The 115343-nt window shown below is 71.2% G+C and carries 94 protein-coding genes, 2 pseudogenes and 1 riboswitch (1 of these 97 running past the window's edge); of the genes and pseudogenes, 58 read left to right on the top strand and 38 right to left on the bottom strand.

Features of this window, described 5'->3' with window-relative positions; translation table 11 throughout:
* The 6 genes in view from GCE65_RS15220 to mnhG are tightly spaced (each overlapping or abutting the next) and all read left to right on the top strand, a layout consistent with a single transcriptional unit that may run on beyond the window.
* On the top strand, positions 1 to 908 hold the final stretch of the coding sequence (locus GCE65_RS15220) for a Na+/H+ antiporter subunit A (protein ID WP_153878963.1). It extends 2104 nt beyond the left edge of the window; the window shows 908 of its 3012 coding nt (coding positions 2105-3012); its start codon lies off the left edge, out of view; it ends in the stop codon at positions 906 to 908.
* Positions 905 to 1378 (top strand): Na(+)/H(+) antiporter subunit C, encoded by a 474-nt coding sequence (locus GCE65_RS15215; RefSeq protein ID WP_152909767.1) that lies wholly within the window; start codon positions 905 to 907, stop codon positions 1376 to 1378. The genes GCE65_RS15220 and GCE65_RS15215 overlap by 4 nt, the downstream gene beginning before the upstream one ends.
* Complete coding sequence (locus GCE65_RS15210; protein ID WP_152909766.1) at positions 1375 to 2895, top strand: Na+/H+ antiporter subunit D; 1521 nt, start codon at positions 1375 to 1377, stop codon at positions 2893 to 2895. The genes GCE65_RS15215 and GCE65_RS15210 overlap by 4 nt, the downstream gene beginning before the upstream one ends.
* On the top strand, positions 2892 to 3500 hold the full coding sequence (locus GCE65_RS15205) for a Na+/H+ antiporter subunit E (RefSeq protein ID WP_152909765.1): 609 nt from the start codon (positions 2892 to 2894) through the stop codon (positions 3498 to 3500). The genes GCE65_RS15210 and GCE65_RS15205 overlap by 4 nt, the downstream gene beginning before the upstream one ends.
* A complete protein-coding gene (locus GCE65_RS15200) occupies positions 3497 to 3889 on the top strand; it encodes a monovalent cation/H+ antiporter complex subunit F (protein WP_153878962.1) in 393 nt (130 codons plus the stop codon). Before GCE65_RS15205 ends, GCE65_RS15200 begins: the two co-directional genes overlap by 4 nt.
* Positions 3886 to 4251 (top strand): monovalent cation/H(+) antiporter subunit G, encoded by a 366-nt coding sequence (mnhG, locus tag GCE65_RS15195; RefSeq protein WP_152909763.1) that lies wholly within the window; start codon positions 3886 to 3888, stop codon positions 4249 to 4251. Before GCE65_RS15200 ends, mnhG begins: the two co-directional genes overlap by 4 nt.
* Before the next feature lie 21 nt (positions 4252 to 4272).
* Here the strand turns inward: mnhG and GCE65_RS15190 are convergent, their stop codons facing one another.
* A complete protein-coding gene (locus GCE65_RS15190; RefSeq protein WP_153878961.1) occupies positions 4273 to 4476 on the bottom strand; it encodes a hypothetical protein in 204 nt (67 codons plus the stop codon).
* A gap of 575 nt (positions 4477 to 5051) precedes the next feature.
* Here GCE65_RS15190 and GCE65_RS15185 point away from each other — a divergent pair.
* Positions 5052 to 5333 (top strand): hypothetical protein, encoded by a 282-nt coding sequence (locus tag GCE65_RS15185; RefSeq protein WP_153878960.1) that lies wholly within the window; start codon positions 5052 to 5054, stop codon positions 5331 to 5333.
* Positions 5334 to 5424: 91 nt separating this feature from the next.
* Here the strand turns inward: GCE65_RS15185 and GCE65_RS15180 are convergent, their stop codons facing one another.
* Entirely contained in the window at positions 5425 to 5673 is a 249-nt protein-coding gene (locus GCE65_RS15180; protein ID WP_152909760.1) for a DUF4235 domain-containing protein, read from the bottom strand.
* A gap of 74 nt (positions 5674 to 5747) precedes the next feature.
* Positions 5748 to 5854, top strand: a riboswitch (TPP riboswitch).
* Between the two features lie 292 nt (positions 5855 to 6146).
* Between GCE65_RS15180 and GCE65_RS15175 the strand changes: the two genes are divergently transcribed.
* The 5 genes from GCE65_RS15175 to GCE65_RS15155 all read left to right on the top strand — a co-directional run bounded on the left by GCE65_RS15175 (position 6147) and on the right by GCE65_RS15155 (position 12347).
* Complete coding sequence (locus GCE65_RS15175) at positions 6147 to 7202, top strand: thiamine ABC transporter substrate binding subunit (RefSeq protein ID WP_228760001.1); 1056 nt, start codon at positions 6147 to 6149, stop codon at positions 7200 to 7202.
* Complete coding sequence (locus GCE65_RS15170; RefSeq protein ID WP_153878958.1) at positions 7202 to 8956, top strand: iron ABC transporter permease; 1755 nt, start codon at positions 7202 to 7204, stop codon at positions 8954 to 8956. Before GCE65_RS15175 ends, GCE65_RS15170 begins: the two co-directional genes overlap by 1 nt.
* The gene (locus GCE65_RS15165; protein ID WP_228760000.1) at positions 8946 to 10115 is read left to right on the top strand and encodes an ABC transporter ATP-binding protein; all 1170 of its coding nucleotides are present in this window, start codon (positions 8946 to 8948) and stop codon (positions 10113 to 10115) included. Before GCE65_RS15170 ends, GCE65_RS15165 begins: the two co-directional genes overlap by 11 nt.
* 149 nt (positions 10116 to 10264) lie before the next feature.
* Entirely contained in the window at positions 10265 to 11158 is an 894-nt protein-coding gene (locus tag GCE65_RS15160) for a VOC family protein (RefSeq protein WP_153878957.1), read from the top strand.
* A gap of 52 nt (positions 11159 to 11210) precedes the next feature.
* Positions 11211 to 12347 (top strand): pirin family protein, encoded by a 1137-nt coding sequence (locus tag GCE65_RS15155; RefSeq protein ID WP_370460147.1) that lies wholly within the window; start codon positions 11211 to 11213, stop codon positions 12345 to 12347.
* Positions 12348 to 12648: 301 nt separating this feature from the next.
* Here the strand turns inward: GCE65_RS15155 and GCE65_RS17160 are convergent.
* Both GCE65_RS17160 and GCE65_RS15145 read right to left on the bottom strand, forming a co-directional pair.
* A pseudogene (locus GCE65_RS17160) lies at positions 12649 to 12828 on the bottom strand (IS481 family transposase); the annotation flags it as partial.
* A gap of 136 nt (positions 12829 to 12964) precedes the next feature.
* Positions 12965 to 13936 (bottom strand): glutathione S-transferase C-terminal domain-containing protein, encoded by a 972-nt coding sequence (locus tag GCE65_RS15145; protein ID WP_153878955.1) that lies wholly within the window; start codon positions 13934 to 13936, stop codon positions 12965 to 12967.
* Between the two features lie 157 nt (positions 13937 to 14093).
* Between GCE65_RS15145 and GCE65_RS15140 the strand changes: the two genes are divergently transcribed.
* Positions 14094 to 15971 (top strand): ABC transporter ATP-binding protein, encoded by a 1878-nt coding sequence (locus tag GCE65_RS15140; RefSeq protein ID WP_153878954.1) that lies wholly within the window; start codon positions 14094 to 14096, stop codon positions 15969 to 15971.
* A 236-nt stretch (positions 15972 to 16207) separates the two neighbouring features.
* On the opposite strand, the gene GCE65_RS15135 is transcribed toward GCE65_RS15140, so the two are convergent.
* Both GCE65_RS15135 and GCE65_RS15130 read right to left on the bottom strand, forming a co-directional pair.
* Positions 16208 to 17131: a DUF559 domain-containing protein gene (locus GCE65_RS15135; RefSeq protein ID WP_153878953.1), complete on the bottom strand. Its 924-nt coding sequence runs from the start codon at positions 17129 to 17131 to the stop codon at positions 16208 to 16210.
* A gap of 264 nt (positions 17132 to 17395) precedes the next feature.
* Positions 17396 to 17803 (bottom strand): DUF2809 domain-containing protein, encoded by a 408-nt coding sequence (locus GCE65_RS15130; RefSeq protein ID WP_194928738.1) that lies wholly within the window; start codon positions 17801 to 17803, stop codon positions 17396 to 17398.
* A gap of 356 nt (positions 17804 to 18159) precedes the next feature.
* Here GCE65_RS15130 and dnaK point away from each other — a divergent pair, with 356 nt between their 5' ends.
* The 6 genes and pseudogenes from dnaK (at position 18160) to GCE65_RS15100 (ending at position 26131) form a co-directional block, all read left to right on the top strand.
* Complete coding sequence (gene dnaK / locus GCE65_RS15125) at positions 18160 to 20037, top strand: molecular chaperone DnaK (protein ID WP_152909750.1); 1878 nt, start codon at positions 18160 to 18162, stop codon at positions 20035 to 20037.
* Positions 20034 to 20639, top strand: a complete 606-nt coding sequence (locus tag GCE65_RS15120) for a nucleotide exchange factor GrpE (RefSeq protein WP_153878951.1) — start codon at positions 20034 to 20036, stop codon at positions 20637 to 20639. Before dnaK ends, GCE65_RS15120 begins: the two co-directional genes overlap by 4 nt.
* Positions 20640 to 20664: 25 nt before the next feature.
* Positions 20665 to 21640, top strand: a pseudogene (locus tag GCE65_RS15115) (DnaJ C-terminal domain-containing protein).
* 10 nt (positions 21641 to 21650) lie between these two features.
* The gene (locus tag GCE65_RS15110) at positions 21651 to 22061 is read left to right on the top strand and encodes a heat shock protein transcriptional repressor HspR (RefSeq protein ID WP_194928737.1); all 411 of its coding nucleotides are present in this window, start codon (positions 21651 to 21653) and stop codon (positions 22059 to 22061) included.
* A 63-nt stretch (positions 22062 to 22124) separates the two neighbouring features.
* Complete coding sequence (locus GCE65_RS15105; protein ID WP_152909747.1) at positions 22125 to 22697, top strand: DinB family protein; 573 nt, start codon at positions 22125 to 22127, stop codon at positions 22695 to 22697.
* A gap of 314 nt (positions 22698 to 23011) precedes the next feature.
* Positions 23012 to 26131, top strand: coding sequence for a family 20 glycosylhydrolase (locus tag GCE65_RS15100; protein WP_153878949.1), 3120 nt, complete (start codon positions 23012 to 23014; stop codon positions 26129 to 26131).
* Positions 26132 to 26237: 106 nt separating this feature from the next.
* Here GCE65_RS15100 and GCE65_RS15095 read toward each other — a convergent pair whose 3' ends face one another.
* Positions 26238 to 28271 (bottom strand): prolyl oligopeptidase family protein, encoded by a 2034-nt coding sequence (locus GCE65_RS15095; RefSeq protein WP_370460146.1) that lies wholly within the window; start codon positions 28269 to 28271, stop codon positions 26238 to 26240.
* Between the two features lie 31 nt (positions 28272 to 28302).
* Between GCE65_RS15095 and GCE65_RS16345 the strand changes: the two genes are divergently transcribed.
* Positions 28303 to 28479 (top strand): hypothetical protein, encoded by a 177-nt coding sequence (locus GCE65_RS16345; RefSeq protein WP_194928736.1) that lies wholly within the window; start codon positions 28303 to 28305, stop codon positions 28477 to 28479.
* Positions 28480 to 28675: 196 nt separating this feature from the next.
* Here the strand turns inward: GCE65_RS16345 and GCE65_RS15090 are convergent, their stop codons facing one another.
* Complete coding sequence (locus tag GCE65_RS15090; RefSeq protein ID WP_153878947.1) at positions 28676 to 29938, bottom strand: cellulase family glycosylhydrolase; 1263 nt, start codon at positions 29936 to 29938, stop codon at positions 28676 to 28678.
* Between the two features lie 145 nt (positions 29939 to 30083).
* Between GCE65_RS15090 and GCE65_RS15085 the strand changes: the two genes are divergently transcribed.
* Both GCE65_RS15085 and GCE65_RS15080 read left to right on the top strand, forming a co-directional pair.
* Positions 30084 to 31430: a glycoside hydrolase family 125 protein gene (locus GCE65_RS15085; protein ID WP_228759998.1), complete on the top strand. Its 1347-nt coding sequence runs from the start codon at positions 30084 to 30086 to the stop codon at positions 31428 to 31430.
* A gap of 57 nt (positions 31431 to 31487) precedes the next feature.
* Complete coding sequence (locus GCE65_RS15080) at positions 31488 to 31697, top strand: dodecin family protein (protein WP_152909744.1); 210 nt, start codon at positions 31488 to 31490, stop codon at positions 31695 to 31697.
* Positions 31698 to 31733: 36 nt separating this feature from the next.
* Here GCE65_RS15080 and GCE65_RS15075 read toward each other — a convergent pair whose 3' ends face one another.
* A complete protein-coding gene (locus GCE65_RS15075) occupies positions 31734 to 33005 on the bottom strand; it encodes an IS110 family transposase (protein WP_153878254.1) in 1272 nt (423 codons plus the stop codon).
* A 281-nt stretch (positions 33006 to 33286) separates the two neighbouring features.
* On the opposite strand from GCE65_RS15075, the gene GCE65_RS15070 reads away from it, so the two are divergent.
* From GCE65_RS15070 to GCE65_RS15060, 3 genes are all read left to right on the top strand, one after another.
* Positions 33287 to 34786, top strand: a complete 1500-nt coding sequence (locus GCE65_RS15070; protein WP_305071543.1) for an amidase — start codon at positions 33287 to 33289, stop codon at positions 34784 to 34786.
* Between the two features lie 220 nt (positions 34787 to 35006).
* Positions 35007 to 41855 carry an LPXTG cell wall anchor domain-containing protein gene (locus GCE65_RS15065; protein ID WP_194928735.1) on the top strand — a complete coding sequence of 2283 codons (6849 nt, stop codon included), beginning with the start codon at positions 35007 to 35009 and terminating at the stop codon, positions 41853 to 41855.
* Complete coding sequence (locus GCE65_RS15060) at positions 41852 to 42349, top strand: hypothetical protein (RefSeq protein ID WP_152910577.1); 498 nt, start codon at positions 41852 to 41854, stop codon at positions 42347 to 42349. The genes GCE65_RS15065 and GCE65_RS15060 overlap by 4 nt, the downstream gene beginning before the upstream one ends.
* A 4-nt stretch (positions 42350 to 42353) precedes the next feature.
* On the opposite strand, the gene GCE65_RS15055 is transcribed toward GCE65_RS15060, so the two are convergent.
* Positions 42354 to 43937, bottom strand: coding sequence for an amidohydrolase (locus GCE65_RS15055; protein ID WP_153878945.1), 1584 nt, complete (start codon positions 43935 to 43937; stop codon positions 42354 to 42356).
* Positions 43938 to 43960: 23 nt separating this feature from the next.
* The gene (locus GCE65_RS15050) at positions 43961 to 44737 is read right to left on the bottom strand and encodes a PIG-L deacetylase family protein (RefSeq protein WP_153878944.1); all 777 of its coding nucleotides are present in this window, start codon (positions 44735 to 44737) and stop codon (positions 43961 to 43963) included.
* A gap of 287 nt (positions 44738 to 45024) precedes the next feature.
* Between GCE65_RS15050 and clpB the strand changes: the two genes are divergently transcribed.
* Positions 45025 to 47634 carry an ATP-dependent chaperone ClpB gene (gene clpB, locus GCE65_RS15045; RefSeq protein WP_153878943.1) on the top strand — a complete coding sequence of 870 codons (2610 nt, stop codon included), beginning with the start codon at positions 45025 to 45027 and terminating at the stop codon, positions 47632 to 47634.
* A 110-nt stretch (positions 47635 to 47744) separates the two neighbouring features.
* Here clpB and GCE65_RS15040 read toward each other — a convergent pair whose 3' ends face one another.
* Positions 47745 to 48851 (bottom strand): septum formation family protein, encoded by a 1107-nt coding sequence (locus GCE65_RS15040; RefSeq protein WP_153878942.1) that lies wholly within the window; start codon positions 48849 to 48851, stop codon positions 47745 to 47747.
* 37 nt (positions 48852 to 48888) lie between these two features.
* Complete coding sequence (locus GCE65_RS15035; RefSeq protein WP_153878941.1) at positions 48889 to 49695, bottom strand: hypothetical protein; 807 nt, start codon at positions 49693 to 49695, stop codon at positions 48889 to 48891.
* A gap of 722 nt (positions 49696 to 50417) precedes the next feature.
* Here GCE65_RS15035 and GCE65_RS15030 point away from each other — a divergent pair.
* On the top strand, positions 50418 to 51950 hold the full coding sequence (locus GCE65_RS15030) for an NCS1 family nucleobase:cation symporter-1 (RefSeq protein ID WP_153878940.1): 1533 nt from the start codon (positions 50418 to 50420) through the stop codon (positions 51948 to 51950).
* A gap of 29 nt (positions 51951 to 51979) precedes the next feature.
* Here the strand turns inward: GCE65_RS15030 and GCE65_RS15025 are convergent, their stop codons facing one another.
* From GCE65_RS15025 to GCE65_RS15015, 3 genes are all read right to left on the bottom strand, one after another.
* On the bottom strand, positions 51980 to 52123 hold the full coding sequence (locus GCE65_RS15025) for a methionine/alanine import family NSS transporter small subunit (protein WP_153878939.1): 144 nt from the start codon (positions 52121 to 52123) through the stop codon (positions 51980 to 51982).
* On the bottom strand, positions 52120 to 53649 hold the full coding sequence (locus GCE65_RS15020) for a sodium-dependent transporter (protein WP_153878938.1): 1530 nt from the start codon (positions 53647 to 53649) through the stop codon (positions 52120 to 52122). Before GCE65_RS15020 ends, GCE65_RS15025 begins: the two co-directional genes overlap by 4 nt.
* Positions 53650 to 53767: 118 nt before the next feature.
* The gene (locus GCE65_RS15015) at positions 53768 to 54541 is read right to left on the bottom strand and encodes an exodeoxyribonuclease III (RefSeq protein WP_152910568.1); all 774 of its coding nucleotides are present in this window, start codon (positions 54539 to 54541) and stop codon (positions 53768 to 53770) included.
* 402 nt (positions 54542 to 54943) lie between these two features.
* On the opposite strand from GCE65_RS15015, the gene pyrE reads away from it, so the two are divergent.
* The gene (gene pyrE, locus GCE65_RS15010; RefSeq protein WP_228759997.1) at positions 54944 to 55513 is read left to right on the top strand and encodes an orotate phosphoribosyltransferase; all 570 of its coding nucleotides are present in this window, start codon (positions 54944 to 54946) and stop codon (positions 55511 to 55513) included.
* A 171-nt stretch (positions 55514 to 55684) separates the two neighbouring features.
* On the opposite strand, the gene GCE65_RS15005 is transcribed toward pyrE, so the two are convergent.
* Both GCE65_RS15005 and GCE65_RS15000 read right to left on the bottom strand, forming a co-directional pair.
* Positions 55685 to 56893 carry an MFS transporter gene (locus GCE65_RS15005; protein ID WP_194928734.1) on the bottom strand — a complete coding sequence of 403 codons (1209 nt, stop codon included), beginning with the start codon at positions 56891 to 56893 and terminating at the stop codon, positions 55685 to 55687.
* A gap of 226 nt (positions 56894 to 57119) precedes the next feature.
* Positions 57120 to 57887: an HAD-IIA family hydrolase gene (locus tag GCE65_RS15000; protein ID WP_152910565.1), complete on the bottom strand. Its 768-nt coding sequence runs from the start codon at positions 57885 to 57887 to the stop codon at positions 57120 to 57122.
* A gap of 147 nt (positions 57888 to 58034) precedes the next feature.
* Between GCE65_RS15000 and GCE65_RS14995 the strand changes: the two genes are divergently transcribed.
* The 7 genes from GCE65_RS14995 to GCE65_RS14965 all read left to right on the top strand — a co-directional run bounded on the left by GCE65_RS14995 (position 58035) and on the right by GCE65_RS14965 (position 63479).
* Positions 58035 to 58667, top strand: coding sequence for a TrmH family RNA methyltransferase (locus tag GCE65_RS14995; protein ID WP_228760210.1), 633 nt, complete (start codon positions 58035 to 58037; stop codon positions 58665 to 58667).
* Between the two features lie 116 nt (positions 58668 to 58783).
* The gene (fbaA, locus tag GCE65_RS14990; protein WP_153878935.1) at positions 58784 to 59803 is read left to right on the top strand and encodes a class II fructose-bisphosphate aldolase; all 1020 of its coding nucleotides are present in this window, start codon (positions 58784 to 58786) and stop codon (positions 59801 to 59803) included.
* A gap of 304 nt (positions 59804 to 60107) precedes the next feature.
* The gene (locus GCE65_RS14985) at positions 60108 to 60437 is read left to right on the top strand and encodes a PadR family transcriptional regulator (protein ID WP_153878934.1); all 330 of its coding nucleotides are present in this window, start codon (positions 60108 to 60110) and stop codon (positions 60435 to 60437) included.
* 2 nt (positions 60438 to 60439) lie between these two features.
* Positions 60440 to 60808 carry a DUF1048 domain-containing protein gene (locus GCE65_RS14980; protein ID WP_152910581.1) on the top strand — a complete coding sequence of 123 codons (369 nt, stop codon included), beginning with the start codon at positions 60440 to 60442 and terminating at the stop codon, positions 60806 to 60808.
* Positions 60805 to 61620 carry an ABC transporter ATP-binding protein gene (locus GCE65_RS14975; protein ID WP_153878933.1) on the top strand — a complete coding sequence of 272 codons (816 nt, stop codon included), beginning with the start codon at positions 60805 to 60807 and terminating at the stop codon, positions 61618 to 61620. Before GCE65_RS14980 ends, GCE65_RS14975 begins: the two co-directional genes overlap by 4 nt.
* Complete coding sequence (locus GCE65_RS14970; protein ID WP_153878932.1) at positions 61617 to 62378, top strand: ABC transporter permease; 762 nt, start codon at positions 61617 to 61619, stop codon at positions 62376 to 62378. The genes GCE65_RS14975 and GCE65_RS14970 overlap by 4 nt, the downstream gene beginning before the upstream one ends.
* A 426-nt stretch (positions 62379 to 62804) precedes the next feature.
* The gene (locus GCE65_RS14965) at positions 62805 to 63479 is read left to right on the top strand and encodes a hypothetical protein (protein WP_228759996.1); all 675 of its coding nucleotides are present in this window, start codon (positions 62805 to 62807) and stop codon (positions 63477 to 63479) included.
* A 116-nt stretch (positions 63480 to 63595) separates the two neighbouring features.
* Here the strand turns inward: GCE65_RS14965 and GCE65_RS14960 are convergent, their stop codons facing one another.
* The 8 genes from GCE65_RS14960 to GCE65_RS14925 form a co-directional block, all read right to left on the bottom strand.
* Entirely contained in the window at positions 63596 to 63826 is a 231-nt protein-coding gene (locus GCE65_RS14960; RefSeq protein ID WP_228759995.1) for a lipoyl domain-containing protein, read from the bottom strand.
* A complete protein-coding gene (locus GCE65_RS14955; protein WP_153878930.1) occupies positions 63826 to 64857 on the bottom strand; it encodes an alpha-ketoacid dehydrogenase subunit beta in 1032 nt (343 codons plus the stop codon). Before GCE65_RS14955 ends, GCE65_RS14960 begins: the two co-directional genes overlap by 1 nt.
* Positions 64854 to 65888 (bottom strand): thiamine pyrophosphate-dependent dehydrogenase E1 component subunit alpha, encoded by a 1035-nt coding sequence (locus GCE65_RS14950; protein ID WP_153878929.1) that lies wholly within the window; start codon positions 65886 to 65888, stop codon positions 64854 to 64856. The genes GCE65_RS14955 and GCE65_RS14950 overlap by 4 nt, the downstream gene beginning before the upstream one ends.
* A gap of 219 nt (positions 65889 to 66107) precedes the next feature.
* Positions 66108 to 66833 (bottom strand): IclR family transcriptional regulator, encoded by a 726-nt coding sequence (locus GCE65_RS14945; protein WP_153878928.1) that lies wholly within the window; start codon positions 66831 to 66833, stop codon positions 66108 to 66110.
* Positions 66834 to 67043: 210 nt separating this feature from the next.
* A complete protein-coding gene (locus GCE65_RS14940; protein ID WP_153876953.1) occupies positions 67044 to 68369 on the bottom strand; it encodes an ISL3 family transposase in 1326 nt (441 codons plus the stop codon).
* A gap of 132 nt (positions 68370 to 68501) precedes the next feature.
* Complete coding sequence (locus GCE65_RS14935; RefSeq protein WP_255475278.1) at positions 68502 to 69386, bottom strand: IS3 family transposase; 885 nt, start codon at positions 69384 to 69386, stop codon at positions 68502 to 68504.
* The gene (locus tag GCE65_RS16340; RefSeq protein ID WP_194928733.1) at positions 69383 to 69703 is read right to left on the bottom strand and encodes a transposase; all 321 of its coding nucleotides are present in this window, start codon (positions 69701 to 69703) and stop codon (positions 69383 to 69385) included. The genes GCE65_RS14935 and GCE65_RS16340 overlap by 4 nt, the downstream gene beginning before the upstream one ends.
* A gap of 107 nt (positions 69704 to 69810) precedes the next feature.
* Entirely contained in the window at positions 69811 to 71505 is a 1695-nt protein-coding gene (locus GCE65_RS14925; RefSeq protein WP_194928732.1) for an HNH endonuclease signature motif containing protein, read from the bottom strand.
* A gap of 500 nt (positions 71506 to 72005) precedes the next feature.
* Between GCE65_RS14925 and GCE65_RS14920 the strand changes: the two genes are divergently transcribed.
* Entirely contained in the window at positions 72006 to 72956 is a 951-nt protein-coding gene (locus GCE65_RS14920; RefSeq protein WP_153878925.1) for a universal stress protein, read from the top strand.
* Between the two features lie 148 nt (positions 72957 to 73104).
* On the opposite strand, the gene GCE65_RS14915 is transcribed toward GCE65_RS14920, so the two are convergent.
* Entirely contained in the window at positions 73105 to 73401 is a 297-nt protein-coding gene (locus GCE65_RS14915) for a DUF503 domain-containing protein (protein ID WP_153878924.1), read from the bottom strand.
* Between the two features lie 417 nt (positions 73402 to 73818).
* Here GCE65_RS14915 and GCE65_RS14910 point away from each other — a divergent pair, with 417 nt between their 5' ends.
* The 3 genes from GCE65_RS14910 (at position 73819) to GCE65_RS14900 (ending at position 79629) form a co-directional block, all read left to right on the top strand.
* Positions 73819 to 74229, top strand: a complete 411-nt coding sequence (locus GCE65_RS14910; RefSeq protein ID WP_153878923.1) for a DUF3151 domain-containing protein — start codon at positions 73819 to 73821, stop codon at positions 74227 to 74229.
* Positions 74230 to 74853: 624 nt separating this feature from the next.
* Positions 74854 to 78225, top strand: coding sequence for a GH92 family glycosyl hydrolase (locus tag GCE65_RS14905; protein WP_153878922.1), 3372 nt, complete (start codon positions 74854 to 74856; stop codon positions 78223 to 78225).
* 117 nt (positions 78226 to 78342) lie between these two features.
* Entirely contained in the window at positions 78343 to 79629 is a 1287-nt protein-coding gene (locus GCE65_RS14900) for an adenylosuccinate synthase (protein WP_152910469.1), read from the top strand.
* A gap of 52 nt (positions 79630 to 79681) precedes the next feature.
* Here GCE65_RS14900 and GCE65_RS14895 read toward each other — a convergent pair whose 3' ends face one another.
* Positions 79682 to 80206: an OsmC family protein gene (locus GCE65_RS14895; RefSeq protein ID WP_153878921.1), complete on the bottom strand. Its 525-nt coding sequence runs from the start codon at positions 80204 to 80206 to the stop codon at positions 79682 to 79684.
* A 110-nt stretch (positions 80207 to 80316) separates the two neighbouring features.
* On the opposite strand from GCE65_RS14895, the gene purD reads away from it, so the two are divergent.
* A complete protein-coding gene (purD, locus tag GCE65_RS14890; RefSeq protein ID WP_153878920.1) occupies positions 80317 to 81645 on the top strand; it encodes a phosphoribosylamine--glycine ligase in 1329 nt (442 codons plus the stop codon).
* Between the two features lie 226 nt (positions 81646 to 81871).
* Here the strand turns inward: purD and GCE65_RS14885 are convergent, their stop codons facing one another.
* Both GCE65_RS14885 and GCE65_RS14880 read right to left on the bottom strand, forming a co-directional pair.
* Positions 81872 to 82804 carry a GNAT family N-acetyltransferase gene (locus GCE65_RS14885; RefSeq protein ID WP_153878919.1) on the bottom strand — a complete coding sequence of 311 codons (933 nt, stop codon included), beginning with the start codon at positions 82802 to 82804 and terminating at the stop codon, positions 81872 to 81874.
* 192 nt (positions 82805 to 82996) lie between these two features.
* Positions 82997 to 84088: a TNT domain-containing protein gene (locus GCE65_RS14880; protein ID WP_153878918.1), complete on the bottom strand. Its 1092-nt coding sequence runs from the start codon at positions 84086 to 84088 to the stop codon at positions 82997 to 82999.
* A gap of 41 nt (positions 84089 to 84129) precedes the next feature.
* Between GCE65_RS14880 and GCE65_RS14875 the strand changes: the two genes are divergently transcribed.
* Entirely contained in the window at positions 84130 to 85008 is an 879-nt protein-coding gene (locus GCE65_RS14875; RefSeq protein ID WP_228759994.1) for a phosphoribosylaminoimidazolesuccinocarboxamide synthase, read from the top strand.
* A 108-nt stretch (positions 85009 to 85116) separates the two neighbouring features.
* Positions 85117 to 85434, top strand: a complete 318-nt coding sequence (locus GCE65_RS14870; protein ID WP_228759993.1) for a hypothetical protein — start codon at positions 85117 to 85119, stop codon at positions 85432 to 85434.
* Between the two features lie 24 nt (positions 85435 to 85458).
* Here GCE65_RS14870 and GCE65_RS14865 read toward each other — a convergent pair whose 3' ends face one another.
* On the bottom strand, positions 85459 to 86124 hold the full coding sequence (locus GCE65_RS14865) for an MBL fold metallo-hydrolase (protein ID WP_153878916.1): 666 nt from the start codon (positions 86122 to 86124) through the stop codon (positions 85459 to 85461).
* 119 nt (positions 86125 to 86243) lie between these two features.
* Between GCE65_RS14865 and purS the strand changes: the two genes are divergently transcribed.
* From purS to GCE65_RS14840, 5 genes are all read left to right on the top strand, one after another.
* A complete protein-coding gene (purS, locus tag GCE65_RS14860) occupies positions 86244 to 86498 on the top strand; it encodes a phosphoribosylformylglycinamidine synthase subunit PurS (protein WP_152910477.1) in 255 nt (84 codons plus the stop codon).
* Positions 86495 to 87172: a phosphoribosylformylglycinamidine synthase subunit PurQ gene (gene purQ / locus GCE65_RS14855; protein ID WP_153878915.1), complete on the top strand. Its 678-nt coding sequence runs from the start codon at positions 86495 to 86497 to the stop codon at positions 87170 to 87172. Before purS ends, purQ begins: the two co-directional genes overlap by 4 nt.
* Positions 87173 to 87246: 74 nt before the next feature.
* The gene (rnhA, locus tag GCE65_RS14850) at positions 87247 to 87672 is read left to right on the top strand and encodes a ribonuclease HI (RefSeq protein WP_153879306.1); all 426 of its coding nucleotides are present in this window, start codon (positions 87247 to 87249) and stop codon (positions 87670 to 87672) included.
* Positions 87673 to 87788: 116 nt separating this feature from the next.
* Positions 87789 to 88187 carry a hypothetical protein gene (locus GCE65_RS14845; RefSeq protein WP_153878914.1) on the top strand — a complete coding sequence of 133 codons (399 nt, stop codon included), beginning with the start codon at positions 87789 to 87791 and terminating at the stop codon, positions 88185 to 88187.
* Positions 88188 to 88447: 260 nt separating this feature from the next.
* Positions 88448 to 88759, top strand: coding sequence for a hypothetical protein (locus GCE65_RS14840; protein WP_153878913.1), 312 nt, complete (start codon positions 88448 to 88450; stop codon positions 88757 to 88759).
* Between the two features lie 76 nt (positions 88760 to 88835).
* On the opposite strand, the gene GCE65_RS14835 is transcribed toward GCE65_RS14840, so the two are convergent.
* Together GCE65_RS14835 and GCE65_RS14830 are read right to left on the bottom strand one after the other, a co-directional pair.
* On the bottom strand, positions 88836 to 89765 hold the full coding sequence (locus GCE65_RS14835) for a MaoC/PaaZ C-terminal domain-containing protein (protein WP_228759992.1): 930 nt from the start codon (positions 89763 to 89765) through the stop codon (positions 88836 to 88838).
* Positions 89766 to 89771: 6 nt separating this feature from the next.
* The gene (locus GCE65_RS14830) at positions 89772 to 91142 is read right to left on the bottom strand and encodes a 3-oxoacyl-ACP reductase (protein WP_153878912.1); all 1371 of its coding nucleotides are present in this window, start codon (positions 91140 to 91142) and stop codon (positions 89772 to 89774) included.
* A 281-nt stretch (positions 91143 to 91423) separates the two neighbouring features.
* Between GCE65_RS14830 and GCE65_RS14825 the strand changes: the two genes are divergently transcribed.
* Positions 91424 to 92692 (top strand): IS110 family transposase, encoded by a 1269-nt coding sequence (locus tag GCE65_RS14825; protein ID WP_153878911.1) that lies wholly within the window; start codon positions 91424 to 91426, stop codon positions 92690 to 92692.
* A gap of 11 nt (positions 92693 to 92703) precedes the next feature.
* On the opposite strand, the gene GCE65_RS14820 is transcribed toward GCE65_RS14825, so the two are convergent.
* The gene (locus GCE65_RS14820; RefSeq protein ID WP_153878910.1) at positions 92704 to 94020 is read right to left on the bottom strand and encodes an acetyl-CoA C-acetyltransferase; all 1317 of its coding nucleotides are present in this window, start codon (positions 94018 to 94020) and stop codon (positions 92704 to 92706) included.
* 78 nt (positions 94021 to 94098) lie between these two features.
* Positions 94099 to 96051: a hypothetical protein gene (locus tag GCE65_RS14815; RefSeq protein WP_153878909.1), complete on the bottom strand. Its 1953-nt coding sequence runs from the start codon at positions 96049 to 96051 to the stop codon at positions 94099 to 94101.
* 261 nt (positions 96052 to 96312) lie between these two features.
* Between GCE65_RS14815 and GCE65_RS14810 the strand changes: the two genes are divergently transcribed.
* Together GCE65_RS14810 and GCE65_RS14805 are read left to right on the top strand one after the other, a co-directional pair.
* Complete coding sequence (locus GCE65_RS14810) at positions 96313 to 97014, top strand: TetR/AcrR family transcriptional regulator (RefSeq protein WP_153878908.1); 702 nt, start codon at positions 96313 to 96315, stop codon at positions 97012 to 97014.
* A complete protein-coding gene (locus tag GCE65_RS14805; RefSeq protein WP_153878907.1) occupies positions 96995 to 99058 on the top strand; it encodes an acyl-CoA dehydrogenase in 2064 nt (687 codons plus the stop codon). The genes GCE65_RS14810 and GCE65_RS14805 overlap by 20 nt, the downstream gene beginning before the upstream one ends.
* 97 nt (positions 99059 to 99155) lie before the next feature.
* Here GCE65_RS14805 and GCE65_RS14800 read toward each other — a convergent pair whose 3' ends face one another.
* Entirely contained in the window at positions 99156 to 99905 is a 750-nt protein-coding gene (locus tag GCE65_RS14800) for an SDR family oxidoreductase (RefSeq protein WP_153878906.1), read from the bottom strand.
* Between the two features lie 125 nt (positions 99906 to 100030).
* A complete protein-coding gene (locus GCE65_RS14795; protein ID WP_228759990.1) occupies positions 100031 to 100774 on the bottom strand; it encodes an MBL fold metallo-hydrolase in 744 nt (247 codons plus the stop codon).
* A gap of 46 nt (positions 100775 to 100820) precedes the next feature.
* On the opposite strand from GCE65_RS14795, the gene GCE65_RS14790 reads away from it, so the two are divergent.
* The 8 genes from GCE65_RS14790 to purM all read left to right on the top strand — a co-directional run bounded on the left by GCE65_RS14790 (position 100821) and on the right by purM (position 114859).
* Entirely contained in the window at positions 100821 to 102035 is a 1215-nt protein-coding gene (locus GCE65_RS14790; protein ID WP_228759989.1) for a pyridoxal phosphate-dependent aminotransferase, read from the top strand.
* Between the two features lie 137 nt (positions 102036 to 102172).
* Positions 102173 to 104536 carry a phosphoribosylformylglycinamidine synthase subunit PurL gene (gene purL / locus GCE65_RS14785; protein ID WP_228759988.1) on the top strand — a complete coding sequence of 788 codons (2364 nt, stop codon included), beginning with the start codon at positions 102173 to 102175 and terminating at the stop codon, positions 104534 to 104536.
* A 227-nt stretch (positions 104537 to 104763) separates the two neighbouring features.
* On the top strand, positions 104764 to 106101 hold the full coding sequence (gdhA, locus tag GCE65_RS14780) for an NADP-specific glutamate dehydrogenase (RefSeq protein ID WP_152910487.1): 1338 nt from the start codon (positions 104764 to 104766) through the stop codon (positions 106099 to 106101).
* A 349-nt stretch (positions 106102 to 106450) separates the two neighbouring features.
* Entirely contained in the window at positions 106451 to 110935 is a 4485-nt protein-coding gene (locus GCE65_RS14775; RefSeq protein ID WP_194928730.1) for an ExeM/NucH family extracellular endonuclease, read from the top strand.
* A gap of 138 nt (positions 110936 to 111073) precedes the next feature.
* Positions 111074 to 111439, top strand: a complete 366-nt coding sequence (locus tag GCE65_RS14770; protein ID WP_153878902.1) for a sterol carrier family protein — start codon at positions 111074 to 111076, stop codon at positions 111437 to 111439.
* A gap of 122 nt (positions 111440 to 111561) precedes the next feature.
* The gene (locus GCE65_RS14765) at positions 111562 to 112089 is read left to right on the top strand and encodes a hypothetical protein (RefSeq protein WP_153878901.1); all 528 of its coding nucleotides are present in this window, start codon (positions 111562 to 111564) and stop codon (positions 112087 to 112089) included.
* Positions 112090 to 112196: 107 nt separating this feature from the next.
* Positions 112197 to 113729 carry an amidophosphoribosyltransferase gene (gene purF, locus GCE65_RS14760; protein WP_153878900.1) on the top strand — a complete coding sequence of 511 codons (1533 nt, stop codon included), beginning with the start codon at positions 112197 to 112199 and terminating at the stop codon, positions 113727 to 113729.
* Positions 113726 to 114859 carry a phosphoribosylformylglycinamidine cyclo-ligase gene (gene purM, locus GCE65_RS14755; RefSeq protein WP_153878899.1) on the top strand — a complete coding sequence of 378 codons (1134 nt, stop codon included), beginning with the start codon at positions 113726 to 113728 and terminating at the stop codon, positions 114857 to 114859. The genes purF and purM overlap by 4 nt, the downstream gene beginning before the upstream one ends.
* A gap of 179 nt (positions 114860 to 115038) precedes the next feature.
* Here purM and GCE65_RS14750 read toward each other — a convergent pair whose 3' ends face one another.
* Entirely contained in the window at positions 115039 to 115227 is a 189-nt protein-coding gene (locus tag GCE65_RS14750; RefSeq protein WP_152910491.1) for a DUF3073 domain-containing protein, read from the bottom strand.
* Positions 115228 to 115343: the final 116 nt, after the last annotated feature.

The following is a 115343-nucleotide window of genomic DNA, read 5'->3' as shown; positions in this document are numbered from 1 at the left end:
CCGAGCCCATCTCGACCGCGTTCCCCGACGTCACCCTCGACTTCGGCTACGGCCGGAACATCGTCAACGTCACGCTCGTGGACACCCGCGCCTGGGACACGATGGGAGAGATCTCCGTGCTGCTCGTGGCCGCGACCGGGGTCGCCTCCCTCGTGTTCATCCGGTCCCGTTCCGGGCACGTGGACCGGGCCCGCGACCTGGCCGAGGCCCGGCCCGACGCCGCCGCCGCGCGGGACCCGCGCGGCGTGTACTGGCGGACGCCTCCGGGCGAGCTGCGTGCCGGCCGCGGGCGGCGCTGGCTCGCCGGCCCGCAGGGCATGACCCCGTACCGCCGGTCCGTCATCCTCGAGGTGACGACCCGGTTCGTGTTCCACACGATGCTCGTGTTCAGCCTGTTCCTGCTGTTCTCGGGGCACAACGCGCCCGGTGGGGGCTTCGCCGGCGGCATCGTCGCCGGGATCGCGCTCACGCTGCGGTACCTGGCCGGCGGGCGCTACGAGCTGGGGGAGGCGGCCCCGGTGCTTCCCGGTGCGCTGCTCGGCGGCGGCCTGTTCCTCTCGGTCGGTGCCGGGATCGTGCCGATGTTCTTCGGGGGCCAGATGCTCCAGTCGTTCAAGCTCGACCTCACCGCGCCGATCTTCGGTGACATCCACCTCGTCTCGACCCTCGTGTTCGACGTCGGGGTCTACCTCGTGGTCGTCGGACTCGTGCTCGACATCCTCCGCTCCCTCGGGGCGGAGGTCGACCGCCACGGCGAGGCCGCCGGCCAGTCCGCCCCGGAGATCCCGCACGACTCGCCCCGCGTGACCGCCGACGACGCCCGCCCACCCGCGGTCGCCGCGTCGTCCGCGCCGCCGGCAGCCCCGCCGTCCGCCCCGCCGTCAGCCCCTGGAGGAGATGCGACATGACTCCCAGCCTCGCGCTCGTGGTGGCCGTCGGCGTGCTCGTCGGCACCGGCGTCTACCTCCTGCTGGAACGGAGCCTCTCCCGGGTCATCATCGGCATCGCGCTCATCGGCAACGGCGTCAACCTGCTCTTCCTCATCGCCGGCGGCCGGGCCGGCGGCCCCCCGCTCAACGGCTCCGGGCCGGCGGAGGACATGGCCGATCCCCTCCCGCAGGCGATGGTGCTCACCGCCATCGTCATCACCCTCGGCCTCACCGCCTTCGTGCTCGCGATGGCCTATCGCTCCTGGCAGCTGCACGGCCACGACGAGGTGCAGGACGACCTCGAGGATCGCCGGCTCGCGGCCCGACTGCTCGAGGGCGCCGAGGTGGACACCCGCACCGACGACTCCGACCTGGAGACAGAAGCGGCCGAGGCGAGGGACGAGACCGAGGAGAGCGACGTCGTCGGAACGCAGGAGGGGAAGCGATGACCTGGCTCATCCCGCTGCCCGTCGTCGTCCCGCTCGTGAGTGCGGGCCTCGCGCTCGCGCTCGGCCGGCGGTCCAAGGCGCAGGGCGTCATCTCGGTCGCGGCGATCACGATCATGCTCGTGACCTCCGCCGCGCTCGTCGTGCTGGCCGAGACCGAGGGGCCGCAGGTGATGAGCGTCGGCGGCTGGGACGCGCCGATCGGGATCGCGCTCGTGGCCGACCGGCTCTCGGCGCTCATGCTCCTCGTCTCGGCGATCGTCATCCTGTGCGTGCTGCTGTACTCCCTGGCCGAGGGGCTGCAGGAGGGCCACGAGGGCGCGCCGGTCGCGATCTATCACCCGACCTATCTCGTGCTCGCGGCGGGCGTGGCGAACGCGTTCCTGTCCGGGGACCTGTTCAACATCTACGTCGGCTTCGAGATCCTGCTCGCGGCGAGTTTCGTGCTGCTGACCCTCGGGGGCACCGGGGAGCGGATCCGGGCCGGGTCGATCTACGTCGTGGTCTCGCTGCTCAGCTCGGTGCTGTTCCTCATCGCCATCGCGCTCATCTACGCCGCCACCGGCACCCTGAACCTGGCCCACCTGTCCGTGCGGCTCGGCGAGATCGATCCCGACATCGCCTTCGTGCTCCAGGCGATGCTGCTCATCGCGTTCCTCATCAAGGCCGCGGTGTTCCCGATGTCGGCGTGGCTGCCCGACTCCTATCCCACGGCGCCCGCCCCGGTCACCGCGGTCTTCGCGGGACTGCTCACGAAGGTCGGCGTGTACGCGATCATCCGCACCCAGACCCTCCTCTTCGACGACCCCCGGATGGACCGGCTGCTCATGATCGCGGCGCTCGTGACGATGGTCATCGGGATCATCGGGGCCGTCGCGCAGGACGACCTCAAGCGACTGCTCTCGTTCACCCTCGTGAGCCATATCGGCTACATGGTCTTCGGGATGTCGCTCGCCAACCAGGCGGGCCTGTCGGCGGCGATCTTCTACGTGATCCACCACATCACCGTGCAGACGGCGCTCTTCCTCGTGGCCGGGCTCATCGAGCACCGCAGCGGCACCACCTCGCTCGAACGGCTCGGCGGGCTCGCGAAGTTCGCCCCGGCGCTGGCGATCGTGTTCTTCGTGCCGGCGATGAACCTCGCCGGGATCCCGCCGATGTCGGGGTTCCTGGGCAAGATGGGGCTGATCGAGGCGGGGGCGGCCGTGGGCAGCGGCCTCGCCTATGCGACGGTCGCGGCGGCATTATTGACGTCGTTGCTCACCCTCTACGCGATCGTCAAGGCATGGAACAAGGCGTTCTGGCAGTCGGCCCCGGCGGACCTGCCGCGCAATCACGTGCCGCGGTCGATGTTCGGCCCCACGGCCGTGCTCGCCTCGCTCGGCCTGATCATCGCGGTCGCGGCCGGGCCGCTCTACAACTACACCGATCACGCCGCCGCCGACCTGACGGCCCGCAGCCCCTACATCACGGCCGTGCTCGGCGGCGCGGGTGACCTGACCGCGGAGGAGGGCGGATGAGCCCCGCCACCCATCCGCGCCCGCAGGAGGTGAGCCGCCGCTGGTGGACCCGGTGGCCGATGGCGCTGTGGCTCACGGTGGTCTGGGTGCTGCTGTGGGGGTCGTTCACGCCCGGGAACATCGCCGCCGGCCTCGTGCTGGCCGTGCTGACGATGTGGCTGCTGCCCATGCCGAAGGTCGGCTTCGACGGCCGGGTCTGGCTGCCGGGCGTGTTCGTGCTGCTGTCGAGGTTCGCGTGGGAGGTGGTCGTGGCCTCCTACCAGATCGCCTCCTACGCCCTCCGGCGCGATCCCACCCCGCACGGGGCGGTCGTGCGGGTGCGGCTGCGGACCCACTCGGATGTGCTGCTCACGATCACCGCCCAGTTCACCTCGCTCGTGCCGGGGTCCGTGGTCGTCGAGGCGCACCGGCTCAGCGGCGTCGTGTACGTGCACGTGTTCGACGCCGAGATCTCCGGCGGGATCGAGGCGGCGAAGGCCACCGTGCTCGAGCAGGAACGGCGGATCATGTACGCGCTGGCCTCCGACGCCGAGATCGAGGCCGCCGGCTATCCGCCGCGCGGGGTGTTCCGGGTGGCCAGGCCGCGGGAGGGAGCGAGGGAATGAACGAGATCGTCATGATCGTCTGCGGGGTGCTGCTCACGGCCGCCGCGCTCACCGTGCTGTTCCGGCTCGAACGCGGCCCCTCGATGCTCGATCGCATCGTGGCCCTCGACGTGCTCGTCGCCGTGGTCATCGCCACGCTCACCATCTGGTCGGCGTGGACGGGCCGGCGGGACCTCACGGTGATCCTCGTGGTGCTCGCCTCGGTCGGCTTCATCGGCTCGGTCACCCTCGCCCGGTTCGCCGCCGTCGATCCACCCTCCGTCGAGGACGCCGAGGCGGCGCGGATCGAGGCCGTCCGGGAGCGGCTCGCCCGCGTGCGCGCGCGGATGGAGTCCGAGCAGCGTGACGCCCGGCGCCGGATGGGTCCCGAGGGGAGGCCGCGCGAATGATCGACCAGATCATCGAGGTGCTCGCCGCGATCTGCTTCATCACCGGCAGCCTGCTCACCCTCGTCGCGGCGATCGGCCTCGTGCGCTTCCCCGACCTGCTGTCGCGCATGCACGCCGCCACGAAGCCCCAGGTACTCGGCATCACGCTGCTCATGAGCGGGCTCGCGCTCTCGTTCCAGGAGGTGCAGGTCGCCTGGAAGGTCGTGCTCGTCGTGGCCCTGCAGATGATCAGTTCACCGGTCTCGGCGCACCTCGTGGGCCGCTCGGGCTACCGCACGAAGAAGATCCCCTCCGACCTGCTCATCGTGGACGAACTGCGCGACGACCTCGACGCGGCCCGGGAGCCGGACTCCTCCAGCTGACGGCCGCGGGCCGCCGCCCCTTCACCCCGGCGCGTCGACCAGGGCGAAGCCTCCGGTCTGCGTGCCGACCAGGGCGAAGCCGCTGCTGTCTTCGTCGACCAGGGCCAAACCTCCGGTCTGCGTGTCGACCAGGGCGAAACCTCCGGTGTCCGCGTCGACCAGGGGCAAATCGTTGGATCGTGGTCCGATTCCGCCGACTTCACCCTGCTCGGCGGTGGAGCCCATGATGGCGGCGGTGCCGATGGCGACGGGCGAGGGCAGGTGGCGGTGCGGCGGGTGATCCGCTGGACGTCGACCAGGGCGAAACCTCCGGTTTCCATGTCGACCAGGGCCAAGCCTCCGGTGTCCGCGTCGACCAGGGCCAAACCTCCGGTGTCCGCGTCGACCAGGGCGAAACCGCTGGATCGTGGTGCGATTCCACGGGATTCACCCTGCTCGGTGACGGCGACAGAGCAGATGGCGGTAGTTGCGAGGGAGCCGGTGGCCGGTGGCGGTGCGGCGGGTGATCGGCTGGACCTCGACCAGGGCGAAACCTCCGGTTTCCATGTCGACCAGGGCGAAACTGCTGGATCGTGGTGCGATTCCACGGGATTCACCCTGCTCGGTGACGGCGACAGGGCAGATGGCGGTAGTTGCGAGGGAGCCGGTGGCCGGTGGCGGTGCGGCGGGTGATCGGCTGGACGTCGACCAGGGCGAAATTGCCGGTATCGACGTCGGCCAGGGCGAAACCTCCGGTGTCCGCGTCGACCAGGGCGAAACCGCTGGATCGTGGTGCGATTCCACGGGATTCACCCTGCTCGGTGACGGCGACAGAGCAGATGGCGGTAGTTGCGAGGGAGCCGGTGGCCGGTGGCGGTGCGGCGGGTGATCGGCTGGACCTCGACCAGGGCGAAATTGCCGGTATCGACGTCGGCCAGGGCGAAACCTCCGGTGTCCGCGTCGACCAGGGCGAAACCGCTGGATCGTGGTGCGATTCCACGGGATTCACCCTGCTCGGCGGGGCGGCAGTGGCGGCGGCGGCGGCGAGGGATGCGCTCGGGCGACGGCGGAGCCGATGGCAGAGCGGTGACCGGTTCGAGTGACAGCGGCGATCGAACCGAGAGCGGAATCCGGGGCGGACGTGCCGTGACGACCGGACCCACGGATCGCCTGAACCCGAGCCCGAGCTCCGGGTCAGCGGTCGGCGGGGCGGGCCGTGAGGTGCTTGGCGCCCTTCGAGGCGTAGGCCTTGACGAGTGCAGCGGCCGCGCTCGAGACGGCCGCGAAGATGACGACCTCGGTGATCGAGATCTCGCCGTCGTCGTCGATCTCCTTGGGCGGCTCGTGACCGGTGACCCCCTTCCACGCGAGAGAGATCGCCTTCGTGGCCGCGAAGCCGGCTCCCATCACGATGGCCATGTTGATGAGCTTCTGCGAATTCACGCTTGTCCTCCCCGTTGCCGTACGCCCAGCCTAGAGGAGATGGGCCGGTGCTGCCCACCGATGTAGACTTCCCAGAACAACGACAGGGGAGCGCCCCAGAGCGCTGAGAGTGCGGAGCAACCCGCAGACCCTCGAACCTGATCCGGCTAGCACCGGCGAAGGGAGTCGAGCCTTCTCTTCCATCCGGAACCCCTTCTCATCACTTGAGGAGGATTCAACCCATGACCCAGGACTTCCGGTCTCAGCCGGACAGCACATCATCCGCCGCGCCTGCCGCAGCAGCCCCCGCAGCGGCATCCGCCCCGCAGGTGGTGGCGTCGGATCCCCGGCGTGGACGCCGACACCCCGACCGACACCTTAACCGTCACGAGAACGGACACGAGGTCCGACACGCGGGACATCACCCCGGCCGTCACCCCGACCCACACTCCGGCCGTCACCCCGGCGGACACCAGGGAAGACTCGGCACCCGGGTGGCCCTGCCCGCCCTTGCCGCGCTCACCGGAGCGGCCCTCGCCGGGTGCTCGCTGGCCGGCGGCGGCGCACCCGAGCCCGCCGGATCCGTCTCCCAGCCCACGACGGTCCGCGTGGTCACCCACGATTCGTTCAACCTCGACGAGGCCCTGCTCGACTCCTTCGAGGCGGAGACGGGATACACGCTCGAATTCTCCGCGCCGGGCGACGGCGGCACCCTCGTGAATCAGCTCATCCTCACGAAGGACTCCCCGCTCGGGGACGTCGCCTTCGGCATCGACAACTCCTTCGCCGGCCGGGCGCTCGCCGAGGACGTCTTCGCCGACTACACCCCGGCGGACCTGCCCGCCTCGGCGGCCGCCTACGCGGTCGACGGCGACTCGGCCGCGCTCACGCCGATCGACGTGGGCGACGTGTGCATGAACGTCGACCATCAGTGGTTCGCCGACCACGACCTCGACGAACCGGTCACCCTCGACGACTTGACGCTGCCTGCGTACGCCGACCTGACCGTCGTCTCCAATCCCGCGCGCTCCTCGCCCGGGCTCGCGTTCCTGCTCGCGACGATCGGCGAGTACGGCGATCAGTGGGTGGCCTACTGGCAGCGGCTCGACGAGAACGGCCTGAAGATCGTGGACTCGTGGTCGGACGTGTACTACACGGACTTCACCGCCGCCGAGGGCGCGGGCGGCACGCGCCCGATCGCGTTGTCGTACTCCACCTCGCCCGCCTTCACGATCACCGACGACGGCGACTCCACCACGGGCGCCCTGCTCGAGACCTGCTTCCGGCAGGTGGAATACGCCGGTGTGCTCGCGGGCGCCGAGAATCCCGCAGGCGCCCAGGCGTTCCTCGACTTCCTCCTGAGCGCGCCCGTGCAGGCCGACATCCCCGGGCAGATGTTCATGTACCCGGTGGACGACACGGTCCGCCTGCCCGCCGACTGGGTCGCGCACGCCCCGCTCGCGCCGAATCCCATCACCGTGCCCCAGGCCGACATCGATGCGCATCTGGACGAGTGGCTGCGCACCTGGCAGGAGCAGGTCGTGGGCTGATGACCGCCGCACCCACCCGGACCGGGCCGCCAGCGGGGCCCGGCCAAGGGTCGGGCCAGGAGCCGGACCGCCGGCCGGGCCGGCCCCGCGGGTTCGCTCGCGGCCGGCTGGGCGTGCCGGCGTGGACGGTCGCGGTGGCCGTGCCGACCGTGTTCCTCGCGATCTTCTTCGTGTATCCGGCGGGCACGCTCATCGCGACCGGCTTCGTCTCGGACGGCCACCTCGACCTGGGCGGAGTGGCCGACGTGCTCGGCCGCTCCCGCACCTGGCGGCTCCTCGGGCTCACCCTCGGCCAGGCGCTCGTGGGCACGGCGCTCTCGGTCGCCCTCGGACTGCCGGGGGCGTACGTGCTGTATCGACGGCGATTCCGCGGCCAGGGCGTCGCGCGCGCCCTGGTCACGGTGCCGTTCGTGTTGCCGACGGTCGTGGTCGGCGTCGCGTTCCGGGCGCTGCTCGCCGAGGGGGGACCGCTCGGCTTCCTCGGTCTCGACGGCACCGTGACCGCGGTCATCGCGGCGCTCGTGTTCTTCAACTACGCCGTGGTGGTCCGCAGCGTCGGTGCCCTGTGGCAGCGGCTCGATCCGCGCGCCGAACAGGCGGCGGCGGCGCTCGGTGCGAGCCCGTGGCGGGTGTTCCGGACCGTGACCCTGCCCTCGCTCGTGCCCGCGATCGCGTCGGCAGCGAGCCTCGTGTTCCTCTTCTGCGCCACCGCGTTCGGGATCGTGCTCGTGCTCGGCGGCCCGCGGGTGGGCACGATCGAGACCGAGATCTGGATCCAGACGACACAGTTCCTCGACCTGCGGGCCGCGGCCGTGCTCTCCGTGCTCCAGGTGGTCATCGTGATCGGCGCGCTCATCGGCTCGAACGTCGCCCGCCGCCGGCGGGAGGTGGCGCTGCGCCTCACCGGGCTCACGGTCGCGCCCCGGCCGCTGCGGTGGCGGGGCGGGGACGGTGCCGCGATCGCCGTGACCGCCGTGACCGTCGCGATCCTGCACGTGCTGCCGATGGCGCATCTGCTCCTGGCCTCGCTGCGCACCCCGGACGGCTGGGGGCTCGGGAACTACCTCGCCCTCGGTGGCACCGGGGAGCACTCGGCGCTCTCGGTGAGCGTGTGGCAGGCCGCCGCGAACTCGCTGCGGGTCGCCGTCGATGCGACCCTCCTCGCGGTGACGATCGGCACGCTCGTGGCCGTCGTCGTCAGCCGGTCCCCCCGCCGGCCGTGGCTGCGGCGCGGGGCCGCCGGGCTGGACGCCGCGTTCATGCTGCCGCTCGGGGTCTCGGCGGTGACCGTCGGCTTCGGATTCCTCATCACCTTGAACCGGCCGCCGCTCGATCTGCGGGAGAGTCTCATCCTCATCCCGATCGCGCAGGCGGTCGTGGCGATCCCGCTCGTGGTGCGCACCGTCGCCCCCGTGCTGCGTGCCATCGACCCGCGCCTGCGGGAGGCCGCGGCCGTGCTCGGCGCCGCCCCGGGCCGGGTGCTGCGCTACGTCGACGGACCGTTCCTGCTGCGCGCCCTCGGTCCCGCGATCGGGTTCGCGTTCGCCGTCTCACTCGGGGAGTTCGGGGCCACGAGCTTCCTCTCCCGGCCCGAACGTCCCACCCTGCCCGTGGTGATCTTCCGGCTCATCGGCCGCCCGGGCGAGCAGAACTACGGCATGGCGCTCGCCGCCGCCGTCATCCTCGCGATCCTCACCGCCACCATCATGACGCTCGCCGAACGCCTGCGAGGGGAGCACTCCAGTGACTTCTGAACCCACCCGCACCGTGCCCGCCATGGACGACACCGTGCCCGCCCCGGACCCCCAGGGCCCCCGTCCGCCGGTCCGTCCGCCGATGCCCTCGGCGCGCTCGGACGCCGGCCCCGCCGCCTCCCCGGATCCGGCCGCGACCGCCGACCCGCCGATCGCGCTCGGGCTCGCACAGGTCGAGGTGCGCTACCCCGGGGCGGCGAGCCCCGCCGTCGATACGGTCGATCTGCACGTCCGCGCGGGTGAGGTGCTCGCGCTCCTGGGGCCGTCCGGATGCGGCAAGTCCTCCCTGCTGCGGGCCATCGCCGGTCTCGAGCTCCCGAGCGCCGGCACGATCGCCTGGGCAGGCCGCGACCTCGCCGGCGTGCCCGCGTATCGGCGCGGCTTCGGTCTCATGTTCCAGGAGGGGCAGCTGTTCCCGCATCGCAGCGTCGCGGGCAACGTCGAGTTCGGACTCCTCATGGACCGCGTTCCGCGGGCCGCGCGCCGCGAACGGGTGCGCGAGCTCCTCGATCTGGTGGGCCTGGCGGGCTACGGCGACCGGCCCACCGCCACCCTCTCCGGCGGCGAGCAGCAGCGGGTCGCTCTCGCGCGCGCGCTCGCACCCCGGCCCCGGCTGCTCCTCCTCGACGAACCACTCTCGGCCCTCGACCGTTCCCTGCGCGAACGGCTCACGGTCGAACTCGCCACGATCCTGCGCAGGGCCGCGGCGACCGCCCTGTACGTCACCCACGACCACGACGAGGCCTTCACGATCGCCGATCGCGTCGGCATCATGCGCGCCGGCCGGCTCGTGCAGGTCGGCCGCCCGGCCGAGATCTGGAGCCGCCCGGCCGATGCCCCGGTCGCCGCCTTCCTCGGCTTCGCCGTGATTTCCGACGACGACGACCGCACCTGGGCGCTCGGCCCACGCGCGCTCTGGGTCACCGCGCCGGGTGAGTCGTCCGCGCCGGCCGCGGGCCCGATCGCCCCGCGCACGGGCCGCATCCGCTCGCTCGGCTTCCAGCGCGGCGAGCCGGCCGCCCGGCTCGACGTGCCGGGGTGGGGCACGGTGCGGGCGCTGCTGCGGCCCGCGTCCGCGGGGGGCCCCGATCGCCCGGCGCCCGGCGACGTCGTCCAGGTCGACGTCGACCCCCTCGGCGTCGTCCTTCTCGAGGGCTGATACGCCGCGGGTCACCCAGTGGGCCGGGGGCGTCGCCTCCGGCGCGTGCGCGGCGATCTCCCGGGCCGGGACGTGTTCGCGGCCTAGGTTCGTGCCATCGGAGCATCCATCCGGTACAATAGTTGAAGACTTAACTACTGGGAGGCCTCATGACTCGGACACTGGCTCCGGACACCTCGATGGGCGTCGTCGACCTGCTCGTGCGCGACCCGGATGCGATGGTCGCCTTCTACACCGCCGGCGTCGGCCTCGCCGTTCTGGGCCAGGCCGGGCCGACCGTGACCCTCGGCCGGAGCCGGAATCCGGTCGTCCGCCTGACGCGTGAGTCCGATCTGCCCGACTTCGACCGGGGCGACGCGGGGCTCTTCCACACGGCCGTGCTCTATCCCACGCAGGCCGACCTGGCCGCCGCCGTGCTGTCCACGGTGCGGCACGCCCCGGCCGCGTTCACAGGCTCGGCCGACCACCTCGTCTCGGAGGCGTTCTACTTCGACGACCCCGAGGGGAACGGCGTCGAGCTGTACACCGACCGTGCGCGCAGCAGCTGGACCTACGCCGCCGACGGCTCGGTCCGGATGGCCACGAACCTCCTCGACCCGAACACCTACCTGCAGGATCACCTCGACGACGCGGGCATGACCGGCGCTCAGCACGCGGCCGCATCCGTGGGCCACGTGCACCTGCAGGTCGGCGACATCGACCTCGCCCGCGACTTCTACGCCGGGGTGCTCGGCTTCGAGGTGACGAGCCGATTCGGATCGCAGGCCCTGTTCGTCGCGGCCGGCGGCTACCACCACCACATCGGCCTGAACAGCTGGAACTCCCGGGGCGCCGGACCGCGCGCCGCCTCGCTGGGCCTCGGGCAGGTCGCGATCGAGGTCCCCGCCGGCGAGGAGATCGAGCGGATCGCGCACCGGCTCGGCCGGAACGGCGTCGATCATCGCACCGTCGACGGGAGTCTCCAGGTGCGCGACCCCTGGGCCACCCTGATCGAGATCCGCCCGCGCGGGCTCGAGCCGGCCCGGGCGGGCGTGGCAGTCTGAGGCCATTACGAACCTCGAGGCGCATCCGGGCGAGACGGTCGCGGAGCCGGACGTGCGCTGCCCTAGGCAGCTGCAGGTGTTCGCCCCGCGGACCGTGCCGCTCGGGGGCATCCGCGCGATCCCGGTGCGGCGCACGCTCCCGCACCGCCGGCTGCCCACGATCGGCGCCTGGTGTTTCCTCGACCAGTTCGACGGCGGCGACGGCGCCGCGGCGATGACGGTGCTGCCGCATCCCCATACCGGACTGCAGACGGTCACGTGGCCGGTCGCCGGGCGGATCCGCCACCGCGACTCGCTCGGATCCGACGTGCACGTGAACCCGGGGGAGCTCAACCTCATGACCGCCGGCCGCGGCGTCTCCCACTCGGAGTTCTCCGAGGCGGGGAGCCCCCTGGCCGGGGTGCAGCTGTGGCTTGCCTCCCCGAGCGGGCCGGATTCGGGGCCGCCCGACTTCGAGCAGGTGACCGAGCTGCCGGCCGTCTCCGGAGCCGGGTACCGGTTCGAGGTCTTCATCGGTGAACTCGCGGGTGCCCGCTCGCCCGCGCGAGTGTTCAGCCCGCTCGTGGGTGCCGACGGCGTGATCGAGCCGGGCGCGTCCGTGCGCCTCGCCGTCGAGCGCGGCTGGGAGCACGGCCTGCTCGTCTTTGCCGGTGGGATCGAGCCGGCCGAGCCGGTCGACGAGTACGTCCCGGACCGCTCCCCGTCCGGCCGGGTGGCCGGTGGTGGCGGCGCCCAGAGCAGTGCGGGAACCCGGGGCGGCGACGGCGTTGGTGGCGGTGCCGTCGGTGCGGGTGTCGATGAGGGTGCGGGTGCCGACGCGCTCCGGGGCCGCATCGGCGCGGGGAACCTCGTCTATTTCGGCGGCGACCGGGACCACCTGGAGTTCACGGCCGGCGACGAGGGCGCCCGGGTGATCCTCATCGGGGGCGAGCCCTTCGAGGAGCCGGTCGTCATGTTCTGGAACTTCGTGGGGCGCTCCCACGACGACGTCGCCCGAGCGAGTGCCGACTGGGCGGCCGACTGGGACGGCGGCGCCGCGGGCCCGGATGCGGCCCCGGGCTCGACCGGTGCGCCCGCCGGCGATCCGGCCCGCCGGCCGCGCCGGTTCGGAACCGTGCCCGGTCACGGTGGCGATCACATCCCCGGCCCGGAACTGCCGGCGGTGACGCTGCGCCCCCGCCGGCGCTGAGCATCCTTCCGGCCCGCGACCACGTGCCGGAGCGCAATCGCTTGCCGGCCCGCGACGTCACGCCGACCGGGGAGACTGGCTGTCGTCCCGGAACAGCCAGCTTCCCCGGCCGTGGTGCGTGGCCGCACCCGGGGAGACTGACTGTCGTCCCAGAACATGCCTTGTATCGGGACATGGGTGACAGTTCTGCATCAGGACATCGGTGACGTTTGATGTATCAGGACGTCGGTGACGGTTCGTCGTTGATGGTGGTGGTGCGGGGTTGGAGGCGGGAGTGGTTGTTGCTGACGTAGGTGACGTCCCTGGGCTCCAACACAGCAGCCTGCCCGTGGCGATGGGCCCGTGCCCGCAGCGCGTAGAACGTCTTCCGCGAAATGTCGTGCTCAAGACAGAACGCCGTCACCGCCCCACGCGGAGCATCATCAGGCCACCGCGCGATCGCCAGACGGACACGGGCATCAACAGGCTCATTCGCAGGCATCCGCTCATCAAACCCGCTGAAGTGTCACCACCAAGACCCCTCGAACTGTCACCGATGTCCTGATGCAGAACTGTCACCGATGTCCTGCGACATAACATGTCGTCCCAGAACAGCAGGCTTCCCCACGTGAGGCGTGCTACGCCGTCCACACGCTCAGGTCGGGACCCTTCGGCACGATGCCCGAGGGGTTCACGTCGCGGTGCACCACGTAGTAGTGCTCCTTGATCTGGTCGAAGTCGACCGTGGAGCCGAACTCGGGGATGTTGTACAGGTGCTTGGCGTAGCGCCACAGGTTCGGCATCTCGGTCAGCTTGTTCCGGTTGGCCTTGAAGTGCCCGTGATAGACGGCGTCGAAGCGCACGAGCGTGGTGAACAGGCGGATATCGGCCTCGGTGAGGTTCTCGCCCATGAGGTAGGTGCGCCCCCGCAGCCGATCCTCGAGCCAGTCGAGCGCCGTCCACAGCCGGTCGTAGGCGTCGTTGTACGCCTCCTGCGACCCGGCGAAACCGCACCGGTACACGCCGTTGTTCACCTCGGTGAACACGCGGCGCATGACACGCTCCATCTCCTCGCGCTGCTCGACCGGCCACAGGTCCGGGGCGCCGGCGCGGTGGTGCTCGCGCCACTCGAAGAAGAAGTCGTGGGTGATCCACGGGAAGTCGTTCGTGACCACCCGGCCCGTCGGGACGTCCACGATCGCGGGCACCGTGATGCCGCGCGGGTAGTCGGGGTAGCGCGCGAAGTAGGCCTGCTGGAGGCGCTCGATGCCGAGCACCGGATCGAGGCCGCCCTCGTCGAGGTCGAAGGTCCAGCTGCGGGCGTCGTGGGTGGGGCCGGGCATCCCGACCGAGACGACGTCCTGCAGGCCGAGGAGATTACGAACGATGAGGGAGCGGTTCGCCCACGGGCACGCCTTCGCGGCGACGAGCCGATAGCGCCCCGGCTCGACCGGCCAGGTCGGCACGTCGATCCGGGCGGACCCGCGATCGGCGGTCTCGTCGAGGGGGTCGGCCGAGACCCCCGGGGTCGCCGTGATCCGGTCGGGGATGTAGTTCATGTCCCGCGTGAACTCCTTGCCGGACTCGACGTAAGTGGCCTGCTCGCCCATCTCGCACTCCCATCTAGTCAAATTCTCAACTATCCTGTCACGGGGGAGGTGGTTTCGCCACCCCGAACGGCTCACAGGGCGCACCGCGTGCGATGCTGTGCCGGCCGGTGTCGGCCCGCTCGCCTACGCTGGGTCACGGCATCGAGGAGGGATCGTCTTGTCTGCACTCGCGCGCATCCTGCGCTTCACGCGCTCGCTCACTCCCTACTACATCGGGATCATGATCGTCGCCGCGATCACGACCGGCGCGGCCCTGGCGGTGCCGTTCCTCACGGGCCACGCGACCGACGTCATCGTGGCCACCATCGACGGCGACGGAGAGGTCGGCGCCGCGGTCCGCACCGTCGTGCTCATCGCCGCCGCCGTGCTCGCGGCCGAGCTGCTCAACTCGGTCGTCTCGAACATCGGCGGCTACTGGGGCGATGTCATGAGCGCGCGGATGCGCACGATCCTCTCGGTGCGCTATTACGACAAACTCCTCCAGCTCCCGCAGCGCTACTTCGACAACGAGCTCACCGGCACGATCGTCGCGCGCCTCAACCGCTCCATCAACGAGATCGCCAACTTCGCCAAGACGGTCTCGAACATGTTCGCCACCCTCACGCTCACCACGATCGCGGTGCTCGCGGTCTCGGCGTGGCACTACTGGCCCCTCGCCGTGCTGCTCTTCATCGCCTACCCCGTCTACCTGTGGCTCACGGCGCTCACCTCCCGCCGCTGGCAGCGCCTCGAGGGCCGCAAGAACACCCACGTCGATCTCGCCTCCGGCCGCTTCAACGAGGTGGTCGGGCAGATCCGCGTGGTCAAGTCCTTCACGCGCGAGCGCAGCGAACTCGCCGGCTTCACCGACCACTTCGACGCCACCGTCGACCTCACCCGCGAGCAGTCCGTGTACTGGCACCGCATGGACGCCCTGCGCCGCGGCGTGCTCAACCTCATCTTCTTCGCGCTCTATGCGCTCATCTTCGTGCGCACCGTCCGCGGCCACCTGAGCGTGGGGCAGATGGTCATGCTCGTGCAGCTCATGGCGATGGCCCGCGAGCCCGTCACGAGCCTGAGCTGGGTCGTCGACTCCGCCCAGCGCGCGATCGCCGGCTCGAAGTCCTATTTCGAGGTCATGGAACTCGATCCCGCCGTCCTCGCCGCGGCCCTTCCCGCGAGCGTGGGGACGACGCAGCCCGCCTCGGGTGCGCCCCTCGCCGAGCCCGTGCTCGTCGAGGAGGGTGAGGCCCGCACGTCCGGCGGCTCCGGTGGGTCCGGAGCGTCCATGATCAGCTTCGACGACGTCCGGTTCGGCTATGACACGGACCCGAACGTGATCGACGGCATCAGCTTCGAGGTCGCGCCCGGGGAGAAGATCGCGCTCGTGGGGGAGTCGGGGGGCGGGAAGACGACGATCGTCAACCTGCTGCTCGGGCTCTACCGGATGCGCTCCGGGCGGATCGAGGTGGCCGGCCTCGACGTCGCGACCGCGGATCTGGACGAGGTGCGCCGCAGCATCGGCGTCGTGTTCCAGGACGCGTCCCTCTTCTCCGGTACGATCCGCGAGAACATCGTCTACGGGGCGCCCGGGGCCGGCGACGAGGAGGTGGCCGAGGTGGCGGGCCGGGCCGCCGTGGACGAATTCGTGCGGAAGTTCCCCGACGGCTTCGACACCGTGATCGGCGAGCGCGGAATGAAGCTCTCGGGCGGGCAGAAGCAGCGGATCGCCGTGGCCCGCGCGATGCTCAAGGACGCCCCGGTGCTCGTGCTCGACGAGGCCACGAGTGCCCTCGACACCAAGTCCGAGCGGCTCGTGCAGGCGGGGCTCGACGATCTCATGGCCGAGCGCACCTCCCTCATCATCGCCCACCGGCTCTCGACGATCGCGGGTGTCGATCGGATCATCACCCTGCGCGACGGCCGGATCGACGAGCTCGGCCCGCCCGCCGAGCTCGCCGCCTCCGGAGGGATCTACGCCGAGCTGCTCAGCCTGCAGAACTCCACCGCGAAGGCCGATAGGCGGCGGCTGCGCACCTACGACGTCGTCGGCTGAGGCGCGCCGATCGAGCAGTTCCGATCCGGGGAGCCCATCCGAATACCGCGGGAGCGGATGCTCCTGCTCACCACGACCGGTCGGCCCGCGGGGCGCGAGCACGCGAGGCCGATGATGTTCGTGCGCTCCGGCGGGCCGGGGAGTCTCGACCCGGCCCGGTCGTGTCCAGTGGACCCAGGTGGGGTGTTGCCTCAAGGGGAGGATGCCGCGGTCGCCCGGCGGGGTGCGCGGGCCGATCACGTGGCACGCTGGGCGATGAGCTCGCGCAGGTGGGCGACCATCTCGGCGGGTCGGCGTCGTACATCGTCGGTGCCGAAGTGGGCCGGGTGCCAGCCGAGTTCGCTCAGCCGCCGATCGCGCCGGCGGTCCCGTTCTTGGGCCTCCGCCGAGGAGTGGTAGCGGGCACCGTCGATCTCGATGGCGATCTTGAGCCGAGGATCCGCGAAGTCGACCCGGGCGACGAACTGGTCACCATTGAAGACCTCGTACTGGTGCTCGAATATCAGCCCGTTCGCGCGGAAGGCGTGATCCGCCTCGACCTCGAGCCCGGAGTCGAAGGTCGAATCGAGCTCATCGAGCAATCGGCGCAGCCGAGGCGCGTCGGCACGCGCCGACACCGCTCGAGCGGCCCGCGCGATCTCCTCGATCGACGCCACCCGGGTGCGTACGGCGTCATAGGCGACCGGGATGAGCCGGCCCGGCGGCAGGATCGTCGCGAGGTCGACAATGGTGCGTGCCGGCGTCGTCACGCGCCAGCCGTGCATCGTCGTGATGAAGCTGTCGAGCGTGCGACTGCGAACGAACCGGAGGCCGGAGGAGGGGATGCGGCGGTGGCCGTGGGGGATCGAGATCCAGATGGCTCCCGAACCCGACCGAACGCCGAGATCGAGCAGCCGCGCCGCCGTCAGGTGGCTGAGGGCGGAGCCGGCCGGCGCGTACAGGAGAGCGGCGGTGGCCCGGGACCCGGGAGTCCGAGGTGCGGCGGAGATCCCGTAGACGCCCCCGTGGATGGACACCCACTCGCCGGTGTCCAGGCGGGACTGGATCTGTGCCTTCGACATTCCCCGTTCGAGCACCTGCCGGCGAGCGACGATGCCGTGTTGCCTCGCCGCGAGGGCGGCGACCAGGCGTCGTGCGGTCGGGGGTCCGGTGCTCGTCATGGACCCAGTGAGCCACGGCGGGGGCCGGGGCGTTCGGTGACGTCACGGGGCTGTGGATGACGGCGCATCGCGAACCGCGTTGTGGATGCGTCCGCAGGTGGAAGGAGCGTCGGCCACCGGCCACCGGCCACCGGCCACCCAGGGCTGGGGAGTCTCACCCCTGTCCCGTCGGGTCGAGGGGACCCAGGTCGGGCACTCGAGTGGGGCTGGGGAGTCTCGACCCTGTGGGGTCGGATCCAGGGGACCCAGGTCGGGAGGGAGGGCTCAGGGGGAGGGGGTGGCGGCCCGGCGCGAGGGGTGGTCGAGGGCACGCACGAGGAGCCATGCCGCGATGCCGCCGGCGATCAGGCCGAGCACGTCGATCGGGTCGAAGGCGCTGCCGAGCACGAGCCGGGCGGACGGGATGCGCTCCACCACGACTCCGGGGAGCGGCGTGAGCTGGGCGAATTCGACCGCCAGCGCGACGGCGGTCCCGAGGGCCGCCGAACCAGTGGCTCCGAGCCGGGGCAGCAGTGCCGCGATCAGCAGCACCAGGGCGGTGGCGTAGAGAACGGTGCCGGCCACGTCTGACCCCGGAAGGGTGCGCGCGGTCTGCAGGGCCAGCCCCGCAGCGACGACCAGCGCGAGTGCGAGCAGGGTGCGCGAGCGTGAGCGACGCCGTCCAAAGGCCATAGCGGCAGTCAACCAAGCGCGGCCGCGATCGGCGCCGCAGGGCGCCCCGGCGGTGCCGGACGTGCACGGAATCCGCGCCCTCCGTCCACAGGTCGCCGAGCTCCCGAGAGCTCCCGAGAGCCGCCGCAGTGTGCCGCCGGCCGGCAGGAGCCAGGCATCCTCGACCGTGATCGTGGTCATCCCGAGGACGGCCCGGGGCCCGGCGCGGGGAATAACGCCGCGCCGACCAGGGTTGAGCCGAGTGGACTCAGGTTCGAGTTGACAGCACCCGACTCAGGGCGCACACTGAACGCAGTTCAAGACTTGAGTGACACACACTCAATCCCCCGACAGTCAAGCAACAAGGAGTACGCAACATGGCACGAGCGGTCGGAATCGACCTCGGCACCACCAACTCCGTGGTCGCCGTTCTCGAAGGTGGCGAACCCACCGTCATCGCGAATGCCGAGGGCGCCCGAACGACGCCGTCGGTTGTCGCATTCAGCAAGGCCGGCGAGGTGCTCACCGGCGAGGTGGCCAAGCGCCAGGCGGTCACGAACGTCGACCGCACCATCTCCTCGGTCAAGCGCCACATGGGCACCGACTGGAGCGTCGACATCGACGACAAGACCTACACCGCGCAGGAGATCTCGGCGCGCGTGCTCGGCAAGCTCAAGAAGGACGCCGAGTCCTACCTCGGCGAGCCGGTGACCGACGCGGTCATCACCGTGCCGGCCTACTTCAACGACGCCGAGCGGCAGGCGACCAAGGACGCCGGGCAGATCGCCGGCCTCAACGTGCTGCGCATCGTGAACGAGCCCACCGCGGCGGCCCTGGCCTACGGCCTCGAGAAGGGCAAGGAGGACGAACTCATCCTCGTATTCGACCTCGGCGGCGGCACGTTCGACGTCTCGCTGCTCGAGGTGGGCAAGGACGAGGACGACTTCTCCACGATCCAGGTCCGCGCCACCAACGGCGACAACCGCCTCGGCGGCGACGACTGGGATCAGCGCGTCGTCGACTGGCTCGTGACCCAGGTCAAGAACGGCACCGGGGTCGACCTGAGCAAGGACAAGATCGCCCTCCAGCGCCTGCGCGAGGCCGCCGAGACCGCGAAGAAGGAACTCTCCTCGGCCACGTCGACCACGATCTCGCTGCAGTACCTCTCCATGGGCGAGAACGGCCCGATCCACCTGGACGAGCGCCTCACCCGCGCGCAGTTTCAGGACATGACCAAGGACCTGCTCGAGCGCACGAAGACCCCGTTCCACAACGTGATCAAGGACGCCGGCATCGCGCTGAGCGACATCGACCACGTGGTCCTCGTGGGCGGCTCCACCCGCATGCCCGCCGTGACCGAGGTCGTCAAGGAGCTCACCGGTGGCCAGGACCCCAACAAGGGCGTCAACCCGGATGAGGTCGTCGCGGTCGGTGCGGCCCTCCAGGCCGGGGTCATCAAGGGCGAGCGCAAGGACGTGCTGCTCATCGACGTCACCCCCCTCTCCCTCGGGATCGAGACCAAGGGCGGCGTCATGACCAAGCTGATCGAGCGCAACACGGCCATCCCGACCAAGCGCTCCGAGGTGTTCTCCACCGCCGAGGACAACCAGCCCTCGGTGCTCATCCAGGTGTTCCAGGGTGAGCGCGAGTTCGCCCGCGACAACAAGCCGCTCGGCACCTTCGAGCTCACCGGCATCGCCCCGGCCCGCCGCGGCATGCCGCAGATCGAGGTGGCCTTCGACATCGACGCGAACGGCATCGTGCACGTGTCGGCGAAGGACCGCGGCACCGGTCAGGAGCAGTCGATGACCATCACCGGTGGCTCGGCCCTGCCCAAGGAGGAGATCGACCGCATGGTCGCCGAGGCCGAGGCCCACGCCGCCGAGGACGCCAAGCGCCGCGAGGAGGCCGACGTGCGCAACACGGCCGAGCAGCAGGTCTACTCGACCGAGCAGCTGCTCACCGACAACGCCGACAAGCTGCCTGAGGACGTCGCAGCGAGCGTTCGCGAGTCCGTCACCAAGCTGCAGGAAGCGCTCAAGGGCGAGGACCTCGAGGCGGTCAAGACCGCCCAGAGCGAGCTGACCACCGAGTCCCAGAAGATCGGTGAGGCGCTCTACGCCGCCGGTCAGGCCGAGGGCGCGGACGGTGCGGCGGGAGCCGAGGGCGCGACGGGGGAGGCCCCCGCCGGTGGCAGCAACGATGACGACGTCGTCGACGCCGAGATCGTGGATGAGGACGAGGAGAAGAAGTGACCCCAGCCGATCAGGAGGAGCCGGTCATCCGTGACAAGCGGAAGCTGGACCCCGTGACCGGCGAACTTCGGGAGGGTGGCGCCGCCGCAGCCGGCGGCGCCACCGCCCCCGGGGCCGCCGGCGCGGAGGATGCCGCACCCGAGTCCGAGGAGCTGGCCACCGTGCGGGCCGAGGCGCTCGACCTCGCCGACGACCTGGCGCGGGCGAAGGCCGACCTGTACAACCTCGACCAGCGATTCAACACCTACGTGCAGCGGTCGAAGGCCGACGCCGCCGACGCCTTCGGGCGCGGGCAGGCGGACGCCGTCGAGGCGCTCATCCCGGTGCTCGACGACATCGAGCTCGCACGCCGGCACGACGAGCTGCACGGCCCGTTCGCGTCGATCGCGGAGAAGCTCGAGACCACCTTGAGTCAGCGCTACCGCGTCGAACGGTTCGGGCAGGTCGGCGAGGAGTTCGACCCGACCGTGCACGAGGCGCTCATGCACCGCGCGAGCGAGGACGTCGCCACCGACGTCATCGACGTCGTGATGCAGCCCGGCTACCGCGTGGGCGACCGGGTCGTCCGGCCCGCGCGGGTCGGGGTCGCCGGACCGGAGTGAACGTGATGCGAGCAGGAGGTGGGGCATGACCGGCCAGGACTGGATCGAGAAGGACTTCTACGCCTCGCTGGGCGTGCCCAAGGACGCCGACGACGCCGCGATCAAGAAGGCGTACCGCAAGCTGGCGCGCCAGTACCATCCGGACCAGAACCCCGGTGACGAGGCGGCCGAGGCGAAGTTCAAGGAGATCGGCGAGGCGTACGCCGTCCTCTCCGATGCCGAGCAGCGCCAGCAGTACGACTCCCTGCGCGCCATGGCCGGGGGCGGACCACGGTTCGCCTCCGGCCCCGGCGGGGCCGCCGGCGGCTTCGAGGACCTCTTCGGCGGAATGTTCGCGGGCGGCGCGCACGGGGGGAGCCGCATGGGCTACTCCACCGGCGGCGGCGTCCCGATCGACGACCTCCTCGGCGGCCTCTTCGGAGGCGGCGGCGCGCCCGCCGGCTTCGGGGCGCAGGGGGGCCGACATGGCCGCCTCGACCACGCTCGGCTTCCGCGCGGCGGTCGAGGGCGCCCAGGTGGCGCTGTCCATGAGCGGCGGCCGGACCCTCAACGTGCGGATCCCGGCGGGCGTGCACGACGGCCAGCGGATCCGTCTGCGGGGTAAGGGCCGCCCGGGCAGCGGCGGTGCACCGGCCGGTGACCTCGTGGTCACGGTCGCCGTCGACCCGCACCCCGTGTTCGGGATCGACGGCCGCAACCTGACGATGACGGTGCCGATCACGTTCCCGGAGGCGGTCAACGGGGCGAAGATCTCGGTGCCGACCTTCAGCGGCGAGCCGGTCCGGCTCAAGGTGCCCGCGGGGACCCAGTCGGGCACCCGGCTGCGCGTCAAGGGCCGGGGTGTGCAGTCGGCCAAGGGCGCCGGTGACCTGATCGTCACCGTCGAGGTGGCCGTTCCCCGGAAGCTGGGCAAGGATGCGGCGCGCGCGCTCGCGGACTTCGAGGCCGCCGGCGACGGCACCGACCCGCGGGTCGGCCTGGCCGAAGCGGCGCAGGCCTGAGGGTCGTCCCATGGCTCGCTACGACGCCCCGATCTACCTCATCTCGATAGCGGCCGACCTCGCCGGGATGCACCCGCAGACCCTGCGCAGCTACGACCGCCTCGGCCTGGTGGTGCCCCAGCGCACCGCCGGGCGGGGGCGGCGGTACTCCCCGCGCGACGTCGACGTGCTGCGGGAGGTGCAACGGCTCTCGCAGGAGGAGGGCATCAACCTCGCCGGCATCAAGCGCATCCTCGAGCTCGCCGTCCGCAACGAGGAACTCGAGCTCGAGAACGCCCGGCTGCGGGAGCGGCAGGCGACCTCACAGCGGGTGTTCGCGGCGAGCAGCAGCGGCGACGTCGTGGCCCTCCCGCTCGGAACGCGATTGCGGCGCGCCGAGGGGGTCTCGCGGGCCCTCGTCGTGTGGCGTCAGGGGCGCTGACCGCCCCGAGCGGCCCCGCCCGTGCCCTACCGTGGCCGCGCCGATCGTTCTACGCTGGGCGGCATGAGCGCCGACACACCCCAGCACGCCCAGGGCCCCGAGGTCCCGGTCGACACGCAGGACTGGACCTGGGTGCTGAGCCGGACCTGCCCGGACTGCGGGCTCACGTCGGCCGACTTCGAGCCCGTTCAGGTGGCCGACGCGGCCACGCGGATCGCCGCCGCGTTCGAGGGCCTGCTCACCTCGGGGAGCGCGGATCTGCACCGGCGCCCGGCACCCGGGGTCTGGTCGCCGATCGAGTACGCGGCCCACGTCGCCGAGGTGTGTCAGGTGTTCGACCGCCGACTCGGCCTCATCCTCATCCGGGTGGACCCGGAGTTCCCCGACTGGGACCAGAACCGGGCGGCCGTCGACGGCGGCTACGGCAGCCGCGCGCCGCGGGCCGTGGCCGAGGAGCTGCAGCACTCCGCGCACGCCCTCGCCGTCGCGATCCACGCCGTGCCGGCGAGTGAGTACGAGCGCACCGGCCTGCGCAGCGACGGCACCCGGTTCACCGTGGTCACCCTGCTGCAGTACGCCCTGCACGACCTCGTGCATCACTGGTGGGACGTCTCGGGGCAGCGCGCCATCCGCTAGCGAGCGCCGCGCCGTCGCCGCTGTCGAGCCCGTGCCGTCGCGCCCGGATCCGCACGTGCGCGTGGACGGCGCCCGGTCCGGATCGCGCGCGCGTTGCGCTGGGCGGCCTCGCGGCGGGCGGTAGGACGGTTGCGCCGTCGCGCCGGCGCGCCGGCGCATATGGTCGCGCCCGTACCCGCGACGAGTCCGCAAACGCTCGCGAACGCCCGTGGGTCACGGACTGACTGCGCAGGTTGCATCGGTCATTCCTGAGCAGTTATGATCGTTTTAGATCGCGGCGCATCGTAGTGGCGCGCCTGAAACGGAGTTCTTCAATGACGAACCAGACACTTCGCGCGGAGATCGCTCATGGCCGCGCCTCGACCGTGGTGCTCGCGGCCACTGCGAGCCTCGCCCTCGCGGGAGCGATGGTCATCCCGGCGGCGGCCGACACCGGCGATCCCGAGAACCTGTCCCTCGCCTCGACCGTCACCGCCTCCGGCCAGGAGGTCGGTGACCGGTGGGGGCCCCGGCTGACCATCGACGGTGACCACGGGCCCGCGGAGAACCGCTCCGATCCCACCGTGCACAATGCGCCCGACTCGTCCCGATGGAGCGCGAACAACTCCGACGACGCGTGGATCGACATCCACTTCGCCCAGGAGTCCGCGGTCTCCGAGGTCGCGGTCGACTGGGGAAACACCTTCGGCGACCCCTATGCGCTCTCGATCTCCGAGGACGGGGTCCGCTGGGAGGAGATCGCGACCGGGATCACGGGTGTGCGCGACGGCATCGTGGTGACCGAGCTCGACGAGCCCGCGACCGGGAGCCACCTGCGCCTGCAGATCTCGGGCAAGAGCCAGCAGTGGGCGCTCGCGATCTGGGAGATCGAGGTGCTCGGGACGCCGATCGGGCAGCCCCCGGTCGATGCGGTGCCGCTCGACGCCTCCCTCGTGCCGCTGCCGCTCGAGGCCACGGCGACCGGCGGCGCCGGCTTCACCCTCGCGGCGGACTCGTGCCTCTCCCTCTCCGACGCCTCCCTCGAGGCGGTCGCGGACCGGCTCCGGGAGGCCATCGGCACCTCGACCGGGCTCACCCTGCCGACCGGGCAGGACTGCGCCGTCTCCCTGGCCATCGACGAATCGCTGAGCGTGGGAGCGGGGCGGGACGAGGAGGCGTACACCCTCGACGTCGACGAGAACGGCGTGCGGATCGTCGCGCACAGCCCCCGAGCCGCCCTCTGGGCCGTGCGCACGCTCGTGCAGCTCCTCGGACCGTGGGCCCAGGCCCCCGTCGCCCTCGACGTGGCGCCGACGCTCGAGGCGGTCCACATCGAGGACGCTCCGCGGTACGCCTGGCGCGGATTCATGCTCGACCCCGCGCGCTCGTTCTGGCCGGTCGAGGAGGTCGAGGAGCTGATCGACCTCATCTCCCAGTTCAAGCTCAACGTGCTCCACGTCCACCTCTCCGACGATCAGGGCTGGCGGATCGCGGTCGACAACGAGGGCCGCGCCGACGCCGACACGATCGACTACACCGAGTTGACCGAGCGCTCGGGTGCGACCGCCTACATGGCCGGCAAGTCGAACTACGCGCCCGCGGCGGGCCGGACCGGCTTCTACACCCGCGCGGAGTTCAGCGGACTCGTCGCCTATGCGGCCGAGCGCGGCGTCATGGTCGTGCCCGAGATCGACGGGCCCGGCCACGCGAACTCGATGCTCCACGCGATCGACGAACTCAACACCGCGGGGGCCTTCCCCAAGCCCGCCGCCGGGAACACCCGGGTCGACGCCTTCGACGAGTCGACCTTCGCGCAGACCACGCTCGACCCCCGCTCGGAGGCCACCTACACGTTCCTGACGCACGTGCTCTCCCAGCTCGTCGACGACACGATCGCCGGGGTCGCCGCGGCCGAGGGCGCCGGTGCGGCGCTCGCTCCGGCATCGCCGTACCTGCACATCGGCGGGGACGAGTCGGCCACGACGACCGGGGACGACTACGCGCACTACATGGAGCGGGTCACCGAGATCGTCACGGAGACCGGTCGGCTTCCGATCGTGTGGAACGAGGCGACCTCGACACCCGATGCACTACCCGACGGCACGGTGGTGCAGCAGTGGAACGGCGGGATCAGCCAGGGCACCCGGGATCTCGTCGAGAATCGCGGCGGCAAGATCCTCCTGTCCCAAGTGGGCAACGCCTACTACCCGCAGATCCCCACGACCGACCTGAGTGGGCCGAGCTGGGCCTGCGGCGGCACCGCGTGCGGGATCGACGACTTCTACAACTGGAACCCGACCTCGATGGCCGGGGTCGACGAGGCCGGGGTGCTCGGGGTCGAAGGGCCGATGTGGTCCGAGCACCTGCGCACCCTGCACGACCTGCAGTTCCTCGTGTTCCCCCGGCTCCTCGCCCACGCGGAGGTCGGCTGGACGCCGCAGGCCCGGCGCAGCTTCGCCGACTTCACCGGTCGCGTCCCGGCCGCGGGCGTGTCGCTGCTGACCCAGGACGCGACGTTCCAACTCGTGCCCGAGGTCACCGACTGGTACTCGAGCTTCGCCCCCGCGCCCGTCGCGGACGTGTCTCAGGCCGGCGGCGAGGTACTCGTCGGCTACGTCGCCGCCCCCGGAACCGCGGAGGTGGCGGACGCGACCGTCACCGCGACCCTCGCGGACGTCGACGTTCCCGTGCGGCTCGCGATGGAGCGGGGATTCCACTACACCGACGAGGGTCGCACGACCGGCCGCGTGATGAATTCGCTCATCGAGGTGTACGCGCAGCTTCCGGAGTTCGCCGAGGCCGGGACCTATGAGCTCGCCGTGCGCGGGACCGTGCCGGTCGGGGAGGTCGCGGGCGCCGTGACCATCGAGGTGGCCGCCGAGGACGGCGGCGACGCGGATGCCGGCTCCGACGGCTCCGACGGCGACACTGATACCGGCGCCGACGGCGACGCGGGCACGGGTGGCTCGGAGGCCGGCGGCAGCTCGGACGCGGGTGCCGGCGCGGATTCCAGTGGTTCCGGGTCCGGCGGAGACGCGGATGCTGGTGGCACCGACACCGACACCGGCTCCGACGGCGATGCGGGCACGGGTGGCTCGGAGGCCGGCGGCAGCTCGGACGCGGGCAGCTCGGACGCGGGTGCCGGCGCGGATTCGGGTGGCGTGGATTCGGGCGGCACAGACGCTGCGGGCACCGAGACGGGCGCCGATCCCGAGTCCGGCGGCACCGAGGCGGGAGCCGCGGCCACGAGCGCGGACGCCGGATCCGATGCGGCCGAGGGCGCGGACGACGGCGCGGACGACGGCGCGGACGAGGGCGTGGACGACGGGGCCGACCCGGCGCCGGGAGCCATGCCCGACACGGGAGTGCAACCGACGGGCATCGCGCTCGCGGCCCTCCTGCTCATCGCCGGAGCCGTGTTCACGCTGCGTCGTCGCGCGGCCCACCGCTCCTGATCACCCGCAGTCGGGAGGATTCGCCACCGCGCGGGTGGTGGATCCTCCCCGCTCGGTGATCAGCAGCGGCGAGGTGCCGACGGATCGTGCCCCGCAGACGCGTCGATCAGGCCGGCCCGAGTCGGGTCGCGAGGAACTCGTAGGCGAGGGCCGCCATGTGCGCCGCCTGCGCGTTCGTGGCGGCGCCCCCGTGACCGCCCTCGACGTTCTCGAAGTAGGTCACGTCCTGCCCGGCCGCCGCCAGGGCCGCCGCGAACTTGCGGGCATGCGCCGGATGCACCCGGTCGTCGCGGGTCGAGGTGGTGAGCAGCACGGGCGGATACGCGCGCTCGGGATCGATCTGGTGATACGGCGAGAACGACTCCATGAACTCCCAGTCGTCGGTATCGGGGTCGCCGTACTCGGCGATCCACGACGCCCCCGCGAGCAGGTGCGAGTAGCGCTTCATGTCGAGCAGCGGCACCTGGATCACCACGGCACCGAACAGCTCCGGGTACCCGGTGAGCATGTTCCCCGTGAGCAGGCCGCCGTTCGACCCGCCCTGGATCCCCAGGTGCTCCCGCGACGTGAGCCCCGAGGCCACGAGATCCCGGGCGACCGCGGCGAAGTCCTCGTAGGCGCGGTGCCGGTTCTCCCGGAGTGCGCCCTGGTGCCACGTGGGGCCGTACTCCCCGCCGCCGCGGATGTTCGCGAGCGCGTAGGCCCCGCCCCGTTCGAGCCACGCGGCCCCGAGTACCCCCGAGTAGGACGGAGTCAACGAGATCTCGAAGCCCCCGTACCCGTAGAGCAGCGTGGGAGTCGACCCGTCGAGCGGCACCTCGCGGCGGTGGATGAGGAAATAGGGCACCCGGGTACCGTCGGCCGAGCGAGTGAACCGCTGCGTGGTCACGAGGTCCGAGGCGTCGAAGAAGCGCGGCTGGGACTTGAGCGGGCTCGGCGCCCCGCCGACCGTCGCCAGCTGCAGCGTCGTGGGGGTGAGGAAGTCCGTCGTCACCACCCAGACGTCGTCGCTGAACTTCTCGTCCACGGGCCGCACCCCCACGGTCCCCACGTCGGGGACCCCCGGGAATTCGCCCCGCACGAACGCGCCGCCGGTCGGGGTCCACACGTGCAGCCGCGTCTTCACGTCCTCGAGCACGTTGACCACGAGGTGGGACCGGGTCCATGCGGCCCCCACGAGGGAGGTGGCCGGAGTCGGCGCGAAGATCACGCGGAAGTCCCGCGCCCCGGCGAGGAAGTCCTCGTGCGGGATCGCGAGCAGTGAGCCGGCCGCGTGGACCGGCGCGCCGGCCTCGCCGCCCGGGGCCCACTCCTCCCGCAACTCCACCGTGAGCCACTCGCGATGCAGGTCGATCTCCGCCGAGTCCGGCACGTCGATCTTCGTCAACCGCCCGTCCGCGAGCAGGAACGCCTCGGAGGAGTAGAAGTCGATCGTCCGCACCACGAGGTCCCGCTCGAACCCGGGGGTCGAGTCGTGCAGGGCCGCGACGTACATGTCCTCCGGCGTGCCCTCGTACACGATCGGCGCCGCGGCGAGGTCGGTGCCGCGCGTCCACCGCCGTGCGAGGCGCGGATACCCCGAGGAGGTCATCGAGCCGGGGCCGGTGTCGGTGTACACGAACGCGGTGTCCGCGTCGATCCACCCCATGCCGCCCTTCGACTCCGGGCGGTGGAACCCGCCCTCGACCCAGTCCTTGGCCACGAGGTCGAACTCGCGCGTGACGTCGGCGTCCGAGCCGCCCCGGGAGAGGCTGACGAGTGCGAGCCGGTACTCTCCCGCCCCCCGCAGGACGGAGGCGCCGTGCCACACCCAGTTCTCGCCCTCGACCCGGCCGAGCTCGTCGAGGTCGAGCACGACCTCCCAGTCGGGATCCTCGCTCGCGTACGACTCGGGGCTCGTGCGCCGCCACAGCCCGCGTTCGTGGTCCTCGTCGCGCCAGAAGTTGTAGTAGTGCTCGCCGATCTTCGACACGCTCGGGATCTTGTCCCGCGAGTCGAGGATCCCGAGGATCCGTTCCTGCAGCGCGGCGAACCCCGCCCCGGCGGCGAGCTCGGCGGCCCGCTCACCGTTCCGCTCGCGTACCCACGCGAGCGCCTCGTCCGAGTCGACGTCTTCCAGCCATGCAAAGGGATCACTCACGCACGTCACACTAGTGCGGGAGGATGGATGGATGAGCCGTCGCATCCTCGCCTTCATCGCCCTCGCGATCTCGATCCTCTACGGCGCGGGCTTCACGCTGTTCCGAGACGTCGACGGCTATCCGGCCGTCGGCGGGGCGATCGTCGCGCTCGCCTGGATCGCCACCGGGATGTTCGGGCGTTCGGACGACGACAGTCGCCGGTCATAGGCCCGCGCGCCCGGCGCCGTCGTCGTGCCCGTGTTCGACGAGCAGGACGCCCGCCAGCACGGGCTGAAGGTTCGGGCACGGCCTGCCGGCGGGCGGCGGTCACGGGCCCCCCTCGGCCGCCTGGGACCTGCCTGCCGAATGCGAGGGGCGGCCGGACTACGTCGTGGTGTGGTGTGGGAGTAGCCCGCCGGTCATCTCAGCCGAGGTCGGCCGGGTGGACCACCTCGGTGATGCCTCGCTGCGCGAGGTGAGCTGCGTCGTCCACACGCGAAGCGAGCACGGCCGTGGGCCGCCCGCCCGCGATCGCCAGCCGCATCCACGCCTCGAAGAACTCCCCGCCGGGGGCGCAGACCTCCCGCCCGTTCGCGCTGTACCCGGCCCCCGGCTCCAGGTCGGGCACGTCGAGCACGACGGCGGTGCTGCGGGGGGCCGGGACCGCGGCCTGCTTCCGGGCGGTGGCCGCGGCCGCCGCGAACGCGCGCCCGACCGGCTTGACCCGGTTCTGCGAGTCGATGAGCCCGAGGTCGTACTCGAGCGCCGGGAAGTCCGCGAGCTCGCGGGAGACGTCGTGGGAGCACCACCAGGTCACGCCCCACAGCCGCTCGGTGTCGAGGGCGTGGGCGAGGCTGCGCTCGAGGAACTCCACGGGCTGGTCCGCCGCGAGCGGCGGCATCGGCGCCCCGATCTCCTGCAGCCAGATCGGCCGCGCCGGGTCGGTGGCCCAGCCCCGGCCGAGCTCGATGAGGTACTCGGCCAGGCGCACGCTCTCCTCGGACAGGTTGCCGTACCGGGCGGCCGTGCCGTTGAAGACCCACGAGTGGATGGTGGTCGCCGACCCGAGCCGGGCCGCCATCGCCGGCGTGAACGGATGGTCCGAGGAGAACCAGGCCCGGTCGTACTCGGAGATCTGGTGCTCCCTGCCGGGCGCGCCCGCCTCGCACGCCGCGAGCATCCGCTCGGCCCACGCGTGGGCGTGGGCCGGGGTCGCCATGTGCGGCTCGGGATGCTCGGTCGAGGAGAACTGACTCACCTCGTTCCCCAGGCTCATGCCGAGGAAGTTCGGCAGGTCCGCGAGCCGCCCCGCGATCGCCTCGAGATAGGCGGCGAGCCCGGAGATCACCACCGGATCGGAGAACATCGACGCCCGGTGCCACGTCTGGGTCCACGCCGGCAGGAAGTCGAAACTGGACAGGTGGCCCTGGATGCCGTCGACGCTCACGTCGAGGCCCGCCTCACCGGCGATCGTCACGACCTCCGCGAGCTGATCGAGGGCGCGCGGGCGGATGAGGGTGCGATTGGGCTGCACGTACGGCCAGATGGGGAAGATCCGCACGTGATCCATACCGAGCGCGGCGATCACCTCGAGGTCCGCCCGGACCTCGGCGGCGTCGAAGTCGAGCCAGTGATGGAACCAGCCCGAGCGGGGGGTGTAGTTGACTCCGAAGCGGGGTGCGTTCACGCGGGTCTCCTCACGACCTCAGGATGGCGACGGCCGCCGGGCGGCCCAGTGCTGGCACTACTCTCTCAGGTAGCCTGCCATGGTCGAAGCCCGGCCCCATCCACCCGCGCGGCCGAGACCCGTGCCGCAAGCTATGAGGTGAAGAGTGCACATCGAAGGAGACCTCGCCCGCGAACTGGATCGCGCGGCCGGTCGGATCGAGCAGGCATGGCCGGACGCCCCGCGGCTCGGCGCGGAGATCGCCGCCCGGTTCAGCACCTACACGCGCGACACGGTCGAACGCACGATGACCGCCGGCGACTCGGGCCGCGTCTTCGTGATCACGGGCGACATCCCGGCGATGTGGCTGCGCGACTCGAGCGCCCAACTGTGGCCGCTGCTGCCGTTCATGGCCGCGAGCGCCCAGGCCCGCGAACTCGTGCAGGGGGTGCTGCGCAGCCAGTTCGCGTTCATCTGCCACGACCCGTACGCGAACGCGTTCAACGACGGCCCCACCGGCGCCGCCTATCACCCCGGCGACCTCGACTCCGATCCGCACCTGTGGGAGCGCAAGTACGAGATCGACTCCCTCGCGTTCCCGGTCGACCTGGCCCACCGCACCTGGCACCTCATCGGGCACGTGATCCGGCCGTCGGAGTTCTTCACCCCGACCCTGCACGAGGCGATCCTCGCGATCGTGCGCACGTGGCGCCTGGAGCAGCGCCACGACGCCTCCGCGTACCGATTCGTGCGCGCCGGAATGCCCCCGACCGAGACCCTCGCCCGGGACGGTCGCGGCACCCCGGTCGCCCACACCGGCATGACCTGGCAGGGTTTCCGGCCCTCCGACGACGCCTGCACCTACGGCTACAACATCCCCGCCCAGCTCTTCGCCGCCCGCGCGCTGCGCCAGATCGCGGATCTGGCCGTGCTCGGCTTCTCCGATTCGGCGCTCGCGGCCGAGGCGCAGCACCTTCGTCTCGAGATTCTGGACGGCGTCGCTCGCCACGGCCTGTACGAGGGGGCCGAGCTCAGCCCGGGCCGCGTGACGGACGGCCGGATCCACGGCGAGCCCGGGGCCCACCTCGTGTACGAGGTCGACGGTCTCGGCGGCGCGCTGTTCATGGACGACGCGAACCTGCCCAGCCTGCTCGGCCTGCCGCTGCTCGGCGACCTGCGGGTGAGCGACCCGATCTACCAGAACACCCGCCGCCGGGTGCTGTCCACGGCCAACCCGCACTTCGTCTCCGGGCCCGCCGCGGCCGGCGTCGGCAGCCCGCACACCCCGCCTGGGCACGTGTGGCCGATCGCGCTCGCGGTGCAGGGGCTGACCACGACCGACCAGGCCGAGAAGCGGCGGCTGCTGCACCTGCTCATCGACACCGACGGCGGCACGGGCTGGATGCACGAGAGCTTCGACGCCGGGGACCCGTCGACGTTCACCCGCGAGTGGTTCTCCTGGGCGAACATGATGTTCTGCGAGCTGGCGCTCGACGCCGCCGGCCTCCTGTAGTCCCATTGCGCCGGGCCCGCGGACCGGCCAGGATGGGGGCCCGATCAAGGAGGATCCATGGCCGTCTCCGTCGCCCGCGTCACCACGATCACCGTCCGTTCCGACGTCGGCTTCGACGACGCGATCCGCGAAGGGGTCGAACGCGCCGCCGAGACCCTCCGGAACATCTCCGGCGCCTGGGTCAAGGAGCAGAAGGTCGAACTCGTCGACGGCATCGTCACCACCTATCACGTGGTTCTCGAGGTCACGTTCATCCTCGACGATTGAGCTGCGACGTAGGCTCGGGGCATGAGAAGCCCTATGTCAAGCCGCCTTGTTTTCGGGGGTGAGGTAGGGCTGGAGTGCTCGGTGTTTGCTGGGGTTGTATGGGACGTGGTCTTGCCAGCAGTGCCAGATGATGGTGAGCCATGCTCGGGCGAGGATTCGGACGGCGTGGGGGTGGTCGTGGCCTCTGGTTCTGGCTTGTTGGTAGAGGTGCGCGGCCCATGGGTTGGCTTTGATGCTGTCGGCGGCGAAGTCGGTGACGGCGTCGCGGAGTTGTTTGTCGCAGGACCAACGGAATCCGACGACGCGGATCCTCCCGGATTGGCGGGTCGATGGTGCTGCTCCGGCGAGGCAGATGAGTGCTTCGGGGGTGGGGAATCGGGAGCGGCAGTCGCCGATCTCGGCGAGCAGTCGGGCGGCGCGGACGCGCCCGGATCGGGGCAGGCTGGTGAAGATGTGCGCGTCGGGGTGGGTGGTCAGCTGCTGATCGATGTGCTTCTCCAGGGTGCGGGTCTGGGCCTGGAGGGTGCGCAGGACGGCGACGTGGCTGGCGGTGATCGTGGCCAGGGCTGTGGCGAAGTCACCTTCGGGTCCGCGGGGTGCGGCGAGGATCTTCGTGTGCAGCACGGTGGAGCTGGTGCGTCCGGAGTATCCCTGTTTGCGCAGCCAGGTGCCGAGTCTGGTGGGGGTGAGCCAGTCCAGCTTGTCTTGGGTGTCGAAGCGTTCCAGGAACGACAGAGCTATGTCGGAGTCGATGTCCTTGAACAGTCCGATTGTGGCGGGCAGTGCGTTGCGCAGGTGCGCGCGCAGCTGGTTTCCGGTCGCGATGCGGTGGGCGATGAGGTCCTTGCGTGCACGGCATGCCCGGCGCAGAGCTATCGTGTCGTCTCGGTCCGGGACGAGCGGGCGCAGTCGTGCCCGGTCGGTGCGGAGCGTGTCGGCGAGGACGAACGCGTCGAACCGGTCGTCCTTGTTGCCGGAGGAGCCGTATCGGCGTCGGATGTTCTTGACTTGGTTCGGGCTGATCACGACCACGGTGATGCCGGCGTCCAGCAGCGTGTCGATCACGGGTCCGTCGGGGCGTTCGATCGCGACTTCGGTGGCGTTGTTGCGGGCCAGGAAGGTGAGCAGGGCGCGCAGCCCCTCCGCGGTGTGTTCGATCATGCATCGGTCGATTTCACGGCCGCGATGATCTACCACGCTGACCGCGTGGTCGTCACGGGCCCAGTCCAGACCGGCGGTCACGTCGCCGGGAGGTTCCTCGGGCAGGCACAGGGTTTGTTCATGGGTGGGTGTGTTGGCAGACTTCATGTCAGCCTCCTTGCTGCTCGTACCAGTGGGGAGGCGCCCTCGTCTCACGGTGCTGTGGGAGCCGGGACGTGTCTGCCGGTTCGCTCACTGATCGGCGCTCGCCCCCGTCACCGGGTTTGGCGCTCAGCCCTATCGACGGTCCACACGTCCCGGGCAGCCACCAGACCTCGCAGATCTCATGCTGGACATCAACAGTGTCGAGCGAGCTGGGCGATGGCCCGGCAGCACCCGGGGTGCATCAGCGTCCTATCGAAGAACGCTGACACAAGGAAGGTAGACCAGTGAGCGAACTCATGGATCTCACGGGCCGCCGGCTCGCCGAGGCGATCCGCGTGGGCGAGGCGAGCGCCGTCGAGGCCACCGAGGCGGCCCTCGAGCGGATCGAGCGTAGGGACGGCGCCCTCGCGGCCTTCGTTCGTGTCACGCCCGAGCTCGCGCTCGCCCAGGCGCGTGCGGCCGACCGGCTGCTCGCGGCCGCCGGGGACGGGCCCGTGCCGCCGCTGCTCGGTGTGCCCGTGCCGATCAAGGACCTGAACATGGTCGCCGGGCTGCCGATGGCCGCCGGCAGCGCCGCCCTGGCGGACTTCGTGGCTCCGGTCGACGACGGCGTGGTCACGCTCCTGCGCGAGGCCGGCACGGTCATGGTCGGCAAGACCGCCACCCCCGAGCTCGGGCTGCCGCCGTACACCGAGACCGACATCGCCCCGCCGGTGCGCAACCCGTGGGATGAGACCCGTTCCCCGGGCGGCTCCTCCGGCGGCGCCGCGGCGGCCGTCGCCGGTGGGATGGTGCCGATCGCGCAGGGAAGCGACGGGGGCGGATCGATCCGGATCCCGGCCGCCGCGTGCGGTCTCGTGGGGCTCAAGCCCTCGCGCGGGCGGATCAGCACGGGACCGAACGGGGTGGACGGCGCGGCGCTGGCCACGAGCGGGGTGCTCACCAGGGACGTGCGCGACACCGCGCTCGCGCTCGACGTGCTCGCCCGACCCTGGCCCGGTGACGACCGGCTGCTGCCGCGCCCGGCCGCCGGGTCGTTCCTCGCCGCCTGCGACACCGACCCGGGGCCGCTGCGCGTCGGGGTCGTGCTCACCCCGTTCATCACCCCGGATGCGCCCGTGCACCCCGAGGCGATCCGCGCCGTGGAGAAGACGATCGCGCTCCTCGAGGCCCGGGGTCACCGGGTCGAGCAGGTGGGCGTGCCGTTCCCGGCGGAGCAGTGGCAGCCCTTCAAGGACGTCTGGTCGGTCATGGCCGCGCAGGCCCCCATCCCGCCCGAGCGGGAGCACCTGCTCGTGCCGCTGACGCGGTGGATGCGTGAGCGGGGCCGTGGCGTCGGCGGCGTCGCCTACGCGAACGCGATCGCGAACGGCCAGCAGCTCCAGCGGCAGGCGGCCTCCGCCTGGGCGGACGTCGACCTCGTGCTCTCACCCACGCTCGCCCAGCCGGCCGCGCCGATCGGCTCGATCCGCAACGACGCCGATCCGGCCCGGGACTTCGAGGACCAGTGCGCCTACACCCCGTGGACCTCGACCTGGAACATCCTCGGCGCCCCGGCGATCTCCCTGCCCGTGCACCGGGCCCGGGTCGGCGGCGGTGAGGCCGGCCCTGCTGAACCTGCCGAACCTGTCGAACGTGCCGGCCCTGTCGAACCTGCCGAACCTGCCGAACCCGCCGGGCCGATGCTCCCGTTCGGCGCCATGCTCGGCGCCCGCACGGGCCGGGAGGATCTCCTGCTCGCGCTCGCGGCGAGCCTCGAACCGGATTTCGCTCCCGGTTCTTAACGATTCTCAACCGTCCTTGACAGTTCTCAAACCGAATGCAAGCTGGACGAACCGTCGCGAACTGCTACGCTCGCAGGACAAATCGGCGGGATCCGAGGGTTGAGAGGGCTGTGCCTTGCATAATTTCACGCGCAATCGGGGAAGATTGCTGAAGAAGCTGGTGGGGATGGCGGCGTCGACGGCAGTTGTCGCGGCCTCGTTCGTCGCCGTCGGGACTGTCATGAATGCGGAGCCGGCGTATGCCGCGGATCCGCTGGTCTGCGACGGCTCGACCGTCTATGTGCAGGACGACTTCGGGAACGTCCGGGCGTTCGACACGACGGCCAGCACCCTCGGCGCGGCCGCCGTCATCACCGGTCAGAAGAACAACGGCCTGGGGGTCTCCGCCGAGGGGCGCTACGTCTATACGGCCGACAATGTCCCCGCGGGAACCGCCAAGGGTCTGCGCGTCCACGACCAGGTCACGGGGACCACTCTCATTCCGGATGTGACGCTCACGGACGGCGCCGACGCGCGCTATCTGATCCGGGGAGGCGTCAACCCCCAGACGGGCATCTACTACTACACCGATACGCCGGGCGTGGGCGGTGGGCCGGTGTTCCTCGGGGCCTATGACCCGAGCACCGGCGCAAGCTTCCAGGCCGGCTGGATCACCGGAATGAACGGTGCGAACGGTGACCTCGCCTTCACCTCGAGCGGCCAGCTCATCATCGTCGCCGATCGCAATATCTATCGCGTCAACGGCGCCATGCCCACGGCCGCCGGGACCGGCAACCTGAGCACCACGTTCCTCGCGGATCTCCCGGAAGGCACGGAGGGCAACGGGATCGCGTTCGGCGCCCAGGGAAACCTGTTCATCTCGACGTCATCGAAGATCTACGAGGTCAACCCGGCAACCGGCGTGCAGGTCGATTCGACAGACATGCCGACCGGTTTCAGCCCCACGGACATGGCCAGCTGCTCGTCGCCGAGCATGCTCACCCTGCAGAAGAACATCGACGGGGACCGCCAGAACCCGGGGGACCAGTTCGAGTTGAGCGCGAGTGGTCAGCCGTATCTGCCGAGCGATTCCACGGCGACCACCACGGGTGATTCGCCCGGGATTCAGGCCGAGACCGTCGGCGCGTTCTTCGCTCAGCCCGGAGACGAGTTCACGCTCTCCGAAGCGGCCGCCGGCGGCGCCGACCTCGCCGGTTACATCAGCACGATCTCCTGTGTCGACGCAGCCACCGAAGGCACGGTGAGCACGAGCGGCGAGGCGCCGTCCTGGACCGTCACCCAACCCTCCGCGCTGGCCGGTGCCGACGTCGTGTGCACGATCACCAACGAGGCGCACGCGCCGTCGATCGCGCTGACGAAGACCGTCTCCGACGGTGGCGCGCTCGTCGTCGGGGACACGGTCACCTACACTTTCGCCGCCGAGAACACGGGCAACGTGCTCCTCACCGGGGTCGACATCAGCGACCCGTTGCCGGGGCTGTCGACCCTCACCTATTCCGACTGGCCGGGCGCGCCCGGTGAGCTGGCGCCGGGGGAGACGGTGACGGCGACGGCGACCTTGATCGTCACCCAGGAACACGTCGATGCGGGATCGATCGACAACACCGCCACGGTCGTCGGCACGCCGCCGTCCGGACCCGACGTGGACGACACGGACACGGCCTCCGTCCCCCTCGACCAGCAGCCGGCGATCACGCTGATCAAGTCGGGTGAGACCACCGATGGGAATGGCGTCGGCGACGTCGTCACCTACTCCTTCACCGCGACGAATGCGGGGAACGTGACCCTGACCGACGTCGCGATCACGGATCCGTTGGCGGGTCTGTCGGAGCTGTCCTATGACTGGTCGGCCGCGACCGGTGAGGGTGTGTTGGCTCCGGGTGAGTCCGTCAGCGCGACGGCGACGTACACGCTGACGCAGGCGGATGTGGATGCGGGCAGTGTCGTGAACGTGGCGACGGCTGCGGGTACGCCGCCGCCGACGTTCGATCCGGAGGATCCGGGCACGCCGATTCCCTCCGATCCGGTCGAGGACGAGGACCCGGCCACGGTTCCCACGACGGATCCGGCGCCGGCGATCACGCTGGTCAAGGACGCCGACCTCGCGGGCCAGGGCAACGTGGGCGACGTCGTCACCTACTCCTTCACCGCGACGAATGCGGGGAACGTGACCCTGACCGACGTGGCGATCACGGATCCGTTGGCGGGCCTGTCCGAGCTCGCCTATGACTGGTCGGCCGCGACCGGTGAGGGTGTGCTGGCTCCGGGTGAGTCGGTCACCGCGACGGCGACGTACACGTTGACGCAGGCGGATGTGGATGCGGGCAGCGTGCACAACGTCGCCTCGGCCACGGGCACTCCGCCGGGTAGCGATGAGCCGCTTCCTCCGGTCGAGGACGAGGTCACGGTTCCCACGGTCGACCCGGCCCCGGCGATCACGCTGGTGAAGTCGGGTGAGACCACCGATGGGAATGGCGTCGGCGATGTCGTGACGTATTCGTTCACCGCGACGAACAGCGGGAACGTGACCCTGTCGGATGTGGCGATCACGGATCCGTTGGCGGGTCTGTCGGAGCTGTCCTATGACTGGTCCGCTGCGACCGGTGAGGGCGTGCTGGCACCGGGCGAGTCCGTCACGGCCACCGCGACGTACACGCTGACGCAGGCGGATGTGGATGCGGGCAGTGTCGTGAACGTGGCGACGGCCGCGGGTACGCCGCCGCCGACGCTCGATCCGGAGGACCCGGGCACGCCGATTCCCTCCGATCCGGTCGAGGACGAGGACCCGGCCACGGTTCCCACGACGGATCCGGCGCCGGCGATCACGCTGGTCAAGGACGCCGACCTCGCGGGCCAGGGCAACGTGGGCGACGTCGTCACCTACTCCTTCACCGCGACGAATGCGGGGAACGTGACCCTGACCGACGTCGTGATCACGGATCCGCTGGCGGGTCTGTCCGAGCTCGCCTATGACTGGTCGGCCGCGACCGGTGAGGGTGTGCTGGCTCCGGGTGAGTCGGTCACCGCGACGGCGACGTACACGTTGACGCAGGCGGATGTGGATGCGGGCAGCGTGCACAACGTCGCCTCGGCCACGGGCACCCCGCCGGGTAGCGATGAGCCGCTTCCTCCCGTCGAGGACGAGGTCACGGTTCCCACGGTCGACCCGGCGCCGGCGATCACGCTGGTGAAGTCGGGTGAGACCACCGATGGGAATGGCGTCGGCGATGTCGTGACGTATTCGTTCACCGCGACGAATGCCGGGAATGTCACGCTCTCGGATGTGGCGATCACGGATCCGTTGGCGGGTCTGTCGGAGCTGTCCTATGACTGGTCGGCCGCGACGGGCGAGGGTGTGTTGGCTCCGGGTGAGTCGGTCACGGCCACCGCGACCTACACGCTCACGCAGGCGGATGTGGATGCGGGCAGTGTCGTGAACGTGGCGACGGCCGCGGGTACGCCGCCGCCGACGTTCGATCCGGAGGACCCGGAGACGCCGATTCCCTCCGATCCGGTCGAGGACGAGGACCCGGCCACGGTTCCCACGGTCGACCCGGCCCCGGCGATCACGCTGGTCAAGTCGGGTGAGACCACCGATGGGAATGGCGTCGGCGATGTCGTGACGTATTCGTTCACCGCGACGAATGCCGGGAACGTGACCCTGACCGACGTCGCGATCACGGATCCGCTGGCGGGCCTGTCGGAGCTGACCTATGACTGGTCGGCCGCGACCGGTGAGGGTGTGCTGGCTCCGGGTGAGTCGGTCACGGCGACGGCGACGTACACGCTGACGCAGGCGGATGTGGATGCGGGCAGTGTCGTGAACGTGGCCTCGGCCGCGGGTACGCCGCCGCCGACGTTCGATCCGGAGGATCCGGGCACGCCGATTCCCTCCGATCCGGTCGAGGACGAGGACCCGGCCACGGTTCCCACGACGGATCCGGCGCCGGCGATCACGCTGGTCAAGGACGCCGACCTCGCGGGCCAGGGCAACGTGGGCGACGTCGTCACCTACTCCTTCACCGCGACGAACAGCGGGAACGTGACCCTGACTGACGTCGTGATCACGGATCCGTTGGCGGGCCTGTCGGAGCTGTCCTATGACTGGTCGGCCGCGACCGGCGAGGGTGTGCTGGCTCCGGGTGAGTCCGTCACCGCGACGGCGACGTACACGCTGACGCAGGCGGATGTGGATGCGGGCAGCGTGCACAACGTCGCCTCGGCCACGGGCACTCCGCCGGGTAGCGATGAGCCGCTTCCTCCGGTCGAGGACGAGGTCACGGTTCCCACGGTCGACCCGGCCCCGGCGATCACGCTGGTCAAGGACGCCGACCTCGCGGGCCAGGGCAACGTGGGTGACGTCATCACCTACTCCTTCACCGCGACGAATGCCGGGAACGTGACCCTGTCGGATGTGCAGATCAGCGATCCGCTGGCGGGCCTGTCCGAGCTGACCTATGACTGGTCCGCCGCGACCGGCGAGGGCGTGCTGGCACCGGGCGAGTCCGTCACCGCGACGGCGACCTACACGCTCACGCAGGCGGATGTGGATGCGGGCAGTGTCGTGAACCTGGCGACGGCCGCGGGTACGCCGCCGCCGACGTTCGATCCGGAGGACCCGGGCACGCCGATTCCCTCCGATCCGGTCGAGGACGAGGACCCGGCCACGGTTCCCACGGTCGACCCGGCCCCGGCGATCACGCTGGTCAAGTCGGGTGAGACCACCGACGGGAATGGCGTCGGCGATGTCGTCACCTACTCCTTCACCGCGACGAATGCGGGGAACGTGACCCTGACCGACGTCGCGATCACGGATCCGCTGGCGGGCCTGTCCGAGCTGACCTATGACTGGTCCGCCGCGACCGGCGAGGGCGTGCTGGCACCGGGCGAGTCGGTCACCGCGACGGCGACGTACACGCTCACGCAGGCGGATGTGGATGCGGGCAGTGTCGTGAACCTGGCGACGGCCGCGGGTACGCCGCCGCCGACGTTCGATCCGGAGGACCCGGGCACGCCGATTCCCTCCGATCCGGTCGAGGACGAGGACCCGGCCACGGTTCCCACGGTCGACCCGGCCCCGGCGATCACGCTGGTGAAGTCGGGTGAGACCACCGACGGGAATGGCGTCGGCGATGTCGTGACGTATTCGTTCACCGCGACGAACAGCGGGAACGTCACGCTCTCGGATGTGGCGATCAGCGATCCGTTGGCGGGTCTGTCGGAGCTGTCCTATGACTGGTCGGCCGCGACCGGTGAGGGTGTGCTGGCTCCGGGTGAGTCGGTCACCGCGACGGCGACCTACACGCTCACGCAGGCGGATGTGGATGCGGGCAGTGTCGTGAACGTGGCGACGGCCGCGGGGACGCCGCCGCCGACGTTCGATCCGGAGGACCCGGGCACGCCGATTCCCTCCGATCCGGTCGAGGACGAGGACCCGGCCACGGTTCCCACGGTCGACCCGGCCCCGGCGATCACGCTGGTCAAGTCGGGCGAGACCACCGATGGGAATGGCGTCGGCGATGTCGTCACCTACTCCTTCACCGCGACGAACAGCGGGAACGTGACCCTGACCGACGTCGCGATCACGGATCCGCTGGCGGGCCTGTCCGAGCTGACCTATGACTGGTCGGCCGCGACCGGTGAGGGTGTGCTGGCTCCGGGTGAGTCGGTCACCGCGACGGCGACGTACACGCTGACGCAGGCGGATGTGGATGCGGGCAGTGTCGTGAACGTGGCGACGGCCGCGGGTACGCCGCCGCCGACGTTCGATCCGGAGGATCCGGGCACGCCGATTCCCTCCGATCCGGTCGAGGATGAGGACCCGGCCACGGTTCCGACCACGGATCCGGCGCCGGCGATCACGCTGGTCAAGGACGCCGACCTCGCGGGCCAGGGCAACGTGGGCGACGTCGTCACCTACTCCTTCACCGCGTCGAATGCGGGGAACGTGACTCTGACCGACGTCGTGATTACGGATCCGTTGGCGGGTCTGTCGGAGCTGTCCTATGACTGGTCGGCTGTGACCGGTGAGGGTGTGTTGGCTCCGGGTGAGTCGGTCACGGCGACGGCGACGTACACGTTGACGCAGGCGGATGTGGATGCGGGCAGTGTCGTGAACGTGGCGACGGCTGCGGGTACGCCGCCGCCGACGTTCGATCCGGAGGATCCGGGCACGCCGATTCCCTCCGATCCGGTCGAGGACGAGGACCCGGCCACGGTTCCGACCACGGATCCGGCGCCGGCGATCACGCTGGTCAAGGACGCCGACCTCGCGGGTGAGGGCAACGTGGGCGACGTCGTCACCTACTCCTTCACCGCGACGAATGCCGGGAATGTCACGCTCTCGGATGTGGCGATCACGGATCCGTTGGCGGGTCTGTCGGAGCTGTCCTATGACTGGTCGGCCGCGACCGGTGAGGGTGTGTTGGCGCCTGGTGAGTCGGTCACCGCGACGGCGACGTACACGTTGACGCAGGCGGATATGGATGCGGGCAGCGTGCACAACGTCGCCTCGGCCACGGGCACTCCGCCGACGGTCGATCCGGAGAATCCGCCGGCGCCGCTTCCTCCCGTCGAGGACGAGGTCACGGTTCCCACGGTCGACCCGGCGTCGGCGATCACGCTGGTCAAGGACGCCGACCTCGCGGGTGAGGGCAACGTGGGTGATGTCGTCACCTACTCCTTCACCGCGACGAACAGCGGGAACGTCACGCTCTCGGATGTGCAGATCAGCGATCCGTTGGCGGGCCTGTCCGAGCTGTCCTATGACTGGTCGGCTGCGACCGGTGAGGGTGTGCTGGCTCCGGGCGAGTCCGTCACGGCCACGGCGACCTACACGCTGACGGAGGCCGACGTGCTCTCCGGTACGGTCGTCAATCACGCGACCGTCACGGGCACTCCGCCCTCGGGCGATGTGGTCGACGCCGCGGACAGTGCAACCGTCACGACGGGCACGCTGCCGTCGACGGGAGTGAATGAGGGCGCCCTCCAGCTGGGAGTCTCGGCGTTGGCCCTGCTGATCCTGGGTGCCGGCATCGTCACGATCCGCAGAAGGCGGGTGTCGGCGTGAGGCGATCGAGCAGCGCGACGCTCGGCCTCGGGATCCTGTGCCTCGCTCTGATGGCCGGATGTTCCGACGACGGATCGGCCACGTCCGACCCGTCGTCGGAGCAGACCGTCGGCGCCGAGGGGACGACGTCCGAGCCGACCCCCGATGAGTCACCGGACTCGGCGGACGGGGCCAAGCCCGACACCGTCGTGGACCTGGAGGAGCAGCCCGGTTCGCAGGAGGGATACGTCGGCGCCCTGGGCGACGCCGAACTCGCCACCTGTGCGACTCGGGACGGGGCGCTCGAGGTCACCGGTGACGTGACCAATCCGCAGAAGGAGGCGCAGAGCTATCGCATCTACGTCTCCGCGATGCAGGGCTCGGACACCCGCGGCCTCACACAGGTCGACGTATCCGCCGTCGGTCCGGGTGAGACGGCCTCCTGGGAGGCGCGGCTCGATCTGACGGACGACGACCTCACCTGCGTGCTGCGGGTCGAACGCTTCGTCCCGTAGGGGCTCAGCGGCCGTCGAACGTCAGCCGGCCCGCGCAGAGCGTGCCGACGACGCCCGGGTCGGGGAGGCCCTCCTCCCCGACCCGGAACGGGTCGATCTCGGTGAGCACGAGATCGGCCGCATCGCCCACCCGCACCCGGGGCACTCGGCCGCACGTGGCGGCCAGCGCCTCGACAACGGAGATGCGCTGCTCGCCGTGCCAGGGGCCGCGCTCGTCCCTCGTGCGCCGCACCGCCGCGGTGATGCCCGCCCACGGGTCGAGTGGAGCGACGGGGGCGTCCGAACCGAACACCATCGGCACCCCCGCCGCGAGGAAGTCGGCGAAGCGGTAGGCCCGGCCCGTCCGGCCCGGCCAGAGGCGCTCGGCCACGTCCCGGTCGTCGAGCAGGTGGAGCGGCTGCACGCTCGCGGTCAGCCCGAGCCGGGCGAGCCGGGGCAGGTCCTCGTCGCGCACGAGCTGGGCATGCTCGATCGAGCCGGTCGCCCGCGCGGCCTCGAACGCGTCGAGCGCGGCACCGACGGCTCGATCGCCGATGGCGTGGATCGCCGAGCTGACACCCGCTCGCGCGGCCCGGCGCATCGTCGTCCGTAATTCGCTGCCACTCACGTTCGCCGCGCCTCGGCCGCCGCCCGGATACGGGTCATGACACCACGCGGAGTGTGTGTTGAGGGAGCCGTCGGAGATGACCTTGAGCGAGCCCATGCGCACGAGCGGCCCGGCCCCGGGGAGTTGGTCGCCGGTTCGCAGCCCGGCCGCGATCGCGGCGTCGAGGAAGTCCGGCCACACGCTCGCCCGCACGCGGTGGGAGTCGAATCCGGCCGCGACGCGCCGGCGCCATGCCGCGTGGGTGTCGATCGGGTCGAAGTCGACGATGCCCACGATCCCGCGGGCCGCCGCCGCCCGACCGGCCTCGATCACGCGGGCGTCCCGGGTGGCCTCGCTCGCCCGGCCGACGCGGGACATGATCTCGAACCAGTCGGTCTCGGCCACGAGACCCGAGGGGGATCGGGGCAGGCCGTAGCGTTCGAGCGCCGCGGAGTTCAACCACGCGGAATGCAGGTCGGCGCTGATGAGGGTCGTCGGCACGGTCCCGGTCACCGCGTCGAGCGCGGCGAGGGACGGGCCGTCCGGATCCCCCCAGCCGCGCTCCCAGCGCGAATGCCACAGGCCGTGGCCGGTGAGCTCGTCGGGGCCGGCAGGGCTGCCGGTGCCTGCAGAGCCTGCAGAGTCGCGGGCAGCACCAGAGTCACCAGAGTCGCCGGGTCGCTCGATCGTCTCGGACCGGCCGCCGCTCCGAGCGTGGAGACGACGCAACTCACCCGCCACGGCGTCGAGCACCTGGTCGGAGCTCGTGTGGGCGGTGAGGTCGAGCCGGTGCGTGCTGGCGGCCCAGTCGACCGGATGCACGTGGTGGTCCCACAGGCCCGGGAGCACCCAGGCACCGTGCCAGCTCGCGCCATCGGCGCCGTCGGCGTCGCGATCGGTGGGACGAGCCGCCGGACGTACGGCCGAGACCCGGCCGGCGGTGAGCGTGACGTCGACGAGATCGCCGGTGCCGCCGGCGAGCCGCACGGAATGCAGGTTCACCCGACCAGGGTAGAACGAGCGGGTTACGGGCTCGGGTAGCTCAACGCCCGCTCGTGCGGTCCGCCGGGCCACGCGGGGTGGATCCGGACGAGGTGGTCGACGGCGACGAACCGGTGGGCCAGCTCGGCCGAGATCGCCTCGAACGGGGAGTCCTGGGTCGCGTGCTCGGCGATCGCCCGCCAGACTCGCTCCGCGACGCCGGTGCCGTCGACGATCGTCGTGATGTGGTCGTCCGGCCGGCCCATGTCGGTGCCGGCGTACACGCTGTCCGGCTGGGCGGCGGCGATCTCGCGCAGCCAGTCGTCCATGATCGAATGGGGCATGCACCAGTGGTACAGGGCGGCCGGCCAGTCCACGCGGTCGCCGAAGACGGCGGTCGTCGCCTCGGCCACGGCCGCGTGATCCCGGTGGCCGTCGGACCCGCTCGGATCCATCGTCACCACGACATCGGGCCGGTGCGCCTCGAGCAGCCGCGTCAGCTCCATGTGAAGGCGCTCGGGTTCGGCGACGATCGATCCGGACGGGGCCGCACCGTCCCATCCCGAGTCGCCCAGGCCGAGAATCTCCACCCGGCTCGCGCCCAGCACGCGGGCCGCCCGACGCATCTCCACCTCTCGGGCGGCGCCGAGCATCGCCGGGCTCGGGTGCAGGCCGCTCGCGTCCTCCCCCAACTCCCCGCGGGAGGCGCTCGCTACGACGACGTCGACCCCGCGCGCGGCCTCGCCCGCGATGAGCGCGCCGCAGCCGAAGGACTCGTCGTCGGGGTGAGCGACGACGACGAGGAGCGTGTGAGCGGGCATGGTTCCTCCAGCGTGTTCCCGGGCATGGCCCCGGAGCCGTGCCGTCGGCGGCCGGTGCGCAGAGTGTAGGGGGCGCCGGCAGGGGAGGCAATGGGTCGGTGCGGGATCCTCGCAGCCGCTCGACCTCGAGCACGCCGGCCGACCCGGCCCGCCTCGGACGGCGTGCGCCGAGCCCGATCCGCCCGAGTCGTCGCGCGCCACCCTCCCGATCTGGACTTGAGTGGAATAGACTCAACTTTGTCAGAGTTGAGACGAGTAGCACACTGTTCACTTCTCACGGAGGTCCGATGGACACCAAACTCACCACCAAGTCGCAGGAGGCCGTGGCCGCGGCGTTGCAGCAGGCGGTCGGCGCCGGTCACCCGCAGCTCGAACCCATCCACCTGCTCTCCGCCCTGCTCTCCCAGCAGGGGGGCGTGGCCGGTGCCCTCGTCGATGCCCTCGGCGTCAACCGCGCCGAGCTGGATCGACGGGTCGCGGCCCAGGTGGCAGTGCTGCCCACGGCCAGCGGGAGCACGGTGAACCAGCCGGAGGCCTCACGCGCCCTCATGAGCGTGATCAACGCAGCGGGCTCGGAGGCCACGTCGCTCGGTGACGAGTTCGTCTCCACCGAGCATCTGCTCATCGGCATGACCGCCGACGGGCCGATCGGGGAGATGCTGCGCGGTCTCGGGGTCACCCGAGACGGCCTGCGCGATGCGCTCCCGCAGGTCCGCGGCAACACCCGGGTCACGAGCGCCGACCCGGAGGGCACCTATCAGGCCCTCGAGAAGTACGGCACGGACCTGACGGAGTTCGCCCGCTCCGGCAGGCTCGACCCGATCATCGGCCGTGACGGGGAGATCCGGCGCGTGGTGCAGGTGCTCTCGCGTCGCACGAAGAACAACCCGGTCCTCATCGGCGACCCCGGCGTGGGCAAGACGGCCGTGGTCGAGGGCCTCGCCCAGCGCATCGTCAACGGCGATGTGCCCGAATCCCTCCGCGACAAGCGCATCATCGCCCTCGACCTCGGCGCGATGGTCGCCGGGGCGAAGTACCGAGGCGAGTTCGAGGAGCGCCTCAAGGCCGTGCTCGCCGAGATCGCCTCGAGCGACGGCGAAATCATCACCTTCATCGACGAGCTCCACACCGTCGTCGGCGCCGGTGCGACCGGCGAGGGCGCGATGGACGCCGGCAACATGCTCAAGCCCATGCTCGCCCGGGGCGAACTGCGCATGGTCGGGGCCACGACCCTGGACGAATACCGCGAGCACATCGAGAAGGATCCGGCCCTCGAGCGGCGATTCCAGCAGGTGTTCGTGGGGGAGCCGTCGGTGGAGGACACGGTGGCGATCCTGCGTGGGATCGCACCGAAGTACGAGGCGCACCACAAGGTCACGATCTCCGACGGCGCACTCGTGGCGGCCGCGACCCTCTCGGACCGGTACATCACGGGCCGGAAGCTGCCGGACAAGGCGATCGACCTGGTCGACGAGGCCGCCTCCCGGCTGCGGATGGAGCTCGACTCCTCCCCGGTCGAGATCGACGAACTGCGCCGCGGCGTCGACCGGCTCACGATGGAGGAGGCCTACCTCACCGAATCCGAGCCCGACGAGGCCGGCCGGGCCCGGTTGGAGAAGCTGCGGGCAGACCTGGCCGACCGCACCGAGGAGCTGCGATCCCTCACGGCCCGGTGGGAGGCCGAGAAGGCCGGCCACAACCGGATCGGCGACCTGCGCGTGCGGCTGGACGAACTGCGCACCACCCTCGAGGGTGCCATGCGCGAGGGGCGCTGGGAGGAGGCGGGGCGGCTCCAGAACGGCGAGATCCCGCAGGTCGAGGCCGAGATCGAGGCCGCCGAACGGGCGGAGGCCGACCACAGTGGCCAGGTCGAGGACCCGATGATCGCCGATCACGTGGGCCCCGACGAGGTCGCCGAGGTCGTCGGTGCCTGGACCGGCATCCCGACCGGCCGCCTGCTCGAGGGCGAGACCGAGAAGCTGCTGCGGATGGAGGACGCGCTCGGCAGGCGCCTCATCGGCCAGAAGGCCGCCGTGCGGGCCGTATCGGATGCGGTCCGCCGATCGCGGGCGGGCATCTCCGACCCCGACCGGCCCACGGGCTCCTTCCTCTTCCTCGGCCCGACCGGGGTGGGCAAGACCGAGCTGGCCAAGTCCCTCGCCGACTTCCTCTTCGACGACGAGCGCGCGATCGTGCGCATCGACATGAGCGAATACTCGGAGAAGCACTCGGTCTCGCGCCTCGTCGGGGCGCCACCCGGCTACGTCGGCTACGAGGAGGGCGGGCAGCTGACGGAGGCCGTGCGACGCCGTCCCTACTCGGTCGTGCTGCTCGACGAGGTGGAGAAGGCGCACCCGGAGGTCTTCGACATCCTGCTCCAGGTCCTCGACGACGGCCGCCTGACCGACGGGCAGGGGCGCACGGTCGATTTCCGGAACGTGATCCTCGTGCTCACCTCGAACCTCGGCTCTCAGTTCCTCGTGGATCAGGCGCTGAGCCCCGAGGAACAGGGCGAATCCGTCATGGCGCTCGTGCGGACCTCGTTCAAGCCGGAGTTCCTCAACCGGCTCGACGAGATCGTCATGTTCGATGCGCTGACGATGGCGGAGCTGAGCACCATCGTCGACCTGCAGACGGAGCGGCTCGGGGAGCGACTCGCGGACCGCCGGATCACGATCGACGTCTCCGAGGGGGCGCGGCAGTGGCTCGCCTCGGAGGGGTACGACGTCGCCTATGGTGCCCGGCCGCTGCGCCGGCTCATCCAGCGACAGATCGGGGACCAGCTCGCCCGGCTGCTGCTCGGTGGAACCGTGGCCGATGGGGCCCACGTGCACGTGGAGCCCGGCGACGACGGCCTCGAACTCACCGTGACCGGCGCGGAGCCGGTGGTGGTCTGAGCCCAGCGGGTGGCCCGGGGCCGAACTTTCCCCGGGGCCGCCGGGGCGCAGGGCCAACGGGGTCACTGGGGTCAACGGGCTCGCCCACGGCCGGCTGCGTCGATCCCGCCCTATCGCGCGGTGGCGTCGCCCGCCACGAACGAGCCGGTGAGCACCGTGCCGTCGCGGGCCTCGGCCAGGCAGCTGATGACGCGGTCGCCGGCGTCCCAGGTGACCTCGGAGGGGTAGAGGTCGCGAACCTGGGCCAGGTCGAACGGCTGGCCGCTCGGGAGACCGTCGGCCGCGCTCGAGCAGAAGGTGCCGGCCTCCTGCTCGAGGCCGTCCTCACCGGGGTAGGCGCCGTCGGGAACCGTCTTCTCGGCCACGACCTCGAGCGCGTGCGGTTCGGCGCACGGGATCACGGTGAGCTTCTGGTCGGCGTCGTACTCGAAGGCCTCGAGGCACATGCCCGGGGCGAGCTCGGTGTCGTACACCTGCGTGGGCGAGGTGATGTCGACCGCGGGGCCGCCGGACGTGTCGGCCGGGCCGCCGCTGCCGGCCGGGCCATCGGAGGCGCGTAGGGCCATGACTCCGGCGATCGTGCCGGCGATGACGAGCAGCGCCACGACGATGACGACGACGAGCACGCCGGTCTTCTTGCCGGCAGGCTCGCCGGTCGTCGGCGCGCCCGGATATGCGGGGCCGCCCGGGTAGGCGGGGCCGCCCGGATAGGCGGGGCCACTCGAATCTGCGGGGCCATTCGGATAGGTAGGGCCGCTCGGGTAGGTGGGGCCGCTCGGGTAGCCGGGGTGGCCGGGCGCCGGTTGACCACCGTAGGGGCCGGGTGCCGGTTGGCCGTACGGTGCGGGGTCTGCCGGGCCGTAGGGGCCCGGCGCGGGCGGGCCGTACGGGCCCGGCGCAGGCCGGCCGTACGGACCGTCGGGGGAGGTATCCGCCTGCCCAGACGGGCCGTAGGGGGCGGAACCCGCCGGGCCCTGCTGACCGGGGTGGCCGTCGGGGCCGGGGACCGGTTGGGCGTACGGGGTCGGCGTCGGCCCATAACCGGGGACCGATTCGCCGGTGGGCGCGGAACCCGCCGGGCCGTACTGGTTGGGGCGGCCGGCCGGGTCGCCCTCGCCGGCGGGCGGGGCGGGCTCCGGTTCGTTCGTGAATTGCCCGAAGGGCGCCATCGAGCCGGCGGCGGGCGGCTCGGGTCGATGAGTGGGATCCCAGGTCACGGGGACGTCCTTTGTGTGGTGTTCGTCGTTCGGTTCGTCAATTGATGTAATCGGTCGTGAGCGCGGGGCCGGTGCTCCGCACGAGGCAGATCGCAGCCCGCTCGCCCTGTTCCCAGCCGCGGTCCGTGGGAACGAAGTACCAGGGCTCGACCGCGGGGTCGCCGGCGACGGGTGCGAGGGCGCCCGCGCAGGCGGCCTGGGCCTGGCGCAGCAGCGTCGCCGGGGCCGGATCGGTGCCGGAGAGTTCGACGACGCTCACCGCCTGGGCCTCGTGCGCCTGCGCGCACGGCACCTGCGTCACCTCGCCCACGACGTCCCCGACCGGCAGGGTGCGCAGGCAGTTTCCGGCCGCCACATGCACCGAGGCCACGACGCGCTCACCGGTGACGTCGCCGGCCACCGGCCGCTCCGTCATCCGGTCCCATGTTCCGTTGAGCGTCAGGGTGATCGCGACGAGCACGGCGGCGGCGGTCGTGAGGAGGCCGAGCACGATCCCCGTCCCGGCGAGCGCGGGGCTGCGCCTGTGATTGCGGCGAACCCGGCGCAGCGCCGCGATCCCGAGCCCCAGACCGATCGGTCCGAGCGGGAACGTCGCGACCGATGCGACCGCGAGCGGTTCGATTCGGGTGGGTGGCACGACCGGCAGCACGAAGCCGTCATAGCCGTCAGAGCCGACAGGGCTGCCATAGCCGCCATAGCCGCCAGAGCCGACCGGGCCGCCAGAGCCGACCGGGCCGCCAGAGCCGTCAGAGCCGTCAGGGCCGACCGGGCCGCCGAAACCGACGGGGTCGCCGGGGCCGACAGGGGGCGGCGCGGCGCTCGGAGCCCCGGCCGGGGCGCCCATCGTCGGGCCGTCACCGTGCCCGAAGGCACCGTTCGGTGGGAGGGCGCCGGGCTGGATCGGGTGGACGGATTGCCCCGGATTCCCCGGTTGCGCAGCCTGGACGGGATATCCGGATCGTGCCAGGTCTCCCGGCCCGGAAGTCGCCCAGGCGTTGGGCCCATCCGGATACGGAGCGGGGTGCGCCGGATACGGACCGGGGTGCGGCCGGGCAGGAGGACCGGCATACGGGTTCCCCCGACCGCCATACGGGTTCCCGCGCGCTCCCGGGACCGGGACACCGGTTCCCCAGGCGTCCGAGCGTCCCGGCCGGCCGGCCGGCGGGTCCGCTGATTCCGCGGGCCCCGCTGGTCCCGCTGGGCCCGGTGTGCGTGGCGCGTCCGGCGTGCCGGTGGTGCGCGCCGGTTCGACCGGTTCGATCGGCCCGCCTCCGGGCGAGACCCATGGCCGGGAGTCGGCCCCGGGGTCGTCGGTGGAGGCACTCATGGCAGCAGCCTAACGGCCGGGGGACGCCCACCCTCCCCCTGAGCCGACGCGAGCCGACGCGAGCCGGGGCGAGCCGGGGTGAGCCGGGGCGAAAGGCCGACCGAACGCCGTCCCCGATCGGCGTGGACGTGTAGGCTTCGGTCACTGCGCCAGTGTCGGCGCAGCCGGCGCCGATCCGGCGCAGTGACGGCGGCGACGCCCACGTTTGCTCGACCCCCACCGTGATGCCAAGGACGGCCATGACGACCAACCGACCGACCCAGAGTGTTCGTCGTGGAGACGAGCTCATCAGCGCCGACGAGAGCGTCATTCACGACAGTGATGACAGGCTCCACAACGCCGACCTCGCCCCCGTCCCCGATACCGAGCGCAAATGGGGTGCGTTCGCGATCTTCAACGTGTGGACGAACGACGTGCAGTCGCTCGCGGGCTACACCCTGGCGGCGAGCCTGTTCATCACCGCCGGGATCAGCGGCTGGTACGTGTTCGCGGCGATCATCCTCGCGGGCGTGGTCGTCATGTTCCTCGTCAACCTCTCGGGGCGCCCGAGCGTGCGATACGGCATCCCGTACGCCGTCATGGCCCGCACGAGCATGGGGGTGCTCGGAGCGCGCGTGCCCGCGCTCATCCGCGGGATCGTCGCGATGTTCTGGTTCGGTGCCCAGACGTATTTCGCCTCCACCGCCGTGGCGTTGGCGATCAACGCGGTCGTTCCGAACGGCCCGACCGGCGAGTTCCTCGGCATGAACCTGGTCGACTGGGTCGCCTACGTCGTCGTCGCCGGCTTCCAGGTGCTGCTGTTCATCCGCGGGCTCGAGGGCATGGCCAAATTCCTCAACTTCGCGGGGCCGGCCGTGTACGTCGTCATGATCCTGCTGCTCATCGCGATCTGGGTGCAGGCGGGCGATGAGCTGATCCAGGGCGTGGGTACGCTCTTCCAGGGTGACAAGGGCGGCGTCTCCGCGGTGCTCGCCTTCTTCGGCGTGGTGGGCACGATGATCGCCTACTTCGCGGCCGTCGTGGTCAACTTCGGGGACTTCTCCCGGCAGACCCACTCGGTCAAGGCCATGCGCCGCGGCAACTTCTACGGCCTTCCCATCTCGCTCACGTTCTTCACGTTCCTCGCCCTGTTCATCACCGCGGGGGCCTACATCGTGTATCAGGACGGAACCGGCGAGCCGGCGACGAACCCCGCCGAGATCGTGGGCCTGGCGGACAACACCGCCCTGACGATCGTCGCGGCGATCACGTTCTTCCTCGCGACCGTGGGGATCAACCTCGTGGCGAACTTCATCCCGCCGGCCTACGACCTGGCCAACCTCATGCCGTCGAAGATCACCTTCCGGGGCGGCGGGCTCATCACGGCCGCCGCCGGCTTCGTGATCGGGGCCCTGTGGGTGGCCGCGATCGGTGACATGGGCCTGCCGAAGTTCGTCGACACCCTCGGCGCGATCCTCGCCCCGCTCTACGGCATCCTCGTGTGCGACTACTACATCCTGCGCAAGCAGCGCCTCCACATCCGGCAGGCGTTCACCACCTCCCCGCGAGGCATCTACCACTTCCGCAACGGCTGGAACGTGCGCGCGCTCGTGGCCGGCGGGATCGCCGCGATCTTCTCCATGACGACGGTCTGGCTTCCCGCGCTCGAGGAGCTGACCGGCTTCGCCTGGCTCTTCGGGGCCGTGCTCGGTGGGCTGTTCCACTGGATCGCCATGCGTGGGCGGGTCCTCATCGACCCTGTCGACGAGCCCGCCACGGCCCAGCAGGTGTGAGCGCGCCCCGTCCGCCCGGGCGCGCTCACTCAGGCGGGCGGCGGACCGTCGCCGGGCCCGTCGTCGTCCCCGGAGTGGTCGGGATTGGCGCGCAGGTGCACGAGGGCGGCGACGAGGCCGCCCCAGACGAGCAGCAGCGCGATGATCATCATGACGAGGGCGGAGGTGTTCATCGGTTCGCTCCCTTCTGGCTCAGTTCGTAGGTTTCGGCCTCGACCACACCCCGTCGCCACGGGAGGGCGGCGAGGATGAATGCGATGACGATGAGCCCGATGCTCATGCCCCAGCCGAAGGTGTTGACGTACCAGCTCGGCATCGCGGGCTCGCCGTAGCCGTTCTGGATGGTGTCCACGAGTTCGCTGATGAACATGAACCCGAGGATGAGCGGCGTGATCACGGTGAGGAGCACCATCCAGGTCGTGCCGACCTTGAAGGATGAGACCTCGTTCAGGTGGGCGCTCATGACCCGCAGCCGGCGGAGCCCCCAGCTGAGCAGGATCACGATCGTGAGCCCGGCCCCGACGATCCCGAACGAGTTCGCGAAGTGATCGGTCACGTCGAGCAGGTTGAGGCCCGTGGCCGTGGGGAACAGCAGGATCGACACGACCGCCATGAGCCCACCGATGAGCGCGACGGACGCCGTGCGGTTGAGGTTGAACTTGTCCTCGAACGCGTCGATCACGACCTCGACGATGCTCACGAGCGAGGTGATCCCGGCGAGCACGAGCGAGACGAAGAACAGCACGCCGAACACCGCCCCGCCCGGCATCGTGGAGACGATCTGCGGGAATGCGAAGAACGCGAGCCCGATCCCGCTCTCGACCACCTCGGCGACCTGCACGCCCTGCGCCTGGGCCATGAACCCGAGCGCCGAGAACACGCCGATCCCGGCGAGCAGCTCGAAGCCGGAGTTCGCGAAGGCGACGACCAGGCCCGAACCCGTGAGGTTCGTATTGCGCTTGAGGTGGGCGGCGTAGGTGATCATGATGCCGAACGCGATCGAGAGGGAGAAGAAGATCTGGCCGTAGGCCGCGACCCACACGCTGCTGTCCTTGAGCGCCGCCCAATTCGGCGTGAACAGGGCGTTGAGACCCTCCGCCGCCCCCGGCTGCCGCAGCGCCTGGATCACGAGGAGGATGAAGATCGCCACGAGCAGCGGGATGAACACCTGGGAGAGCCGCGCGATCCCGCTCTGGATCCCGGCCCGCATGACCACGAGGGTGAAGACCCACACGATGATGAGCGGCACCCCGACGGCCACGACCCAGCCGCCGCCCATCCCGAAGTCGCCGCTCTGCTGGAGGAAGTCGTCGACGAAGAACGACACCGTGTCGTCGCCCCACGCCTGGTTCGCCGAGAAGCCGACGTAACGGATCGCCCACGCGATGACCACCGCGTAGTACACGGCGATGACGAACGAGATCCCGACCTGCCACCACCCGATCACCTCGGTGCCCCGGCTCATCCGCCGAAAGCTCAGCGGCGCCGACCCGCGGTACTTGTGGCCGATCGCGTAGAGCAGGAAGAGCAGTGGGATGCCCGCGGTCAGGAGCGCCGTAAGGTACGGGATGATGAATGCGCCGCCGCCGCCCTCGTAGGCGACGTACGGGAAGCGCCAGATGTTTCCCAGTCCCACCGCGGAGCCGATCGCCGCGAAGATGAACGCGCTGCGCCCCTTGAACTGCTGTCGCTGACTCATTCGTGTTCCCTTGCTTGCGTGGCGGACACCGCCGGCCAGGGCCCGAGGCGTCAGTGGGCAAACCGTACCGGCAAGCGCCGCCCCGGTGTGGGATTTCGCGGACGATCCGGCCCGGGCGTCAGTCGAGTTCGACCACGACCGGCACGTGGTCCGAGGCGCCCTTGCCCTTGCGCTCGTCGCGGTCGATCCACGCGGACGTCACCCGGGCGGCCGCGGGCGGGTTGGCGAAGGCCAGGTCGATCCGCATGCCGTTGTTCTTCGGGAACGCGAGGCGCTGATAATCCCAGTACGTGTACTGCCCGGCGGTGTGGGCGCGGGTGATCTCGCTGAACCCCGCCCGCTCGAGCCCGGCGAGGGCCTCCCGCTCCGGCTCGGACACGTGGGTCGCCCCGGCGAAGACCTCCACGTCCCACACGTCCTCGTCGCGCGGCGCCACGTTCCAGTCCCCGAGCAGGAGGGTCGGCTCGCCGGTCCAGCCGCCGGCCTCGCTCGCGAGTGCCCGCAGCCAGGCCAGCTTGTAGTCGTAATGCGGATCCGACAGTGACCGCCCGTTCGGCACGTACATGCTCCACACCCGTACCCCGCCGCACGTCGCGCCGAGCGCGCGGGCCTCGAGCCGGGGCTCGGGCGCCCCGAAGGCGGGCTGGCCCGCGAAGCCCGCGGCGACGTCGTCCATACCCACCCGGGAGCAGATCGCCACCCCGTTCCACTGGTGGTAGCCGGCCGCGACCACCTCGTAGCCGAGCGCCTCGAACGGGAGCGCCGGGAACTGCTCGACCGAGCACTTGGTCTCCTGGATCGCCAGCACGTCGACGTCGCTCGCCTCGAGCCACGCGGCGACCCGCTCGGCCCGGGCGCGGATGGAGTTGACGTTCCAGGTCGCGATCCTCATGCCCGCCAACCTACCTATGGACGGCGCAGCTCGCCTCCCGATCACCGAGGCAGCGCCCTCCGCAGCAGGCGGGGCGCTGGGGAGACTCTCCGGTGCACCGCCCCGGGAATGTTCCCCGCAGCCGGTGAGAGTGTGGGGCTGGGGAAGCTCTCTGGTGTGCTGCCCCGGGAATGCTCCCCGCGGGCGGTGTGGCGTGGGGCCGGGGATACTACTTGGTGTGCTGCCCTGGGAATGTTCCCCGCGGCCGGTGTGGGCGTGGGGCTGGGGAAGCTCTCTGGTGCACCGCCCCGGGAATGTTCCCCGCAGCCGGTGAGAGCGGGGGCTGGGGAAGCTCTCTGGTGCACCGCGCCGGGAATGTTCCCCGAATCCGTCGGGACGCCGAGGATTCGATACCCTGCCGGGGTGAACACTGACACGCTGAGCCGGCTGGCCGACCTCGTGAACGAACTGGCCGTGGTGCGCGGCCGGGTCACGCTCTCGAGCGGGCGGGAGGCGGACTACTACGTCGACCTGCGCCGCGTGACCCTGCACCACGAGGCCGCCCCGCTCATCGGGCACCTGCTGCTCGACAAGCTCGAGGAGGCCGGGCTCGGAGTGGGTGAGGCGGAGGCGGTCGGTGGGCCGACGATGGGCGCCGATCCGGTCGTGGCCGCCGTGCAGCACGCCGCCGCGAGCCGCGGCCTCGCCCTCGATGCGTTCCTCGTGCGCAAGGAGTCCAAGGGGCACGGGATGCGACGCCAGGTCGAGGGCCCGGACGTCGCCGGGCGGTGCGTCGTCATCCTCGAGGACACCTCGACCACGGGCGGCTCGATCATGCTCGCCGTCGAGGCGGCCCGTCGCGCCGGCGCCGAGGTGATCGGCGTGGCCACGATCGTCGACCGCGACACCGGCGCCCGCGAGGTCTTCGCCGACGCCGGACTGCCGTACGTGTGGCTGCTCTCCGCCGACGACCTGGGCCTCGAACCGCAGTAGCCGACCACAACTCGGCCCCGGCCGCTGGGGCTGCTCGTGCTCCTCGCACCGGTCTCGTCGCCGCCGGCGAGCGAGGGCCGGCCAAGCGCATTCCGGGTGGGCAGCCCCGGGTGGGCAGCCCCGGGCGAGCAGTCGCGGGTATGGCGCCGATCTCGCGCAGCCCGCTCGCCGCTATCCCACCGGCACCGGCTGCTGCCCGCCCGCCGCCACCCGGGCGGCCGTCGTCCGGCGCTCGCGGATCTCGAGCACTGCGGAGCCGGCGAGGAACAGCAGCCCGGTCAGCGCGAGCGCGGCGCCGACGACGTTCGGGGCGCGCAGTCCGGCACCGGCGGCGATCACGGCTCCGCCCAGCCAGGCGCCGATCGTATTGGCCATGTTGAACGCCGACTGCACGCCGGCCGAGACGATGGTCGGGGCCCCGCCGGCGTGGTCGATGACACGCATTTGGATCGCCGGCCCCATCCCCAGGCTCGCGAAGCCCAGCAGGAACAGCAGCGCGATCGCGGCGGGTGCGCTGGCGAGGAACACCGCGAGTCCCAGCAGCACGGCCACGACGAGCGCCAGCCCGGCCGCCAGCGTGCCCAGGGTGGAGAGGTCGGCCAGCCGTCCCCCGACGAGGGATCCGGCGGTCATCCCGATCCCCACGAGCACGAGCACCCAGGGCACGGTGGAATCGGCCAGGCCGGTGACGGCGGTGAGCATCGGGGCCACGTAGCTGTAGCTGGCGAACAGGCCCCCGAGGCCGAAGACGACGACGGCCAGCGTCAGCAGCACCTGCGGCCTGGCAAACGCGCCGAGCTCGGCACGGATCGACCCCGTTGAGGCGGCGGCGGGGTCCTGGCGCGGCGCGAACGCCGCCACTACCGTCATCGCCGCCAGACCGATCAACGCGATCGCCCCGAAGGTCCACCGCCACCCGAACTGCTGGGCGATGTACGTGCCGGACGGCACGCCGACGACGTTCGCGACGCTCAGCCCGAGCAGCACCGTCGCCATCGCCCGGCCCCGCCGGTGCGGGCCGACGAGCGAGGCCGCCACCAACACCGCCACCCCGAAGAACGCGCCGTGCGGCAGACCGGTGAGGAAGCGGGTGGCCAGCAACGCCAGGTGCCCGGGCGCGAGCGCGGAAAGCAGATTGCCCACTACGAAGAGTCCGAGCAGTCCGACGAGCGTCCAGCGGCGCGGAAGGCGCACCGTGGCGGCAGTCAACAGCGGCGCCCCGACGACCACACCGATCGCATAGCTGGACACGTACTGCCCGGCGGTCGCCACGTCCACGCCGAGATCTCCGCCCACCTGGGGCAACATGCCCATGATCACGAACTCGGTGGTGCCGATCCCGAAGGATCCCAGGGCAAGAGCCAGGATGGCGATGGGCACGGGCGAACTCCTCGGCATTCACGGGGCGCGGGCCCACGCGAGCGGCGTGGACGACTGGGCGCGAGAACAGGGCCACGCGAGGGAACGCGGGCGGCGACTGCTCTTCGCCATTCTAGGTGGCCACCCCGTATCCCGGCCCGATGGCAACCGCGAGGATGCTGAGTGATGCGTCACGTGCCGGCCGTGGGCGGCGGCCCCGACGCCCGGACGAACCGGCCGAGCCGGGTCAGATGTGGTCGATGAAGTCCGCGATCCCCGGGTGGATCTCGCTCGGTCGGTACGGGAAGCGGCCGACGTCCTCGGCGTTCGTGGAGCCGGTGAGCACGAGGTAGGTGCGCAGCCCGGCCTCCATCCCGGCCACGATGTCGGTGTCCATCCGGTCGCCGATCATGGCCGTGTGCTCGGAATGGGCGGAGATGCGGTTCATCGCGGTGCGGATCATCACCGGGTTCGGCTTGCCCACGAAGTAGGGACGGCGCCCGGTCGCCGCCGTGATCATCGCCGCCACCGAGCCGGTCGCCGGCAGCGGCCCCTCCCGCGAGGGGCCGGTGACGTCCGGGTTCGTGGCGATGAAGCGCGCCCCGCGGGCGATGAGCCGGATGGCCGTGGTGATCGCCTCGAAGGAGTAGGTGCGGGTCTCCCCGAGCACCACGAAGTCCGGGTCGTGATCGGTGAGGATGTACCCCTGCTCGTACAGCGCGGTGGTCAGGCCGGCCTCACCGATGACGTAGGCGGAGCCGCCGGCGGCCTGGTCGGCGAGGAATCGGGCCGTAGCGAGGGCCGAGGTCCACAGCGAGGACTCGTCGACGTCGATGCCCGAGGACCGCAGCCGGGCCGCCAGGTCGCGCGGCGTGAAGATCGAGTTGTTCGTGAGGATCTGGAAGGGGACCTCCCGCTCGCGCAGCCGGGCGATGAATTCCGGAGCGCCCGGCAGGGCGACCGATTCGTGCACGAGCACGCCGTCCATGTCCGTGAGCCACGCTGTGATCGTCATGACCCCAGCTTAGAGGTGCCGATCGAGACCACCCAGCCCCACGGGGGCGGGCGCCGGCAGGCACGTCGCCATACTGGAGCCGTGTCATCCTCACACCCGACCGTCGAGCCCGAGCAGGCCGTCGAGCCCGATCCGACCGCTGAGCCGGTGTCTGCCGCTGAACCCGAGCGTGAGGTCGGCGTCGGTCCGTGGCCCGGCGGCCCGCCGGAGTGGCCGGAGGATCCCCGCTACGACCGGGACCTGCTCGCCCACGGCGACCGCCGCAACGTCGCCGACCGCTACCGGTACTGGACCATGGCCGCGATCGTCGCGGACCTGGACACGCGCCGGTCCCCGCTGCACGTCGCCATCGAGAACTGGGGCCGGGACTTCAATATCGGGTCGGTCGTACGCACCGCGAACGCGTTCAACGTGGCCGCCGTGCACATCATCGGCCGGCGCCGCTGGAACCGCCGCGGCGCGATGGTCACCGACCGGTACCTGCACGTGTTCCACCACCCCGACGTCGAGCACTTCCTCGCCTGGGCGCGCGACGCGGACCGGGTGGTGCTCGGCATCGACATCCTGCCCGGATCGGTCCCGCTCGAGCACCGGGCGCTGCCGCGGCAGGCCGTGCTCGTCTTCGGCGAGGAGGGGGCCGGGCTGAGCCGGGAGATCGTCGAGGCCTCGGCCGAACTGCTCCACATCACCCAGCACGGCTCCACCCGCTCGATCAACGCCGGCGCGGCCGCCGGGATCGCCATGTGGGCGTGGATGCTCCAACACGGCGAGGACTCCTGATCAGGGCGAGCGGGCGTCGTCCATACGCGGATACGAGCGGTTGGTGCCCACGCGCGCGCTCATGGGAGAATGGGGCGAATCTTCGCATTCCCCCATCCCACGACTGAGAGGGCCCCATGGGTATCGCAACCCCCGAGCAGTACGCCGACATGCTGGACCGGGCGAAGGCAGGCAAGTTCGCCTACCCGGCCATCAACATCACCTCCTCGCAGACCATCACCGCAGCCCTCCAGGGCTTCGCCGAGGCCGAGTCCGACGGCATCCTGCAGGTGTCGGTCGGCGGCGGCGAGTACGCCTCCGGCTCCACGATCAAGAACCGCGTCGCCGGCACGCGCGCGCTCGCGGCCTACGCCGCCGAGGTGGCGAAGAACTACCCGATCACGGTGGCGCTGCACACCGACCACTGCACCAAGCAGAACCTGGACTCCTGGGTGCGCCCGCTCCTCGAGCTCGAGGTCGACGAGGTCAAGGCCGGTAAGAACCCGACCTTCCAGTCGCACATGTTCGACGGCTCGAACATCCCGCTCGAGGAGAACCTCGTGATCGCGGCGGAGCTGCTCGAGCTGAGCCAGGCCGCCCGCACGCTCCTCGAGATCGAGGTCGGCGTCGTCGGTGGCGAGGAGGACGGCCACGAGGCCGAGATCAACGAGAAGCTCTACACGACCGTCGAGGACGGCCTGGCCACCGTGCGTGCGCTCGGCTCGGGCGAGAAGGGCCGCTACCTCACGGCCCTGACCTTCGGGAACGTCCACGGCGTGTACAAGCCGGGCGCCGTCAAGCTGCGTCCCGCGCTCCTGGGCGAGATCCAGGCCGCCGTCGGTGCCGAGCTCGGCAAGGAGAACCCGTTCGACCTCGTGTTCCACGGCGGCTCCGGCTCCTCGGCCGAGGAGATCGCCGAGGCGGTCGACAACGGTGTGATCAAGATGAACGTCGACACCGACACCCAGTACGCGTTCACCCGCCCCGTGGTGACGCACATGTTCAAGAACTACGACGGCGTGCTCAAGATCGACGGCGAGGTCGGCAACAAGAAGGCCTACGACCCGCGCGCCTGGGGCAAGCTGGCCGAGGCCGGCATGGCCGCCCGGATCGTCGAGGCGTGCCGGCAGCTGCGGAGCGCGGGCACGAAGGCCTGACGCTCACCGAAAGCGCCTGAGGGCGGGTACCCCGTGGTGGGGTGCCCGCCCTCAATGCGTGGGGACGACGCAGCTCGGCCGCCGTGGGCGGGCGCGCCCCGCGTGGGTGGCCGGGCGTGGACGGCCCCGTGTGGGTGGCCGGGCGTGGGTGGTCGGCGTGAGTGGCCGGGCCGGCCGATGGATCGGGCGGGCGGCCGTGGATGGGCGCAGGTGGCGCAGCGTCGAGCACGGGGGCTTGTCGCGGCCGGTACTCAGCGATACTATCTACCAGTAGTCATTATCGCTGAGTAGTAAGCGGGGTTCGATGAACGGGCAGCTGACCGAGATGCTCAAGGGCATCCTCGAGGGAATCGTGCTCGCGATCCTCTCCGGGCGGCCCGCGCACGGGTACGACATCACGGCCGAGCTGCGCGAGCGCGGCTTCGAGGACATCGCCGAGGGCACGATCTACGCACTGCTCGTGCGGGTCGAACGCCGCGGTCTCGTGGACGTCGAGAAGGTCCCCTCGGAGAAGGGGCCGCCGCGCAAGGTCTACTCGCTCAACGCACGGGGGCGCGACTACCTCGAAGAGTTCTGGAGGACGTGGAGCTTCCTCTCGGACCGGCTCGACCAGCTCCACGAAGGAGAGCGGTGACCATGGCCGCACGGTGGATCGAGGTGCTCACGGGGCCCCTCGAACAGAAGAAGCAGTACCGGGTGTACAAGGACCGCGTCGCGGCCCTGCCCGAGCCGTACCGGGCCACGGTGCGGGCGTTCGAGCGCTACCTCATGCGCTTCGGCGGCGTGACCGACGGCGACACCCTCGTGCGGATGCTCGAGGACTTCGCCGACCTGTGGGAGCGGGCCGCGATCGATCACGCGCCGATCGTCGCGATCGTCGGGGACGACCCGGTCGAATTCGCGGAGACCTTCACGCTCGCCTACGGCGGTGCCCGCTGGATCGACAAGGAGCGGGCCCGCCTCCAGGCGGCGGTCGACGACGCGACGCGGGCGTGGCGGCCATGACCGCGGCGATGATCGAGGCGAGCGGCCTCGAGAAGTCCTACGGCGACGTCCCTGTGCTCCGCGGCGTGGACCTCACGCTCGAGCGGGGCGGCATCCTCGCCCTGCTCGGCCCCAACGGCGCGGGAAAGACGACGCTCGTGAGCATCCTGTCGACCCTCATCCGGTACGACGCGGGGCGGGCGAGCGTGGCCGGGTTCGACGTGGGCGCCGAGCCGGGCCGGGTGCGTGAGGCCATCAGCCTCATCGGCCAGTTCGCGGCGGTGGACGGCGTGCTCACCGGGCGGGAGAACCTCGTGCTCGTGGCCCGGCTGCGGCACCTGCCGAACCCCGGGGCCATCGCCGCGGGCCTGCTCGAGCGGTTCTCGCTCACCGGCGCCGCCGACCGGCGGGCGGCCACCTACTCCGGCGGGATGCGCCGCCGGCTCGACCTCGCGATGAGCCTCATCGGGGACCCGCCCGTCGTGTTCCTCGACGAGCCCACCACCGGTCTCGACCCCCAGGCCCGGCTCGAGGTGTGGGAGGCGATCCGAGCCCTCGCCGGCCGCGGCACCACCGTGCTCCTCACGACCCAGGACCTGGCCGAGGCCGAGCAGCTCGCCGACCGCATCGCGATCCTGCACGAGGGAACGATCATCCGGGAGGGCTCCCTCGCCGAGCTCCGGGCGCTCCTGCCGGCCGCCACCGTCGAGTACGTCGAGCGCCGACCCTCCCTCGAGGAGATCTTCTTCGCCCTGATCGGGCAGGGCTCGAGTGTCGGCCCGGGCGAGGCCGCGACCGAGCCCGCCCACGCGCCGGAGGGAGGCGCGTCATGACCCACGCCCTCGGCGACACCGCCGTGCTCACCGGCCGGTCGCTGCGCCACATCCTGCGCAGCCCCGACACGATCATCACCACGGCCGTCATGCCGGTCGGGATCATGCTGCTGTTCGTCTACGTGCTCGGCGGCGCCCTCGAGACCGGCGCCGCCGCGTCCTACGTCGAGTACCTGCTGCCCGGCGTGCTGCTCATGACCATCGCGTTCGGGGTCGCCTACACGGCCTACCGGCTCTTCCTCGACCTGCAGGGCGGGATCCTCGAACGGTTCCGCTCGATGCCGATCTCGCGCTCGAGCGTGCTCTGGGCGCCCGTGCTCACCTCGGTCGCCGCCAACCTCGCCTCGCTCGTGCTCGTCACGGGAGTCGCCCTGCTCATGGGCTTTCGTACCGGCGCCTCGATCGGGGCGTGGTTGGCGATCGTGGGCATCCTCGTGCTCGTCACGGTCGCGCTCACGTGGATCGCCGTGATCGCCGGGCTCTCGGCCAAGACGGTCGACGGTGCGAGCGCGTTCAGCTACCCGATCGTCCTGCTCGCCTTCGTCAGCTCCGCGTTCGTGCCGACCGAGTCGATGCCCGCCCCGGTCGCGTGGTTCGCCCAGCATCAGCCGGTGACGGCGGTCGCCGACTCGCTCCGCGCGCTGTTCGCGCAGCAGAGCGTCGGCGGGGAGATCTGGACGGCGCTCGCCTGGCTCGTCGCTCTGACCGCACTCGCCTCCCTCCTCGCCGCCCGGCTGTACCGGCGACGCTCGCGTTAGTCGATCCGAGCGATCGGCCGGCCCTGGACCACCGCCTCGCCTTCCGCCACGAGCAGGTGCACGGTGCCCGCGTGCTCGGTCAAGAGTGACTGCCTGAGATCCGTAGAGTCGCGCAGGTTGGGCAGGGTGCGCGCTCGGTGTTGGTGCTCACCGCCGATCGGGCATCTCATGGGATCGGAGCAGGCGCCGTAGCCAGCTGTCTCAGGATGCATCTGACTATCGCGTACAGGGCGACAAGCGGCGACCGTCGACGAACCGAATCGGCGATGGTGATTCCCGGTACTGTCCCGTTCATGATCAGCGGAGTCCCCGGCTTGGCGGGAGCATCTCCCGCCGCGATCTATCTCGCGCTACTCCGGTGTCAAGCGCGTCACTCCACCCAGGTCAGCGGTGGGCGCGCGCAATTGCTGAAGCCTCATGGTACGGATGTCGACCGCGACCAATCACCTGGCCGGGTGCCTCATGAGTAGGTTGATCACCCTGGTCGCAGAGGAGCGAGGTTCGGCGATCCGGGCATTCGTCGACGAATCATCGACGGTCCGCACTCCGGAGCGTCAGGAGTACTTGGTCTGTGCGGCACTCCTCCAGGCAGATGAGTGTGACGCAGTTCGTGACGAACTGAAGAAGCTGCTGCTCCCTGGACAGATCAAGCTCCATTGGAGCGATGAGAGTGACCGGCGCAAGCGCAAGATCGTTGCCGCCGTCTCCAGCCTCCACCCCATGAACGTTGTCGTTAGGCCCCTCGATGTGCGCACGCGAAGGATCGAGCGGTATCGGCGGAAGTGCCTCGAAGCCGTCTACTACGAGATGAGCGAGATGGACGTGAACGACCTGATCCTCGAGACCCGAACCCCCACCCAGGACGGGCAGGATCGTGCGCACATCGTTGCACTTCAGGGGCAAGGTCTGGACCGGTCGTTGCGGATCCAGCACCAGCGCGGTGGCGATGAGCCACTGCTCTGGATCCCCGATGCGGTCCTTGGAGCCATAAACGCCGATGCGCGGGGCGAAGCCAGGCACCTGGAGGAGCTGGCGGACACGCTGCTCATCCACAAGCACACGGCGGATTCGCTTGCCACCGGGGAAAGCGAAAGGCCCTAGATCCAGTCGTCCGGCTGGGGTTCTAAGGCCTTCTTCCTGACCCGTCGTAACGGGAGGCACTCCCAATCGTACTGTCGACCGGCGGCTCGTGCAATCGTACGAGCCGCCGACCTCATCTAGTCGATCCGGGCGATCGGCCGGCCCTGGACCACCGCCTCGCCTTCCGCCACGAGCAGGTGCACGGTGCCCGCCGACGGGGCCGTGACCTCGGCGTCCACCTTGTCGACCTGGGCGTCGGCGAGGAGCTGGCCCGCGGCGACCTGCTCGCCGTCGCCGACGTACCACGTCGCGAGCACGCCCTCGGTGTCCGGATTCTCCCGGCTCAGCTCCGGGAACGTGACCTCCATCAGTCGAGCACCTCCCGGATCGCGGCCTCGATCCGCTCCGGGCGGGGGAGCGCGGCGTACTCGAGCCCGTGGGCGTACGGGATCGGCAGGTCAGGGAGCGCGACCCGGCGCACGGGCGCCTTGAGCAGCCCGGGATCGACGTCCGTGATGGTGGCGGCGACCTCCCCGGAGAGCCCGAAGGAGAGGTAGTCCTCGTCGACGACCACGAGCCGGCCGGTCTTGGCGACCGAGGCGAGGATCGCCTCCCGGTCGAGTGGGACGATCGAGCGCAGGTCGATCACCTCGACGCTCGTGCCCTCGCCGGCGAGCTTCTCCGCGACGTCGAGCGCGTGATGCACCGAGAGGGACAGCGTGACGACGGTGATGTCGGTCCCCTCCCGCGGGATGGCCGCCCGCCCGATCGGAACGATGTGCTCGCCGTCGGGCACGGGCCCGATGGAGCGGGGGTTCTTCGCCATCCACGGCAGCCCCATGACGCCCTTGTGGAACATGTACACGACCGGTGAGTCGTCGCGGATCGCGGCGGTCATGAGGCCCTTGGCGTCCGCCGGATTCGAGGGCGCCACGACCTTCATACCGGGCAGGTGCGCGAACGTGCCCCACAGGGTCTGGGAATGCTGGCCGCCGTCGGCATAGCCGCCACCGACGGCCGCCGTGAGCACCATCGGCACTGTGACGTTCCCGCCGGAGAAGTAGTGGATCTTGGCCATGTGGTTGTAGATCTGGTCGAGGCACACGCCCACGAAATCGGCGAACATGAGCTCGACGATCGGGCGCATCCCCTCGACGGCGGCGCCGATGCCCAGGCCGATGAACGCCGTCTCGGAGATGGGGGTGTCGATGATGCGGCTCGGCCCGAATCGCTCGAGCAGGCCGGTCGTCGAGCCGAAGATGCCGCCGTAGGCGCCGACGTCCTCGCCCATGTAGAACACCTCGGAGTTCACCTCCATCTCGGCCGCGATGGCCTCGACCATCGCCTTGGAGGTGTTGAGACGGCGGGTGGGCGCCGAGCTCGTGTCGGCGGCGGTCATCGTGTGGCCTCCTCGGCGAAGACGTACTTGTGCACGTCGGCGGGGTCGGGTATCGGGCTGGACTTGGCGTAGTCGATCGCCGCCTCGACGACGTCGGTTGCGTCGGCGTAGGCCTGCTTGACGGAGATGTCGTCGAGGATTCCGGCGTCGCGCAGCCGCTGTTCGTAGCGGGGCAGTGGATCGTGCTCGGGCACCGTGTCGAGGTCGGGTCGGTAGCCCTGGGCGTCGCCCTCGAAGTGGCCCCAGAGGCGCAGGGTGCGGATCTCGAGCAGGCTCGGACCCTCGCCGGCGCGCGCGCGGGCGACGGCGCGACCCGCAGCCGCGTGGACGGCGTCGACGTCATTGCCCTCGATCGTCTCGCCGGGGATGCCGTAGCCGGCGGCCCGTACGGCGTTCGAGGGCACCGACGTGGAGGCGCTGCGGGGCACCGAGATGCCCCAGTCGTTGTCCTCGATCACGAAGATGACGGGCAGCGTCCACAACGCGGCGAGGTTGAGGGATTCGTGGAACGCGCCCGAGTTCGCGGCCCCCTCTCCCATGACGGCGACGGCGACGGCGTCGGTGCCCCGGCGCTGAAAGGCGAACGCCTGCCCGAGCGCCGGGGGGAGTCCCTCGGCCACGATGCCCGAGCAGGAGAAGTGCACCGCGGGATCGAAGAGGTGCATGTGGCCGCCGCGGCCCCGTCCCAGGCCGTCCTCCCGGCCGAAGATCTCCGCCGTCATGCGGTCGAGGTCGACGCCCTTGGCGATGGCGAGATGGTGTGGCCGGTGCGTCGCGGTCAGGGCGTCATCGGGTCTCAGGTGGGCGCAGACCCCGGCCGCGACGGGTTCCTGGCCCGCGGACAGGTGCATCTCGCCGGGCACCAGTCCCTTGCCGATATCGAAGCCCGGCCCCTTGTCGGCGTGATACTCCCGCAGGATCGCCTCCTCGTAGGTGCGGGAGAGCACCATCGTGGTGAAGAGGTCCCGGCGGACGTCATCGGGAGGCGGATCCGAGGGCGGCGGGGGAGGTGAAGCGACCTGCGACGACATGGGTGCCTCCTTCGGCAGACGTGTATCCCTCCACTGTGAGGAGGATCACGCGCGGGCGCAAGGGGTCGGATTTCACATGGTCATAATCTGCTGGGCTGGACCCGTGGGGCGGCCGGGCCGGGTCGCCCGATGACCCTCGGTGATGCCCGAGGCCGCCCGAGGCCGTGGGCTGGTGGGTGGCGGCTCGGGGCTGCGCGCAGGCCGGCGGTGGAGACGGCGTCAGGCGGCGGTGTCGAGGGCGATGCGGGTGGCGGCCCGGCGCATCCTGACGGCATGGCGACCGAGGTCGCCTGCCCGTGTCGCGGGCAGCGAGATCGCGACGGCGGCGGTCCAGCTCGTCGACGGCACCGGGAGCGCGAGGCAGCTCGTGCCGACGGCGTACTCCTGGTTGTCCACGGCGAATTCGGCATGGGTGACTTCGTTCAGGAGCCGCCGCGGGTTCGTGATCGTGTGTGGCGTGAGGTCGGCGAGCCGGTGACGGCCGAGGTATTCGCTCCGCTGTGCCGGCGCCATGGCACGCAGGATCGCCTTCCCGAGTGCTGTCGCATGGGCCGCCTCGTGCAGGCCTACCCACAGGTCGACCCGCGGTGTGGTCGGGTCGTCGATGATGTCGACGATCCAGATCTCCTCACCTCGCAGGGCCGCCAGGTAGGCGGCGGCGCCGGAATCGTTGTGGAGGTCGGTGAGTGCTTCCCGGGCGCGGCGTGCGTCGATTCCGGTCGGGCTCCGGAGCGCATAGACCTCGCTCCCGAGCACGTAGCCGCCCTGGAAGCAGGCGAGGTAGCCCTCGTGCACGAGTGTGCGCAGCAGGTGATAGGTGGTGCTCAGCGGCACGGTCGTGCGTCGAGCGAGCTGCTTCGCCGTCAGTGGCACGACCGAAGTCCCGACCGCGTCGAGCAGGCTGAGAGCGCGGACGACCGAGTGGATCAGAGTGGGCTTCGTCAACCGAACCTCCGAAGGCGAGTCTATTCATCGAGTCCATCCCGTGTCGCGGTCCCGACGCGACTCACCTGAAAGGTCCGGGAACGCCGGCGCGCCTCACGGAGGGACGCCCGCGTAGCAGCCGGTGTTCGGACCGCGAGGTTCCGGGTGAGGTCGGCTGTGGCCGTCCAGGAGCATGCTCGTGCGGCGTGGAGTGTTCCCGCTTTAGTGGCTCTACGCGGTTCGTGGTGAAAGGCCTGCTGTGATTGGTGTTCGCGCTGCTGCTCGAGCGGCGCTGGCCAGGAGTATACGGGCCTTGTAGTTGGCGGAGTTCCTGAATCCGCGGCCGGTGCGTTTGATGTTCTTGATCGTGGTGTTCGCGGCTTCGACCTTCGCGGTCGTGGCGCCGGTGACGATGAGGACTTCGATGGCCTCCCACCAGGTCACGATGGTCTCGTAGAGGCGGTCGGTCTCGGCCATGTTCGCGGTCTGGACGTAGTGACCCAGTCTCATCCGCTCTTGCCACGCCTGGGCGAGGGTATCAGCGCCGAGGAGGCGGCGGAGCTGCTCCTTGACGCCCCACGCGGCGGAGAGCTCATCCGTGGGGTCATCGTCGGTGAAGACCTTCTCCAGCCTGGCCCAGCCACGCGGGGACAGCGTATCGGCGCCCCGCAGCAGCAGCATCCGGTGTGCCCAGGACGCGTCGCTCTTGCGCCCGCGGCGGCCGTGCTGGTCTCGGGCGAGGCGCTGGCGGACCTTGGTGAGCATGTCGCCTGCGAGTTTGACGAGGTGGAACTTGTCGACCGAGACCGCGGCGTGGGGCAGGTGCTCGCGCAGGGCCTTACGGAACGCGGCCGAGGGGTCGATCGCGACGACCTCGATACGGTCCCGCCATGACTGTGGGCGGGCGCTGAGCCACGCGCCCACGCCCGTGCTGTCGCGGCCATCGACGATGCCCAGGACCTGTCCTGTGGCCAGGTCGACCAGGGTCGTCATCCACGGCTCGAACCGGCGCCAGGCCCCGTGCTCATCACGGAAGAACCGCACGGACCGGTACCGGTGCTCATCGATGCCCAAGCGCGTCACGACCCAGTCGTCGGCGGCGGGTAGGACGAGCGCCGCGGCAGCCAGCGCCGATTGGACCAGCCACCATGAGACCCCGTGAGCGCGGGCAACCTCGCTGGCGGCTCGACCGGAGTCGACCACCGCGGCCACGACCTGATTCTTCAGCCGCGTAGTGGACCGGGCGAACCTGGGGACCTGGATGGTGGACTCGGCGAACGTGCCACGCCCGCACAGCTCTTCCCGGCAGAACCAGCGCCGCTTGGCCCACCACACCTCGACCGCACCCGCGATCGGCAGATCACGCAGACGCTGCCGGCGCCGGGAATGGATCTTCACCGCGATCACACCACACGCCGGGCAGCCAGGCGGGGCGAGTGACTCGATCACGACCCGACGGCCTCCGCCGGGAAGATCGATCGCGTCGATGACACGGTAGTCAGACAGATTGAAGATCGTGCTCGCAGCATCACGCTGCGAGCCAGTAAACTCGTCCATAGCTCGTGGTCCTCTGCTCTTGTGGATGTCTCGCAACACCCATCACAGCAGGACCACGAGCCCTCACACGCCTACGACGCGCGGGCCACTTTCACCACGAACCACGAAGAGCCGCTTTAGTAGACAGGCGAATTAGGCTGCCAATTCGTTGATGTTCCTATATCCTAGTTCATATTCTGTGGGTGTCAAGTATCCGAGAGTCGAGTGCCGACGGATGGTGTTGTAGTAGTTCGTGATCCAGTCGATGGTCGCTTTGCGGAGTCGTGTGAGGTTCGGCCAGGGGCGGGTGTGGATGAGTTCCTTCTTGTAGGTCGCGAAGAATGATTCCGAGACTGCGTTGTCGTAGCAAACACCGGTCCTGCCCAGGGAGCGGCGGATATTGTGGTCTTCACAGTATTTGGCGAAGGCGGTGGAGGTGTATTGCGTTCCGCGGTCACTGTGGAATATGACACCGGCGGGTGGCTTCCGGGTCTTGAGTGCCATGTCGAGGGCGTCGGTGACCAGGTCGGTGCGCATGTGGTCCTCGATCGCCCAGCCGACCAGGGCGCGTGAGTGCAGGTCGATGACGGTGGCCAGGTAGGCCCACCCTTCCCACGTCTTGACGTACGTAATGTCGCCGCACCAGCGGGTATCGGCCTCCTCGGCGGTGAACGAGCGCCCGATCAGGTCTGGTGCCGGCACCGGCCCCTGACCGGGGACCGTCGTGCGCTTCCACGCCCGGGGGTGGCGTCCCTGCAGGCCGGCGGCCTGCATCAACCGGTGCACTCGCTTGAGGCCGACGCGGTGACCGGCCGCAGCCAGCCCGGCCCGGACCCGGCGCACTCCCGGGTTCCCGCGGGCGCTGGCGTAGATCCCGGCGATGAGGACGCTGAGGCGCTCGTCGTAGACGGCCCGGTCGCTCAGCGGCGCATCACGCCACTTGTAGTAGCCCGCCCGCGACACCCCCAGCTGCCGGCACATGAACGCCACCGGGTACTCCTGCTGATCAGCCCAGTCCGCGATCGCAGCAAACTTCACTGCTGTTCGCTCGCGAACCAGGTCGCCACTTTTTTTGCGAAACTCACCTGCATCTGCAACTGAGCATTCTCCGCCTTCACGTTCTTGTAGTCCTGCCGCAGCCGGATCAATTCAGCCCGCTCGGACTCGGACAACGACGCATCCGCACCCAGGGCCGCCTCCCGCGTATCTCGTTCCTTCTTCACCCATTTCCCTAACGTCATCTCGTGCACGTCGATATTCCGTGCGACCTCGGCGATAGACCGCTGCTCGTCCAACACGAACGCGACCGCGCTGGCCTTGTACTCATCCGTGAAACTCCGGCGAGTCGATCCCACTGTACTGCCTCCCTTGTCCACGGCAGCTAACCCAACTGTCCACCAAACCGGGGACGGTCCAGCGTTGATGTCGCGGGTGGTATCGGTGCGGCTGAATCCTTGGTTGCTCAGGTGGTTCTGGGTTCTCCGGGCGGGTTGGTGGTGGTGCCGCGGTGGCTGTGGGGGGTCGCGGTGAGGGGGTGGCCGTGGCGGTCGGTGAAGGTCCAGGTGCCGCTGCGGCGGGTGATGGTGATCTCGCGTTGGTGGACGAGGTCGTGGTGGTGCCAACACAGCAGGATGCCCTGGGCGGTCGAGGTGGTGCCGTTGTGTTGCCACCACCATCGGGAGTGGTGGATCTCGCCGTAGCCGGGTGGTTCGTCGCACGCCGGGTATTGGCAGTGACGGTCTCGGGCGATGATTCCGCGGACCTGGTTGGCGGGGAAGATGCGTTTCTCGCGGCCGACGTCCAGGATCGTGGAGTCGGGTCCGAAGACGACGCGGGAGAGTTGGGAGCCGCATGCCAGGCGGGCCAGGAGCCCGGGCGCCAGTGGGGTGCCGTCGGGGAACGTCGCCGGTTCCAGGCCGCGGAGGGCCTCGTAGTCGAGACCGGTGGCCAGGGAATACTCGCCGTGGTCGCCGTGGTCGCCGTGGTCGCCGTGGTCGCCGTCGTCAGCGGGGTCGGCGGAGTGAGCGGCGTCGCCGTGGGGTTCGGCGGGGTCGCCGTGGGGCTCGGCGGATTCGGCGTGGGGTTCGGCGGGGTCGGCGTGGTGTTCGGCGGGTTGGTCGGGGTGGTGTGTCGTGGTGAGGGCGCGGAGGGTGTTCCAGGGGACGGTGACGGTCAGGTGGGGGCGGATGCGGGCGGAGGTGCCGTGGGTGCCGGTGTCGAGGGATTCGCGGGCGAGGCCGGTCAGGGCGGCGGCGCGGCGTTGGTTCGGGGTGCGTTGATCGTCTTGGCTCTTGCGGCCCATGTGGGCGGTCAGGGCTGTGTCCAGGGCCTGTCCGGAGGTGGTGGTGAGCCAGCCGGTGAGGTGGTAGCCGCCGGTGGTGGGGGCCAGGGAGAGTTCTTCCTTGCCGGTGTCCTCGCGCCAGGCGCGGTCGGCGGCCTCGGGGTCGGTGCGGATGGCCCAGGCGGCGACGAGTTTGGCGAATCGGTCGGCGTCGAGGGTCTGGGCGTGGGTGAGGAGGAAGGTCTCGCCGAGGTCGGGGTCGGTGAGTTGGTCTCGTAGTCGCTGGGTGCGGGTCGCGTCGCGGGCGAGGATGCGCAGGTGGTCGGTGCCGATCCGGCCGTGGGCCAGGGCGGTGGCGGTGGCGGGCAGGTGGTCGCGCAGGGCGCGTGATTCACGTACGCGGCGGGAGGTGGCCCCGGCGGCGGCGCCGGAGTGGTTCCGGAGCCAGGAGGTGAAGGTCCGGGCTCCCTGCAGTGCCCAGGATCCGTCGGCCTCGACCGCGGACAGGGCCCCGGCCCGGGCGCCCTCGAGTCGTCGTTGGGCCTGTTCGAGCTGGTCGACCAGCTCGATCACCATCGGTGCGGGAAGGTCCGCCCAGGACGTCTGGGCGAGCACCTCCAGGCCCTCGAGCACCGCCCCGGCCGCCGCCACCGTCGTGCCTGCTGCACCGGCCGCATCCGCGGTCGTGCCTGCTGCGCCGGCCGCTGTCACCGCTGCGCCGGCCGTGCTGCCGGCCGCATCCGCGCGGGCGGTATTGCCTGGCCCGGCCACGCGGGCCGCGCCGATCTCGCCGGCGGCGTCGTCGGCACCGGCCCCGATGCCCTCGCCGGGCGTGCTGCCGCCTCGAGCGGGCTGGGTGGGCTGTGGCTCCGACATCCTCATTCACCTCCGATGGTGGCTGATGACCCCATCGTACTAGAACGCATGTTCGATAACAAGGGGTTGGGGGCGGGCTCATCGGAATGAATCGCTCGCCCGTGGTGCCGGGAACGCTGCGAGCGTCGGCCCCGGCGCGGATGCCCCGGCGCGGATGCCCCGGCGCGGATGCCCCGCGCGGACACCGCTGTGCGGACGTCGCAGGTGCGGATATGCGCGGATGTCGCCGGTGTGGGCACCCCTGCGGGGCGCCGGTGCGGGTGCCGCGGGAGCGGCGCTACGGGAGGCCCCGGCCGGCGTCCTCCCGGACGCGCCGAACGGCACGTGTCGGACCGCCGCCGATCCCTCGCCTGGGCCTTCACAGTTCCTGCGTGCCGCCGCCGGTGCACGGGCGGGATCGCCGCCCGTCGAGTACCCTGGGGCCCAGCTCCTCGGCGATGAGACCCGGCATTCGCCGGCCCAGGGCCAGGAGTCCAACAATGACGTGGAGGTAGCAGGCGATGGTCGGTGCACAGGGCAAGGTCGTCGTCGGCTTCGACGCGTCGGACGAGAGCCGGGTCGCGTTGCAGTGGGCCATCGCCGTGGCGAACCGGCGGCAGGTGCCGCTCCTGGTGGTCCATGCCACGGGGCTCGAGGATCCGGGCCCCACGGTCTATCGCGCGGGCGTGGCCGTGATGTCGCAGCGGCGCGCCCAGGAGATCGCCGAGGACGGCGCGGCCATCGCGCGTCGGGAGGCCACGGTCGAGGTCGAGGCGGCCGGGGTCGAACGCGGCGCCGTCGCCGCGCTCGTCGACTACTCCGACGGCGCCGAACTGATCGTCGTGGGCAACCGCGGTCGGGGCCGGCTGCGCGGGGCGCTGCTGGGATCCGTCGCCTTCGACGTGACCACGCACGCCCGGTGCCCGGTCGCCGTGGTGCGCGGGTCGCTGCGGCCGCTGCCCTCGGCCGACATCCCCATCGTGGTGGGGATCGACGGCTCCGAGAACGGCGAAACCGCCCTCGATGAGGCCGCCCGCCTCGCCGCGGCGACCCAGTCCTACCTGCGGATCGCCGTCGCGTGGAGCACCCCGGGCCGGAATCTGTGGCGGAGTTCCTTCACCCACCACGAGGACGACGCCCGCGAGGGCGAAGGCGCCTCGGACAACCCGTGGACTAACAAGGCCCACGCCGAGAACGAGCAGGCGGACCGCCCCGCCACCGATGTCCCCGAGAGTGCCAGCGCCCTGGCGGAGCGTGCCGCCGAGCACGTCTCGTCGGCCCATCCCGGTCTCCGGGTCGAGCTCGTCGTCGCCGAGGGGCGGGCGGAGGAGGTCATCGTCGATGCGGCCGACGGCGCGAGCCTCATCGTGGTCGGAGCGCGCGGCCGCGGCGACTTCGCGAGCCTCATGCTCGGATCGGTGAGTCGCGACGTGATCCAGCACGCCGAATGCGCGGTGTACGTGGTGCGTTGAGCAGGGACGGCGCCCGCTCACTCGTCATCGTCGAGTATGGACGGCGCCTGCTCGCCCGTCCTTGTCGACTTGGGACGGCGGCCGGGCGCCCTGCGTTGTCGAGTGCGGACGGCGGCCGGTCGCCCTCGGTCCAGGAGTCGCGGCGGCTCTACTCGTCGTCGGTGTTGAAGAGGCGGCGTCGGGCGCTGAGCAGCTCGGTCTCGGGCCGTGCGGCCACGAGCCGTTCGAGGTGGTCGATCACCTCGACCACGTGGCCGGCGTCCGCGGCGCAGGCGGCGGCCCCGACGAGTGCGCGCCGGTGCAGGTCCAGGTGGCCCACCTCGGCGACGCTCACCTCGAAGCGCCGCCGCACCTCCGCGATGAGGGGCCGCACCACCGACCGCTTCTCCTTGAGTGAGTGCACGTCGCCGAGCAGCAGGTCGAATTCGATCGCACCGATCCACATGCAGTCAGCATCGCATCCGAGGCATCGCCGCGCCGGCCGATGGGACCGGCCGAAGTGGTGCCGACCGATGGGGCCGGTCGACGTGGTGCCGGCTGAAGCGGTGCCGGCGGATGGGGCCGGCCGAAGTGGTGCCGACGGGTGGGCGCGCCCGAGGCTCCGTCGACGAATGGGCGCGCTCGAACCGGCGCTGGCTGAAGCGGTGCCGGCTGATGGGGCCGGTCGACGTGGTGCCGGCCTATGGGGCCGGTCGAAGCGGTGCCGGCCGATGGGGCCGGCCGAAGCAGCGCCGGCCGATGGGGCCGGCCGGAGCGGTGCCGGCGGATGGGACCGGTCGGAGCGGTGCCGGTCGACGTGGTGCCGGCCGAAGTGGTGCCCGCGGATGGGGTGCCTCGTGCGGGATCCTGGCAGGATGGCCGGATGCGCAATCTACTCGGTGACCCCGATCCGACCCTCCTGCCGGCCGAGGAGGATTCCGCGGCCCGGGCCGACCTCACGGCCGGACGGTCCGCCCGTGAGGTTGCCGCCGCCCACCCCGCGGTCTCGTATCCGTGGTCGCTCCTCGCCCGTGCCGCCCTCGCCGAGGACGACGTGATCGCCGGGTACGCGTTCGCCCGCACCGGGTACCACCGCGGCCTCGACGCCCTGCGGCGCTCCGGCTGGAAGGGGCACGGCCCCGTTCCAGCGAGCCACGTGCCGAACCGGGGATTCCTCAGCTGCCTGCTCAGTCTTGAGGCGGCGGCCGCCGCCATCGGCGAGCACGACGAGGCCGAGCGGTGCCGCATCTTCGCCCGTGACTGCGACCCGGAGGCAGCTTCCCTCCTCGCCTGACGCGGCACCCTCCGTGCCTGACGTGAACGGCGATGCGCGGCTGCCGGCGGCACCCGAGTCGGGGACGGCCGGCGCCTCGCCCGGGCGCACGGAGGCGAGCAGGCCGTCGACGATGAACTGACTGGCGAAGCAGGCGTCTCCCGGGCGCACGGAGGCGAGCAGGCCGTCGACGATGAACTGACTGGCGAAGCAGCCGTCTCCCGGGCGCACGGAGGCGAGTCCCGTTCGAGGGGCGCCAGGAGCAGCAGGTGTAGGCGTCTCCCGGGCGCGCGGAGGCGAGCCCAGGTGGTACCGGGCCGTCGAGCGCCGCGGCAGGTCTCGCCCGTGCGCTCGGGCCGCCCGGACACCACCGGCGACGCCGCGAACCGGGACACGGCGCGCCCGGGCCCGCCGGACGCCCGGGTCGGCTGGGCGCTCGAGCCGGCTGGGCACGCGGAGGCGCGCCCGGACGCTCGGCCGGCCGGGCGTCGTCCATAGGCCGATGACGGGGCGATCCCGAGGCTCGCCGCCGAGGCCTCGACGGGCGGCCTCGACGGGCGGCCTCGACGAGCGGCCCCGATCGGGCCTGATATCGTTGTCAGAATCAGGCGACGACGTCGCCTCAGTGTTGAGGAGAGATCAGTAGTGGGTTATTCATATTCCGAATCGAGCCCGCCGGGCGCCGGTATCCGGCGGCGCGGACTCGCAGTGATCGCGGCCCTCGGCCTGGCCGCCACCGGCGTCGCCGGCGTGGTGCTCGCGCCGGCGACGAGCGCGGCTACGGTCGACGACGGGGACTACGCGGGCCTCGTCAACCCGTTCGTGGGAACGGAGGACGAGGGCAACGCCTACCCGGGCGCCGTCGTCCCGTTCGGGATGGTGCAGCTGAGCCCGGACAACACGAGCACGTACGGATCGACCTCCTACAGCAACCGCGCCGGCCGGGTGTGGGGCTTCAGCCACCGCCACGTCAACAGCGCGGGCTGCCCGGCCGCCGGGGAGGTGCTCGTCACCCCGAGCACGACCGAGGTGCCGATCACCACCAAGCGGTTCCTCGGCCTGAAGAACCAGGCGGAGACCGAGCGGGCGAGCGCCGGCTACTACACGGCCCTCCTCGAGAACGACGTGACCGCCGAACTCACCGCCACCGAACGCACGGGCGTGCACCGCTACACGTTCGGCGAGGGGGACAGCGGTCACGTCTCGATCAACGTGGGCCAGACCCTCAACTCGACCCACGAGAGCAGCATCACCTGGGTCGACGACCGCACCGTCGAGGGGCAGCTCACCACGAGCGGCTTCTGCTGGGGCACCCCGAAGACCACCTACTACTTCAGCGCCACCTTCGACCGTGACGCCGAGAGCGTCGGAACATGGGGCAACGAAGGCGGCTACAACGCCGGCAGTGAGTCGAGTGAGGTCGCCGGCGGGAACAACGGCGCGGTGGCGACGTTCGACACGAGCACCGACGACACGGTGGAGCTGACGGTCGGGGTCTCCTTCGTCGACCTCGACGGGGCCCGCGCCAACCGCGAGGCCGAGGGCGTCTCCGGCGGCGAGCGCGTCAGCTTCGACGAGGCCCACGCGCAGGCCGTCGGCGCGTGGAACGAGGCGCTCGGCCGCTTCGACGTCACGATGCCCGACGAGGACCAGCTGCCGATCTTCTACACCCAGGCGTACAAGAGCCTGCTGTCGCCGATCATCGGCAGCGACGTCGACGGGCGCTACCGCGGCCTCGACGCCGAGGTGCACCAGGCCGACGGCTGGACGTACTACCAGCGCTTCTCCCTGTGGGACACCTACCGGACCCAGGCCACGGTGCACGGGCTGTTCGAGCACGACCGCGCCACCGACATCGCCCGGTCGATGTACCGGGCCCGCGTCGAGGGCGGCTGGCTTCCCCGCTGGTCGCTCGACATGGTCGAGACCACGGTGATGGCCGGCGACCCGGCCAGCCCCTGGGTCGCGGAGAACTTCGCGCTCGGGACCGTGCCGGACGACATCGCCGAGGAGTTCTGGGACTACCTGGTCGAGAACGCCACGACCGCGCCGCCCGCCGACGTCGACTCCCCCGGGCGTCAGAGCGCCGAGTTCTACCTCGAGAACGGCCACATCCCGTTCTACTTCGAGAACGAGCCGGGCCTCGGCCAGGAGTACGAGGAGTACCGCCACGGCGGCTCGGCGACCATGGAGTTCGCCCACTCGGACGCCGCGATCGGCGCGGCCGCCTACCGCACCGGGCACGATGCCGACGCGGACGCGTTCCTCGAGCGCGGCACGAACTGGGCGAGGCTGTGGAACCCCGAGGTCTCCCTCACCGGCGGATTCACCGGTGTCGTCAACGCCGTGACCCCCGCGGGTGAGTTCGTCTCCGCCCCCGAGAAGTCGAGCGTGCAGCAGAGCGGCTTCCACGAGGGCACGCCCTGGCACTACCAGTGGATGGTTCCCCAGGACGTGACCGGCCTCATCGAGGCCATGGGCGGTGAGGAGTCGTTCGTCGAGCGGCTCGACTACTACGTGAACATCCCCGCCCTGCGGGAGAACCCGGGCGCCTCGCCGTCGACGTGGGCCCGCGGCGGCAGCGACTACTACTCGAGCATCGGCTACAACCCCGGCAACGAGCCCATGCTCGGAACGCCGTGGCTGTACAACTACGTCGGCCAGCCCGCCAAGGCGGGCGACGTGCTCGCCTCCCAGCTCAACCGGTTCCCGAACACCCCGGGCGGCGGAGTCGGCAACGACGACCTCGGCACCATGTCCTCCTGGTACGTGCTCGCCTCCCTCGGCATCTACCCGGTGCAGCCCGGCTCGGGGATCATGGCGCTCAACGCGCCGCGGGTCGAGGCGGCGACCGTGACGCTCGACAACGGTGCGACGATCGAGATCGCCGCTCCCGGGGCGAGCTCGAGCGAGCCGCGCTACATCTCCTCCCTCACCGTCGACGGCGTGGATCACTCCGCGACGTGGGTGGATGTGAGCGAGCTTCAGGACGGCGCCCGGCTCGAGTTCACGCTGAGCGAGAGCCCCGAGGGGCTCACCTGGGGAACGGCCCCCGCAGACCGGATCCCGTCGGTCTCCGATCCGCTCCGAGCCGAACTCGAGCTGACCGGGCTGGTCGACGGGGACCTGGCCGCCACGGCGGGGGAGGACCTGACCGCGGACCTCGCCCGCGCGGGCGTGTCGGTGATCTCCGGCCCGGCGCCGGCGGACGGCGCGGTGCCCGTCGAGGGCACGATCGAGTGGAGCACCGGGGACACGTCCCCAGTCACGGTCGCAGGCCAGGACGGGGCGTGGGTCCTGTCCACCTCGGCCCGCTTCGAGGAGGCCGGAACCCATGAGGGCGTGCTCACCGTGAGCAGCGGCCTCGACACCCCCGCGTTCGCGCCGGCGGCGTTCGAGCCGGAGACCCTCCGGGTCTCGGTCGTGGTCGAACCGGCCGACGGCGGTTCCGACGGCTCTGACAGCTCGGACGGCTCGGACGGCTCGGACGGCACCGATGGTTCCGATGGCAGCGATGGTTCGGACGGTTCCGACGGCAGCGATGGTTCTGACGGCACCGACGGCACCGATGGTTCCGATGGTTCGGACGGCGCTGACGGCTCGGACGACAGCGCCGGTTCTGACGGCAGCGATGGTTCCGATGGTTCTGACGGCGCTGACGGCTCGGACGACAGCGCCGGTTCTGACGGCAGCGACGGTTCCGACGGCTCTGACGGCAGCGACGGTTCCGACGGCAGCGATGGTTCCGATGGTTCGGACGGCTCTGACGGCTCTGACGGCACCGATGGCACTGATGGCACTGACAGCGCTGCTGGCGCTGATGGTTCCGACGGCACTAACGGTGGCGACGGCACCGATGGCTCCGACGGCGCCGACGCGCCCGACCCCGGCGCCGATCCGCTGCCCGACACCGGTGCGCCGGTGGGGGCGACGCTCCTCGCGGTGCTCGCCCTCATCGGTGCGGGCGTGCTGGCGCGCGCCTGGACGCTGAGGCGAGCGGGCGTCGTCCATAAGTAGGACGAACCCGACGCTCGAGGCCGGCGGGGCCGATATCCCAACAGGGGTGTCGGCCCCGTCGGCTACGCTGTCCCAGGCGGGAGCCACCTCCATCTTCCCGCCCGGAAGGGAAGATCAATGCCGGCAGTAGTGGTGCTCGGGGCACAGTGGGGCGACGAGGGCAAGGGGAAGGCCACCGATCAGCTCGGCTCGCGCGTCGACTACGTGGTCAAGTTCAACGGCGGGAACAACGCCGGCCACACCGTGGTGGTGGGCGACCAGAAGTACGCGCTCCACCTGCTCCCCTCGGGGATCCTCTCGCCCGGCTGCACGCCGGTCATCGGGAACGGAGTGGTGGTCGATCTCGAGGTGCTCTTCTCCGAGCTCGAGGGCCTCAACTCCCGGGGCGTCGACACCTCCCGGCTGCTCGTCTCCTCGTCGGCGCACGTGATCCCCTCATACAATCGCACGCTCGACAAGGTGACCGAACGGTTCCTCGGCAAGCGGCAGATCGGCACGACGGGGCGCGGCATCGGGCCCACGTACGCCGACAAGATGAACCGGGTCGGCATCCGCATCTCCGACATCTTCGACGAGGGCATCCTGCGCGAGAAGGTCGAGGGCGCCCTCGACCAGAAGAACCAGATCCTGGTCAAGATCTACAACCGGCGCGCCTCCGTCGTCGACGAGGTCGTCGACGAACTGCTCGCCTTCGCCGACCGGGTGCGGCCGATGGTCGCCGACACCTCGCTCGTGCTGAACGAGGCCCTCGACGCCGGCAAGAACGTGGTGTTCGAGGCCGGACAGGCCACGATGCTCGACGTCGACCACGGCACGTACCCGTTCGTCACGTCCTCCTCGGCCACCGCCGCCGGGGCGTGCACCGGGTCGGGCATCGGGCCCACGCGCATCGACCGAGTGGTCGGCGTGATCAAGGCCTACACCACGCGGGTGGGCGAGGGGCCCTTCCCCACCGAACTCCACGACGAGATGGGCGACCTCCTGCGCAACAGCGGGGGCGAGTTCGGCGTGACCACGGGGCGCCCGCGCCGCACCGGCTGGTACGACGCCGTGATCGCCCGGTATGCGAGCCGCGTCAACGGGCTGACCGACTTCGTGCTCACCAAGCTCGACGTGCTCACCGGGCACCAGACGATCCCGGTGTGCGTGGCCTATGACGTCGACGGCGTGCGCCACGACGAGATGCCGGTCGACCAGACCGCCTTCCACCACGCGAAGCCGATCTACGAGGAGCTCCCGGGCTGGTCCGAGGACATCTCCGGGGTGCGCTCCTTCGACGACCTGCCCGCCGCGGCCCGCGACTACGTGCTCGCGCTCGAGGAGATGAGCGGCTGCCGGATGTCCTCGATCGGGGTCGGTCCGGACCGCGAGGCCACGATCGTGCGGCACGACCTGCTCGGCTGACCTGCTCGGCCGGCCTGCTCGGCCGGCCTGCCCGGCCGGCCTGCCCGGTGGGTCAGGCCGTCGCGGCGACGTGCGCGCGGGTGGTCACGGGCACACCGGCCGTGAGGTTGTCGAGCACGGGGCACTGCGCCTCGACCACCCGGATGAGCTCCGCGTAGGCCTCCTCGGTCTCGGGACCGGTGAGGGTCAGGTCGAGTTCGATGTCCTGGAAGCCGGCGCGGACGGCGGGGTCGACCCCGAAGAAGCCGCGCAGGTCGAGGGTGCCGTGGGCGTCCACCGCGACCGTGTCGACCGTGAGGCCGAGCTTGGCCGCCCAGACCCGCACGGTGATCACCTGGCAGGCCGAGAGTGCGGCGAGCAGGTGCTCGACCGGGTTGGCGCCGGTGTCCTCGCCCCCGAGGGCCGGCGGCTCGTCGATGGTGAACTCGTGCCGGCCGGCGGTGATGTCCACCGCCGTGTTCGTGCCGGGGGTGAGGCGGGATTCCGTGCGGAAGCCGACCCGGGCCGGTGCCCCCGCAGCGAGCTGCTCGGTGGTCTGCTTGGCGAGGTCGGGAAGGTCGATCGTCGTGGTTGTCATGGCGAGCAGCGTGGCCGACGAGCGGGGGCGCGTGCGAGCGGGCGTCGGGAGGTCTCAGAGCCTGACACGTAGTCCAGGAAATGAGACACCAGCGACTACCCTTGGTGCTCGTGAGAATCCTGGTCATCGGTTCCGGCGCCCGTGAGCACGCCCTCGTCCACGCCCTGACGCGCGACCCCTCGGTCACCGAGATCGTCGCCGCCCCGGGGAACCCGGGCATCGCCGCGCAGGCCCGTGCGGTGCCCGTGGACGCGAACTCGCCCGACGACGTCGCCGCGCTCGCCGAGCAGGTGCGCCCCGACCTCGTGATCATCGGCCCGGAGGCCCCGCTCGTGGCAGGCGTCGCCGACGCCGTCCGCGCCGCGGGCTTTCCCGTGTTCGGCCCGGATGGGGCAGCCGCGCGGCTCGAGGGGTCGAAGGCCTTCGCCAAGGACGTGATGGCCGCGGCCGGGGTGCCCACCGCCATGGCGCGGGTGTGCACGAGCGAGGAGGAGGCCCGCGATGCCCTCGATGCCTTCGGCGCCCCGCACGTGGTCAAGGACGACGGGCTCGCGGCCGGCAAGGGGGTCGTGGTGACCTCCGACCACGACGCGGCACTCGAGCATGCGCGCGGCTGCCTCGAGGGCGGGGTCGTGATCGAGGAGTTCCTCGACGGGCCCGAGATCTCGCTGTTCTGCCTCTCCGACGGTGTGACGGTCGTCCCGCTCGCGCCGGCGCAGGACTTCAAGCGGCTGCTGGACGGCGACGCCGGGCCCAACACCGGCGGCATGGGCGCCTACTCGCCGCTGCCGTGGGCCCCGGACGACCTGACCGAGCAGGTGGTGGAGCGGGTCGCCCTGCCCACGGTGCAGGAGTTGGCGCGCCGCGGCACCCCGTTCGTGGGATTGCTCTACTGCGGGCTGGCGCTCACCTCGCGGGGCCTGCGGGTGATCGAGTTCAACGCCCGGTTCGGGGATCCGGAGACCCAGGTCGTGCTCGCCCGGCTGCTCACCCCGCTCGCGGGCCCACTGCTCGCCGCCGCCACCGGCACGCTCGGCGATATCGAACCGCTGCGGTGGGCGGACGGGGCCGCCGTCACCGTCGTGCTCGCCAGTCCCGGCTATCCCGATGCGCCCCGCACGGGCGACGTGATCAGCGGGATCGAGCGCGCCGAGTCGCTGCCGGGCGTGCACGTGCTGCACGCCGGAACGGCGTCTGACGGCGCTGACGGCGCTGACGGCCCTGATGGTGCTGACGGCGCTGACGGCGCTGATGGTGCCGACGCAGGTACCGCGGGCGGCGAGGCCGACAGCGTGCGCTCGGCGGGCGGGCGCGTGCTCTCGGTCGTCGGTACCGGTGCGGACCTGGCCGCGGCCCGTGCCGCCGCCTATGCGGGCGTGGCCGAGATCGCCTGGCCGGGGATGCAGTACCGCACCGACATCGCCGCCCAGGTCGTGTGACGGGGAGCCGCCCGACCTGGGTCCTTTGGACCTTGTGGGGTCGCGCTGCGAGTACCCAGCTCCAGGGGGTGGCGGACCTGGGTCCCTTCGACCCTGCAGGAGGGGGCTGAACGTACCCAGCTCCAGGGCCCGCCCGATCTGGGTCCTTTCGACCAGGTGGGGTCGCGCTGCGGGTACCCAGCCGCAGCAGCCGGCCGAGCACGGAGGTCGATCCCGAGGGGCCGGCCTACCGCGCCGGCTTCTCGTAGGTGATCGTGCGGGCCGCGTTCACGAATCCGGCCGAGCCGTAGAACTTGCCGGCACCCGAGGGGTTGTCGGCGTCGACGTCGAGACCGAGGGTGGTGAAGCCGCCGGCCGCGCGCACGGCCGCCACCACGGAGTTGAGCACCGCGCGGCCGAGCCCGTTGCCCTGCGCCGCGGCGCGGGTGCCCACGAGCTCCAGGTATGCCTCCCCGGGCACGGTGCTCGAGACCATGCCGTAGGCGAGCACCTCGCCGTCGCGTTCCACGATCCGTGACAGGTCCGGGCGGAAGCCGGCCGAGGTCATGAACTGGTTCCACTTCTCCGCGGACGCGGGCCCGGATCCCCAGTGCGTGCGGAAGGCGTCGTTGTGCGCGAGCCGGGTCGCCTCCGAGTCGGCCGGCGTGAACTCCCGGGTGCGGGAGTCCTCGCTCGCCTCACCGCTCAGGTCGTGCGACATCTCGAAGAAGTAGCGGACGGCCGAATAGTCGTGATCGACCAGGAGGTCGATGCTCGGCTGATCGGTCGAGCTCGCGACCGCGGTGAGCACCAGTGGCACGGCCGGAAGTCGGGCCGTCGCGAGCTCGATGGCGACCGGCTCGGCGAGTTCGAGCAGCGCACTGGAGATCCCCCGGCCGCGCAGATCCGGGTGCACCCCCGAATCGATGTCGGCCGCGTTGATACCGTCGTGGCGCGGGTGATCACGCACCGCGACCGTGGCGAACGCGACGAGCGAGCCCCCGGACCACCTCCCCCATGTCTGGCGGGCCGGGTCGAACGTGGAGCTCGGGGCGAGGGCCTCGACCATCTCCTGCTCCGTCGGCTTCCACAGCAGGCCGCTCACCTCGTTGATCCGGCGGCGCAGGCTCGCCCATTCGCCGGCGTGATCGATGGTGAGCGGGCTGGTGGTCAATGACACGATCGGTCCTCGAGGGCGGGGAGGTGGGAGCCTCAAGAATGTCACGCCCGGGGGATCGCGATCAATGAGAATCCAACGCGCTGCAGCCGCTTCCCGGGCTCGCGGTGACCTCCTCGCGGGGGAGGTCACGCTCCCGCGAGGAGGTGGTCGATCTATTGCGGAGGTGGCCGATCCTTCCCGCCGCCCCTCACCTCACGCGAGTCGCACCGGAACGAGCGCCCCGCCGCGCACGAGGTCGCGCACCGTGGTCCGCTCATCCAGGGCCCGCAGTCGCAGCGCCCCGCCGGGCAGGCCGAACCACGGCGGCACGAGTTCGGCCTGCACCGGAACCGCGAGCCGGGAGATGAACACGACGCGGGTGGCCCCCGCGCCCGTCGCCGTCGAGGGCAGCGACCGGGACTCGAGTGGTGCCTGCCAACCGTAGATGTAGAGCCCGTCGAGCGTGCCGATCCGGTCGAAGAGGAGTCCGGGGGCCAGATCGGTCGCGATGCCGCCGGGCCCGGCCGCCCGGATGCGGGCCGCCAGCGCGGAGAGCGCGGGGGCCGCCGCCTGCATCCGGGCGGCCGCATCGGGGGCGGGCAGCGGCAGCGGAGGCGGGAGGGGAGACATCACGTAATCCCACACCAGACGGCACATCTGCGCCGGGGTGCCGTCGCCCAGCCGCACGGACTGGCCGTAGTCCGTCAACTCCGCGGTGGCCACGGCGTGCCCGATCGGCCGGATCACCACGGCGCCCTCGAAGTACGGGTGGACCTCGCCCGGCAGGCGCACCGCGCCGCGCGGCACCCCCGCCCGGTCGAGTGCCTCGCGCAGCCGCGCGTATTCGGCCAGCGGATCCTGCCACGGCAGCCAGGTGGGCCAGTGTTCCCGCGAGCGCGGGTGCCGCATCAGCTCGGCGAGCCAGTGCTCCGCCGGCGGGTGGGGCGCGAGCCCGGGATCTCCGGGCACGAGCATCGAGGGGCCCGCCGCGTTCCACCAGGGGCGCTGCCCGAAGTTCGCCGTGAATTCGGCGGGGCCGTCGGCGGGCACGTCGATCCGGGCGCTGAGCCAGGCGCCCCGCGCCGGGGAGGTCATCGCCTCGCGGAGCCGGCCGAACGCCTCGACCGCGTCGTCACCGAGGGGGTGTCTCCCCGCGGGGGTGTACAACCGTCCGGCGTGGTCGGAGCCCGCCTGCGACCACTCCGCCGAGACCGCCTCGCCCGCTTCACCGGCGGGCTGCGCGTCCGCCTGGGACCGGACGGCCGCGGCGAGGGCGCCGATGAGGGCGGGGTCGGCTGCGGGCATGCGGTCGATCGTACTGGCTCACCGGTGGCAGAATCCTGTACGTGACAGCTCCTCAACTGCCCGGCTGGCGGCACGTGTACTCCGGCAAGGTCCGCGATCTGTACGAGCCGACCGACGGTCCCGCGGACGTCGTGCTCGTCGTCGCCTCCGACCGCATCAGCGCCTACGACGTCATCCTTCCGACCGAGATCCCGGGCAAGGGCGTCGTGCTCACGGCGTTGAGCACGTGGTGGTTCGAGCGGATGGAGCCGATCATCGGCAACCACCTCCTCAGCCTCGACGTGCCGGCCGCCGTGGCCGGGCGCGCGATGATCTGCCGCCGCCTCGACATGGTGCCGATCGAATGCGTCGCCCGCGGCTACCTCACCGGCTCCGGCCTGGTCGAGTACCGCGCCACGTCGAGCGTGTGCGGGGTCGCTTTGCCGGAGGGTCTGGACGACGGCGCTCGCCTTCCCGAGCCGATCTTCACCCCCGCGTCGAAGGCCGCCGTGGGGGACCACGACGAGAACGTGTCCTTCGAGGTCGTCTCCGCCCGGGTGGGCGAGGAGCTGGCGAGCCGGCTGCGGGAGGTGACGCTCGCCGTCTATACGCGTGCGGCCGAGATCTCGGCCGAGCGGGGCATCCTCCTGGCGGACACGAAGTTCGAGTTCGGGATGGACGCCACCGGTTCCCTGCTCCTCGGCGACGAGGTGCTCACGCCGGACTCGTCCCGCTACTGGCCCGCGGATCAGTGGCAGGTGGGCCGTGCTCAGCCCTCCTTCGACAAGCAGTACGTGCGCGACTGGCTCACCCGCGACTCGGGCTGGGACCGCGCGAGCGAGACCCCGCCGCCGGAGCTTCCCGCCGGCGTGGTCGAGGCGACCCGCGCCCGCTACCTCGAGGCGTACGAGCGCATCACGGGCTCACCCCTTCCCCTCTAAGGCTTCCCGGGCCGGCGAACGGTGGATTCGGCCCCTCGGCGACCGGATCGGGTGGCCGAATCCACCGTTCGGCTTCTCAGCGCGACGAGCATGGCGCATGCTGGAGGCATGTCACGCTGGTCGCTGTGGTCGGAGGATTCGTTCCTGAGCATCGGGAGCCGGGGGTCGGTGCTTTCGGTCGGGTCGGTCGGATCGGCCGGTTCGGTGTGCTCGATCGGGTCCTCGCTCTCGCTGCTGAGCATCGCGAGCAACCTGAGCGTCGCCTCCCTCATGTCGAACCTCGGCGTCGGTGCCGTCATGGCCGGCCGCGGCGTCGGCGGCGTGCTCGGCGAGGCGAGGCCCGGGCCGCACGCCCGGCGGACGGCGTGCCTGGCCGCGCTCACCGGTGCGGCCGTCGTTCTCACGCTCGCGCGCCGAGGCCGCTAGCAGGCCCGCGACCGGCGCACAGCCCTACCAGCCGCGTCGCTCCCACTCGTCCAGGGATCCGCGCTCGGCCCCGAGGGTCGTGTCGTCGCCGTGCCCGGGATGGACCACGGCCTCGTCGGGCAGCTCATCGAACAGTGTGGCGCGCACGCCCGCGAGCAGCGAGGCGAACGCCGCCGGGTCCCCATGGGTGTTGCCGACCCCGCCCGGGAAGAGCGAGTCGCCGGTGAACGCGTGGGGTGTGGCGCCGTCGGGCCGGTGGATGAGCGCGATCGACCCGGGCGTGTGGCCCACGAGACTCACGACCGCCAGCGGCACATCGCCGACCATGACCACGTCACCGCCGGTGACCGCCCGATCCACGATGACCGAGGTCTGGGCCGTGATCTCCGCCGCATCCGCCGCGCCCGCGACGACCGCGGCGTCCGTCGCCCGCACGACCGCCGCGAGCGCGCGGTGGTGATCCCAGTGCGCGTGCGTCGTGACCACGGTCGCGAGCGCGCCGAGCCCGATCGCCTCGAGCAGGACGTCGGGTTCGGCGGCGGCGTCGATGAGCGCCCGCTCGCCACTGCGCACGCATTCGAGCAGGTAGGCGTTGTTGTTCATGGCGTAGTCCACGGCGATCTTCGTGATCCGAAGCCCGCCGGACGTCGTCGTCACCGGGGCGTCGCCCGGCCGCAGCGAAGGGAACATGCGCCCAGCGTAGGCGGTTCGGCTCCAACGGCTCGGAGCATGGACGACGAGCCCGCCCCCGTAGCCCGCGGCGGTAGGCTGGGCGCGCCCACCGAAAACGCATAACGCAGGAGCCCTCAATGCCCCGTCTGATCGTCGAGGTCATGCCGAAGCCGGAGATTCTGGACCCGCAGGGGAAGGCGGTCGCCGGGTCGCTGCCCCGCCTCGGCTTCGCCGATTTCGCCTCGGTTCGCCAGGGGAAGCGGTTCGAGCTCGAGGTCGCCGGCGAGGTGACCGAGGAACTGCTCGCCACCGCCCGTCGCGCCGCGGAAGAGGTGCTCTCCAACCCCGTGATCGAGGACGTGGTCGCGGTGTACGAGCAGGTCGAGCAGTGACGGCCCGCATCGGGGTCATCACCTTCCCCGGCACGCTGGACGATCGCGACGCCGCCCGCGCCGCGCGCTTCGCCGGCGCCGAGGCCGTGAACCTGTGGCACGCCGACTCCGGCCTCGCCGGGGTCGACGCCGTGGTGCTGCCCGGCGGCTTCTCCTACGGCGACTACCTCCGGGCCGGCGCGCTGAGCAGCCTCACCCCGATCATGGGCTCGGTGATCGATGCGGCCCGCGGCGGCCTGCCCGTGCTCGGCATCTGCAACGGCTTCCAGATCCTGTGCGAGGCCGGGCTGCTCGCCGGGGCCATGGTCAACAACGAGAAGCTCTCCTTCCTGTGCCGCGACCAGCGCCTGCGCATCGACAACGCGGACACCCCGTGGACCCGCGACTTCACGCTCGGCGACGAATTCGTGGTGCCGCTGAAGAACCAGGAGGGCCAGTTCATCGCGGACGAGGCGACCCTCGCCGAGCTCGAGGGCGAGGGCCGCGTGGTCTTCCGGTACGTCGACAACCCGAACGGCTCCCGGAACGACATCGCGGGCATCACGAACGCCGCCGGGAACGTCGTGGGCCTCATGCCCCACCCCGAGCACGCGATCGAGCCCGGCTTCGGCCCGGGCACCGACGGGCTGCGAGTGTTCACCTCGGTCCTCGACTCCCTCCTCGCCCACGCGTGAGCGAACCGGCCCCCTCGGCGCTCGATCCGGACGGTCCCGCCCCGTCCGGATCCGAGGCCACGCCCTCGGTTCGGATGTGGACCGACGGCGCCTGCAAGGGCAACCCCGGCCCCGGCGGCTGGGGGGTGCTCATGCGCTACGGCGGGCACACGAAGGAACTCTTCGGCGGCGAGGCCGTGACCACGAACAACCGGATGGAGCTGAGCGCCGTCATCCGCGGCCTCGAGTCCCTCACGAGGCCGAGCCGGGTCGAGCTGCACATCGACTCCTCCTACGTCATGAACGGCATGACCAAGTGGATCCACGGCTGGAAGCGGAACGGCTGGCGCACCGCCTCGAAGCAGCCGGTCAAGAACGCCGAGCTGTGGCGCGAGCTCGAGAAGCTCGTCGAGGTCCACGACGTGCACTGGACCTGGGTCAAGGGCCACGCCGGCGACCCCGGCAACGAGCGGGCCGACCAACTCGCCAACCTCGGCGTCGACGAGATCCGCCGCTCCTAGGTGCCGCGGTCCGCTCGTCCGCGTCGTCGTGTCCGGATCGTTAGGTGGGCTCGGCCCGCGGCCGACCACGCCTCGCGTAGCCTGACCGGACCGAGCACTACGACGAAGGAGTCGCCATGGTCGTCAGCGTCATTCCGATCGGGTGGGCGCGCCGACTCCTCACGGCGGCCGCACTCGTCCTCGTCGCGGCCGGTTGCCAGGCGTCCTCGGCGGGCGGCACCGAGTTGCCGAACGGGCTGCAGGTTCCCCGTTCGAGCGGAGGCACGCCGGGTGTCGGCGACGGCGCGCTGCTCGAGGGGCGGATCGTCGATCGCGACGGCTGCCTGGCGGTCGAGAGCGAACTCGACGGATCCGTGGCCATCCCCGTCTTCGACGTCGAGGATCCCCGCCCGGACCGCCTCGCCCCGGGGGGCGGGGTCGCGTTCGGCGGCGGTTTCCAGCCGCCGCACGACTCCTTCGACATTCCGTCCGCCTGTGCGGGCGAGGACGAGTACTTCCTCGTCGTCATGGAGTGAGCACGCGCCAGGAGGTCCCGGTGTCACGGGCAGGGGTCACCGAGAACGTCTCGCGGCCGGTGGTGACAGCGGTGGCCCGATCTCTTGGGGCAATACTGCCTATGGGCTGCACTCGGGCTGGCGATACGATCCGACAACGCCCTCGGGATCTACATCGCGACGAACTGATGTCTCCTCCATCTCGAACGGGCGACACCGCCCCACGGCGGCGACGTAGACGGCTGTGGTGGGGCTCGGCCGGCCTGCTGGTCATCGGCCTCGTGGTTGCAGGCACGTACGTGTTGACCGTTGGCGTCGCCTGGCGTGCCCGGGTGCCTGTGGTTCAAGCGAGCCTCCTCGAACCAGAGGTCCTCGGTCTCGTGGTCGACACCTGCAACGAGGGCCCTGAGGTCGACCTCCTGGAGGAGGATGATGAGGCGGTCCGTGTGGCCGTCGTCTCCACACGGACCTTCGGTGGCTCGGGCAGCGGCGACTGCCAGGATCTGCTCGAGGTCCACCTGAATGCGTCTCTGGATGAGCGGCTCGTGGTCGTTGCGATCTCCGGTGATCTGCTCACCGTCGAATCCAGGTGACCTGCCGACCTGAACCGGGCGCATTCGGGCCTGAGGTCGAGTGCCGACGCCCGCCGGGTCGTCGGCGCCGGCACCCTCAGTGCGGTCGAAGCCTATGGACGGCGCCCGTGAAGTTCGGTTTCCGGCCCCACCCCGCGTAGGTGAACCCGTCCGGGGTCTCGGTCACGTTCACCTCGACCCGGCCGGGCAGGAGCACGGGAGCGGCGAACTCGGTCGTCCACGCGAACGACTCGCCCCGGCGCGGACCCACGAGCGCGAGCGCCCGGGAGGCGGTGTACATGCCGTGCGCGATCGCCCGCGGGAACCCGAACGCCTTGGCCGACAGCGACGAGAGGTGGATCGGGTTGACGTCGCCGGAGACCTTGGCGTATTCGCGGCCGACCCCCGCCCCGAGCTCCCAACGGGCCGTCACCGGGAGCTCGCCCGGCTCCTGACGCACGGGCTCCGGCGCCGCCTCGAGACCCTCGAGCCGCACGCCCTTGGCCAGGTAGGTCGAGACGCCGCGCCACGCGGGCTGGGGATCGGTGTCGCCCGTCTCGGTCACCTCGACCACGAGATCGACCTGCGTGCCCCGGTGATGCGGCCGCCGGTTCCGCGACCACGCCCGCACCGTGAGCGCGTCGGTCAGGTCGAGCGGTCGGGCGACCTCCACCCGATTGGCGATGTGGACCATCCCCAGCAGCGGCAGCGGGAAGTCGTGCCGGGCCATCACCTGCACCGCGAGCGGGAAGCCGAGCACGTGCACGAACCCGGCCGGCAGCACGTCCCGGCCCGACTCGCCCACCAGGTGCTGGTAGCGGGTGAGTCGCGCGGGATCCACGCCGACGTCGTCCACGCGGTAGACCACGTTCGGCAGCAGCTGCGGCCGATCGGTGCGCAGCATCGCCGCGCGCGCCGAGCGCCCGAGCGCCGCGCCGTAGAGGGAGGCGAGGCTCGGCAGCGCCGGGAGCACGGTGTCACTCGCGCCGCCCGTCCCGTGTGTGCCGGTCCGGCCGTTCGTGTCCACCGGCCGTCACCGCCCCACGAGGTTCTGCCCGCACACCCGCAGCGTCTGCCCCGTGATGCCGCCCGCGCCCGGCGAGACGAGGAACGCGACCGCCTCGGCCACGTCGATCGGCCGGCCGCCCTGCTGGAGGGAGTTGACGCGCCGGGCGATCTGCCGCGGGATCGGCGGGATCTTCGCGGTCATGTCGGTCTCGATGAACCCCGGGGCCACGGCGTTCGCGGTGCCGCCGGTGCCCGCCAGCCGCGGCGCGAGCGCCTCGGTCATCGCGATGACGGCCGCCTTCGAATAGCCGTAGTTCGTCTGGCCGCGGTTGCCGGCGATCCCCGAGGTCGAGGCGAGCGCGGCGAGCCGCAGCCCGTCCGGGGCGAGGTCGGTGCGCGTGAGCAGGTGCTCGTTCATCGCGAGCTGCGCGGCGATGTTCACGCCGATGACGGCATCCCACTGCTCGGCGCTCATGTTCGCGAGCAGCTTGTCGCGCAGCACCCCGGCATTGTGGACGACGATGTCGAGCCTCCCGTAGCGGGCGCTCGCCAGGTCCGCGATCCGCCGACCCGCCTCGGGGGAGGTGATGTCGAGCTGGAGCGCGGTGCCCCCGATCCGGTTCATCACGGCGGCGAGCGACTCCCCGGCGGCCGTCACGTCGACGCCGATGACGTGGGCGCCGTCGCGGGCGAGCACGCGCGCGATCGCCTCGCCGATGCCCCGGGCCGCGCCCGTGACCACGGCGACGCGCCCGGCGAGGGGGAGGGCGTCGTCCGCAGGCTCGTGCCCCCGGCCGGTGGACACCTCGAGCAGCTGGCCGTCGACGAACGCCGAGCGGGTGGACAGGAGGAAGGCGAGCGTGGCGGACACCGAGGGGGAGTCGGCGTAGGCGCCGGCGGCGAGCACGATCCCGTTCGCGGTCGCCCCGGCGCGCAGCTCCTTCGCCAGCGAGCGGAGCATGCCGGCCACCCCGCCCTGGGCGGCGGCCCACGTGGGAGCCGCGTCGCCCTGGGCGTCGGCGGGATCGCGGGAGATCGAGACGATCCGGCCGTGCGGAGCGAGCGAGCGGAGCATCCCGCCGATCGCGAGGGTGATCTCCCCGGCCTCCTGCGGGGCGGACAACGCGGTGAACACCGGCACGATCGCGGCCACGCGGGGCGAACCGTCCTGCGGGGCGGTGCGGCGCACGTCGAGGCCCCGGTCGAGCAGCATGGTCGCGACCGAGTCCGCGTCGTCGCCGGAGCCGAGCACGACGACCGGGCCGTCGGCCGCGGGCCGCGCGGGGCCGGCGTCGAAGCCCTGCCGGCGCAGCGGCACGGGGCGGGGGAGGCCGAGGGCCTTGGCGAGCTTCGCGGCCGGACCGGAGTTGACGAGGTCGAGGTACGTGTCGCTCACTGGTCTACCTTCCTTGTGTCAGCGTTCTTCGATAGGACGCTGATGCACCCCGGGTGCTGCCGGGCCATCGCCCAGCTCGCTCGACACTGTTGATGTCCAGCATGAGATCTGCGAGGTCTGGTGGCTGCCCGGGACGTGTGGACCGTCGATAGGGCTGAGCGCCAAACCCGGTGACGGGGGCGAGCGCCGATCAGTGAGCGAACCGGCAGACACGTCCCGGCTCCCACAGCACCGTGAGACGAGGGCGCCTCCCCACTGGTACGAGCAGCAAGGAGGCTGACATGAAGTCTGCCAACACACCCACCCATGAACAAACCCTGTGCCTGCCCGAGGAACCTCCCGGCGACGTGACCGCCGGTCTGGACTGGGCCCGTGACGACCACGCGGTCAGCGTGGTAGATCATCGCGGCCGTGAAATCGACCGATGCATGATCGAACACACCGCGGAGGGGCTGCGCGCCCTGCTCACCTTCCTGGCCCGCAACAACGCCACCGAAGTCGCGATCGAACGCCCCGACGGACCCGTGATCGACACGCTGCTGGACGCCGGCATCACCGTGGTCGTGATCAGCCCGAACCAAGTCAAGAACATCCGACGCCGATACGGCTCCTCCGGCAACAAGGACGACCGGTTCGACGCGTTCGTCCTCGCCGACACGCTCCGCACCGACCGGGCACGACTGCGCCCGCTCGTCCCGGACCGAGACGACACGATAGCTCTGCGCCGGGCATGCCGTGCACGCAAGGACCTCATCGCCCACCGCATCGCGACCGGAAACCAGCTGCGCGCGCACCTGCGCAACGCACTGCCCGCCACAATCGGACTGTTCAAGGACATCGACTCCGACATAGCTCTGTCGTTCCTGGAACGCTTCGACACCCAAGACAAGCTGGACTGGCTCACCCCCACCAGACTCGGCACCTGGCTCGCAAACAGGGATACTCCGGACGCACCAGCCACCGTGCTGCACACGAAGATCCTCGCCGCACCCCGCGGACCCGAAGGTGACTTCGCCACAGCCCTGGCCACGATCACCGCCAGCCACGTCGCCGTCCTGCGCACCCTCCAGGCCCAGACCCGCACCCTGGAGAAGCACATCGATCAGCAGCTGACCACCCACCCCGACGCGCACATCTTCACCAGCCTGCCCCGATCCGGGCGCGTCCGCGCCGCCCGACTGCTCGCCGAGATCGGCGACTGCCGCTCCCGATTCCCCACCCCCGAAGCACTCATCTGCCTCGCCGGAGCAGCACCATCGACCCGCCAATCCGGGAGGATCCGCGTCGTCGGATTCCGTTGGTCCTGCGACAAACAACTCCGCGACGCCGTCACCGACTTCGCCGCCGACAGCATCAAAGCCAACCCATGGGCCGCGCACCTCTACCAACAAGCCAGAACCAGAGGCCACGACCACCCCCACGCCGTCCGAATCCTCGCCCGAGCATGGCTCACCATCATCTGGCACTGCTGGCAAGACCACGTCCCATACAACCCCAGCAAACACCGAGCACTCCAGCCCTACCTCACCCCCGAAAACAAGGCGGCTTGACATAGGGCTTCTCATGCCGCCTCGACGATCATCGCAGTGGCCTGGCCGCCCGCCGCGCAGACGGAGATGAGCCCGCGCACGGGCCGATCGGGCGCGTGTGGGCCCGTGGCCTTGCGTTCGGCGAGCAGGGTCGCGAGCGTGGCGAGGATGCGGGCGCCGGTGGCCGCGAACGGGTGGCCGGCGGCGAGGGAGGAGCCGGCGACGTTGAGCCGGCTGCGGTCCAGCTCGCCGAGCGCCGGGGCATCGAAGGCGCGCCGGTTGAAGTCCTCGTCCGCCCAGGCCCCGATCGTGGCGAGCACGGTCGAGGCGAAGGCCTCGTGGATCTCGACGAAGTCGAAGTCGGCGAGGGTGAGCCCGGCGCGGTGCAGCAGCCGCGGCACGGCGTAGGCCCCGCCCATGAGCAGGCCCTCGGACCCGTGCACGAAGTCGACCGCGGCCGCCTCGGCGTCGACGACGTAGGCGAGGGCGGGCAGACCCCGCGCCTGCGCCCAGGCCTCGCTCGCGAGCAGAACGGTTGCCGCGCCGTCCGAGAGCGGGGTCGAGTTCCCGGCGGTCATCGACGGGTCCTCGCCCGACGTGCCGAAGACGGGCGAGAGCGTCGCGAGCTTCTCCATCGACGTGTCCACCCGGAGCGATTCGTCGCGGGTGAGGCCGCGGTAGGGGGTGAGCAGGGAGTCGAAGAGGCCGCGCTCGTAGGCCGCCGCGAGGTGGCGGTGGGAGTCGAGGGCGAGCTGGTCCTGGTCCGCGCGGGTGATGGCCTTGGCCGCGGTGGTGAGCGCCTGGTGCTCGCCCATGCTCAGGTGGGTGCGCGGCTCGTTCACGCTCGGGGCCACGGGGGCGAGGTCCCGCGGGGAGATCGTGGCGAGGACCCGGGCGCGCCGGCCGAGGGTCTTCGCGCGGGAGAGCTTGAGCAGGGCGCGGCGGAGCCGGTCGCTCACGACGATCGGCGCATCCGAGGTCGAGTCGACGCCCCCGGCGATCCCGGATTCGATCTGGCCCAGGGCGATCTTGTTGGCGACCGACCAGGCGGCCTCCATGCTCGTGGCGCAGGCGCGCTGCACGTCGAAGGCCGAGGTGTGCGGGTCGAGGGTCGTGCCGAGCACCGCCTCACGGGTGAGGTTGAAGTCGCGGCTGTGCTTGAGCACCGCGCCCGCGCTCACGTCGCCGAGGCGCTCGCCCTGGAGGGAGAAGCGGGCGATGAGCCCGTCGAGCGCGGCGGTGAGCAGGTCGAGGTTCGACGCGCCGGCGTAGGCGCCCCCGGCCTTGCCGAACGGGATCCGATTTCCGCCGAGGATCGCTGCGCGCCTCGGTGGGGTGACAACTGACATGGCGTTCCTCACTCGGTCGGGGCACTCCGGGTATTCCTGAGACCGATGGTACCCGGTACCGACGGTCTGTGAACCGGGTCACTGGTAGCTGACGAAGTCCGGGGTCGGGTCGATCGCGAACGTCTGCGCGGGCGTGAGCATCGGGGTGTCCCGCTCGAGGAAGTTCTTCCAGCCCCAGTGCAGGCCGGGCTGGGCGCCGGACCGGATGTTCTCCCACGTGGCGAGCTTGGCCCCGGGCGTGCCATGGCCGTCGGCGTGGACGAGTACGGCCACCTCGGAGCGGCTCAGGTCGAGGTCGGCGCGGTCGGAGACCATCCGGCGCTGGAACTGGTGGAGCACGACCATCTTCTGGGGGAGGTCGCGCTCGCGCACGAAGTCGGCGACGTAGTCGATCACCGAGTTGACCTCGGCGGCGGTCACGGTCCCGATCTGGCGCAGGTGCACCTGGTCCTTCTTCAGGCGCCACTCCGGATCGAGCGCGATCCCGACGTTCGGATGGGTGAGGAGTTCGGAGTAGTCGCGGACCTGGTCGAGGAAGTTCGTGCGGCCGGGCTGGAAGTCGAGCACGACGTACTGTCCGGCCTCCGCGGCCGCCTCGATCATCGGTAGGTAGTCCTCGGCGGGCCACTCGTTCGAGTAGTTGCCGTCGCCGCCCGCGGAACCCGAGGCCACGGTGACGATCACCTCGAGTGCGGGCACGATCGCCTCGTCGGTCAGGCCCTCGTACTTCGCGGCGTAGTCGGCTGCCAGGTCGATGGTCTGCGGCAGGTCCTGATGGCCGAGGATCCCGAGCTGGTCGGAATGAGGGCTGCCGTACAGGGCGACGTAGCGCTTGTGATCGAACACGAGTTGACCCCCGCCGGGCAGCTCGACGCCCGTGGCGGCGGTCGCGACCTGCCAGGCGAACGTCTCGGTGTCGCCGTAGCGGTCGCCGAAGCCGACGACGGCGGCGGCCTCCCCCAGGGCGCTGATCCGTGCCGCCGATCCCCGGGGGTCGCCGGGCACGATCGCCACCGCGGCGCCCGCGGCCCGGGCGTTGGCGAGCGCGCCCACCTGGGCCGGGTCGTCGTCGACAAGCACCTCGAGCCCGTCGACGCGCTCGCCGGGAAGGAGCGCGGGCAGGTCGGCCGGGCCGTTCCGGTCGGCTGGGCCGCTCGGGTCGGTCTTGTCGTTCTGGCCGGCTGTGTTCGTCGGGTCGGCGGCCTGGTTGCTCGCGCCCGGCCCGGCCGCCGGCACCTCGCCCTCCTCGAGGGAGGCGAGGGTCGTCAGGGCCGCCAGGCCATCGGCGGGGGCCGGGTCGGCGTCGCCCGGTGCCGGTTCGCTCAGGTCGAGGCCGAGCGCGGCGGCGAGCTCGCCGGTGTCGGTCGGCGCGGCCGCGATGCTCCGACCGTCTCCGAGGGCGGCGGTCGCCACATCGGAGGCCTGGCCGAACGTGAGGAGCGAACCGGCCCCGAGTCGATCGAGCTCCGCTGCGAGGTCCGCAAGCTCGGTGGATTCCGTGGATCCCGTGGATTCCGTGGACCCGCTGGACCCGCTGGGCTCGCTGGGCTCGCTGGGATCGGTGGGCCCGCTGGGCTCGGTGGGCGAGGTGCCGCCGTCCTGCTCGGGGGCCGACGTGCCCGCCTGCGGGGTGAGGAGGAGCGGCGCCCCGAGCGCGGCGGCGGTCGCCCCGGCGCGCAGGGTCGCGACCGGATCGCCGGCCGGGGCGAGGAGCGCGACCTCGGCGGAGGCGAAGAGGAGCCGGCTCGAGGCGAGTGCCGCCTCGATCGCGGCGGCCTCGGCGGCTGCATCGGGCTGATCGGGCTCCTCGGGTTCCTCGGGGTCGTCGGAGTCTGATCCCGACGCGGCGACGACCGTGTACGGCTCGTCCGGCAACTGCGCGACGGCCGCGGGCACCGGTGCCTGCGCGGTCTCGGGCGTGCTCGGCCCGGGCTCGGGTCCACTGGTCTCGGTGCATGCGGCGAGCGTCAGGGTCGCCCCGAGGCTCAGGCTCGCCCCGAGGAGGCCGGCGGCGACTGATCGAATTCTCACGGACTACCCCCGCGGTTCGGTTCTCGGAACAGCCCACCCTACGCCGCGCCACCGGTTGCCGTCCGGCCTGACCTCTAGACGCCCGACCATCTGCGTGCACAAGTTGTCCACACGGTTATCCACAGGATGTGCATAGCGCGCGGGCCGGTCCGAGGTTCGGGACGGCGCGTCTCACGGGGCGCGTGTCCACAGGCCGTCGACGATGCGTCGGCGCCCGCCCGGCACCTTCATGGGACCGCTGGTACCTGATACTCTCGGTCTGTGAACCTCGTCACCGATGCCGACCGCGATGGCCGCTCCACCCGCTGGGCCACGCACCGCGCCGAGCGGCGCGCCGACCTCTGCCGCGCCGCCCGCCGGGCCGTGCACCACCGCGGGCCCGACCTGTCCATGGACGAGATGGCCGCGGCCATGGGCACCTCGAAATCGATCGTCTACCGCTACTTCACGGACAAGACGGGTCTGCGGGCGGCCGTCGGGATCGACGTGCTCGACGAGTTCGCCGACGCGCTCGCCAGCGCGGCGCAGGAGTCCCCGGCCCCGCGCGACCAGGTCGCCGCGATGGTGCGCGTCTACGTCGAGATGCTCACCCACTCCCCGAACGTGTACCGCTTCGTGACCCATCCGGACTCCCAGCCGTCGGCGATGCAGACCTTCCTGTCGCGGGTCACGGCGTTCGTGGCGGAGCCGCTCGCGACCCTCCTCGCGGGCGCCGGGCACGACGCGGGGCTGGCCGACATGTGGGCCGCCGGCATGGTCGGATTCGTGCGCGGAGCCGGGGAGGCCTGGCTCGCCGAGCCGACCCGCTACCGCAGCAGTCCCGAGCAGCTGACCGATCACATCACCGCGTGGCTGTGGTGGGGGACCGCCCAGCCGCCGGCACCCTCGGTCCCCTCGACCCCCTCGGTCCCCTCGTCCACCTCGACCCCCTCGAGCCTCTCGAATGGAGCCGACCATGCCTGAGCCGCGGACCGACCGCCTCGACCACCTCGACCATCGGGAGCTGTCCGACCTGCTCGACGGGCGCTGGGCCGACCAGCGCCGCGAGATCCGCGACGTCTGCCTCGGGGAGTCCCTGCGCAAGATCGAGGGGCAGCCGCTCGACGACTACCGCGAACGCGTGCTCGACCAGCTGCACGAACTCGTGGACCGGGGGCTCGTGGCCCGGGCGTTCCCCACCCACCTCGGCGGCGAGGACAACCACGGCGGCAACATCGCCGGCTTCGAGGAATTCGCCGTCGCGGACCCGTCGATGCAGATCAAGGCGGGCGTGCAGTGGGGCCTGTTCGGCTCCGCGGTGCTCCATCTCGGCACGGCGGAGCACCACGACCGCCTGTTGCCGGACATCATGAGCCTGCGGGTGCCCGGGGCGTTCGCCATGACCGAGATCGGCCACGGATCCGACGTCGCCTCCCTCGGCACGACCGCCACCTACGACCCGGCCGCGCAGGAATTCGTGCTCCACACCCCGTTCCGGGCGGCGTGGAAGGAGTTCCTCGGCAACGCCGCGGTCCACGGGGCCGCCGCGGTCGTCTTCGCCCAGCTCGTCACCGCCGGAGTCAACCACGGGGTTCACGCGTTCTACGTCCCGATCCGGCAGCTCGCCGTCGACGGCACGGTCGGCGACCTGCTCCCCGGCGTCCAGGCGGAGGACGACGGGCTCAAGGGCGGGCTCAACGGCATCGACAACGGCCGGCTCGCATTCGACCACGTGCGCGTGCCCCGCCGGAACCTGCTCAACCGCTACGGGGACGTCGCCCCGGACGGCACCTACAGCTCGCCGATCGCCAGCCCGGGCCGCCGGTTCTTCACGATGCTCGGCACCCTCGTCCAGGGCCGCGTCTCACTCTCCGGGGCCGCGACGGTGGCCGCGAAGATGGCCCTGGCGACGGCCGTACGGTACGGCAGCGAGCGTCGTCAATTCGCCGGCGCCGACGACAACAGCGAGACCGTGTTGCTCGACTACCAGCGCCACCAGCGCCGGCTCCTGCCGCTCGTCGCGCGCACCTACGCGGCGCAGTTCATGCACAACCAGCTGCTCGAGCGGTTCCACGACGTGTTCGCCGGGATCCACGACACGGACGAGGACCGGCAGGACGTGGAGACCCTCGCGGCCGCCTCGAAGCCGCTGAGCACCTGGCTCGCGCTCGAGGTCACGCAGGAGTGCCGCGAGGCGTGCGGCGGGGCGGGCTACATGACCGAGAACCGGCTCACGGGCCTGCGCGCCGACATGGACGTCTACGTCACGTTCGAGGGCGACAACAACGTGCTCCTCCAGCTCGTGGGCAAGCGCCTGCTCACCGACTACGGCCGGGCGATGGCGACGATGGACGTGGCGGGCGCCGTCCGGTATGTCGCGGACCGCGCCGCCGACATGACCCTGCACCGCACCCCGCTGCGGCGCGCGGCCCAGTCGATGCAGGACTGGGGCTCGGCGGCCCGGTCGGTCAACGAGGTGCGCGACGCGGGCGTGCAGCGCGAACTGCTCGAGGACCGGGTCGAGGCGATGATCGCCGAGATCGCGGGCGACCTGCGCACGGTCTCCGGCGCCCCCGCGGCGGAGGCGGCCGCGATGTTCAACTCCCACCAGGACGCGCTCATCGCGGCCGCGCGCGCACACGGGGAACTGCTCCAGTGGGAGGCGTTCACCGAGGCCCTCAACGGGATCGCCGACCCCGCGACCCGGAAGGTGATGACCTGGCTGCGCGACCTGTTCGGGCTCGGTCTCATCGAGGAGCACCTCGACTGGTACCTCATCCACGGCCGGCTCTCCGCCCAGCGGGCCGCCGCCGTGACCTCCTATATCAACCGGCTGCTGCCGCGCCTGCGCGACCACGCCCTCGACCTCGTCGACGCCTTCGGCTACAGCCCCGCCCACATCGGCGCCCCGATCGGGACCGGCGTCGAGGCGGAGCGCCAGTCCGAGGCGCGCCAGTACCAGCGGCGGCTGCGGGCCTCGGGCGGGGAGCCGATTCTCGAGAAGCACGTCCGGGCGCGCTCCGCCTGATCAAGGACGACGCCCGCTCGCCTCGCGCGGACCGGCGTCGAGACCGGGGGAGACGGGTCGCCGGCGCGCACTGGTCTCCCGGCGGGAGCGGCGTCGCTCAATCGGCCTGCGTGGCCAGCCACTCCGCGAGCGTGGGACCGAGGATCTCGGTGTCGGCGGCCGCGATGAGCGCGCCGGTGCGGAACGCGCGGCCGAACCGGCCGGGCAGCGGAACCGGCACGCGCAGCAGATGCTCCCCGTCGACGGGCGCCGGCAATCGGCCGACGAGGGCGCGCAGGGTCATCACCTCGGGACCGGCGATCTCGTGCAGTGGGCCGGTGCGGGCGCCGGTCGCCACGTCGGCAATCACGCGGGCCACCGTGTCGACGGCGATCGGCTGGACGAGCATCGCGGGCACGAACGCCAGCGGCCCGATCCGGGACCGCGCGAGCGTCTGGCGCGCGAACTCGAACCACTGGGTGGTGCGCACGATCGTCAGGTTCTCGCTCTCCTGTCGCGCCACCCGCTCCTGGGCCGCCTTCGCCGCGTAGTAGCCGAAGCCGCGCACGGCCGGGGCGTCGCAGTGCAGGATCGAGAGCAGCACGTGCCGGGCCCCCGAGGCCCGCGCCACCGCCGCCGCGGTCCGGGTCGAGGCGGTGAAGAACTCCCCGGCCGCGCGACCGCCCATCGCGACCGTGCCGGTGGCCTCGACGACGGCGTCGACCGCGGGGATGCGAGCGGCGGTGCCGGCCTGCGTCACGTCGAATCCGCTGGAGCGGGAGTACGTCCGGGCGTCGACCCCGCGCCGGCTCAGCTCCCGCGCGATCGCCCTGCCCGAGACGCCGGCCCCGATGATCGCTACCTTCATCACTCCTCCAACCACTGTCGAGCGTAGACCCGCCGAGATCACCCGGGATAGAAGGGCAGAGGCCCGGTGGTGGGCACGACGGCGACGCGGGGCACCCCGCGGGAATCCGTGGCAGCCCGGAGGGGTCAGGGCCGCCGGCCGGCCGCGAGCAGGTTCTCCGTGTGGGCATCCCAGAGCCAGGCCGGACCGGCGCCGAGCCGTGGGTCGTCGTGACCCCGACCGGCCTCGACCGCGTCGAAGTAGGCCAGGTCCGCCTCCCACCGCGCGATCGGCGAGTCGGCCACCCCGCTCGTGCAGCGCCCGCCATGCCCGGGAACGACCTCGAGTGCCGCGCGCACGTACGGCTCGAGGCGGGCGAGGCCCTCGCGGTAGGCCGCCGGGCCGGTCTCGGCGAGCAGCGGGATCTCGACGTCGGAGAGCATGTCGCCCGCGACGAGCACGCGCTCGGCCGGCAGCCACAGCGCGCCGTGCCCGGGGGAGTGCCCGTCGTGGGTCACGATCTCCACGCGCGGCCCGTCCCAGTCGAGGGTCCGCCCCTCGTACACCTCGACCCGGCCGACATGGGGCACGAGTTCCCAGGACACGTGCGCCGTGGCGGCCTGCTGCAGCTTCGGCTGGTGCTCGAGCGCGAGCCGGGCGGCCGCGGGCGTGGCGTACCGGGGGCCCGCGCCCAGGCCGGGGTGCCAGAGCATGTGGTCGTGGTGGGCGTGGGTCGACCAGCCGCACACGACCCTGCGGCCGCGCAGGCGCGCGGCCAGCCGGTCCAACTCGGCGGTCGTCCAGGCGGGGTCGACCACGATGACGTCGTCGCCGTGGGAGATCACCACGGAATTGGTCCTCATCACGGCGGACGTGACTACCTCGAGCATCGATGCTCCCGTCGGTCGGTGTGGCGGTTGTTCGTATCCTAGGCGGGTGAGCACTTCCCGGCAGGCCTCGGCCCGCGCCCAGGTACCCCCGTTCGAGGTCATGCGCATCCTGCACCGCGTGGCCCAGTTGCGCGCCGACGGGCGTTCCGTCATCTCGCTGTGCGCCGGTGAGCCCGCGGGCGGGGCGCCCGGGGCGGTGCACCGGCGAGCCGCCCAGCTGCACCGCGCCCAGGCCGAGTTCTCCTATACCCCGGCCCTCGGCATCGAGGAGTTGCGGGAGGAGATCGCCGCCCACTACCGCCTCTGGTACGGACTGCGGGTGCCGACCGAGGCCGTCGCCGTGACGACCGGCTCCTCCGGCGGGTTCCTGCTCGCGTTCCTCGCCGCGTTCAATCCCGGTGACCGGGTCGCGCTCGCCCGGCCGGGCTACCCCGCCTACCGCAACCTGCTCACGGCGCTCGGATGCGAGGTGGTCGAGCTCGACTGCGGGCCGGACGTCGGCTTCCAGCCCACTCCCACGCTTCTGGACGACGCCGTGGCCGCCTCGGGTGAGCTCGCCGGCCTGGTCCTCGCCTCGCCCGCGAATCCCACGGGCACGATGATCGACGTGGCCCGGATGGCGGCCCTGGTCGAGTGGAGCCGCAGGCGGGGCGTGCAGATCGTCTCCGACGAGATCTATCACGGCATCACCTATGGGCACGGCAGCCCCGAGGCCTCCGGGGATCCGGAGCGGCCCAAGGGCGTGTGCGCGCTCGCGCTCGAGCCGGACGCGATCGTCGTGTCCTCGTTCTCGAAGTACTGGGGGATGACCGGTTGGCGGGTCGGTTGGCTCGTCCTGCCCGAGCGGCTGCGCGCCCCCGTGGACGCCCTCGCCGGAAACATCGCCCTGTGCCCGCCGGCTCCCGCGCAGGCCGCCGCCGTCGCCGCCTTCCGGCGCGCCTCGTATGCGGAGGCCGATACCCGCGTGGCCGAGCTCGCGCGGGTGCGGGAGATCGCGCTCGCCGGCGCCCGGCGCCTCGGCTGGGATCCGATCGCCCCGGCCGATGGGGCCTTCTACCTCTACGCCGGAGTACCGCTCGGGCAGTACGAGGACTCGGAGGCGTGGTGCGCGGCGCTGCTCGAGACGCACGGGGTCGCGCTCGTGCCCGGCACCGACTTCGACCGGGTCGACGGCCGTGAGTTCGTGCGGCTCTCCTTCGCCGCCGGCGCCGAGGCGGTCACAGAGGCGCTCGAGCGGATCGAGGCCTTCCAGGCGAGCTGAGTGGGCAGAGCGGGCCGAGGCGGGCAGCGCACGTAGAGCGGACCGAGTGGAACGGTGAACGGTGAGACGCGGGCCGGGCACGTCGGTGCGGCCCGGTAGATTGGGACCGTCGTCCGCCGTTGCCAGTGAGGAAGATCGTGCCCAGCATCGACCCAGCCGTTGACCCCCGAACCGATCGCGAGGTCGACTCCCAGATCGACACCGTCGCCGACGCCGCGAACACCCCCGACCAGCCGCAGCCCTACGGCGAACTCGGCCTGGCCGAGGGGGAGTACCAGCAGATCCGCGAGTTGCTCGGGCGCCGTCCGACCGCCGCCGAGCTGGCGATGTACTCGGTCATGTGGTCCGAGCACTGCTCGTACAAGTCCTCGAAGCGGCACCTGGCCCAGTTCGGGAAGAAGACCACTGACGAGATGCGCGAGAAGCTCCTCGTGGGAATCGGTCAGAACGCCGGCGTCGTCGACATCGGCGACGGCTGGGCGGTCACGTTCAAGGTCGAGTCCCACAACAGCCCCTCCTTCGTCGAGCCCTATCAGGGCGCCGCGACCGGGGTCGGCGGCATCGTGCGCGACATCATCTCGATGGGCGCGCGCCCGATCGCCGTCATGGATCAGCTGCGCTTCGGTGACGTCGAACACCCCGACACCCAGCGGATCGTCCACGGCGTCGTCGCGGGCGTCGGCGGCTACGGGAACAGCCTCGGCCTGCCAAATATCGGCGGCGAGACCGAGTTCGACCCCGCCTACCAGCGCAATCCGCTCGTCAACGCCCTGTGCGTCGGTGCCCTCCGGCACGAGGACATCCACCTGGCGAACGCCTCGGGCGCGGGCAACAAGGTGGTGCTCTTCGGGGCCCGCACCGGCGGCGACGGCATCGGCGGGGCCTCGATCCTGTCGTCCCAGTCCTTCGACGCGGACAAGCCCTCGAAGCGGCCGAGCGTGCAGGTCGGCGACCCGTTCATGGAGAAGCTGCTCATCGAGTGCTGCCTCGAGCTGTACGCCGCGGGTGTGGTCGAGGCGATCCAGGACCTGGGAGCCGCCGGCATCTCCTGCGCCACGTCCGAGCTCGCCGCGAACGGCGACGGCGGCATGCACGTCGACCTCGAGACCGTGCTGCTGCGCGACCCGACCCTGACCGCCGGCGAGATCCTCATGAGCGAGTCGCAGGAGCGGATGATGGCGGTCGTCTCTCCGGCCAAGCTCACCGAGTTCCTCGCCATCACGGGTCGCTGGGAGGTCGAGACCGCGGTCATCGGCGAGGTGACCGACACCGGTCGGCTCACGATCGACCACCACGGCCGGCGGATCGTCGACGTCGACCCGGGCACGGTCGCGGGCGAGGGCACCCCCGTCTACGACCGCCCCTACGCCAAGCCCGCCTGGCAGGACGGCCTGGGCGCCGACCGGGCCGAGGACCTGCCGCGTGCCGCGGGCCCCGACGAGCTCCGCGAGCAGGTGCTCACGCTCATCTCCTCGCCGAACCTCGCCTCCAAGTCGTGGGTCACGAGCCAATACGACCGGTACGTGCAGGGCAACACCGCGCTCGCGATGCCCGACGACGCGGGCGTCGTCCGCGTGGACGAGGAGACCGGGCTCGGCGTGGCGCTCGCCACCGACGCGAACGGCCGGTTCGCCAAGCTCGACCCCTATGCCGGCGCCCAGCTCGCGCTCGCCGAGGCCTACCGGAACGTGGCGTGTGTCGGGGCCCAGCCGCTCGCGATCTCCGACTGCCTCAACTTCGGCTCCCCCGAGGACCCGGATGCGATGTGGCAGCTCGTGCAGTCGATCACGGGCCTGGCCGACGGCTGCGCCGAACTCGGTGTGCCGGTGACCGGCGGGAACGTCTCCCTGTACAACTCCACGAAGTCCGAGGGGGTCGGTCCGGGCCACATCGACGCCTCGATCCACCCGACCCCGGTGGTGGCGATGCTCGGGGTGCTCGACGACGTCACCCGCGCGACCCCGTCCGGCTGGCAGTCCGAGGGGCTCGCCCTCTACCTGCTCGGCACGACGGCCGAGGAGCTCTCCGGCTCGGAGTGGGCGCGCGCCGTCCATACGCATCTGGGTGGGCGCCCGCCGGCGGTCGACTTCGCCGCTGAGAAGGAGCTCGCCGAGATCCTCATCGCGGCCTCCCGCGACGGCCTGGTCGACTCGGCCCACGACCTCTCGAGCGGGGGCCTCATCCAGGCCCTCGTCGACGGCGTCTTGCGCCACGGTGTGGGCGCCCGGATCGTGCTCGACGAGCTCCTCGCCCGCGACGGACTCGACGCCCCGACCGCCCTGTTCTCCGAGTCGGCGGCGCGCGCGCTCGTGGCGGTGCCGCGGACCGAGGAGGTGCGGTTCACGGACATGTGCAGCGCCCGCGGTTTCCCGGCCCTGCGCGTCGGCGTGACCGACGACGCCGGCGGCGACCCGGCCCTCGAGGTCCAGGGGCAGTTCCGCCTCACCGTGGCCGAGCTCCGTGCCGCGAACGAGGGCGTGCTCGAGCGAATCTTCGGCTGACCGAGCGCGCGCCGGGCGTGCATCGGGCCGGGTGCGATGCCGGTCCAGGCAGTGGGTGGCCGATCCTCCCCGCTCGATCGCGCCGCCCCGAAGGTCATGGGAGGGTCAAAGGAGTCTGATCATTCCGTGGACAAGTGGTCTACAGGGAGTCTTCCACGGTTTATTCTGTGAACGCTGAACACGCGTTGGTTCCAGAGTCCCGCGCAGCACAGAAGGAGGGATATCCCATGGAAGCTGGCTTGAGCAAGGTCTACGAGCTCGTACTCCGCCGCAATCCCGGCGAGGTCGAGTTCCACCAGGCCGTCCGAGAGGTCTTCGAGTCCCTGGGTCCGGTGCTCCGAAAGAAGCCGGAGTACACGGACGCCGCCGTGCTCCAGCGGCTGTGCGAGCCGGAGCGCCAGATCATCTTCCGCGTTCCCTGGGTCGACGACACCGGCCAGGTGCAGATCAACCGGGGCTTCCGCGTCGAATTCAACTCCGCCCTCGGCCCGTACAAGGGCGGCCTGCGGTTCCACCCGTCGGTCTATCTCGGCATCGTCAAGTTCCTCGGTTTCGAGCAGATCTTCAAGAACTCCCTCACCGGCATGCCGATCGGCGGCGGCAAGGGCGGCTCCGACTTCGACCCGCGCGGACGCACCGACGCCGAGGTCATGCGCTTCTGCCAGTCGTTCATGACCGAGCTCTACCGGCACATCGGGGAGTACACGGACGTGCCCGCGGGCGACATCGGCGTGGGCGGCCGCGAGATCGGCTACCTCTTCGGCCAGTACAAGCGCATCACCAACCGCTACGAGTCCGGCGTGCTCACCGGCAAGGGCCTGAGCTGGGGCGGGTCGCTCGTGCGCACCGAGGCCACCGGTTTCGGCGCCGTGCTCTTCGCCGAGGAGATGCTGCGCACCTCCGGCAAGACCATCGCCGACAAGCGCGTGGTGGTCTCCGGCTCCGGGAACGTCGCGATCTACGCAATCGAGAAGGCGCACCAGCTCGGCGCGAAGGTCGTGGCCTTCTCCGACTCCTCCGGTTACGTCGTGGACGAGGCGGGGGTCGACCTCGAACTGCTCAAGGAGATCAAGGAGCGCCACCGCGGCCGGGTGGCCGACTATGTCGAACGCCGCCCGGGCTCCCACCTGGGCCGCGAGGGGTCGATCTGGAACGTGCCCGCCGACGTCGTGCTCCCGTGCGCCACGCAGAACGAGCTCGACGAGAAGGATGCGGCCACCCTCGTGAAGAACGGGGTGATCGCCGTGGCCGAGGGCGCGAACATGCCCACGACGGCCGACGGCGCCCACCTGCTCCAGGACGCCGGGGTGCTCTACGGCCCGGGGAAGGCGGCCAACGCCGGCGGCGTGGCCACCTCCGCCCTCGAGATGCAGCAGAACGCGAGCAGGGACTCGTGGAGCTTCGAGCACACCGAGGACCGCCTCGCCGAGATCATGACCGGGCTGCACGATCGCTGCTGGCAGACCGCCGAGGAGTACGGTCAGCCCGGCAACTACGTGCTCGGTGCGAACATCGCCGGCTTCACGAAGGTCGCCGACGCGATGATCGCCCTGGGAGTGATTTAGGACGACGGAGCGCGCCTCCCCGGGGTCGGCTCACCGACCGCTCCGGCCGTCTCCTCCCCGTGAGGGCCGATGGCCACCGCGCGGGTGGGCGATCCTCCACGCTGGGTGGCCACGACGGGCGGGTGAACATGTTCACCCGCCCGTCGTCATGTCTGAACGGTGTCGGGCGACTCGATGAACAGTCGCGGACATCCCTTGCGGCCGAGGAGCCCATGCGGGAAATTCGTTACGCAAACTCCACCCGTAGGGCGACGGGGTGTCCTACGTTGGTAGACCCCCATTTCCTACAAGGACGAGGGAAGACATGTCTAGAACCGCACCGGGGGTGCGTCGAGCCAGGTCCGTCGCGATGGCAGCAACATGTGCCGTGGCGACCCTCGGGCTCGTGACACCCGCTCTTGCCAGCCCGACCACCGCCGGGCCGGCCACGACGAGCGCCGCGGGCGCCGTCCCCATGCAGATGGTCGATCCGATCGAGCCCGACTCGGTCTTCATCAGCGAGTTCCACTACGACAACGACGGAACCGATGTCGGTGAGTTCATCGAGGTGCAGGGGCCGGTCGGCACCGACCTCACCGGTTGGTCCCTGGTGCTCTACAACGGGTCGAATGCTCCAGGCGCGGCGATCCTCTACGGCACGGATGCGCTGCCGAGCCCGATCCCCGCGGCCGGTGTCGTCGTGGTCGACTACCCGGCCAACGGTATCCAGAACGGTGAGAGCGATGGCATCGCTCTCGTCGACGCGGATGGGGATGTCGTCGAGTTCCTCTCCTACGAGGGTGCCATCACCGCCGGTGATGGCCCGGCCGCGGGCATCGATTCGACCGATGTGGGCGTGAGTGAGCCGGGCTCCACCCCGATCGGCCAATCGCTCCAGCGGATCGACGGCCTCTGGACCGGCCCGCTCGAGAACAGCAAGGGGGTGCTCAACGCTGCGGATGACGGCGGCGGGGAACCGGGGGAGCCGGTCGAGGCGAGTCTCGGCGACGTCAACGCGAACTGGGCCACCATGGTCGACTCCGCGGTGACCACGCGCGGCGTCGTCACGGCGGTGTACCCGACCGGCGGCTTCAACGGCTACACGATCCAGACCGCCGGAACGGGCGGCGACACCGACCTGAGTGCGCGCACCGCCTCGGACGGCATCTTCGTGTACTCCCCGAGCACCGTGGACGACCTCGCGATCGGCGACCTCGTCGAGGTCACCGGCGACCTGAGCGAGTACAGCGGGCTGCGCGAAATCACCGTCGAGGCCGGCGCAGCGACTGTGCTCGACGAGGAGTACGACGCGGTCGTGCCGATCCCCGACTTCGTCATGCCGGCCGACGAGGCCGACCGGATCGTCTTCCAGAACATGCTCGTGACGCCGACCGACTATGTCATTTCGGACACCTACGACCTCGGCGGCTGGGGCGATAACGGCTTCGGCTCCCTGCTGCTCGGGCACCGCGGTCCGCTCATCCAGGAGACGGACGTCGCCCGCGTGGGCACGCCCGAGTTCGCCGCCGTGGTCGCGGATAACGCGGCCCGTGCCGTCACGCTCGACGACGGACGGTCCGAGCGGACCGGAACGGGCCTCGTCCCCTATCTGTCGGCGACGACGCATGACATCCGTACCGGAGTCGGCGTCGAGTTCGACCAGCCGGTCGTCGTGGACTACCGCTTCCAGTGGAACTTCCAGCCGACGGCTCCGCAGATCGGTGCGGCCCCCTGGCTCAGCACCGTGGGCGGGGAGACCCGGGCCGCGAACGCCGCGCCGCAGAACGTCGGCGGGGACTTCCAGATCGCGACGTTCAACGTGCTCAACTACTTCACCACCCTCGGTGAGGATGTTCCCGGATGCACGGCCTACACCGACCGGGAGGGCAACCCGCTCACGGTTCGAGGCGGATGTGCTCCCCGGGGTGCCTGGGACGAGGCGAGCTTCGATCGGCAGGAGGGCAAGATCGTCGACGCGATCAACGGCCTCGGCGCCGAGGTGGTCGTGCTGCAGGAGATCGAGAACGATGCCGCCACCCTGAACGATGAGACCCGCACCACCCGGGACGACTCCCTCGCCCAGCTCGTCGAGGCACTGAATGCGGATGCCGGGGCGGGAACGTGGGACTACGTGCCCTCGCCGGCGCCGGCCGACCAGCCCGTGCTGGACGATCAGGACGTCATCCGTCCGGCCTTCATCTACCAGCCGGCGGCGCTCAACCTCGAGACCGAGACCTCGACGATCCTCGTCGGCTCCGCGGCGTTCAGCAACGCCCGTGAACCCGAGGGTGCCGTGTTCTCCCATGTGGGGAACCCGGACTACGAGTTCGCCGTGGTCGCGAGCCACTTCAAGTCCAAGGGCAGCTGCCCCGACGGCGTCGAAGCCGGGCCCGAGGGCTGCTGGAACGACGCCCGGGTCGCCCAGGCCGAGGCGATGGCGGACTTCTCCGATGCCTACGCCGCGGACCACAGCGTCGACGACGTCTTCCTCGCTGGGGACTTCAACTCCTACACGATGGAGGACCCGATCCTCGCCTTCGCCGACGACGGCTACGACGTGATCGACAACGGCGAGACGAGCTACGTCTACGACGGCAAGATCGGCTCGCTCGACCACGTGCTCGCCAACGACTCGGCCATGGACCGGGTCACGGGCTCCGACATCTGGGCGATCAACGCCGAGGAGTCCGTGCTGGGCGAGTACTCGCGGTACAACTACACCGAGAGCGACCTGTTCCAGGGCGACAACCCCTTCCGGTCCTCCGACCACAACCCGGCGATCGTCGGGGTGGACGTCCCGGCGTTCGTGCTCCCGTACACCGGCCCGATCGACATCTACTCGATCAACGACTTCCACGGCCGGATCGAGGCGAGCCCGTACGACGGCGGCGGGGCCGAGGCGATGGCCTGCGTCGTCGACAACGCCCGGGCCGACAACCCGGAGATGCTCTTCGTCTCCGGCGGTGACAATGTCGGCGCGAGCACGTTCGTCTCCGCGGTCCAGCAGGATCAGCCCACGATCGACGTGCTCAACGAGATGGGGCTGGACGCCTCGGCGATCGGCAATCACGAATTCGACCAGGGCCAGGCCGACCTGAACGACCGGATCATCCCGGCCGCCGACTGGGACTACCTCGCCGCGAACATCTTCGACGGCACGGGCCCCGACGCCGCCCACGCGTACGAGCCGTACGTGATCGAGGAGGTCGACGGGATCCGGGTCGCGTTCATCGGCGGGATCACCACCGAGTTGCACTCCCTCGTCAACCCCGACGGGATCGAGGGCCTGGACATCCGCAACCTCTCGGCGTCGATCAACGCGGTGGCCGATCAGCTCATCGCCGACGGCGCGGCCGATCTCATCATCCCGGTCGTGCACGACGGGGCCGCCTCCGGCGACTTCTCGGATATCGGCGACACCTCGTTCGGGGAGTTGCTCGACAATGCCGGCGATCGCTTCGACGCGGTCATCTCCGGCCACACGCACAAGATGTACTTCACGGACGTCGACGGCATGTGGGTGACCCAGACCGGCTCGTACGGGGCCAACCTCGGCCACCTGACCTTCAACGTGGAGAACGGCCAGGTCGTGGGCAACGAGTTCGAGATGATCTCGCTCGGCACGAGCACCGACCCGATCGAGTGCACCCCGGTGACCGACATGCCCGGGAACGTCGCCGACATCGTGGCGGCGGCGCAGGAGGAGGCCGACGAACTCGGTTCCGTGCCCGTCGGTGAGATCACGGCCGACTTCAACCGGGCCCGACAGTCCGACGGGTCCGAGAACCGCGGCGGGGAGTCGACCATCGGCAACTTCATCGCGGACGTGCACCTGTGGGCCGGCGAGCAGGCGGGCGCGCAGATCGCGTTCATGAACCCCGGCGGGATCCGCGCGGATCTGCTCTACGACGCCCAGGAGGGCGTGACCGGGGACGCCGACGGCCTCGTGACCTACCAGGAGGCCGCCGAGGTGCAGCCGTTCGCCAACACCCTGATGACCGCCACCCTCACCGGGGAGCAGATCATCGCGGTGCTCGAACAGCAGTGGCAGCCGGCGGACGCCTCCCGGGCGTTCCTCAAGCTCGGGGTCTCGGAGGCGCTCACGTACACCTACGACCCGGACGCGCCCGCGGGTGAGCACATCACCCAGGTGTGGTTCGAGGGCGCGCCCCTCGACCCGGCCGGCGAGTACGTGGTGATCGGGAACTCCTTCCTCATGGCCGGCGGCGACAACTTCACCGTCCTGGCCGAGGGAGCCGACCCCGCCGACACCGGTCGCACGGACCTCGCAGCCACGGTCGACTGGTTCAAGGAGAACACGGTCGCCAGCCCGGACTACCGCCAGCGTGCGGTGGGCGTCTCCTGGGTGAGCGATCCTGCCGCGACCTACAGCGCGGGCGACGAGGTCACGTTCGACGTCTCCTCGTGGGCGTTCTCCACGAACGAGCCGAAGCCGGCGAGCCTGACCGTCAGCCTCGGCGACGCGGTGCTCGGCACCTTCGACGTGGACGATGCGATCGTCGACGGCACCGACGAGGTGGGCCGGGCGCACGTGACGTTCACCCTGCCGGAGGTCGCCGGCGACGGAGTCTCGGGCTACGAGCTCGTGCTCTCCGACGATCTCGGCACCACGGCCACCGTTGCGATCACGATCGACGCGGGCGCCGGTGCCGGTGGCGGGGCCGACGATGAGGGCAACGCCGACGCCGGCGGCAACGGCAACGGTCCGGGCGCGCTCCCCGACACCGGTGTCGATCCGGCCCTCATGGCGCTCGCCACCCTCACCCTCATCGCGGCCGGTGCCGCGGTGCTGGCGAGCCGGCGGCGCGGCGTGAAGGGAGGCGGCGGCGAGTGACCGCGTGAATCACCGCTAGGACGCGGGCGGGGAGGCCACCTCCCCGCCCGCACCCGTGTCCGCCTGCATCCGCGCGCTGGGCTCGCCGACCCGCAGTGGCGGACGCCCCCACGCGCGGCCGCGGCCTAGGGTGGGGGCGTGGCACGACGACGAATCTCGCCCGCCGAGGGCATCGCGGCGCTGCGGTGCTGGTCCCGGGGCGAGGCATCGGCGGCGCAGCAGCGCACCGCCGTGCGGTACACCCTCGAGTTGCTCGCGGACGCCGCACCGGGTGGATCGGTCGAGGTGCGCGTGCCGCCGGCCGGGGTCGTGCAGGTGATCCCGGGGCCCCGGCACACCCGCGGCACGCCCCCGAACACGGTCGAGACCGATATGGCCACGTGGCTGGAACTGGCCACCGGCGCCCTCGGCTGGGCCGACGGGCTCGCCGCCGGCCGGGTCGCGGCCTCGGGTCGGCGCGCGGATCTCGGGGCCCTGCTGCCGCTGCGGATCCCGACCGCCTGAGGACCGCCGGGGCCCACGAGCGCTACCCGCCCCGCCTGGGAGCGGGCTGGAGCCGGGAGGCGCACCCGGGCGCGCGGGCCGGGGAGACCGGATCGGTGGGGTCGGTGGGATACGGTCGGCCTGTGGAGAAGAAGCATCCTGACACCTCGACCGGATTCACCGACGAGGAATCCAGCAGCCTCGAGCGGAACACCGGCACGGCCGAGCACTCGGACGCGACCCGAGGTCGCGATGAATCCGGGCCGTCCCGCGCCGGCGGGCCGGCGCCCGATGCGACCGTCGCCGCTGACCGGGCCGGTGCTTCCGGTGGGCCCACGGGGCGCGGGGGAGCGGGGGCTGCCGAGCAGCCCGACGAGCCCGCCGACAGCGGGAGCTCCCTCGAACGCGAGGACGACGACCTCATCTACGTGCGCCGCTCCCAGGTGCGACGCACCCCGAAGTACGGCCGGTTCATCGGTGTGGGGGTGCTGCTCGGTGCTCTCGTCACGCTCGTGCTCGCCCAGATCGGCGACGTCCCGGACGGCGGCGGCACCGGGTACAGCCGCACGGATCTGACCCTCGTGCTGGCCCTCGTGTTCGTGCCGCTCGGCGCCATCGTCGGCGGCGTGGTCGCGATGGTCCTCGACCGCCGGAACAACCGCCGCCGCTGAGACCCCGCCCACGGGGCCGCGCGTGACCCGCCCGCCCACCACCGGACCGGCGACGTGCCCACGTGGGCGAGTGACGCCGTCCATACACTCGCGCCGGGTGTGGCACCATTGCACCTGTGGCGCGCGGCGACGGACGATTGACCCATGACCTCCTCCCGAACGAGAAGGGGCCGCAGGACGAATGCGGCGTCTTCGGTGTTTGGGCACCCGGTGAGGAGGTGGCCCAGCTCTCCTATTTCGGGCTCTACGCACTCCAGCATCGTGGCCAGGAATCGGCGGGAATCGCCACCTCCGACGGCGAGAAGATCCTCGTGTACAAGGATCTCGGGCTCGTCTCGCAGGTCTTCGACGACCGGTCGCTGCGGACGCTGAGCGGGCACATCGCCGTGGGGCACACGCGCTACTCGACGGCCGGATCGGGCACGTGGGAGAACGCCCAGCCGATGCTCGGCCCGACCGCCGGCGGGACCGTCGCGATCGGTCACAACGGAAATCTCACGAACGTCGAGGAACTGCTCGCGCTCGCGGCCGAGCGGAACCTGACCGTGCGCAACTACGCCGGCGGCTGCGCCTCCGACACGGCGATCCTGTCCGCGCTGTTCGCGTGGGAGGAGCACACGGACCTCTTCGACACGGCGGCCGAGGTGCTGCCCCATCTCGTGGGGGCGTTCTCGCTCGTGTTCATGGACGAGCACACCCTCTACGCCGCCCGCGACCGGCACGGGGTGCGCCCGCTCGTGCTCGGCCGGCTCGAGCGCGGCTGGGTCGTGGCCTCGGAGTCCGCCGCCCTCGACATCATCGGCGCCTCGTTCGTGCGCGAGGTGGAGCCGGGCGAGCTCATCGCGATCAGCGAGGACGGGCTGCGCACGACCCACTTCGCCGAGCCCACCCCGAAGGGCTGCGTCTTCGAATACGTCTACCTCGCCCGCCCCGACACGACGATCGCCGGCCGGTCGGTCAACGCCTCCCGCGTGGAGATGGGCCGGCGGCTCGCGCGCGAGCACCCCGCCGACGCGGACCTGGTGATCCCGGTGCCCGAATCGGGCACGCCCGCGGCCATCGGCTACGCCACCGAATCCGGTATCCCGTTCGCGCAGGGGCTGACGAAGAACGCGTACGTGGGGCGCACCTTCATCCAGCCGTCCCAGACGATCCGGCAGCTGGGGATCCGGCTCAAGCTCAATCCGCTGCGGGAGGTGATCCGCGGCAAGCGCCTCGTGGTGGTCGACGACTCGATCGTGCGCGGGAACACGCAGCGGGCGCTCATCCGGATGCTGCGCGAGGCGGGAGTCGCGGAGGTGCACGTGCGCATCTCCTCCCCGCCGGTCAAATGGCCCTGCTTCTACGGGATCGACTTCGCCACCCGGGCCGAGCTCATCGCCACCGGCCTCAACACCGCCGAGGTGTGCTCCTCCCTCGGCGCGGACTCCCTCGGCCACATCTCGATCGACGGGATGATCGAGTCCACCACGATCCCGCCCGACCGGCTGTGCGCCGCCTGCTTCACGGGCGAGTACCCGATCCCCCATCCCGCGGGCATCGCCCCGCATCCCACCTCGACGAGGGCCGGGGACCCCGCGGACGGGCTGACCAGCCTCACCGTGGCCACCGGCGCCCAAGGAGCCCTGGACCACCCGTGACTCAGCAGCCGACGAGCCGCCAGCCCGCCCACCCGATCACCTACGCCGACGCCGGGGTGGACACCGAGGCGGGGGATCTCGCCGTCGAACTCATGCGGCGGGCGGTGAGCGACACCCACACGCCGCAGGTGGTCGGCGGCTTCGGCGGCTTCGCCGGCCTGTGGGACGCCTCCGAGCTCACCGGCTACCGGCGGCCGCTGCTGGCCACCTCGACCGACGGGGTGGGCACGAAGGTCGCCATCGCCCAGGCCATGGACGTCCACGACACGATCGGATTCGACCTCGTGGGCATGGTGGTCGACGACATCGTGGTCGCCGGTGCGCGGCCGCTGTTCATGACCGACTACATCGCGTGCGGCTCCGTGGTGCCGCAGCGGATCGCCGACATCGTGCGCGGCATCGCCGCGGCCTGCTCCGTGGCGGGCACCGCGCTGGTCGGCGGGGAGACGGCCGAGCACCCCGGGCTGCTCGGCGTCGACGAATACGACGTGGCCGGTGCGTGCACCGGGGTGGTCGAGGCCGACGAGATGCTCGGTGCGCACCGGGTCGAGGCCGGGGACGTGCTCATCGCGCTCGCCTCCTCCGGGCTGCACTCGAACGGCTACTCCCTCGTGCGCCGGGTCGTGGCGAGCGCCGGCTGGGAACTCGACCGGCACGTGCCCGACTTCGGGCGGAGCCTCGGGGCGGAGCTGCTCGAGCCGACCCGGGTGTACGCGAGTGACTGCCTCGCGCTCGCCGCGGGCGGGGACGTCCACGCCTACACCCACGTGACCGGCGGAGGGCTCGCGGCGAACCTGGCCCGGGTGCTGCCTGCCGGCCTCACCGCGCAGGTGGACCGGGCCGGCTGGGCCGTGCCCCCGGTCTTCGACGTGGTGCGCCGGCTCGGCTCCGTGCCGTGGGGCGACCTGGAGAACACCCTGAACCTCGGCGTGGGCATGGTCGCGATCGTGCCGGCCGAGGCGGCGGACCGCGTGCGTGGCGCGGCCAGGTCGCGTGGCCTGGATGCCTGGGAGCTGGGAGTCGTGCGGGACTCGGCCGAGCTCGACGGCGCCGCCGGAGACCTCGTGAGCGGCACCAAGGGCGTCGACGCCGGGGCCGTGCTCATGCAGGGGGCCTACCGCACCGCGTGAGGGGAACGACCGCACCCGGGTGCGTGGCGATGCCCGCCGGTACCCCAGCGGCCCGACGGCGCGCGAATGCGGGATCCCGTGGAGGTCGACGGACCTGATCTCCACGAGATCCCGCACTCGAGGTCGTGTCTACCTCAAGGCGTGAGCGATCCCTGTGACCCGCGGGGGATCACAGGGCGTCATCGGGAGGAGTGATCATCCCAATCGTCGTCCTCGGCAGGCGGGACCTCATGCGAATCCGCATAATCGGTTCGTGTCTTCGAGCCGGTGAGTTCCCGCTCGAGAGCCTGATAGTCGGTCTCCGGGCTGTAGTACTTGAGTCGCCGAGCGACCTTCGTCTGCTTCGCCTTCTGACGGCCGCGCCCCATGGCGTGACCCCCTCCACTTAAGTGCCGGATCCACACCGCTGGCGCGTAGTGGACCGGGAATTGGTCATGTGTCGTGGTGCAACCGTACCCCGCCCGCGGGGTCCCGAGCGAACCGG

It is taken from the genome of Pseudactinotalea sp. HY158 (assembly GCF_009660225.1).
Taxonomy (GTDB): domain Bacteria; phylum Actinomycetota; class Actinomycetes; order Actinomycetales; family Beutenbergiaceae; genus HY158.
This window is presented reverse-complemented; position numbering and strand designations above follow the sequence as displayed.

What these genes read in the sequence shown, in the direction of transcription:
- GCE65_RS15215 (WP_152909767.1), top strand. Translation starts at nt 905, where the DNA reads ATGACTCCCAGCCTCGCGCTCGTGGTGGCCGTCGGCGTGCTCGTCGGC.
- GCE65_RS15210 (WP_152909766.1), top strand. Translation starts at nt 1,375, where the DNA reads ATGACCTGGCTCATCCCGCTGCCCGTCGTCGTCCCGCTCGTGAGTGCG.
- GCE65_RS15205 (WP_152909765.1), top strand. Translation starts at nt 2,892, where the DNA reads ATGAGCCCCGCCACCCATCCGCGCCCGCAGGAGGTGAGCCGCCGCTGG.
- GCE65_RS15200 (WP_153878962.1), top strand. Translation starts at nt 3,497, where the DNA reads ATGAACGAGATCGTCATGATCGTCTGCGGGGTGCTGCTCACGGCCGCC.
- mnhG (WP_152909763.1), top strand. Translation starts at nt 3,886, where the DNA reads ATGATCGACCAGATCATCGAGGTGCTCGCCGCGATCTGCTTCATCACC.
- GCE65_RS15190 (WP_153878961.1), bottom strand. Translation starts at nt 4,476, where the DNA reads ATGGGCTCCACCGCCGAGCAGGGTGAAGTCGGCGGAATCGGACCACGA.
- GCE65_RS15170 (WP_153878958.1), top strand. Translation starts at nt 7,202, where the DNA reads ATGACCGCCGCACCCACCCGGACCGGGCCGCCAGCGGGGCCCGGCCAA.
- GCE65_RS15160 (WP_153878957.1), top strand. Translation starts at nt 10,265, where the DNA reads ATGACTCGGACACTGGCTCCGGACACCTCGATGGGCGTCGTCGACCTG.
- GCE65_RS15145 (WP_153878955.1), bottom strand. Translation starts at nt 13,936, where the DNA reads ATGGGCGAGCAGGCCACTTACGTCGAGTCCGGCAAGGAGTTCACGCGG.
- GCE65_RS15135 (WP_153878953.1), bottom strand. Translation starts at nt 17,131, where the DNA reads ATGACGAGCACCGGACCCCCGACCGCACGACGCCTGGTCGCCGCCCTC.
- GCE65_RS15130 (WP_194928738.1), bottom strand. Translation starts at nt 17,803, where the DNA reads ATGGCCTTTGGACGGCGTCGCTCACGCTCGCGCACCCTGCTCGCACTC.
- dnaK (WP_152909750.1), top strand. Translation starts at nt 18,160, where the DNA reads ATGGCACGAGCGGTCGGAATCGACCTCGGCACCACCAACTCCGTGGTC.
- GCE65_RS15110 (WP_194928737.1), top strand. Translation starts at nt 21,651, where the DNA reads ATGGCTCGCTACGACGCCCCGATCTACCTCATCTCGATAGCGGCCGAC.
- GCE65_RS15105 (WP_152909747.1), top strand. Translation starts at nt 22,125, where the DNA reads ATGAGCGCCGACACACCCCAGCACGCCCAGGGCCCCGAGGTCCCGGTC.
- GCE65_RS15100 (WP_153878949.1), top strand. Translation starts at nt 23,012, where the DNA reads ATGACGAACCAGACACTTCGCGCGGAGATCGCTCATGGCCGCGCCTCG.
- GCE65_RS16345 (WP_194928736.1), top strand. Translation starts at nt 28,303, where the DNA reads ATGAGCCGTCGCATCCTCGCCTTCATCGCCCTCGCGATCTCGATCCTC.
- GCE65_RS15080 (WP_152909744.1), top strand. Translation starts at nt 31,488, where the DNA reads ATGGCCGTCTCCGTCGCCCGCGTCACCACGATCACCGTCCGTTCCGAC.
- GCE65_RS15075 (WP_153878254.1), bottom strand. Translation starts at nt 33,005, where the DNA reads ATGAAGTCTGCCAACACACCCACCCATGAACAAACCCTGTGCCTGCCC.
- GCE65_RS15065 (WP_194928735.1), top strand. Translation starts at nt 35,007, where the DNA reads ATGAATGCGGAGCCGGCGTATGCCGCGGATCCGCTGGTCTGCGACGGC.
- GCE65_RS15050 (WP_153878944.1), bottom strand. Translation starts at nt 44,737, where the DNA reads ATGCCCGCTCACACGCTCCTCGTCGTCGTCGCTCACCCCGACGACGAG.
- clpB (WP_153878943.1), top strand. Translation starts at nt 45,025, where the DNA reads ATGGACACCAAACTCACCACCAAGTCGCAGGAGGCCGTGGCCGCGGCG.
- GCE65_RS15035 (WP_153878941.1), bottom strand. Translation starts at nt 49,695, where the DNA reads ATGGGCGCCCCGGCCGGGGCTCCGAGCGCCGCGCCGCCCCCTGTCGGC.
- GCE65_RS15030 (WP_153878940.1), top strand. Translation starts at nt 50,418, where the DNA reads ATGACGACCAACCGACCGACCCAGAGTGTTCGTCGTGGAGACGAGCTC.
- GCE65_RS15025 (WP_153878939.1), bottom strand. Translation starts at nt 52,123, where the DNA reads ATGAACACCTCCGCCCTCGTCATGATGATCATCGCGCTGCTGCTCGTC.
- GCE65_RS15020 (WP_153878938.1), bottom strand. Translation starts at nt 53,649, where the DNA reads ATGAGTCAGCGACAGCAGTTCAAGGGGCGCAGCGCGTTCATCTTCGCG.
- GCE65_RS15015 (WP_152910568.1), bottom strand. Translation starts at nt 54,541, where the DNA reads ATGAGGATCGCGACCTGGAACGTCAACTCCATCCGCGCCCGGGCCGAG.
- GCE65_RS15000 (WP_152910565.1), bottom strand. Translation starts at nt 57,887, where the DNA reads ATGACGATCACAGCGTGGCTCACGGACATGGACGGCGTGCTCGTGCAC.
- fbaA (WP_153878935.1), top strand. Translation starts at nt 58,784, where the DNA reads ATGGGTATCGCAACCCCCGAGCAGTACGCCGACATGCTGGACCGGGCG.
- GCE65_RS14985 (WP_153878934.1), top strand. Translation starts at nt 60,108, where the DNA reads ATGAACGGGCAGCTGACCGAGATGCTCAAGGGCATCCTCGAGGGAATC.
- GCE65_RS14980 (WP_152910581.1), top strand. Translation starts at nt 60,440, where the DNA reads ATGGCCGCACGGTGGATCGAGGTGCTCACGGGGCCCCTCGAACAGAAG.
- GCE65_RS14975 (WP_153878933.1), top strand. Translation starts at nt 60,805, where the DNA reads ATGACCGCGGCGATGATCGAGGCGAGCGGCCTCGAGAAGTCCTACGGC.
- GCE65_RS14970 (WP_153878932.1), top strand. Translation starts at nt 61,617, where the DNA reads ATGACCCACGCCCTCGGCGACACCGCCGTGCTCACCGGCCGGTCGCTG.
- GCE65_RS14965 (WP_228759996.1), top strand. Translation starts at nt 62,805, where the DNA reads ATGTCGACCGCGACCAATCACCTGGCCGGGTGCCTCATGAGTAGGTTG.
- GCE65_RS14960 (WP_228759995.1), bottom strand. Translation starts at nt 63,826, where the DNA reads ATGGAGGTCACGTTCCCGGAGCTGAGCCGGGAGAATCCGGACACCGAG.
- GCE65_RS14955 (WP_153878930.1), bottom strand. Translation starts at nt 64,857, where the DNA reads ATGACCGCCGCCGACACGAGCTCGGCGCCCACCCGCCGTCTCAACACC.
- GCE65_RS14950 (WP_153878929.1), bottom strand. Translation starts at nt 65,888, where the DNA reads ATGTCGTCGCAGGTCGCTTCACCTCCCCCGCCGCCCTCGGATCCGCCT.
- GCE65_RS14940 (WP_153876953.1), bottom strand. Translation starts at nt 68,369, where the DNA reads ATGGACGAGTTTACTGGCTCGCAGCGTGATGCTGCGAGCACGATCTTC.
- GCE65_RS14925 (WP_194928732.1), bottom strand. Translation starts at nt 71,505, where the DNA reads ATGTCGGAGCCACAGCCCACCCAGCCCGCTCGAGGCGGCAGCACGCCC.
- GCE65_RS14920 (WP_153878925.1), top strand. Translation starts at nt 72,006, where the DNA reads ATGGTCGGTGCACAGGGCAAGGTCGTCGTCGGCTTCGACGCGTCGGAC.
- GCE65_RS14915 (WP_153878924.1), bottom strand. Translation starts at nt 73,401, where the DNA reads ATGTGGATCGGTGCGATCGAATTCGACCTGCTGCTCGGCGACGTGCAC.
- GCE65_RS14910 (WP_153878923.1), top strand. Translation starts at nt 73,819, where the DNA reads ATGCGCAATCTACTCGGTGACCCCGATCCGACCCTCCTGCCGGCCGAG.
- GCE65_RS14900 (WP_152910469.1), top strand. Translation starts at nt 78,343, where the DNA reads ATGCCGGCAGTAGTGGTGCTCGGGGCACAGTGGGGCGACGAGGGCAAG.
- GCE65_RS14895 (WP_153878921.1), bottom strand. Translation starts at nt 80,206, where the DNA reads ATGACAACCACGACGATCGACCTTCCCGACCTCGCCAAGCAGACCACC.
- GCE65_RS14880 (WP_153878918.1), bottom strand. Translation starts at nt 84,088, where the DNA reads ATGCCCGCAGCCGACCCCGCCCTCATCGGCGCCCTCGCCGCGGCCGTC.
- GCE65_RS14870 (WP_228759993.1), top strand. Translation starts at nt 85,117, where the DNA reads ATGTCACGCTGGTCGCTGTGGTCGGAGGATTCGTTCCTGAGCATCGGG.
- GCE65_RS14865 (WP_153878916.1), bottom strand. Translation starts at nt 86,124, where the DNA reads ATGTTCCCTTCGCTGCGGCCGGGCGACGCCCCGGTGACGACGACGTCC.
- purS (WP_152910477.1), top strand. Translation starts at nt 86,244, where the DNA reads ATGCCCCGTCTGATCGTCGAGGTCATGCCGAAGCCGGAGATTCTGGAC.
- rnhA (WP_153879306.1), top strand. Translation starts at nt 87,247, where the DNA reads ATGTGGACCGACGGCGCCTGCAAGGGCAACCCCGGCCCCGGCGGCTGG.
- GCE65_RS14845 (WP_153878914.1), top strand. Translation starts at nt 87,789, where the DNA reads ATGGTCGTCAGCGTCATTCCGATCGGGTGGGCGCGCCGACTCCTCACG.
- GCE65_RS14825 (WP_153878911.1), top strand. Translation starts at nt 91,424, where the DNA reads ATGAAGTCTGCCAACACACCCACCCATGAACAAACCCTGTGCCTGCCC.
- GCE65_RS14820 (WP_153878910.1), bottom strand. Translation starts at nt 94,020, where the DNA reads ATGTCAGTTGTCACCCCACCGAGGCGCGCAGCGATCCTCGGCGGAAAT.
- GCE65_RS14805 (WP_153878907.1), top strand. Translation starts at nt 96,995, where the DNA reads ATGGAGCCGACCATGCCTGAGCCGCGGACCGACCGCCTCGACCACCTC.
- GCE65_RS14800 (WP_153878906.1), bottom strand. Translation starts at nt 99,905, where the DNA reads ATGAAGGTAGCGATCATCGGGGCCGGCGTCTCGGGCAGGGCGATCGCG.
- GCE65_RS14795 (WP_228759990.1), bottom strand. Translation starts at nt 100,774, where the DNA reads ATGCTCGAGGTAGTCACGTCCGCCGTGATGAGGACCAATTCCGTGGTG.
- gdhA (WP_152910487.1), top strand. Translation starts at nt 104,764, where the DNA reads ATGGAAGCTGGCTTGAGCAAGGTCTACGAGCTCGTACTCCGCCGCAAT.
- GCE65_RS14775 (WP_194928730.1), top strand. Translation starts at nt 106,451, where the DNA reads ATGGCAGCAACATGTGCCGTGGCGACCCTCGGGCTCGTGACACCCGCT.
- GCE65_RS14750 (WP_152910491.1), bottom strand. Translation starts at nt 115,227, where the DNA reads ATGGGGCGCGGCCGTCAGAAGGCGAAGCAGACGAAGGTCGCTCGGCGA.